110 protein-coding genes, 1 tRNA gene and 1 pseudogene (2 of these 112 cut by a window edge) are annotated in these 109,338 nt (G+C 67.9%); 60 read left to right on the top strand and 52 right to left on the bottom strand.

Annotated elements, in window-relative coordinates; all coding sequences use genetic code 11:
- On the top strand, positions 1 to 169 hold the end of the coding sequence (locus AC0L6G_RS02240) for a glycosyltransferase family 2 protein (RefSeq protein WP_293826055.1). It extends 761 nt beyond the left edge of the window; only the last 169 of its 930 coding nucleotides appear in the window; its start codon lies off the left edge, out of view; its stop codon occupies positions 167 to 169.
- 6 nt (positions 170 to 175) lie between these two features.
- On the opposite strand, the gene AC0L6G_RS02235 is transcribed toward AC0L6G_RS02240, so the two are convergent.
- Positions 176 to 877, bottom strand: coding sequence for a P-loop NTPase family protein (locus tag AC0L6G_RS02235; protein WP_293826057.1), 702 nt, complete (start codon positions 875 to 877; stop codon positions 176 to 178).
- 47 nt (positions 878 to 924) lie between these two features.
- The gene (locus tag AC0L6G_RS02230) at positions 925 to 2,343 is read right to left on the bottom strand and encodes a GumC family protein (RefSeq protein ID WP_291536745.1); all 1,419 of its coding nucleotides are present in this window, start codon (positions 2,341 to 2,343) and stop codon (positions 925 to 927) included.
- A 144-nt stretch (positions 2,344 to 2,487) separates the two neighbouring features.
- Here AC0L6G_RS02230 and AC0L6G_RS02225 point away from each other — a divergent pair, with 144 nt between their 5' ends.
- On the top strand, positions 2,488 to 3,246 hold the full coding sequence (locus AC0L6G_RS02225; protein ID WP_473252782.1) for a polysaccharide biosynthesis/export family protein: 759 nt from the start codon (positions 2,488 to 2,490) through the stop codon (positions 3,244 to 3,246).
- 3 nt (positions 3,247 to 3,249) lie between these two features.
- Here the strand turns inward: AC0L6G_RS02225 and AC0L6G_RS02220 are convergent, their stop codons facing one another.
- Positions 3,250 to 3,555: a sel1 repeat family protein gene (locus AC0L6G_RS02220; RefSeq protein WP_291536748.1), complete on the bottom strand. Its 306-nt coding sequence runs from the start codon at positions 3,553 to 3,555 to the stop codon at positions 3,250 to 3,252.
- 283 nt (positions 3,556 to 3,838) lie between these two features.
- Here AC0L6G_RS02220 and AC0L6G_RS02215 point away from each other — a divergent pair, with 283 nt between their 5' ends.
- Positions 3,839 to 4,414 carry an RcnB family protein gene (locus AC0L6G_RS02215; protein WP_293826061.1) on the top strand — a complete coding sequence of 192 codons (576 nt, stop codon included), beginning with the start codon at positions 3,839 to 3,841 and terminating at the stop codon, positions 4,412 to 4,414.
- Positions 4,415 to 4,573: 159 nt separating this feature from the next.
- Positions 4,574 to 5,587: an RcnB family protein gene (locus tag AC0L6G_RS02210; RefSeq protein WP_293826063.1), complete on the top strand. Its 1,014-nt coding sequence runs from the start codon at positions 4,574 to 4,576 to the stop codon at positions 5,585 to 5,587.
- Between the two features lie 142 nt (positions 5,588 to 5,729).
- On the opposite strand, the gene gatB is transcribed toward AC0L6G_RS02210, so the two are convergent.
- The gene (gene gatB / locus AC0L6G_RS02205) at positions 5,730 to 7,232 is read right to left on the bottom strand and encodes an Asp-tRNA(Asn)/Glu-tRNA(Gln) amidotransferase subunit GatB (protein ID WP_293826065.1); all 1,503 of its coding nucleotides are present in this window, start codon (positions 7,230 to 7,232) and stop codon (positions 5,730 to 5,732) included.
- A gap of 96 nt (positions 7,233 to 7,328) precedes the next feature.
- Here gatB and AC0L6G_RS02200 point away from each other — a divergent pair, with 96 nt between their 5' ends.
- Positions 7,329 to 7,676, top strand: a complete 348-nt coding sequence (locus tag AC0L6G_RS02200; protein WP_293826067.1) for a hypothetical protein — start codon at positions 7,329 to 7,331, stop codon at positions 7,674 to 7,676.
- Between the two features lie 68 nt (positions 7,677 to 7,744).
- Here AC0L6G_RS02200 and adhP read toward each other — a convergent pair whose 3' ends face one another.
- From adhP to gatC, 5 genes are all read right to left on the bottom strand, one after another.
- Positions 7,745 to 8,776, bottom strand: coding sequence for an alcohol dehydrogenase AdhP (adhP, locus tag AC0L6G_RS02195; RefSeq protein ID WP_291536756.1), 1,032 nt, complete (start codon positions 8,774 to 8,776; stop codon positions 7,745 to 7,747).
- A gap of 150 nt (positions 8,777 to 8,926) precedes the next feature.
- Positions 8,927 to 10,444: an acetaldehyde dehydrogenase ExaC gene (gene exaC / locus AC0L6G_RS02190; protein ID WP_293826069.1), complete on the bottom strand. Its 1,518-nt coding sequence runs from the start codon at positions 10,442 to 10,444 to the stop codon at positions 8,927 to 8,929.
- A 138-nt stretch (positions 10,445 to 10,582) separates the two neighbouring features.
- Entirely contained in the window at positions 10,583 to 11,557 is a 975-nt protein-coding gene (locus AC0L6G_RS02185; protein WP_293826071.1) for a GAF domain-containing protein, read from the bottom strand.
- A gap of 86 nt (positions 11,558 to 11,643) precedes the next feature.
- On the bottom strand, positions 11,644 to 13,122 hold the full coding sequence (gatA, locus tag AC0L6G_RS02180) for an Asp-tRNA(Asn)/Glu-tRNA(Gln) amidotransferase subunit GatA (RefSeq protein ID WP_291536762.1): 1,479 nt from the start codon (positions 13,120 to 13,122) through the stop codon (positions 11,644 to 11,646).
- 2 nt (positions 13,123 to 13,124) lie between these two features.
- Positions 13,125 to 13,412: an Asp-tRNA(Asn)/Glu-tRNA(Gln) amidotransferase subunit GatC gene (gene gatC, locus AC0L6G_RS02175; RefSeq protein WP_291536763.1), complete on the bottom strand. Its 288-nt coding sequence runs from the start codon at positions 13,410 to 13,412 to the stop codon at positions 13,125 to 13,127.
- 113 nt (positions 13,413 to 13,525) lie between these two features.
- On the opposite strand from gatC, the gene ruvX reads away from it, so the two are divergent.
- The 4 genes from ruvX (at position 13,526) to pyrC (ending at position 17,425) form a co-directional block, all read left to right on the top strand.
- A complete protein-coding gene (gene ruvX, locus AC0L6G_RS02170; protein ID WP_291536765.1) occupies positions 13,526 to 14,005 on the top strand; it encodes a Holliday junction resolvase RuvX in 480 nt (159 codons plus the stop codon).
- Positions 14,002 to 14,925 (top strand): AEC family transporter, encoded by a 924-nt coding sequence (locus AC0L6G_RS02165; protein WP_293826074.1) that lies wholly within the window; start codon positions 14,002 to 14,004, stop codon positions 14,923 to 14,925. Before ruvX ends, AC0L6G_RS02165 begins: the two co-directional genes overlap by 4 nt.
- 39 nt (positions 14,926 to 14,964) lie before the next feature.
- Positions 14,965 to 15,945 (top strand): aspartate carbamoyltransferase catalytic subunit, encoded by a 981-nt coding sequence (locus tag AC0L6G_RS02160; protein WP_293826077.1) that lies wholly within the window; start codon positions 14,965 to 14,967, stop codon positions 15,943 to 15,945.
- A 202-nt stretch (positions 15,946 to 16,147) separates the two neighbouring features.
- Positions 16,148 to 17,425, top strand: a complete 1,278-nt coding sequence (gene pyrC / locus AC0L6G_RS02155; protein ID WP_473252780.1) for a dihydroorotase — start codon at positions 16,148 to 16,150, stop codon at positions 17,423 to 17,425.
- 10 nt (positions 17,426 to 17,435) lie between these two features.
- Here the strand turns inward: pyrC and ubiM are convergent, their stop codons facing one another.
- Entirely contained in the window at positions 17,436 to 18,617 is a 1,182-nt protein-coding gene (gene ubiM / locus AC0L6G_RS02150; RefSeq protein WP_293826081.1) for a 5-demethoxyubiquinol-8 5-hydroxylase UbiM, read from the bottom strand.
- Between the two features lie 61 nt (positions 18,618 to 18,678).
- Entirely contained in the window at positions 18,679 to 19,611 is a 933-nt protein-coding gene (locus AC0L6G_RS02145) for a glycerophosphodiester phosphodiesterase family protein (protein ID WP_293826083.1), read from the bottom strand.
- A gap of 126 nt (positions 19,612 to 19,737) precedes the next feature.
- Here AC0L6G_RS02145 and plsY point away from each other — a divergent pair, with 126 nt between their 5' ends.
- Positions 19,738 to 20,376, top strand: a complete 639-nt coding sequence (plsY, locus tag AC0L6G_RS02140) for a glycerol-3-phosphate 1-O-acyltransferase PlsY (protein ID WP_293826085.1) — start codon at positions 19,738 to 19,740, stop codon at positions 20,374 to 20,376.
- Positions 20,373 to 21,443 (top strand): DNA-processing protein DprA, encoded by a 1,071-nt coding sequence (gene dprA, locus AC0L6G_RS02135; RefSeq protein WP_473252779.1) that lies wholly within the window; start codon positions 20,373 to 20,375, stop codon positions 21,441 to 21,443. Before plsY ends, dprA begins: the two co-directional genes overlap by 4 nt.
- On the opposite strand, the gene AC0L6G_RS02130 is transcribed toward dprA, so the two are convergent.
- Positions 21,440 to 21,637 (bottom strand): hypothetical protein, encoded by a 198-nt coding sequence (locus tag AC0L6G_RS02130; RefSeq protein ID WP_473252778.1) that lies wholly within the window; start codon positions 21,635 to 21,637, stop codon positions 21,440 to 21,442. The two genes, dprA and AC0L6G_RS02130, sit on opposite strands and share 4 nt — an antisense overlap.
- 138 nt (positions 21,638 to 21,775) lie before the next feature.
- On the opposite strand from AC0L6G_RS02130, the gene topA reads away from it, so the two are divergent.
- The 4 genes and pseudogenes from topA to AC0L6G_RS02110 all read left to right on the top strand — a co-directional run.
- Entirely contained in the window at positions 21,776 to 24,394 is a 2,619-nt protein-coding gene (topA, locus tag AC0L6G_RS02125) for a type I DNA topoisomerase (RefSeq protein WP_473252777.1), read from the top strand.
- A gap of 196 nt (positions 24,395 to 24,590) precedes the next feature.
- Positions 24,591 to 26,489: a DNA mismatch repair endonuclease MutL gene (gene mutL / locus AC0L6G_RS02120; RefSeq protein ID WP_473253201.1), complete on the top strand. Its 1,899-nt coding sequence runs from the start codon at positions 24,591 to 24,593 to the stop codon at positions 26,487 to 26,489.
- 51 nt (positions 26,490 to 26,540) lie between these two features.
- On the top strand, positions 26,541 to 26,975 hold the full coding sequence (locus tag AC0L6G_RS02115) for a transposase family protein (protein ID WP_473252776.1): 435 nt from the start codon (positions 26,541 to 26,543) through the stop codon (positions 26,973 to 26,975).
- Positions 26,948 to 27,284, top strand: a pseudogene (locus AC0L6G_RS02110) (integrase core domain-containing protein); the annotation flags it as partial. The gene AC0L6G_RS02115 and the pseudogene AC0L6G_RS02110, both read left to right, overlap by 28 nt.
- A gap of 18 nt (positions 27,285 to 27,302) precedes the next feature.
- On the opposite strand, the gene AC0L6G_RS02105 reads toward AC0L6G_RS02110, so the two are convergent.
- Together AC0L6G_RS02105 and AC0L6G_RS02100 are read right to left on the bottom strand one after the other, a co-directional pair.
- Positions 27,303 to 27,854: a hypothetical protein gene (locus AC0L6G_RS02105; RefSeq protein WP_293828000.1), complete on the bottom strand. Its 552-nt coding sequence runs from the start codon at positions 27,852 to 27,854 to the stop codon at positions 27,303 to 27,305.
- Positions 27,855 to 27,992: 138 nt separating this feature from the next.
- Positions 27,993 to 31,016, bottom strand: coding sequence for a TonB-dependent receptor plug domain-containing protein (locus AC0L6G_RS02100; protein WP_293828002.1), 3,024 nt, complete (start codon positions 31,014 to 31,016; stop codon positions 27,993 to 27,995).
- A gap of 289 nt (positions 31,017 to 31,305) precedes the next feature.
- On the opposite strand from AC0L6G_RS02100, the gene AC0L6G_RS02095 reads away from it, so the two are divergent.
- Positions 31,306 to 31,863, top strand: coding sequence for a hypothetical protein (locus tag AC0L6G_RS02095; protein ID WP_293828004.1), 558 nt, complete (start codon positions 31,306 to 31,308; stop codon positions 31,861 to 31,863).
- Between the two features lie 243 nt (positions 31,864 to 32,106).
- Positions 32,107 to 33,009 carry an MBL fold metallo-hydrolase gene (locus tag AC0L6G_RS02090; RefSeq protein ID WP_293828005.1) on the top strand — a complete coding sequence of 301 codons (903 nt, stop codon included), beginning with the start codon at positions 32,107 to 32,109 and terminating at the stop codon, positions 33,007 to 33,009.
- 9 nt (positions 33,010 to 33,018) lie between these two features.
- Here the strand turns inward: AC0L6G_RS02090 and AC0L6G_RS02085 are convergent, their stop codons facing one another.
- Positions 33,019 to 33,690, bottom strand: a complete 672-nt coding sequence (locus tag AC0L6G_RS02085; RefSeq protein WP_473252775.1) for a DUF1499 domain-containing protein — start codon at positions 33,688 to 33,690, stop codon at positions 33,019 to 33,021.
- A 34-nt stretch (positions 33,691 to 33,724) separates the two neighbouring features.
- Positions 33,725 to 35,353: a long-chain-fatty-acid--CoA ligase gene (locus tag AC0L6G_RS02080; protein WP_293828008.1), complete on the bottom strand. Its 1,629-nt coding sequence runs from the start codon at positions 35,351 to 35,353 to the stop codon at positions 33,725 to 33,727.
- 157 nt (positions 35,354 to 35,510) lie between these two features.
- Here AC0L6G_RS02080 and udk point away from each other — a divergent pair, with 157 nt between their 5' ends.
- Positions 35,511 to 36,158, top strand: a complete 648-nt coding sequence (udk, locus tag AC0L6G_RS02075; RefSeq protein ID WP_291536788.1) for a uridine kinase — start codon at positions 35,511 to 35,513, stop codon at positions 36,156 to 36,158.
- Positions 36,159 to 36,270: 112 nt separating this feature from the next.
- Here the strand turns inward: udk and AC0L6G_RS02070 are convergent, their stop codons facing one another.
- Together AC0L6G_RS02070 and AC0L6G_RS02065 are read right to left on the bottom strand one after the other, a co-directional pair.
- Positions 36,271 to 36,531 carry a hypothetical protein gene (locus AC0L6G_RS02070; RefSeq protein WP_293828010.1) on the bottom strand — a complete coding sequence of 87 codons (261 nt, stop codon included), beginning with the start codon at positions 36,529 to 36,531 and terminating at the stop codon, positions 36,271 to 36,273.
- Positions 36,532 to 37,255: 724 nt separating this feature from the next.
- Complete coding sequence (locus AC0L6G_RS02065; protein ID WP_291540488.1) at positions 37,256 to 38,038, bottom strand: HisA/HisF-related TIM barrel protein; 783 nt, start codon at positions 38,036 to 38,038, stop codon at positions 37,256 to 37,258.
- A gap of 116 nt (positions 38,039 to 38,154) precedes the next feature.
- Here AC0L6G_RS02065 and AC0L6G_RS02060 point away from each other — a divergent pair, with 116 nt between their 5' ends.
- Complete coding sequence (locus AC0L6G_RS02060; RefSeq protein WP_473252774.1) at positions 38,155 to 38,439, top strand: type II toxin-antitoxin system Phd/YefM family antitoxin; 285 nt, start codon at positions 38,155 to 38,157, stop codon at positions 38,437 to 38,439.
- On the top strand, positions 38,436 to 38,822 hold the full coding sequence (locus AC0L6G_RS02055) for a type II toxin-antitoxin system VapC family toxin (RefSeq protein WP_293828014.1): 387 nt from the start codon (positions 38,436 to 38,438) through the stop codon (positions 38,820 to 38,822). Before AC0L6G_RS02060 ends, AC0L6G_RS02055 begins: the two co-directional genes overlap by 4 nt.
- Here AC0L6G_RS02055 and thiS read toward each other — a convergent pair whose 3' ends face one another.
- Complete coding sequence (gene thiS / locus AC0L6G_RS02050) at positions 38,823 to 39,023, bottom strand: sulfur carrier protein ThiS (RefSeq protein ID WP_293828015.1); 201 nt, start codon at positions 39,021 to 39,023, stop codon at positions 38,823 to 38,825.
- A 350-nt stretch (positions 39,024 to 39,373) separates the two neighbouring features.
- Here thiS and aroQ point away from each other — a divergent pair, with 350 nt between their 5' ends.
- From aroQ to aat, 4 genes are all read left to right on the top strand, one after another.
- A complete protein-coding gene (aroQ, locus tag AC0L6G_RS02045) occupies positions 39,374 to 39,820 on the top strand; it encodes a type II 3-dehydroquinate dehydratase (RefSeq protein ID WP_293828017.1) in 447 nt (148 codons plus the stop codon).
- Between the two features lie 45 nt (positions 39,821 to 39,865).
- The gene (accB, locus tag AC0L6G_RS02040; RefSeq protein WP_473252773.1) at positions 39,866 to 40,351 is read left to right on the top strand and encodes an acetyl-CoA carboxylase biotin carboxyl carrier protein; all 486 of its coding nucleotides are present in this window, start codon (positions 39,866 to 39,868) and stop codon (positions 40,349 to 40,351) included.
- A gap of 3 nt (positions 40,352 to 40,354) precedes the next feature.
- Positions 40,355 to 41,707, top strand: coding sequence for an acetyl-CoA carboxylase biotin carboxylase subunit (gene accC, locus AC0L6G_RS02035; RefSeq protein ID WP_293828019.1), 1,353 nt, complete (start codon positions 40,355 to 40,357; stop codon positions 41,705 to 41,707).
- A 132-nt stretch (positions 41,708 to 41,839) separates the two neighbouring features.
- Positions 41,840 to 42,520 carry a leucyl/phenylalanyl-tRNA--protein transferase gene (gene aat / locus AC0L6G_RS02030; protein ID WP_293828021.1) on the top strand — a complete coding sequence of 227 codons (681 nt, stop codon included), beginning with the start codon at positions 41,840 to 41,842 and terminating at the stop codon, positions 42,518 to 42,520.
- 173 nt (positions 42,521 to 42,693) lie between these two features.
- On the opposite strand, the gene AC0L6G_RS02025 is transcribed toward aat, so the two are convergent.
- Positions 42,694 to 43,353 (bottom strand): DUF2155 domain-containing protein, encoded by a 660-nt coding sequence (locus AC0L6G_RS02025; protein ID WP_293828023.1) that lies wholly within the window; start codon positions 43,351 to 43,353, stop codon positions 42,694 to 42,696.
- Positions 43,350 to 43,742 carry an NADH:ubiquinone oxidoreductase subunit NDUFA12 gene (locus AC0L6G_RS02020; protein WP_293828024.1) on the bottom strand — a complete coding sequence of 131 codons (393 nt, stop codon included), beginning with the start codon at positions 43,740 to 43,742 and terminating at the stop codon, positions 43,350 to 43,352. Before AC0L6G_RS02020 ends, AC0L6G_RS02025 begins: the two co-directional genes overlap by 4 nt.
- 203 nt (positions 43,743 to 43,945) lie before the next feature.
- Here AC0L6G_RS02020 and AC0L6G_RS02015 point away from each other — a divergent pair, with 203 nt between their 5' ends.
- From AC0L6G_RS02015 to AC0L6G_RS02005, 3 genes are all read left to right on the top strand, one after another.
- Positions 43,946 to 46,597 carry a TSCPD domain-containing protein gene (locus AC0L6G_RS02015; protein ID WP_473252772.1) on the top strand — a complete coding sequence of 884 codons (2,652 nt, stop codon included), beginning with the start codon at positions 43,946 to 43,948 and terminating at the stop codon, positions 46,595 to 46,597.
- Between the two features lie 57 nt (positions 46,598 to 46,654).
- Complete coding sequence (locus AC0L6G_RS02010; protein ID WP_473252771.1) at positions 46,655 to 47,149, top strand: pentapeptide repeat-containing protein; 495 nt, start codon at positions 46,655 to 46,657, stop codon at positions 47,147 to 47,149.
- A gap of 81 nt (positions 47,150 to 47,230) precedes the next feature.
- Complete coding sequence (locus AC0L6G_RS02005) at positions 47,231 to 48,133, top strand: pentapeptide repeat-containing protein (protein ID WP_473252770.1); 903 nt, start codon at positions 47,231 to 47,233, stop codon at positions 48,131 to 48,133.
- A 57-nt stretch (positions 48,134 to 48,190) separates the two neighbouring features.
- Here the strand turns inward: AC0L6G_RS02005 and aspS are convergent, their stop codons facing one another.
- Complete coding sequence (gene aspS / locus AC0L6G_RS02000; protein ID WP_473252769.1) at positions 48,191 to 50,023, bottom strand: aspartate--tRNA ligase; 1,833 nt, start codon at positions 50,021 to 50,023, stop codon at positions 48,191 to 48,193.
- 146 nt (positions 50,024 to 50,169) lie between these two features.
- Between aspS and AC0L6G_RS01995 the strand changes: the two genes are divergently transcribed.
- From AC0L6G_RS01995 to AC0L6G_RS01980, 4 genes are all read left to right on the top strand, one after another.
- Positions 50,170 to 50,457 carry a YciI family protein gene (locus AC0L6G_RS01995; RefSeq protein WP_473252768.1) on the top strand — a complete coding sequence of 96 codons (288 nt, stop codon included), beginning with the start codon at positions 50,170 to 50,172 and terminating at the stop codon, positions 50,455 to 50,457.
- Positions 50,458 to 50,544: 87 nt separating this feature from the next.
- Entirely contained in the window at positions 50,545 to 51,237 is a 693-nt protein-coding gene (locus tag AC0L6G_RS01990; protein ID WP_291539874.1) for a P-loop NTPase family protein, read from the top strand.
- Positions 51,238 to 51,301: 64 nt separating this feature from the next.
- Positions 51,302 to 53,518, top strand: a complete 2,217-nt coding sequence (locus tag AC0L6G_RS01985; protein WP_473252767.1) for an RNA degradosome polyphosphate kinase — start codon at positions 51,302 to 51,304, stop codon at positions 53,516 to 53,518.
- Positions 53,518 to 55,005 carry a Ppx/GppA phosphatase family protein gene (locus tag AC0L6G_RS01980; RefSeq protein WP_293826613.1) on the top strand — a complete coding sequence of 496 codons (1,488 nt, stop codon included), beginning with the start codon at positions 53,518 to 53,520 and terminating at the stop codon, positions 55,003 to 55,005. Before AC0L6G_RS01985 ends, AC0L6G_RS01980 begins: the two co-directional genes overlap by 1 nt.
- A gap of 78 nt (positions 55,006 to 55,083) precedes the next feature.
- Here AC0L6G_RS01980 and rnd read toward each other — a convergent pair whose 3' ends face one another.
- The gene (gene rnd, locus AC0L6G_RS01975) at positions 55,084 to 56,232 is read right to left on the bottom strand and encodes a ribonuclease D (protein ID WP_473252766.1); all 1,149 of its coding nucleotides are present in this window, start codon (positions 56,230 to 56,232) and stop codon (positions 55,084 to 55,086) included.
- A gap of 79 nt (positions 56,233 to 56,311) precedes the next feature.
- On the opposite strand from rnd, the gene purM reads away from it, so the two are divergent.
- From purM to AC0L6G_RS01960, 3 genes are all read left to right on the top strand, one after another.
- On the top strand, positions 56,312 to 57,349 hold the full coding sequence (purM, locus tag AC0L6G_RS01970; RefSeq protein ID WP_293826617.1) for a phosphoribosylformylglycinamidine cyclo-ligase: 1,038 nt from the start codon (positions 56,312 to 56,314) through the stop codon (positions 57,347 to 57,349).
- Positions 57,350 to 57,353: 4 nt separating this feature from the next.
- On the top strand, positions 57,354 to 57,938 hold the full coding sequence (gene purN, locus AC0L6G_RS01965; protein ID WP_293826619.1) for a phosphoribosylglycinamide formyltransferase: 585 nt from the start codon (positions 57,354 to 57,356) through the stop codon (positions 57,936 to 57,938).
- Positions 57,939 to 58,189: 251 nt separating this feature from the next.
- Positions 58,190 to 60,241 carry a M13 family metallopeptidase gene (locus AC0L6G_RS01960; RefSeq protein ID WP_293826621.1) on the top strand — a complete coding sequence of 684 codons (2,052 nt, stop codon included), beginning with the start codon at positions 58,190 to 58,192 and terminating at the stop codon, positions 60,239 to 60,241.
- A gap of 77 nt (positions 60,242 to 60,318) precedes the next feature.
- Here the strand turns inward: AC0L6G_RS01960 and AC0L6G_RS01955 are convergent, their stop codons facing one another.
- The 5 genes from AC0L6G_RS01955 to AC0L6G_RS01935 form a co-directional block, all read right to left on the bottom strand.
- A complete protein-coding gene (locus AC0L6G_RS01955; protein ID WP_291536296.1) occupies positions 60,319 to 60,519 on the bottom strand; it encodes a hypothetical protein in 201 nt (66 codons plus the stop codon).
- A gap of 24 nt (positions 60,520 to 60,543) precedes the next feature.
- A protein-coding gene (locus tag AC0L6G_RS01950) for an IS3 family transposase (RefSeq protein WP_473252765.1) occupies positions 60,544 to 61,733 on the bottom strand; the annotation gives its coding sequence in 2 pieces (ribosomal slippage) (positions 60,544 to 61,475 and positions 61,475 to 61,733; 1,191 coding nt in all).
- A gap of 231 nt (positions 61,734 to 61,964) precedes the next feature.
- Positions 61,965 to 62,384: a nucleoside-diphosphate kinase gene (ndk, locus tag AC0L6G_RS01945; protein ID WP_293826623.1), complete on the bottom strand. Its 420-nt coding sequence runs from the start codon at positions 62,382 to 62,384 to the stop codon at positions 61,965 to 61,967.
- Positions 62,385 to 62,462: 78 nt separating this feature from the next.
- Entirely contained in the window at positions 62,463 to 62,870 is a 408-nt protein-coding gene (locus AC0L6G_RS01940; protein WP_293826625.1) for a type II toxin-antitoxin system VapC family toxin, read from the bottom strand.
- A gap of 8 nt (positions 62,871 to 62,878) precedes the next feature.
- Positions 62,879 to 63,220 carry a type II toxin-antitoxin system Phd/YefM family antitoxin gene (locus AC0L6G_RS01935; protein WP_293826627.1) on the bottom strand — a complete coding sequence of 114 codons (342 nt, stop codon included), beginning with the start codon at positions 63,218 to 63,220 and terminating at the stop codon, positions 62,879 to 62,881.
- A 46-nt stretch (positions 63,221 to 63,266) separates the two neighbouring features.
- Between AC0L6G_RS01935 and AC0L6G_RS01930 the strand changes: the two genes are divergently transcribed.
- Together AC0L6G_RS01930 and AC0L6G_RS01925 are read left to right on the top strand one after the other, a co-directional pair.
- Positions 63,267 to 65,153, top strand: coding sequence for an ABC-F family ATP-binding cassette domain-containing protein (locus AC0L6G_RS01930; RefSeq protein ID WP_293826703.1), 1,887 nt, complete (start codon positions 63,267 to 63,269; stop codon positions 65,151 to 65,153).
- Positions 65,150 to 65,401: a DUF2164 domain-containing protein gene (locus AC0L6G_RS01925; RefSeq protein WP_293826629.1), complete on the top strand. Its 252-nt coding sequence runs from the start codon at positions 65,150 to 65,152 to the stop codon at positions 65,399 to 65,401. The genes AC0L6G_RS01930 and AC0L6G_RS01925 overlap by 4 nt, the downstream gene beginning before the upstream one ends.
- Before the next feature lie 79 nt (positions 65,402 to 65,480).
- On the opposite strand, the gene AC0L6G_RS01920 is transcribed toward AC0L6G_RS01925, so the two are convergent.
- The 3 genes from AC0L6G_RS01920 to AC0L6G_RS01910 all read right to left on the bottom strand — a co-directional run bounded on the left by AC0L6G_RS01920 (position 65,481) and on the right by AC0L6G_RS01910 (position 67,318).
- Complete coding sequence (locus AC0L6G_RS01920) at positions 65,481 to 65,690, bottom strand: DUF3126 family protein (protein WP_087120002.1); 210 nt, start codon at positions 65,688 to 65,690, stop codon at positions 65,481 to 65,483.
- Positions 65,691 to 65,849: 159 nt separating this feature from the next.
- Complete coding sequence (gene cysE, locus AC0L6G_RS01915) at positions 65,850 to 66,671, bottom strand: serine O-acetyltransferase (protein ID WP_291536293.1); 822 nt, start codon at positions 66,669 to 66,671, stop codon at positions 65,850 to 65,852.
- Positions 66,672 to 66,688: 17 nt separating this feature from the next.
- Positions 66,689 to 67,318, bottom strand: coding sequence for an NUDIX domain-containing protein (locus AC0L6G_RS01910; protein ID WP_293826632.1), 630 nt, complete (start codon positions 67,316 to 67,318; stop codon positions 66,689 to 66,691).
- A 45-nt stretch (positions 67,319 to 67,363) separates the two neighbouring features.
- Between AC0L6G_RS01910 and AC0L6G_RS01905 the strand changes: the two genes are divergently transcribed.
- Both AC0L6G_RS01905 and AC0L6G_RS01900 read left to right on the top strand, forming a co-directional pair.
- Complete coding sequence (locus AC0L6G_RS01905; protein WP_293826634.1) at positions 67,364 to 67,957, top strand: nitroreductase family protein; 594 nt, start codon at positions 67,364 to 67,366, stop codon at positions 67,955 to 67,957.
- Positions 67,958 to 68,031: 74 nt separating this feature from the next.
- Positions 68,032 to 68,694: a DedA family protein gene (locus AC0L6G_RS01900; protein ID WP_473252764.1), complete on the top strand. Its 663-nt coding sequence runs from the start codon at positions 68,032 to 68,034 to the stop codon at positions 68,692 to 68,694.
- Here the strand turns inward: AC0L6G_RS01900 and AC0L6G_RS01895 are convergent.
- Complete coding sequence (locus AC0L6G_RS01895) at positions 68,666 to 69,544, bottom strand: DUF817 domain-containing protein (RefSeq protein WP_473252763.1); 879 nt, start codon at positions 69,542 to 69,544, stop codon at positions 68,666 to 68,668. The genes AC0L6G_RS01900 and AC0L6G_RS01895 overlap by 29 nt on opposite strands.
- A gap of 98 nt (positions 69,545 to 69,642) precedes the next feature.
- Here AC0L6G_RS01895 and AC0L6G_RS01890 point away from each other — a divergent pair, with 98 nt between their 5' ends.
- Positions 69,643 to 69,978 carry a hypothetical protein gene (locus tag AC0L6G_RS01890; protein WP_293826638.1) on the top strand — a complete coding sequence of 112 codons (336 nt, stop codon included), beginning with the start codon at positions 69,643 to 69,645 and terminating at the stop codon, positions 69,976 to 69,978.
- Positions 69,979 to 70,085: 107 nt separating this feature from the next.
- Complete coding sequence (locus tag AC0L6G_RS01885) at positions 70,086 to 72,083, top strand: TonB-dependent receptor plug domain-containing protein (protein ID WP_473252762.1); 1,998 nt, start codon at positions 70,086 to 70,088, stop codon at positions 72,081 to 72,083.
- Positions 72,084 to 72,090: 7 nt separating this feature from the next.
- On the opposite strand, the gene queF is transcribed toward AC0L6G_RS01885, so the two are convergent.
- The gene (gene queF, locus AC0L6G_RS01880) at positions 72,091 to 72,552 is read right to left on the bottom strand and encodes a preQ(1) synthase (protein WP_293826643.1); all 462 of its coding nucleotides are present in this window, start codon (positions 72,550 to 72,552) and stop codon (positions 72,091 to 72,093) included.
- A 370-nt stretch (positions 72,553 to 72,922) separates the two neighbouring features.
- Between queF and AC0L6G_RS01875 the strand changes: the two genes are divergently transcribed.
- The 5 genes from AC0L6G_RS01875 (at position 72,923) to AC0L6G_RS01855 (ending at position 75,521) form a co-directional block, all read left to right on the top strand.
- Entirely contained in the window at positions 72,923 to 73,855 is a 933-nt protein-coding gene (locus tag AC0L6G_RS01875; RefSeq protein WP_473252761.1) for an NAD(P)H-dependent flavin oxidoreductase, read from the top strand.
- A 35-nt stretch (positions 73,856 to 73,890) separates the two neighbouring features.
- Positions 73,891 to 74,643 (top strand): TorF family putative porin, encoded by a 753-nt coding sequence (locus AC0L6G_RS01870; protein WP_473252760.1) that lies wholly within the window; start codon positions 73,891 to 73,893, stop codon positions 74,641 to 74,643.
- 174 nt (positions 74,644 to 74,817) lie between these two features.
- Positions 74,818 to 75,030, top strand: coding sequence for a cold-shock protein (locus AC0L6G_RS01865; RefSeq protein WP_291536283.1), 213 nt, complete (start codon positions 74,818 to 74,820; stop codon positions 75,028 to 75,030).
- Positions 75,031 to 75,033: 3 nt separating this feature from the next.
- Positions 75,034 to 75,240 (top strand): hypothetical protein, encoded by a 207-nt coding sequence (locus AC0L6G_RS01860; protein WP_293826647.1) that lies wholly within the window; start codon positions 75,034 to 75,036, stop codon positions 75,238 to 75,240.
- Positions 75,241 to 75,263: 23 nt separating this feature from the next.
- Positions 75,264 to 75,521, top strand: a complete 258-nt coding sequence (locus AC0L6G_RS01855; RefSeq protein ID WP_293826649.1) for a hypothetical protein — start codon at positions 75,264 to 75,266, stop codon at positions 75,519 to 75,521.
- A 4-nt stretch (positions 75,522 to 75,525) separates the two neighbouring features.
- On the opposite strand, the gene AC0L6G_RS01850 is transcribed toward AC0L6G_RS01855, so the two are convergent.
- Both AC0L6G_RS01850 and AC0L6G_RS01845 read right to left on the bottom strand, forming a co-directional pair.
- Positions 75,526 to 76,689, bottom strand: coding sequence for a cystathionine gamma-synthase (locus AC0L6G_RS01850; protein ID WP_473252759.1), 1,164 nt, complete (start codon positions 76,687 to 76,689; stop codon positions 75,526 to 75,528).
- Between the two features lie 4 nt (positions 76,690 to 76,693).
- A complete protein-coding gene (locus AC0L6G_RS01845) occupies positions 76,694 to 78,094 on the bottom strand; it encodes a pyridoxal-phosphate dependent enzyme (protein ID WP_473252758.1) in 1,401 nt (466 codons plus the stop codon).
- Positions 78,095 to 78,197: 103 nt separating this feature from the next.
- Here AC0L6G_RS01845 and rnr point away from each other — a divergent pair, with 103 nt between their 5' ends.
- The 3 genes from rnr to AC0L6G_RS01830 are packed head-to-tail and all read left to right on the top strand — an operon-like array spanning position 78,198 to position 82,101.
- Positions 78,198 to 80,531, top strand: coding sequence for a ribonuclease R (gene rnr / locus AC0L6G_RS01840; RefSeq protein WP_473252757.1), 2,334 nt, complete (start codon positions 78,198 to 78,200; stop codon positions 80,529 to 80,531).
- Positions 80,532 to 80,537: 6 nt separating this feature from the next.
- Positions 80,538 to 81,335: a hypothetical protein gene (locus tag AC0L6G_RS01835; RefSeq protein WP_473252756.1), complete on the top strand. Its 798-nt coding sequence runs from the start codon at positions 80,538 to 80,540 to the stop codon at positions 81,333 to 81,335.
- A gap of 58 nt (positions 81,336 to 81,393) precedes the next feature.
- Entirely contained in the window at positions 81,394 to 82,101 is a 708-nt protein-coding gene (locus tag AC0L6G_RS01830) for an NUDIX hydrolase (RefSeq protein WP_293826658.1), read from the top strand.
- Here AC0L6G_RS01830 and AC0L6G_RS01825 read toward each other — a convergent pair.
- A complete protein-coding gene (locus AC0L6G_RS01825) occupies positions 82,089 to 82,670 on the bottom strand; it encodes a hypothetical protein (protein WP_293826660.1) in 582 nt (193 codons plus the stop codon). The genes AC0L6G_RS01830 and AC0L6G_RS01825 overlap by 13 nt on opposite strands.
- 126 nt (positions 82,671 to 82,796) lie before the next feature.
- On the opposite strand from AC0L6G_RS01825, the gene rpmG reads away from it, so the two are divergent.
- Positions 82,797 to 82,964, top strand: a complete 168-nt coding sequence (rpmG, locus tag AC0L6G_RS01820) for a 50S ribosomal protein L33 (RefSeq protein WP_003164451.1) — start codon at positions 82,797 to 82,799, stop codon at positions 82,962 to 82,964.
- 75 nt (positions 82,965 to 83,039) lie between these two features.
- On the opposite strand, the gene AC0L6G_RS01815 is transcribed toward rpmG, so the two are convergent.
- Both AC0L6G_RS01815 and AC0L6G_RS01810 read right to left on the bottom strand, forming a co-directional pair.
- Complete coding sequence (locus AC0L6G_RS01815; protein ID WP_473252755.1) at positions 83,040 to 84,401, bottom strand: PleD family two-component system response regulator; 1,362 nt, start codon at positions 84,399 to 84,401, stop codon at positions 83,040 to 83,042.
- Positions 84,398 to 84,763 carry a response regulator gene (locus AC0L6G_RS01810; RefSeq protein WP_166622562.1) on the bottom strand — a complete coding sequence of 122 codons (366 nt, stop codon included), beginning with the start codon at positions 84,761 to 84,763 and terminating at the stop codon, positions 84,398 to 84,400. Before AC0L6G_RS01810 ends, AC0L6G_RS01815 begins: the two co-directional genes overlap by 4 nt.
- Positions 84,764 to 84,870: 107 nt before the next feature.
- On the opposite strand from AC0L6G_RS01810, the gene AC0L6G_RS01805 reads away from it, so the two are divergent.
- From AC0L6G_RS01805 to AC0L6G_RS01795, 3 genes are read left to right on the top strand one after another with little or no spacing between them, the layout of a single operon-like run.
- Positions 84,871 to 86,139, top strand: coding sequence for a DNA polymerase IV (locus AC0L6G_RS01805; protein ID WP_293826677.1), 1,269 nt, complete (start codon positions 84,871 to 84,873; stop codon positions 86,137 to 86,139).
- A 57-nt stretch (positions 86,140 to 86,196) separates the two neighbouring features.
- A complete protein-coding gene (locus AC0L6G_RS01800) occupies positions 86,197 to 87,492 on the top strand; it encodes a nicotinate phosphoribosyltransferase (protein WP_473252754.1) in 1,296 nt (431 codons plus the stop codon).
- Positions 87,493 to 87,528: 36 nt separating this feature from the next.
- Positions 87,529 to 88,269, top strand: a complete 741-nt coding sequence (locus AC0L6G_RS01795) for a polysaccharide deacetylase family protein (RefSeq protein WP_293826680.1) — start codon at positions 87,529 to 87,531, stop codon at positions 88,267 to 88,269.
- Here AC0L6G_RS01795 and AC0L6G_RS01790 read toward each other — a convergent pair.
- Both AC0L6G_RS01790 and AC0L6G_RS01785 read right to left on the bottom strand, forming a co-directional pair.
- The gene (locus AC0L6G_RS01790; protein ID WP_293826682.1) at positions 88,266 to 88,559 is read right to left on the bottom strand and encodes a hypothetical protein; all 294 of its coding nucleotides are present in this window, start codon (positions 88,557 to 88,559) and stop codon (positions 88,266 to 88,268) included. The two genes, AC0L6G_RS01795 and AC0L6G_RS01790, sit on opposite strands and share 4 nt — an antisense overlap.
- Positions 88,560 to 88,650: 91 nt before the next feature.
- A complete protein-coding gene (locus AC0L6G_RS01785; protein ID WP_293826684.1) occupies positions 88,651 to 89,541 on the bottom strand; it encodes a hypothetical protein in 891 nt (296 codons plus the stop codon).
- A 123-nt stretch (positions 89,542 to 89,664) separates the two neighbouring features.
- Between AC0L6G_RS01785 and AC0L6G_RS01780 the strand changes: the two genes are divergently transcribed.
- Together AC0L6G_RS01780 and AC0L6G_RS01775 are read left to right on the top strand one after the other, a co-directional pair.
- A complete protein-coding gene (locus AC0L6G_RS01780; protein ID WP_293826686.1) occupies positions 89,665 to 90,123 on the top strand; it encodes a RidA family protein in 459 nt (152 codons plus the stop codon).
- Between the two features lie 146 nt (positions 90,124 to 90,269).
- Positions 90,270 to 91,415, top strand: a complete 1,146-nt coding sequence (locus AC0L6G_RS01775; RefSeq protein ID WP_293826688.1) for a GNAT family N-acetyltransferase — start codon at positions 90,270 to 90,272, stop codon at positions 91,413 to 91,415.
- 53 nt (positions 91,416 to 91,468) lie between these two features.
- Here AC0L6G_RS01775 and clpA read toward each other — a convergent pair whose 3' ends face one another.
- Together clpA and clpS are read right to left on the bottom strand one after the other, a co-directional pair.
- Complete coding sequence (clpA, locus tag AC0L6G_RS01770) at positions 91,469 to 93,772, bottom strand: ATP-dependent Clp protease ATP-binding subunit ClpA (RefSeq protein ID WP_293826690.1); 2,304 nt, start codon at positions 93,770 to 93,772, stop codon at positions 91,469 to 91,471.
- Positions 93,773 to 93,785: 13 nt separating this feature from the next.
- Positions 93,786 to 94,115, bottom strand: a complete 330-nt coding sequence (gene clpS / locus AC0L6G_RS01765) for an ATP-dependent Clp protease adapter ClpS (RefSeq protein ID WP_017504641.1) — start codon at positions 94,113 to 94,115, stop codon at positions 93,786 to 93,788.
- 164 nt (positions 94,116 to 94,279) lie between these two features.
- On the opposite strand from clpS, the gene AC0L6G_RS01760 reads away from it, so the two are divergent.
- Positions 94,280 to 94,771, top strand: a complete 492-nt coding sequence (locus tag AC0L6G_RS01760) for a nuclear transport factor 2 family protein (RefSeq protein WP_293826693.1) — start codon at positions 94,280 to 94,282, stop codon at positions 94,769 to 94,771.
- A gap of 63 nt (positions 94,772 to 94,834) precedes the next feature.
- Here AC0L6G_RS01760 and AC0L6G_RS01755 read toward each other — a convergent pair whose 3' ends face one another.
- Complete coding sequence (locus AC0L6G_RS01755; RefSeq protein WP_293826696.1) at positions 94,835 to 95,326, bottom strand: phasin family protein; 492 nt, start codon at positions 95,324 to 95,326, stop codon at positions 94,835 to 94,837.
- A 311-nt stretch (positions 95,327 to 95,637) separates the two neighbouring features.
- Here AC0L6G_RS01755 and AC0L6G_RS01750 point away from each other — a divergent pair, with 311 nt between their 5' ends.
- The 3 genes from AC0L6G_RS01750 (at position 95,638) to AC0L6G_RS01740 (ending at position 99,159) form a co-directional block, all read left to right on the top strand.
- A complete protein-coding gene (locus AC0L6G_RS01750) occupies positions 95,638 to 97,116 on the top strand; it encodes a D-alanyl-D-alanine carboxypeptidase (RefSeq protein ID WP_473252753.1) in 1,479 nt (492 codons plus the stop codon).
- Between the two features lie 65 nt (positions 97,117 to 97,181).
- Positions 97,182 to 98,279, top strand: a complete 1,098-nt coding sequence (locus AC0L6G_RS01745) for a PA0069 family radical SAM protein (protein ID WP_293824512.1) — start codon at positions 97,182 to 97,184, stop codon at positions 98,277 to 98,279.
- Positions 98,280 to 98,325: 46 nt separating this feature from the next.
- Positions 98,326 to 99,159 (top strand): alpha/beta hydrolase, encoded by an 834-nt coding sequence (locus AC0L6G_RS01740; RefSeq protein ID WP_473252752.1) that lies wholly within the window; start codon positions 98,326 to 98,328, stop codon positions 99,157 to 99,159.
- Here AC0L6G_RS01740 and AC0L6G_RS01735 read toward each other — a convergent pair.
- Both AC0L6G_RS01735 and AC0L6G_RS01730 read right to left on the bottom strand, forming a co-directional pair.
- On the bottom strand, positions 99,156 to 99,569 hold the full coding sequence (locus AC0L6G_RS01735; RefSeq protein ID WP_293824508.1) for a hypothetical protein: 414 nt from the start codon (positions 99,567 to 99,569) through the stop codon (positions 99,156 to 99,158). The genes AC0L6G_RS01740 and AC0L6G_RS01735 overlap by 4 nt on opposite strands.
- Positions 99,570 to 99,577: 8 nt before the next feature.
- A complete protein-coding gene (locus AC0L6G_RS01730) occupies positions 99,578 to 100,822 on the bottom strand; it encodes a class I SAM-dependent RNA methyltransferase (protein WP_293824506.1) in 1,245 nt (414 codons plus the stop codon).
- 200 nt (positions 100,823 to 101,022) lie between these two features.
- Here AC0L6G_RS01730 and AC0L6G_RS01725 point away from each other — a divergent pair, with 200 nt between their 5' ends.
- Positions 101,023 to 101,688 (top strand): glycine zipper 2TM domain-containing protein, encoded by a 666-nt coding sequence (locus AC0L6G_RS01725; RefSeq protein WP_293824504.1) that lies wholly within the window; start codon positions 101,023 to 101,025, stop codon positions 101,686 to 101,688.
- 366 nt (positions 101,689 to 102,054) lie between these two features.
- Here the strand turns inward: AC0L6G_RS01725 and AC0L6G_RS01720 are convergent, their stop codons facing one another.
- The 6 genes from AC0L6G_RS01720 to AC0L6G_RS01695 all read right to left on the bottom strand — a co-directional run bounded on the left by AC0L6G_RS01720 (position 102,055) and on the right by AC0L6G_RS01695 (position 109,066).
- Positions 102,055 to 102,825, bottom strand: a complete 771-nt coding sequence (locus AC0L6G_RS01720; RefSeq protein ID WP_473252751.1) for a TlyA family RNA methyltransferase — start codon at positions 102,823 to 102,825, stop codon at positions 102,055 to 102,057.
- A gap of 6 nt (positions 102,826 to 102,831) precedes the next feature.
- A complete protein-coding gene (locus AC0L6G_RS01715) occupies positions 102,832 to 105,576 on the bottom strand; it encodes a valine--tRNA ligase (protein WP_473252750.1) in 2,745 nt (914 codons plus the stop codon).
- Positions 105,577 to 105,578: 2 nt separating this feature from the next.
- Entirely contained in the window at positions 105,579 to 105,902 is a 324-nt protein-coding gene (locus tag AC0L6G_RS01710) for a hypothetical protein (protein WP_293824498.1), read from the bottom strand.
- A gap of 74 nt (positions 105,903 to 105,976) precedes the next feature.
- Positions 105,977 to 106,576, bottom strand: a complete 600-nt coding sequence (locus AC0L6G_RS01705; RefSeq protein ID WP_473252749.1) for a DUF2497 domain-containing protein — start codon at positions 106,574 to 106,576, stop codon at positions 105,977 to 105,979.
- A 163-nt stretch (positions 106,577 to 106,739) separates the two neighbouring features.
- Positions 106,740 to 108,275, bottom strand: a complete 1,536-nt coding sequence (locus tag AC0L6G_RS01700) for a TolC family outer membrane protein (protein WP_293824494.1) — start codon at positions 108,273 to 108,275, stop codon at positions 106,740 to 106,742.
- A 161-nt stretch (positions 108,276 to 108,436) separates the two neighbouring features.
- Positions 108,437 to 109,066, bottom strand: a complete 630-nt coding sequence (locus AC0L6G_RS01695; RefSeq protein WP_473252748.1) for a protein-L-isoaspartate O-methyltransferase family protein — start codon at positions 109,064 to 109,066, stop codon at positions 108,437 to 108,439.
- A gap of 134 nt (positions 109,067 to 109,200) precedes the next feature.
- Between AC0L6G_RS01695 and AC0L6G_RS01690 the strand changes: the two genes are divergently transcribed.
- Positions 109,201 to 109,274 (top strand) — tRNA-Cys (locus AC0L6G_RS01690).
- Between the two features lie 43 nt (positions 109,275 to 109,317).
- On the opposite strand, the gene AC0L6G_RS01685 is transcribed toward AC0L6G_RS01690, so the two are convergent.
- Positions 109,318 to 109,338, bottom strand: the final stretch of a protein-coding gene (locus AC0L6G_RS01685; RefSeq protein WP_473252747.1) for a TrmH family RNA methyltransferase. 804 nt of this gene lie beyond the right edge of the window; the window shows 21 of its 825 coding nt (coding positions 805-825); its start codon lies beyond the right edge, outside the window; the stop codon is at positions 109,318 to 109,320.

The raw sequence follows: 109,338 nt of genomic DNA, 5'->3' as shown, positions 1-109,338 counted from the left end.
CGCCCAGACCGCGATCTGGGGTGCGGCGTCTCTGGTATTCGCCATGCTGCGCCATCCCGGCCGCGCCCAAGTCTATGACCGTTGCGCGCGCGGTCTGGGCAAGCTGCTCTGGACCCGCCGCTTCGAGCCGAAACTTTATGGGGCGGCGATGCTGTCGCGCGGCGGCTGAAGCGCCTCAGCCCGTCAACCGCTGCAGGAAGCCAGGCGCGCGATAGGTCGAGCGGTTCATCACCACGCCGGCGATCCTGCCGCCCACCGCCTCGATCTCGTCGCGCAGGATGACCGGCGCGCTGGCGGCCGTGCTTTCTGCGGCCACCACCAGGACCGTGGTGTCGACGAAGGGGGCCAGGGTTATGGCCATGTCGTTGCGATCTGCAGCGGGCGCGTCGATGACGATGGTGTCGGCATGGGGCCGCAACGCCTCCCAGTAGCGGGCATCGCCCAGCGCCTCGACCCGGTGGCCGGACCGCAGCGCCTCCATGTGGAAATGCGTCACCCACAGACGCCCGCCCAGGCAGGGCCGCGCGGTCAGGAGGCGCGAATCGGGCACGGGCTTGCCGTCGCGGCCGGTCACGCGCGGCGTCACGGCGTAGAAGCTGGACCCGTCGGGCGACGCCTGGGCCGCCTTGCCGATCTGTCCGAAGCGATCCGGCTCGGCCGCGACGGCCTCGAGCTGCCCCTGCTGGGCCAGGTCGCCGTCGATCAGCCAGACGGGCTTGCGCGCCCGCACGGCGGCCAGCCGTGCGAACTCGCGCGCGACGGTGGAGGCCCCCTCTCCGGTCGCGGCGGCGGCGAACTGGACGACGCGTGCGCGGTGCGCCGGCGCCGGCCCCAGCGCGGCCCACAGACCCGCCATTTCAGAAGTCAGATCGACCATCGAATCGCCAAGGCGCTCCCTAAGGTCTCAATCTAGCACGACTGTCCCTATCCAGGCTTGGCCGGCGCGACCGCGAGAACCGGCATGTCCAGCGTCCGGCCGACCGAGGCCGGGGTGGAAAAGCCCCGCCGCGTGAACACCCGCAAAAGGCCCACGCACAGGGCGGTGAAGGCCGCGAACAGGAAGACGGCCGCCAGCAGCGGGATCTTCAGGCTCTTGCCCGTCGACGGCGGCTGGGCGCGCTCGATGACGGTGACATTGTCGGCCCCGGCGGCGACCAGGGCGTTGTCGGCCCGGCTCTGGGTCTCGCGCTGCTGGAATTCGCGGATCGAGGCGCTCAGCACCTCGCGATTGCCGGCCAGGGTGGTGTTTTCGGATTCCAGCGCCGTCAGCCGAGCCTGGCGCGCGCGGATGTCCCCCAGTTGGCGATCCAGCACCGCCAGCCGCGCCGCCAGCGAATCGCGTTCGGCCCGGGTGTTGATGCGGTTGGTCTCCAGCTCGGTCCAGACGGGGTTCGGGCCGGTGCGCACCTCCTTGGCCCCCACCGCCGTCCCGGTCGCGACATAGGCTTGAAGCTGGTTGATCCGCGCCTCTATGTCCTTCACCGGCTGGGCGTCGGGCTGATAGCGCGACAGCAGTTGCTCGCGCTCGGTGCGCAGTTGCAGCACCTGGTCCTGGGCCGAAATATTCAGATCCTGCTGCAGCGCCACTTCGGCCGGCGTGCCCGCCTGCTGCGCCGTCAGGGTGTTCAGCCGCTGGCTGGTCTGGTTCAACTGACTCTGGGTCGACATCCGGTCGGCGAAGACGCTCTGATAGGTCGCCGCCAGGGTGGCCTTGGCGGCGGCGAAGTCGCCGATCTGGTTGGACGCCAGAAAGGTCTCGTAGGCCCGGTCCGCATCGCCCAGTTCGTCCTCGAAGGCGACGCGCTGGCTGGCGATGGCGGGCGTCTTGTCGCGGAAAACCTCGCGGCGATAGGCCAGATACTGTTCGATCACGGCGTTCAGCACGCGCGCCGCCCGTTCCGGGTCGTCGGCCTTGTAGCTGAGATGGATGACGGCGCTGCCGGGCGCGGTGGCCACGGTCAGACTGGTCCCGATCACGCGCCGCGCCGACGCCTCGGCTTTTTCGGGACCGCCCTTGGGCGCCTCGCCCAGGATGGCGGCGGGCCCCAAGGCCTCGACCACCTTCTGGCGCACGGCGCCCGATCCCAGGATCGCGGCTTCGGAGTTTGCGACCTCGTCGCCCTGGGGGGCCTGTCCCCGCTCGGCCGTGCCGACGCGCGGCTGATAGACATATTCCTGGCCCACGCCGGCGAAGACCGAACCCGTGGCGGTGTAGCTCTTCTTCAGGGTCATGGCCGCCGCCACGCCGATCGCCAGGATGACCGCGAACACCAGGACCATCAGCAGCAGCTCGCGCAGCAACAGGCCGATGACGTCCAGCACGCCGTAGCGCGGTCGGGTCATGACATAGGCCGAAGGACGCATGGAAGCGGGGCGAATCCCTTGGAAAGGCGTGTTGTCGTCACCCTTCGCCCACCGGCGTTAACCGATGATTACCCATAATCGGCCAGTTTCGATCGACCGATATCCGAGGGCCGACCGATTCCCATGCTGTCCGATCGCCGCCTGTTTCTTCTCGGCCTGGGCTCGGCCTCCCTCGCGACTTCTATGTCGGCCTGCGGCGGCGCCGGCGCCATGCGCGCTCCCGGCGGGATCGCCGGCGGCCCGCATACGGTCCAGGGGGGGGGGCCCGGCATCGGCTTCGCCGACTGGACGGACCGGCAGCCGGAATATCTGCTCTATCCGGGCGACGAGATCGAGGTCGCCACGCCGACAGCGGCGGAATTGACGCGGACGGTCAGGATCGGCCCAGACGGCCGCATCGCCCTGCCCCTGATCGGCTCGGTCATGGCGGCGGACCGGACCCTGCCCCAGTTGCAGCAGGATCTCGCCGCAGTCTACGCCTCCCAGCTGATCCGGCCAGTCGTCGAGGTGACGCTGCGCCAAGCCGGACCGATCCGCGTCTGGGTGGACGGCGAGGTCCGCACCCCCGGCGTGTTCGAAATGGTCGGCGATCTGGACGCCTATCAGGCGATCATCCAGGCGGGCGGTTTCGCCCCGACGTCCAGGCCGGACAGCGTGGCCCTGATCCGACGCGGGCCGGGCGGATCGCGCATGATGCGCGTCGTCGACCTCCGGCCGCGCCGAGGCGAGGTGGCGGCTCTGCGGCGGGGCGACATCCTGTTCGTCCCACGCTCGACGCTGGGCGAACTGGCGGCCTTCTTCACCCAGGTCCGCGCCGCCATGCCCATCGGCTTCAGCTATTCGATCAACGGATCGAACGGAAACGGCTACGCCCAGTTCTGAGGGTCAGGCGACCAGTTGGACCACGCCTTGGTCGATGTAGCGGCGCGCAGCCTTCTGGGCCTCGGCGATCTCCTCGCGCTCCATCTCCATGCTCATCTCGCGGCGATAGACGCGCGCTTCGATGGAACCCTTCATGGCCGCCAGGTTGAAGATCATATGGGCCGACACCCGGTCCATCGGACAACCGCCCGATCCGGCCGAATACATCATGCCCAGTTTGAACAGGTCGTCGCCGGACATGTCCGGCGTCGGCAGCGGCAGCCCCTTGTCCTGGGCCTGCAGATCTTGCGCCATTTCTTGCGCGTTCATCACCGTATCTCCTGAACGGGCGCCCTTCTGGGCCCGCCTTGCGAGACGACATCAAATACCGGCGGTTTGAAGTTAGAGTTAACGTTGAACGGCGATCGGCGGTGTTTTCAGTAAAGCGAAAATGAATACTGCGGCGCGATTCACCTTCTGGAAACCCGCCCGCCGGGCTTTACGAAATCCTGACGGCGCCATTCAGCGGGGGTTCAGCCGCTGGGACTGAACGTGATCGTCATTAACGGGTCGATCCGGCGCCTCGTCGGCCGCCCATGAATGGAGCACGAAGATGAACCGCCTCGCCAAGGCCGCCGTCGTCGCCCTCGCCCTGTCGACCACGGCTGCGCCGATGTTCGCCCAGGCCCAGGATCGCGACCGTCGCGAATACCGCCAGGATCGTCGCGACGATCACCGCGACTTCCGTCAGGAGCGTCGGGATGATCGCAACGACTGGCGCAACGGCCGCTATGACGATCGTCAGAGCTATCGTCAGGATCGCCGCGACGACCGCCGCGATTTCCGCGCCGAGCGCCGGGATGACCGCCGCGACTATCGCTGGGACCGCAGCAATCGCGACTGGTGGCGTGGGCGGGCGGACTTCCGCGGCTACAACGGACCGCGCGCCGGCTACTGGTACGCGCCCAGCTATGGCTACTATCGGGTGGAGCCGCGCTACGCCGGCTATCGCTGGCGGACCGGCGGCTATCTGCCGAGCCAGTATCGCAGCTATTATGTGCGCGACCCCTATGTGTACGGCCTGCGCCCCGCCCCGCGCGGCTATCGCTACGTCCACGCCGGCGGCGATATCCTGCTGATCGCGGTCGCCACCGGCCTGATCGCCAGCGTGCTTTCCGGCGTCTATTGAGTCGCAGGAATCGCGCTCGCCGACCCCGCAGCTTCGCCTGCGGGGTCGTGTCGTTTTGCGCAGACTCTTGATTGAAAACGATGTTCAGCCTGGGTTCATCGCCGCGAACGCATCGTCGTCCCAAGCCGCCGGAGAACCGGCGTGCAGGAACCGTAAGACATGAAACGCCTTTTGACGGCTTTCACCGCCGTCGCCGCCCTATCCGCCCCCCTGGCCGCCCCGCTGCAAGCCCTGGCTCAGGACACGGCGGAACAGCCCGCCCCGCGTCGCGAGCGGCCGTCCCGCAGCGCAGACCGTCCTGAACGTCCGGCCATGACGCGCGACACCCAGCCCCGCTTCGAACGCCCCGCCCGACCGGACGGCGGCGCGCAACGCCCCGAACGTCCATCCGGCGGCTGGAGCCGGCCCGACCGGCCCGGGGCGGACGGCCCGCGTCCCCAGCGGCCCGAAGGCGGATCGAACCGGCCCGACCGTCCGAACGCCGGCCAGCGACCGGACCGGCCGGAAGGCGGCTGGAACCGCCCGGACCGCCCCAACAGCAGCCAACGGCCCGACCGGCCCGGCAATAGCTGGAACCGCCCCGGCCGACCGGATGCCGGCGGCCAGAGACCCGACCGCCCCGGCGCCGGCTGGAACCGCCCGGACCGCCCCAACGGCGGCCAACGGCCCGACCGTCCCGGCAATAGCTGGAACCGTCCAGACCGGCCTGGCGCCGGCGGCCAGAGACCCGACCGCCCCGGCAGTGGTTGGAATCGCCCGGATCGTCCCGGTTCGGGGTGGAACAACGGCCGCGACCGCGATCGGCAGCGGCAGGAGTTCCGCCGGCGCTTCAACGCCGACCAATGGCGGCGCGACTTCTATCGCAACCACCGCGCCGACTGGTGGAGGAATGACAACCGCTTCCGGGGCTATTCCGGCGTCCGCATCGGCTTCTACTTCGCGCCGGGCTGGGGCTACTACAGCGTGCCGCGCTCCTACTGGGGCCGCACCTGGTCGGTCGGCCAGTATCTGCCCGACGTGTTCTGGCGTTATCAGCTGAACGACTGGCGCACCTATGGCCTGGGCTATCCGCCTGAGGGCACGCGCTGGGTGTCGGTCGACAACAACCTCTATCTGATCGACGAATACGACGGCTATATCATCGATGTCGTCCGAGACGCCTGGCGCTGGTAGCCAAGAACGCGAAGGTCCTGGAGAACGCTCTCCGGGGCCTTTGTTCATTGAGACGTGTCGCTCAAGCAGCGAGCGACCGCGTCGCGAGCGTTAGCGACCCGCCGGGGGTTTGGGGGCCGCAGCCCCCAAGCAAAACTTGAGATCAAAGCCCCAGCTTTGATCTCAGAATGTCGTTGACGGCGGCGGGATTGGCCTTGCCGCCCGTGGCCTTCATGACCTGGCCGACGAACCAGCCGATGGCCTGGGGCTTTTCGGCGACTGCGGCGGCCTTGTCCGGGTTGGCGGCGATGATCTCGTCCACCGCCTTCTCGATGGCGCCGGTGTCCGTGACCTGTTTCAGGCCGTGCTTCTCCACCACTTCGGCCGGCGATCCTTCGCCGTTCCAGACATGATCGAACACTTGCTTGGCGATCTTGGACGAGATGACGTTCGTCTCGATCAGTTCGACCAGCTGCGCCAGATGGGCGGCGGGCAGCGGGTTGTCGCTGAAGTCCTTGTGATCCGCAGCCAGACGGGCGGAAACCTCGTTCGTGACCCAGTTCGACACCAGCTTGGCGTCCCGACCCTTCGCGGCCGCTTCGAAATAGTCCGCCTTGGCCTGTTCGGAGATCAGCACGACGGCGTCGTATTGCGACAGGCCATAGTCGGCCATCAACCGTTTGCGCTTGTCGTCCGGCAGTTCAGGCAGAGACGCCCTGATCTCGGCGATCCAAGCCTCTTCCAGGTCCACCGGCAGCAGGTCGGGGTCGGGGAAGTAGCGATAGTCCTGCGCCTCTTCCTTGGAGCGCATCGAGCGCGTCTCGCCCTTGGTCGGATCGAACAGGCGGGTCTCCTGCACGATCGAACCGCCGTCCTCCAGAATCTCGATCTGGCGGCGCGCCTCATACTGGATCGCTTGAGAAATGAAGCGGAAGCTGTTGACGTTCTTGATCTCGCAGCGCGTGCCCAGATAGCCGAAGTCGCCCGACTGCTTGAACTTGTCGTAGTTCCCGGCGCGGCAGACCGACACGTTCACATCGGCGCGCAGATTGCCCTTCTCCATGTCGCCGTCGCAGGTGCCCAGATAGATCAGGATGGTCCTGATCTTCTTCACATAGGCCACCGCCTCTTCCGGGGTGCGAAGGTCGGGGCGCGAGACGATCTCCATCAGCGCCGTGCCAGCCCGGTTCAGGTCGACATAGCTCTCGGTCGGCGACAGGTCGTGGATCAGCTTGCCCGCATCCTGTTCCAGGTGCAGCCGCTCGATGCCCACGTTGAAGAACCCGCCGTCGTCGGCCTCCACCTCGACCACGCCCTCGCCCACGATGGGGTAGTAGAGCTGGCTGATCTGATAGCCGGTCGGCAGGTCCGGATAGAAGTAATTCTTGCGGTCGAACTGGCTGCGGCGGTTGATCTGCGCGCGCAGTCCCAGGCCCGTCTTCACCGCCTGTTCGACGCAATGCTTGTTCAGCGTCGGCAACATGCCGGGGAAGCCCGCATCCACCAGCGACACCTGCTCGTTCGGCCCCGCGCCGAAGCCGACGGCGGCCCCCGAAAACAGCTTGGCCTTGGAGGCCACCTGGGCGTGGATTTCCAGCCCCATGACGATTTCCCAATCGCCGGTGCGGCCCTTGATCGTTTTGGCGTTCGAAACGGTGTCGGTCATGCGCCCGTCCTAGCGCCCTCGTCGGCGGCGAGAAAGGGGGCTGTCTTGATGATGTCGCGAAAGGCGCTCAACTTGCGCTTCCCAATGGAGATTTCGATGACAAAGACCCTGTTCGCCGCCGCTGCGGCCTCCCTGCTGCTGGCCGGCGCCGCCTCGGCCCAGACCGCGCCGGCCCCCGCCCCGACTCGGGCTCCCGCGGCTGCGCCTGACCATGCCCATCACGACGCCCGCCCGACGATCGACAGCACCATCGAGGCGCTGGTCGCCGATCCCGCGACCAAGGCGGTGCTGGACAAGCACCTGCCCGGCCTCGACCGTCACCCCGCCTACGCCCAGTTCAAGGGCATGACCCTGCGTCAGGTCGCCCCCTTTTCTCAGGGCCACATCACCGACGCCAAGATCGCCGCCATCGACACCGACCTGAAGGCCATACCGGCCGCCTGATCCCGCATCGCGGACAGGGAAAGGGGCGGCCGGATCACCGGCCGCCCCCTCTCATCGCCGGGCGTCGATCAGTTGATGTTCATCACGATCCGGCCCTCGATCTGACCCTTGTGCATCCGCTGAAAGATGTCGTTGATGTTCTCCAGCGGCTCGACCGAGACGGTCGCCCGTACCTTCTCGTCGGCGGCGAACTGCAGCGCCTCCTGCAGATCCAGCCGCGTGCCGACGATGGAGCCGCGCACCGTCGTTCCGTTAAGGACCATGTCGAAGATCGACAGCGGGAAGTCGCCGGGCGGCAGGCCGTTCAGCGCGACGGTCGCCCCGCGCGCCGTCATGTTGACCGCCTGTTCGAACGCCTTGGGCGAAACAGCCGTGACCAGAACCCCTTGCGCGCCGCCGTCCGTCTGGGCCTTGATTTCGGCGGCGGGGTCATTGGAGGTCTTGGCGTTGACCGTCACGGTCGCGCCCAGCCGCCGGGCCAGGTCCAGCTTGGCGTCGTCCACGTCCACGGCGGCGACATTCATCCCCATGGCCTTGGCGTATTGCACCGCCACATGGCCCAGGCCGCCGATGCCCGAGATCACCACCCAGTCGCCGGGCTTGGTCTCGGTCATCTTCAGCCCCTTATAGACCGTCACCCCCGCGCACAGGATCGGGGCGATGTCGTTGAAGCTGACGTTGGCCGGCAGATGGCCGACATAGTTCGGATCGGCGATGGCGTATTCAGCGAAGCCGCCATTGACCGAATAGCCAGTGTTCTCCTGCTCGTGGCACAGGGTCTCCCAACCGCCCAGACAGTGTTTGCAGTGGCCACAGGACGAATACAGCCAGGGGATGCCGACGCGATCCCCTTCCTTGACCAGCTTGACCCCGGCGCCCACGGCCGAGACATAGCCGACGCCTTCGTGGCCCGGAATGAAGGGCGGGTTGGGCTTGACGGGCCAGTCGCCCTCGGCGGCGTGCAGGTCGGTGTGACAGACGCCGGAGGCCTCGATCTTGACCTGAACCTGGCCGGGTCCGGGCTCGGGCACGGCGACTTCCTCGATGGTCAGCGGCTTGCCGAATTCGCGCACGACGGCGGCCTTCATGGTCTTGGGCATCGGACGTCCTCCTCGGTTCTGGGGGAAGGCGGCGGACAGATCGAAAGCAGGAAATCGGCCTGTCCGCCGCTCAGTCTCGCGCGCTGTGGGAGTGGTTTCGGCGCGCGGTCGCAGGATGGCCGGCCGACGACCGGCCGTCCTTGATCTAGGTCAGAAGAAGCCCAGTTTGTCGGGGCTGTAGCTGACAAGCAGGTTCTTGGTCTGCTGATAGTGGTCCAGCATCATCCGATGGTTCTCGCGCCCGATGCCCGACTTCTTGTAGCCGCCGAACGCCGCATGGGCCGGATACTGGTGATAGCAGTTGGTCCACACCCGCCCCGCCTGGATGGCCCGGCCGGCGCGATAGGCGGTGTTCATGTCGCGCGACCACACCCCGGCGCCCAGGCCGTATTCGGTGTCGTTGGCGATGGCGATGGCCTCCTCCAGCGTCTTGAAGGTGGTCACGGCCAGGACCGGCCCGAAGATCTCCTCCTGGAATATCCGCATGTTGTTGGTGCCCTTGAACACGGTCGGCTCGACATAGAAGCCGCCGGACAGATCGTCCTTCAGCACCGCCTGATGACCACCGGTCAGGACCTCGGCGCCTTCGTCCGCGCCGATCTTCAGATAGCCCAGGATCTTCTTCAGTTGCTGGTCCGACGCCTGAGCGCCGACCTGGGTTTCGGGGTCCAGCGGATCGCCCTGTTTGATCGCCTTCACCCGGGCGATCGCCTTCTCGATGAAGGCGTCGTAGATGTCTTCATGGACCAGCGCCCGGCTGGGGCAGGTGCAGACCTCGCCCTGGTTCAGGGCGAACATGGCGAACCCTTCCAGCGCCTTGTCCAGGAAGGCGTCGTCGTGATCCATCACATCCTTGAAGAAGATGTTGGGCGACTTGCCGCCCAGCTCCAGCGTCACCGGAATGATGTTCTTGGTCGCATATTCCATGATCTTCTGGCCCACGGCGGTCGAGCCGGTGAAGGCGATCTTGGCGATGCGCGGATTGGTGGCCAGGGGCTCGCCGACCTCGACGCCGGTGCCCGACACGATGTTCAGCACGCCCGCCGGCAGCAGGTCCTGGATCAGTTCGATCACCACCAGGATGGACGCCGGCGTCTGTTCCGCCGGCTTCAGCACGATGCAGTTGCCCGCCGCCAGGGCCGGGGCGATCTTCCAGGCGGCCATCAGGATCGGGAAGTTCCAGGGGATGATCTGACCGACCACGCCCAGCGGCTCGTGGAAATGATAGGCGACCGTGTTGTGGTCCAGTTCCGAAATCCCGCCTTCCTGTGCGCGGATGCAGCCGGCGAAATAGCGGAAGTGGTCGATGGCCAGCGGGATGTCGGCCGCCAGGGTCTCACGCACCGGCTTGCCGTTGTCCCAGGTCTCGGCCTCGGCGACGGCTTGCAGGTTCTGCTCGATGCGATCGGCGATCCGGTTCAGCAGCAGGGCGCGTTCCGCCACGCTGGTCTGGCCCCAGGCGTCCTTGGCGGCATGGGCGGCGTCCAGCGCCTTTTCGACGTCGGCCGCGTCCGAGCGAGCCACCTCGCACAGGACGCGGCCGTTCACCGGGGAGGTGTTCTCGAAATAGCGGCCGTTGACCGGCGGGACCCACTGTCCGCCGATGAAGTTGTCATAGCGCGCCTTGAACTTGGGGGTCGCGGCGCGGACGAATTCGGGTTTGGTCATGCATGGCCTCCTGACGTGTTCCTCGGGCGTCGCTTATCGACGTCGTTGGGACCGGAAGCTCGTCTTCAGCCGGCGCGCGCGCCAGACCGGCGGCTCATGGTGCGCTGCAAACCTGTCGCAGGTTTGCGACAGGTCGGATCAGTGGGGCGCCCCGGCCAGGCCCAGCCGATGCAGCTTCCTATGCAGGGTGGCGCGGCTGACGCCCAGCGCCCGCGCCGCCGCCGACACATTGCCGTTGTTCAGCGCCAGCGCGCGCCGGACCGCCCCGCGCTCGGCCTCCAGCAGGTCCGCCTCGATGGAGCCGCCGCCCAGCACCTCGGCCGCCGCCAATTGTCCCGCGATCCGCTCGTCGGTGATCGACAGGGCCAGCCGCGCCGCCCGCGTCGCCCCGACCACCAGGTCGTCGCGATCCACCGCCAGCAGCGCCGCCGCGTTGCGCTCGACCGCATCGCCCGCCAGCACGATCCGCGCGGTCGAGAACGCCTGACGAAAGGCCTGGGCCTCGATGGCCCGCGCGGCATCGGCCACGGCCGCGTTGATCAGCCCCAGCATGGCTTCGGTCTGGTCCGCCCGGCACGACGACACGTCCAGCGCCCCCGCCAGCCGCCCCAGGTGATCGTAGATCGGATGGCTGGAGCAACTCAGGCCGATGTTGCGCGCATGGAAATGCTGGTCGCGGTGGATCGTCACGGGCCGCTTTTCGGCCAGGGCCGTGCCGATGCCATTGGTGCCCTCCACCGCCTCGGACCACACGGCGCCGGGCCACAGGCCCCAGCGGTGGAAGATCTCGTCGTCGCTGGCCATGCCGCGTCGCTCGACCGGCACGCCCGAGGCGTCGGACAACAGGACGCAACAGCCTGCGTCCCCGACGGCCAGGAACAGCCGGTCCAGCACGCCTTGCGCCGCCTGCGTCACCGGCTCCATCGCCTCGCGCGCGGCCCGAAGCTGGCTCTCGGTCAGGGTGGCGACCTGGTCCCGGCTTTCGGGGTCCAGGCCGTACAGCATCATCGACCGGCGCCACGACGCGGCCAGCGCCGATCGCGCCGGCCCCGTTCCGTCGTCCAGCGCCTGTTTGATCAGGCTGCCGTGGTCGTTTCCCGTTCGCGCGCCCATGGTTGGCTCCCAGGTCTTGCAACTGGGGCCATCAGACGCCCGCCAGGGGCAGGCGTCAATGCGACCTTCCTACGCGACGGGGCGGCCTACCACCATTTGCCCGGCTTGGCCGTAAATCCTGCGGCGCGCTCCAGGGCCGCGCCGACCTGGAACACCGTCGCCTCGTCCAGCGCCTTGCCGATGACCTGAAGACCCAGCGGCAGGCCGCCGGAATCCACGCCCGCCGGCACCGAAATGCCCGGAAGGCCGGCCAGATTGGTCGTCACCGTGAAAACGTCGTTCAGATACATGGTCAGCGGGTCGATCTGCTTGTCGCCCAGCGCGAAGGCGGCCGAAGGCGTCGACGGCGTCAGAATGGCGTCCACCTGACCCCAGACATTGTCGAAGTCCTCGGCGATGCGACGACGCACCTTCAGCGCCTTGACGTAATAGGCGTCGTAGAAACCGGCCGACAGCACATAGGCGCCGATGGTCAGGCGACGCTGGACCTCCTTGCCGAACCCTTCCGCGCGAGAGGCGGCGTACAGGTCGTCCAGCGACGTGAACGTCTCCGCACGGTGCCCGAACCGCATCCCGTCATAGCGGGCCAGGTTGGACGAGGCCTCGGCCGGCGCCACGATATAATAGGTCGGCAGAGCGTATTTGGTGTGCGGCAGGCTGATCTCGACGATCTCGCAACCCGCGTCCTTCAGCCAAGCCACGCCCCGATCCCATAGGGCCTGGATCTCGGCAGGCATGCCGTCCACGACATATTCGCGCGGCACGCCGATCCGCAGTCCCTTGACCGACTGACCCACCGATTTCGTCCAGTCGGGCGTCTCGATGTCCAGGCTGGTCGAATCCTTGGCGTCAAACGAGCACATGGAGCGCAGCAAAAGGGCCGCGTCCTCGACCGTCTTGGTGATCGGTCCGGCCTGGTCCAGCGAACTGGCGAAGGCCACCATGCCGAAACGGCTGGCGCGGCCATAGGTCGGCTTGATCCCGACCGTGCCGGTGAAGGCGGCGGGCTGACGTATCGAGCCGCCGGTGTCCGATGCGGTGGCGGCCAGGCACAGGTCCGCCGCCACGGCCGAAGCCGAACCGCCCGACGAACCGCCCGGCGTCAGCTCGGCGTTCGAGTCGGTCGACTTCCACGGGTTCTTGACCGGACCGAAGGCCGAGGTCTCATTGGAAGAGCCCATGGCGAACTCGTCCATGTTCAGCTTGCCCAGCATGACCGCCCCGTCGCGCCACAGATTGGCGGTCACGGTCGATTCATAGGGCGGGACGAAGCCGCGCAGCATGTTCGATCCGGCCGTCGTCTGCACCCCCTCGGTGCAGAACAGGTCCTTGATGCCCAGGGGCGCGCCTTCCAACACGCCGCCCGCGCCTGCCGCCAGACGGGCGTCGGACGCCTTGGCCATCTCCAGCGCCTTGTCCGTCGTCACTTCCACATAGGCGTTCAGCGTCGGGTTCGAGGCTCCGATATTGGTCAAGAAGGCCTGGGTGATTTCGGCGGACGAGAATTCCTTGGCCTTCAGCCCGTTGACGGCCGCCTTCAGGGTCAGTTTGGTCAGGTCGCTCATGATCAGTCGACCACCTTGGGCACGACGAAGAAACCGTCGGCCGATTTCGGGGCGTTGGACAGGACGTCGGCGATCCGGTCGCCGTCCGTCACCACATCCTCGCGCAGGCGCAGGGGCTGGGCCACGTTCGATGTCATGGGCTCGACGCCGTCGACATCCACCTGATCCAGCTGCTCGATCCAGGCCAGGATGCCGTTCAGCTCCTGGGCCAGCGGCTCCAGCCGATCCTCGGGGGTCTTGATGCGGGCGAGATGCGCGACCTTGCGCACCGTCGCAGCGTCGATGGCCATGCGGCCCTCCAATGCACGTCGATAGGGACTGTATCGGCGGGATTAGCCTTCCGACCCCGGATTCACAAGGCGACGCCTTTGACTTCCTGCGGTTTGCGGCCTACCGCCCGGCCGTGCCCGTCCTCGACCTCCTCGACCTGCCTGCCGCCTGCCCGCCCGACACGCCGTGGATGGGGCTGGACCTGGGCGAGAAGACCATCGGCGTCGCGGTGTCGGACGCCACCCGCCTGATCGCCTCGCCGCTTGAGCTGATCCGCAAGTCCAAGTTCACGCATGAAGCCGAACAGCTGTTCAAGCTGATGGCCCATCGCCAGGTCTCGGCCCTGATCGTCGGCCTGCCGGTCAACATGGACGGCTCGGAGGGGCCGCGCGCCCAGTCATGCCGCGCCTTCGCCCGTAATCTGGAGCGGCTGCGCCCCGTCAACGTCGCCTTCTGGGACGAGCGGCTGTCCACCAGCGCCGTCGAACGTTTCCTGATCGAGGACCTGGACCTGAACCGCAAGCGCCGCGCCCAGGTCGTCGACCGCACCGCCGCCGCCTGGATCCTGCAAGGGGCGCTGGATCGGGTGCGCGACCAGGCCAACTGGATTTGACGGCCCTGATCGCCGGCGTCCTGCCGGTCTTCCTGATGATCGCCCTGGGCTATGGCCTGAGGAAATCCGGCTTCCTGCCGGACGCGGCCTGGCGGCCGATCGAGAAGCTGTCGATCAACATCTTCTATCCCAGCTTTCTGATTCCCGCGATCTGGCATGCAGACCTTGCGGGCGGCGGGGCGACGGTGGTGGGGGCCGCGGCGGTCGCGGCGACCCTGATCGTGGCGGCGGGAACCTTTGCGGCCAGGCCCCTGATCACCCTGGACGGCCCGGCCTACACAAGCGTCTTCCAGGGCGTGATCCGCTGGAACAGCTTCGTCTTCGTGCCGGTGATCCAGTCGGTCTACGGTTCGGAAGGCACCGCTCTGGCCGCCGTGGCCATCGCCTTCATCATCCCCGTCACCAACATCGCCTGCGTCGCCGTGCTGGCCAGATGGGGGTCGCTGCATCGCGAGCCGTCGGTCGTCGGCCTGGTCAAGTCCATGCTGGCCAACCCCATTCTGCTGGCCTGCCTGATCGGCCTGGCGCTGAACCTTCTGCGCGCGCCCCTGATCCCCGGCCTGTCGGATGCGATGGACCTGCTGGGCGCCGCCGCCCTGCCGCTGGGCCTGATTGTCGCCGGGGCGGGTCTGTCCTTCGCCGAGGTCAAGCGCCGCCGCACGACCATCGCCGCCGTCGCCCTGGTCAAGCTGGGCGTCATGCCGCCGCTGATGTGGTTCGTCGCCTGGGCGCTGGGCGGCGACGCCCTGGCCCAGGGAGTCGCCCTGATCTGCGGCGCGGCCCCCGGCTCGGCCGCCTCCTATATGCTGGCGCGCCAGATGGGCGGCGACGCGCCCCTGATCGCCGGCGTCATCGCCCTGACCACCGCGGGCAGCGCCCTGGTCATTCCCGTCCTGCTGACCCTGTTCCACTTCACCTGACTGGCGTTAGGCCCGAGTCGCGCCTATAGCGGCGTCTCGATGACCCAGCCCGTTCAAGTCACCGATCAGACCATCCAGCAGCGGCTGGTTCCCTTTCCAAGGCCGCATTTCCTGGCCGCGTCGGACCTGAATCCGTTCGTCGTCCCGCAACTGCTGGACCTGGGCGACGCCTTCGTGGACTTCAATCGCCAGTCGTCCAAGGCGCTGGACGTGCTGCACGGCCGGACGGTCGTGAATCTGTTCTTCGAGAACTCGACCCGCACCGCCTCCTCGTTCGAGATCGCCGCCAAACGGCTGGGCGCCGACGTCGTGACCATGCCGGTCGCCGCCTCCTCGGTGAAGAAGGGCGAGACCCTGATCGACACGGCCGTCACCCTGAACGCCATGAAGCCCGACATCCTGGTCGTGCGCCATTCGGCCTCGGGCGCCGCCGAGCTGCTCAGCCAGAAGGTCGGATGCGCCGTCGTCAACGCCGGGGACGGCCGCCACGAACACCCGACCCAGGCCCTGCTGGATCTTCTGTCGCTGCACCGCGCCTTTGGAGACGTGACCAGCCTGACCGTCGCCATCTGCGGCGACATCACCCACAGCCGCGTCGCTCGCTCCAACGTCGCCCTGTTGCAGATGATGGCCGCGCGCGTGCGCCTGATCGGGCCGCCGACCCTGGTGCCGGGCGACGCGGATCGCTGGGGCTGCGAGGTCTTCCACGACATGCGCGAAGGCTTGCAGGGCTGCGACGTGGTGATGATGCTGCGCCTCCAGCTGGAGCGGATGGCCGGCGCCCTGGTGCCTTCCACCCGCGAATACTTCCGCTTCTGGGGCCTGGACCGCGAGAAGCTGGCCTGGGCCAAGCCGGGCGCCAAGGTCATGCACCCCGGCCCGATGAACCGCGGCGTCGAAATCGATTCCGACGTCGCCGACGATCTGGACGTCTCCCTGATCCAGGATCAGGTCGAGATGGGCGTCGCCGCCCGCATGGCCGTGCTGGCCTCCCTCTCCGCTCGTTGGGGAGATAAATGATGACAACGCTTCAGATCCTCCCCCGCATCGCGGGGGAGGGGGACCGCGCGCAGCGTGGTGGAGGGGGCGAAAGCGGACTCCGCATCTGCCGCCTGCGTTTGACTCAGTTGCAGCCATCCGACACCACACGCGTCTTCGCCCCCTCCACCGCTTCGCGGTCCCCCTCCCCCGTTCCGCTTCGCTTCACGGTGGAGGATTTTCGATGACTCGTTTCGCCATCCTCAATGCCAGGCTGCTCGACCCCGCCAGCGACTATGATGGTCCTGGCGGCGTGCTCGTTCATGACGGAAAAATTGTCGAAGTCATCAGAGGCTCAACAGCGGACTTCCTAGCTGACATAGAGACCATCGACGCCGACGGCCTGTGCCTGTCGCCCGGCCTGATCGACATCCGCGTCAAGACCGGCGAACCGGGCGCCGAGCCCAAGGAGACGCTGAAGTCCGCCAGCCTGGCCGCCGCGGCCGGGGGCGTGACCACCATCGTCGTCCAGCCCGACACCGACCCCGCCGTCGACGACCCGGCGATGATCGACTTCATCCAGCGTCGCGGCGCGGCCCTGAACCTGGTCAATGTCCGCGCGGCCGGCGCCGCGACCAAGGCCCTGGGCGGCGAACGCATGGCCGAGATCGGCCTGATGGACGAAGCCGGCGCGCTATACTTCACCGACGGCGACAAGGTCATCGTCAACAGCCGCACCCTGCAACGGGTGATGAGCTACGCCGCCGCCTTCAACGCCCTGATCGCCTGCCGCCCCTCCGACCCCTGGCTGACCGAAGGATCGGTCGCCGCCTCCGGCGAACTGGCCACGCGCCTGGGCCTGTCGGGCAGTCCCGCCATCGCCGAACGGATCGGTCTGGAGCGCGATCTGGCCTTGGTCGAACAGACCGGCGCCCGTTTCCTGGTCGACCAGATTTCGACCGAAGGCGCGCTGGAGACCCTGGCCCGCGCTCGCGCCAGGGGGCTGGAGGTCGCCGTCAGCGTCTCGATCAACCACCTGTGCTTCAACGAGGTGGACATCGGCGACTACCGCACCTTCTACCGGCTGGATCCGCCGCTGCGATCAGAGGCTGATCGCCAGGCCTTGATCGAGGCCGTGCGCGACGGCCTGATCGACGTGATCACCAGCGCCCACGCCCCCGCCCCGGCCGAGGACAAGCGCCGCCCGTTCAGCGAAGCCGCCCCTGGCGCCGTCGGCCTGGAGACCCTGCTGCCCGCCGCCCTGACGCTGCACCACGAGGACGGCCTGGACCTGCTGGACGTCCTGCGCCCCCTGACCCACGGCCCCGCCGCCCTGCTGGGCCTCGACGCCGGCGTCCTGGCCGAGGGCGCGCCCGCCGATCTGATCCTGTTCGACCCCGGCGCCCCGATCATCGTGGACGCCGACGCCCTGCATTCCAAATCCAAGAACTCCCCCTTCGACGGCCGCCGGCTCCAGGGCAAGGTGGTTGCAACCTGGGTGGGCGGACGGAAGGTTCACTGAGAACGGCGGCCTATGCCGTCAGCATCCGTTTCACCGCCGCCTTGAACGGCGCCGTCGCCTGCCCGGCCCTGAGCGCCAGGCCGCGCGCCAGCCGAGCGGGCGGCGTCTCTTCGGTGAACAGACGCACCAGGGCGTTGGTCCCCTGATACAGGGGCCAGCTGGCCAGCCGGTGTTCGTGCTGATAGCGGGCCAGAAGCCGCTCCGCGCCGATGTCGCCGCCGCGCGCCGACCGCACGACCTTGGCCAGGGTCTCCTGCCCCCGCAGACCCAGGTTGAAGCCGTGGGCCGTCACGGGGTGCATTCCCACCGCCGCGTCGCCGATCAGGGCGAACCCCTGGCCCGCGAACCGATGGCTCCAGGTCGTGGCCAGCGGGTAGGCGTGACGCGTCCCGACCAGTTCGAGCCCGCTCAGCCGCCCCTTCAGCCGCCGTTCCATCGCGACCGCGAAGGCCTCGGGCGACATCCCCGTCAGGTCCGCTATGGCCGGCGTCGCCAGCGTCAACACCACCGACGACACCCGCTGGTCCGGGTCGGCGACCGGCAGCAGGGCGACGGTCTGACCGTGGTCGAACCATTCGGTCGCCACATGGCCGTGCGGCTGCTCGTGGCGCATCCTGCACACCATCATCGAGCGGCCCAGCCGGTTGATCTCGGCCCCCACGCCCAACTGGTCGCGCATGAAGGAAAAGCGCGAATCCGCCGCGACCACCAGGCTGGCGCGGATGGTCGTCCCGTCGTCCAGCGTCAGCCGACCGCGCGGAGCGGCGGGCTGGATGCGACAGGCCGCCACCCGCCGACCCGCCATCAGGGTCACGCCCGCCTGGCTCTCGACGATTTCGAACAGGGCGCGCCGGATCAGGTGGTTGGGGATCAGCACGCCCAGTCGGTCCGCGTCCGCCGCGCCGAATGTCAGGGCGAAGGGCGAGCCGCCGTCCAGCACCCGCGCCTGGCGAAGGTCGGAGATGTCGTCCGCCGGGATCCGGTCCCAAACGCCCATCGTCTTCAACAGGCGCATCGAATGATGGGTCAGGGCGATCTCCCGCCCGTCGAAGGCCGGCGCGCGCAGCGCCGCCTCGTCCTGTCCCTCGATCACGGCGACCGACAATCCCGCGCCCGCCAGCGACCGGACGAAGGCCAGGCCCGCCGGCCCGGCGCCGACTACGGCGATATCGAAGTCCGAATTCTGGCTCATGGCCGGTTTCTGCCCCAGTCGAGCGCCGCCGCCCTTGATCGAGCGCAAATCGGCGCGGCGATCAACGCGGGCGGGGACAGGCCGCCGCCTTGGCCACCTCGGCGCCCAGCACCGACTTGACGGCCAGCGGCGTATCGGTGGCGATCACCGTCACCCCCTGGCGGACCAGGTCGCGGTATTCCGACACGTCTCCGTCGGCCGCATAGCGGTCGTCACGGCGCACCCCTTGCGCGCCCAGAGTGCCGAATTGCACCTCCACCCCCGCCTGGCGCAGCGCCCGCCACAGCGCCGGTCGCTCCTCGCGCGTTCCGGTCCAGGCCAGGATTTGCGGCGCGTTCAGTCCCCGCAGATCGTCCGTGCCGCTCAATCCGGCCGAAATCATCATCTCGGGCGCCATCGCCGCCACCGCCCGCGCATTGGCGTCGTCATAGGTGATCAGGATCACCCGGTCCCCGGCGCCAGCCCGTCGCACCTGATCGATCACCGCTCGCGCCAGGTCGACGGTCATCTCTCCCTCGGCGGGCTTCAGGTCGATGCTGGCGATGGCCCCGACCCGCCCGGCGGCGTCCAGGGCCTCGCCCAGGGTCGGCGGCGCCGCGCGCGTCAGGCCGCCGTTCGACGCCTTCAGCCGCGCCCGCTTCACCTGGGCCAGGGTCAGGTCCGCGACCTGCCCACGGCCCGTCGTGGTTCGGTCCATCGTCTCGTCATGCATCAGCACCAGATGGCCGTCGCGGGTCAGCGCCGCATCCAGCTCCACGATGGCGTCGGGGATGGCCCGACCCGTCGCCTCGATGGCGGCGATCGAGTTTTCCGGCTGGTCCGGCGCCGACACCGCCCGGTGCGCCGAAACGGCCACGCCGCCGTCGCGCACGCAGTCGAAATAGGCGGCCATCGCCGGTCCGCCGGCGGGCGGCGCGGCGGGCGCCGGCGCGCCCACGCAGGCGGCCGTGGACAACATCAGGGCGACAGCGGCGACAGTCGGACTTGGGCGCATCGTTCTCTCCGGCGGGCGGCCGGACCAGACGCCGCGCGGATCGCTGGGTCAAGAGGTCGGATCGCCCTTGCTCCCGGTCCTCCGCCGACGCATTTTGCCGCAACGACACGCGGGGAGCGAATCAAGGTGCAGGATCTGACAGGCCCCGCGATCGGGACCTTGGCGCTGGTCGCGCTCGGCGGCTATCTGCTCGGTTCGATTCCGTTCGGCGTGGTCATCACCCGCGCGGCGGGCGCCGGCGACGTGCGCAACATCGGTTCGGGCAATATCGGCGCGACCAATGTGCTGCGCACCGGACGCAAGGACTTGGCACTGGCCACCCTGTTGCTGGACGCGGGCAAGGGCGCGGCCGCCCTGTTGATCGCGCGCCATCTGTTCGGCGGCGAGACCGCCGGCGCCGTCGCTGGCGGCGCGGCCTTCCTGGGCCATCTGTTCCCCGTCTGGCTGGGCTTCAAGGGCGGCAAGGGGGTGGCCACCTTCTACGGCCTGCTCCTCGCGGCCGCCTGGCCGCTGGGCCTGATGGCGGCGGGCGTCTGGCTGCTGTCAGCCTTCCTGTTCCGCTATTCGTCGCTGGCGGCCCTGATCTCGTCGGCGACGGCGCCGCTCCTGGCGCTGGCGCCCCTGGCGGCCTTGGGCCTGCCGGTCGGCGCGCCGATCCTGATCCTGACCGTCTTCGCCGCCGTGCTGATCTGGGTGCGCCACCATCAGAACATCGCCCGCCTGCTAAAGGGCGAGGAGCCGCGTATCGGGGCCAAGAAGGCGTGAGCCTGGCCCCGGCCGAACGGTTCGCCCGGCTGCGGCTGGCCCGCACCGACCGCATCGGCCCCGTCGCCTTCGCCCAGCTTGTGACCCGCTACGGCTCGGCCGTCGCCGCTCTGGAGGCCCTGCACGGCTTGGTCCGCAAGTCCGCCGCCGCCCCGCCCCCGTCCGTCGAAGCGGTCGAGCGCGAACAGGCCGCCGGCGACGCCCTCGGCGCGCGCCTCTTGGTGCTGGGCGATCCCGACTATCCGCAAATGCTGGCCGCGCTGGATCCCCCGCCGCCGATCCTGTGGACGCGCGGCGACATCGGCCTGTTGAACCGCCCGTCCGTCGCCATCGTCGGCGCCCGCATCGCGTCTGCGGGCGGTCAGCGGATCGCGCGCGGCCTAGCCGGACAACTGGGCCAGGCGGGCCATGTCGTCGTCTCCGGCATGGCGCGCGGCATCGACGCCGCCGCCCACGAAGGCGCCCTGGAGACCGGAACCGTCGCCGTCCTGGGCGGCGGGGTCGACGACATCTATCCGCCCGAACACGCCGGCCTCTACGCCCGGCTGGTGGACCAGGGCTGCGTGGTCTCCGAAAGCCCGGTCGGCGCCCGCGCCCAGGCGCGCGACTTTCCCCGCCGCAACCGCATCATCTCGGGGCTGTCGCGGGGCGTCGTGGTGGTCGAGGCCGAAATTCGCTCCGGCTCCCTGATCACCGCCCGCCTGGCCGCCGAACAGGGCCGCGAGGTCTTCGCCGTGCCGGGATCGCCGCTGGACCCCCGGGCGCGCGGTCCCAACGAACTGCTGCGCCAGGGCGCCGTCCTGTGCGAGGGAATCGAGGACATCGAACGCGCCTTCGACGGCCTGCGCACCCTGCGCGAGCCGCCTTCGGCGCCGCTGCGCTTCGACGACGATCTGGACGACGCCTTCCTGGACCGGGTCGCCGCCCTGCTGTCGCAGACGCCCGCGCCGCGCGACGAGATCGCCCGCGCGCTGAACGTTCCGGTCGCCCAGGTCGCCGCCGCCCTGCTGGAGCTCAGCCTGACCGGCCGCGCCGAACTCCTGCCCGGCGGAATGGCGTCGCTTTAGTCGTCCGGCCGGTCCAGGGCCGCCGCCCTGGCCGCGTCCTCCAGCAGCCCGGCCAACCGGCCATCGCCCCCCTCGCGCGCCATCCGCGCCATTTCCAGCGCCATCGCACCGATATACTCCCGCGTCGGAAAGTTCTCCGCCTCGATGTCGTCCTGATGGTCCGACGCGGGCACCGGTGTCCTTGCGCTGGCCATGATCGTCTCCGTTGTCGCCGTCGCAATCTATCCGCGTTGCGGTAAAATACAACTACCTATGGCTGTAAGACGACGGGCCCGATTGACTCCCGGCTCTGCTCCAACCACGTTCGCGCCCCTTCCCGAGACCGGACCGATATGAACCTCGTCATCGTCGAGAGCCCCGCAAAGGCCAAGACCATCAACAAATATCTCGGCTCGGACTACGAGGTCCTGGCCTCCTACGGCCACGTCCGCGACCTGCCGTCCAAGGATGGCTCGGTCCTGCCCGACGACGACTTCTCCATGCACTGGGAGGCCGACGCCAAGGGCGCCAAACGCCTGTCGGAAATCGCCGAGGCCGCCAAGCGCGCCGACCGCGTCATCCTGGCCACCGACCCCGACCGCGAAGGGGAAGCGATTAGCTGGCACGTGCTGGAAGTGCTGAACAAGAAGAAGGCGCTGAAGGACAAGGATGTCCAGCGCGTCACCTTCAACGCCATCACCAGGTCCGCCGTGCTGGAGGCCATGGCCAATCCGCGCCAACTGGATATGGAGTTGGTCGAGGCCTATCTGGCCCGCCGCGCCCTTGACTATCTGGTCGGCTTCACCCTGTCCCCGGTCCTGTGGCGCAAGCTGCCGGGCGCGCGTTCGGCCGGGCGCGTCCAGTCGGTCGCCCTGCGCATCGTCGTCGATCGCGAGATGGAGATCGAGAAGTTCAGACCCCAGGAATATTGGTCCATCGAGGCCGACCTGACGGCAGACAGCCCCCCCTTCACCGCCCGCTTGGTCAAGCACGCGGGCAAGCGGGTCCAGCGCCTGGACATCAAGGACGAGGCCACCGCCTCGGCGGCCCGCGCCGCCATCCAGGCCGGCGACTTCACCATCCGCTCGGTCGAGAAGAAGCCGGTCCGCCGCAATCCCGCCCCGCCCTTCACCACCTCGACCCTTCAGCAGGAGGCGGCGCGCAAACTGGGCTTCACCGCCCAGCGCACGATGCAGGCGGCGCAGAAACTGTACGAGGGCGTCGACGAGACCGGCGGCCTGATCACCTATATGCGGACCGACGGCGTCTCGGTCAGCCCCGAGGGCCTGGCCCAGGCCCGCGAGGTCATCGGCAAGGAATACGGCCCGGCCTACGTCCCTTCGGAACCTCGCTTTTACAAGGTGAAGGCCAAGAACGCTCAGGAAGCGCACGAAGCGATCCGGCCGACCAACATCGCCCGCCATCCCGACAGCGTGCGCCTGGATAGCGACCTCCAGCGGCTCTACGAACTGATCTGGAAACGGATGGTCGCCTCCCAGATGGAGGCTGCGCGTCTGGACCGCACCACGGTCGAGATCGAGACGCCCGACGGCCAGACCGGCCTGCGCGCCACCGGCCAGGTCGTCACCTTCGACGGCTTCCTGGCCGTCTATGAAGAGGGCCGCGACGAAAGGCAGAAGGGCGCCGAAGGCGAAGAGGGCGACGACGATACGAGCCGCCTGCCCGTCCTGAAGGAAGGCGCCAAGGCCAAGGTCGACGCCGTGCGCGCCGACCAGCATTTCACCGAACCGCCCCCGCGCTATTCGGAAGCCACACTGGTCAAGAAGCTGGAGGAACTGGGCATCGGCCGCCCCTCGACCTACGCCTCGACCCTGTCGACCCTGCGCGACCGCGAGTATGTCCGCGTCGACAAGAACCGCTTCTACCCCGAGGACAAGGGTCGGCTGGTCACGGCCTTCCTGGAGCAGTTCTTCAGGAAGTGGGTCGAATACGACTTTACCGCCGCCCTGGAGACCCAGTTGGACGAGGTTTCGGCCGGCCAGTTGGACTGGAAGGTGCTGCTGCGCCAGTTCTGGCAGGACTTCCACGCCGCGACCCAGGCCGCCGGCGAACTGCGCACCACGGCCATCCTGGACGCCCTGAACGAAAGCCTGGGCGCCCATATCTTCCCGGACAAGGGCGACGGGTCCGATCCGCGCGAATGCCCCCTGTGCCGCCAGGGCCAGCTCAGTTTGAAGACCAGCCGTTTCGGCGCCTTCATCGGTTGTTCGCGCTATCCCGACTGCAAATACACCCGCCCCGTCGCCAGCCCCTCGGCCGAGGACGGGTCGGCCGAGAGCGGCGACCGCGAACTGGGAATCGATCCGGCCACCGGCCAGCCTGTCCAGTTGAAGATCGGCCGCTTCGGCCCCTATGTCGAGATCGCGCCGCCGGACGGGGAGAAGCCGAAACGCTCGTCCCTGCCCAGGGGCTGGTCGCCGGCGTCGCTGACGCTGGACCAGGCGCTGCGCCTTTTGGCCCTGCCGCGCGAGGTGGGGCTCCACCCCGAGGACGGCAAGCCGATCACGGCGGGCCTGGGCCGCTATGGACCCTTCGTCCTTCACGCCGGCACCTATGCGAACGTCTCCGACATCGACGAGGTGTTCGAGGTCGGCCTGAACCGCGCCGTGGCCCTGCTGGCCGAGAAGCGCGCCGGTCGTCCCGGCCGCGGCTCCGCGACCGCCCCGCTGAAGGACCTGGGCGCCCACCCGGAAACGGGCGAGCCGATCCACGTCATGGCCGGCCGCTTCGGCCCCTACGTCAAGTCCGGCAAGATCAACGCCACCCTGCCCAAGGGCGTGGCGCCGGAAGACCTGACGCTCGAAGACGCCCTCCCCCTGCTCGCCGCCAAGGCCGGCGCCGCGCCGAAAAAGAAGGCGCCCGCCGCCAAGAAGGCCGCTGCTCCCCAAAAGGCCGCCGCCAAGAAACCGGCCGCGAAAAAGGCCCCGGCCAAGAAGAAGATCGCCGAGTAACGCCCACGTCTCCTCCCCACTTGTGGGGAGGAGACCGCGTAGCGGTGGAGGGGCTCTCAAAGTCCCGCCGGCGCTTGCAGCGTTTCAGAACCCCTCCGTCACGGCGCGAAGACGCGCCGCGCCACCTCCCCGCTGCGCAGGGAGGAGACAAAGCCTCATGGCGCGAATCCTCCCCGCGCCCTATCTTCGCCTGCTCATGCCCATCCGTCGTCTCTCCCCCGAAACCGTCAACCGCATCGCCGCCGGCGAGGTGGTCGAGCGGCCGGCCAGCGCCATCAAGGAACTGGTCGAGAACGCCATCGACGCGGGCGGCTCCAACATCGAGATCCAGGCCGACGGCGGCGGCCTGTCGCGCATCCTGATCGCCGACGACGGCAAGGGCATCCCCAGGGCCGAACTGCCCCTCGCCGTCGAACGCCACGCCACCTCGAAGCTTGAGCCCGACGACGCCGGCGACGTGGACCTGCTGCGCATCCACACCCTGGGCTTCCGGGGCGAGGCCCTGCCCTCCATCGGCTCGGTCGCCCGCCTGTCGATCACCACCCGATCCCGCGACGAAACCGAGGCCTGGGCCATCACGGTCGAGGGCGGCGAGACCCGCCCCCTGGCCCCCGCCCCCTTCCCCGGTCCGCATGGCGCGCGGGTCGAGGTGCGCGACCTCTTCTACGCCACCCCCGCCCGGTTGAAGTTCATGAAGTCCGAACGGGCCGAGGCCATGGCCATTTCGGAAGAGATCAAACGCCAGGCCATGGCGCACGAGGCCATCGCCTTCACCCTGTCGCTGGACGGCAAGATCACCCTGCGCCTGCCCGCCGAACATCCGGGCGACGCGGGCCGCCTGCGCCGCCTGTCCGCCCTTTTGGGCCGCGACTTCGAGGCCAACGCCCTGCTGATCGACCAGGAACGGGACGGCGTGCGCCTGTCCGGCTATGCGGGCCTGCCCACCTATTCGCGCGGCAATGCGGCGCATCAGTATCTGTTCGTCAACGGTCGCCCGGTGAAGGATCGGCTGCTGCAAGGGGCGCTGAGGGGCACCTACGCCGACTTTCTGGCGCGGGACCGGCACCCGGCCGCCGCCCTGTTCCTCGACATCGATCCGCTTTACGTGGACGTCAACGTCCACCCCGCCAAGGCCGAGGTTCGGTTCCGCGATCCGGCCCTGGTGCGCGGCCTGATCGTCGGCGCCCTGCGCCACGCCCTGCACGCGGCGGGCCACCGCGCCTCCACCACCGTCACCGCCGACGCCCTGTCCAGCTTCCAGCCGCACACCGACCTGAACCTTGGTCCCGCCTACAGCCCCAGCCCCCCATCGACGCAGGGGTTCAGCGGCTGGACCGGCTGGTCCCAGCCCGCCGCCGCCGCCCAGGTCCTGCCCGGCCTCAACGAACGCAGCGCCCGCGTCGAACCCAGCTGGCCCGAGTTTGGGAACGCCCCAGCCTACCCCGACCTCGCCAACCGCCACTCGCCACTCGGCACTGATCCTTCGCCACTCGTCACTCCACAGGACCCCCTCGACTACCCCCTCGGCGCCGCACGCGGTCAGCTCCACGCCAACTATATCGTCGCCCAGACCCGCGACGGCCTGGTCATCGTCGACCAGCACGCGGCGCACGAGCGGCTGGTCTATGAGCGGATGAAGGCCCAGATGGCCGAGGGGTCCGTGACCCGCCAAGCCCTGCTGACGCCCGAGGTCGTCGACCTGGACCCCGCCGAGGCCGAGCGCGTCGCCGCCAAGGCCGAGGAGTTGGCCGAGATGGGCCTGATCGTCGAGGCCTTCGGCGCCGGCGCCGTCCTGGTGCGCGAGACCCCGGCCATGCTCGGCGACACGGACGTGCAAGGGTTGATCCGCGACATCGCCGACGACCTGGCCGAACACGGCATGGCCCTGTCGCTGAAGGAACGCCTCGCCGCCATCTGCGGCACGATGGCCTGCCACGGCAGCGTCCGCTCAGGCCGCGTCCTCTCCGCCCCCGAGATGAACGCCCTGCTCCGCCAGATGGAAGCCACCCCCCACAGCGGCCAATGCAACCACGGCCGCCCGACCTATGTCGAGCTCAAGCTGCACGACCTGGAGAAGCTGTTCGGGCGGCGGTGAGTGAGTGGCGCCTCTGCTGCCGCTGGATGACTGTCTCTACGCCTTGCAGCCATGATGCCGCATCTGACACGGTCAGCAGTGCACCGCTGCCTGCAGCGCCACGGCGTCTCACGCCTACCCGAAGTCGAAGGCCACAAGCCCAAGCGGCGGCGTTTCAAGCGGCATCTGATCGGCTTCTTCCCTGTGGAGCCGAAGATCGGCGCGGAGCAGCCAATCGCCGAGGCGCAGACGGCGGAAGACAAGCTCCATCTGTTCGTCGCCATCGACCGCACCAGCACGTGCGCCGTCACCCAACGGATCGGCAAGGCGGACAGGCGAACCGCCTGGGAATTCCTGGAGCACCTGCTGCAGGCCGCGCCTTACAAGATCCATACGATCCTGACCGAACCGGAGGTCGGCGCGCGGCAGCCACAACGGCACCAGTTCGCCGAGCCGCAGCCCCGTAACCGCACACCGCCTTTTCTCATCAGATGCGCTTCGACATGATCTGCTATGACCACCGCATCCAGCACCGGTTGGCTAAGCCGAACCATCCCTGAACCAACGGCCAGGTCGAACGGATGCAGCGCACATCAAGGACGCCATCGTCAAACGCTTCCATTACGACAGCCACGATCAACTGCGCACGCACCTCGCCTACTTTGGCTGCTCCGCGCCGCCCTTCGGAGGCGTGGCCGCCTACGACTTCGCGCGCAGACTCAAGACCCTCGACGGCCTGACGCCTACGAATACCTCGCCAGACTCTGGACTTCAGAATCAGACCGATTCATCCTCGATCCGATCCACCAGATGCCGGACCGAACACCTAGACGCCTAGTTGATGCCGACGCTTTCCAGCGTGGCGGGCGGCGTGGTGATGTTCTCGCGGATGCGGCGCGCCGCATGTTCGCACCGCCCCGGAAGGCCGAAGAACAGGCCGAACGACTGGCTGCGCGCCTCGGCGTCGGGATTGTTGATCAGCGTGGCCCACTGCGCCTTGACGGCCGCAACGGCGCGTTCGGCCTCGGCCTTGGCCGCCGCAGATTGACGGGGCGCAGCGGCGGCCAAGGCCGTGCGGAAGTCCTGCGCCTCGAGCCGCCCCAGACGCACCAATTCGACATCCTCCGGCGCACGGGCTGGCAGAGTGTCGCCCAGATCGGCATGGCCACTCACCAACGCATCGCACCAGGCCACCAGCGGATAGTCCGCGCTGGGCGCCCCGCGCGGCAAGGGCCGCGCATAGGCGATGGCCTCGCGCGTCTTCAGCGCATCGGCGGTCTCGCCCGAACGATTGCCCGTGACGATCGGACCGTCCTGGGTTTGGGCGACAGAGCCCGAGGCCAGCAGCGACAGGGCCGAGATGCCGGGAACGAGGATTTTGAGCATGGTCTTCCTTTAGTGCGCCGCGAATGGGCGACGATCACCAACGCTTGCTCACGCCGATGGTTTTTCTACGGCGGCGCTCAAACGAAAAAGGCGGCGGAGCGTTGCCCCGCCGCCTCAGTCTTAGTTCAATGCAACTTCTTAGAAGCGCGCGCGAGCGCCGATATAGAAGTAGCGGCCGATCACATCGTAGGTCGATGGATCGGTTTGGTATTGGAAGCCGCTGGCGTAACGCGGCGGATCCTTGTCGAATAGGTTGTCGACGCCGCCGAAAATCTCCAGCGTGTCGTTCACCGCCCACGAACCGTTCAGATAGAAATAATTGTAGGCTTCGATCTCGCCGATATCACCATCCTCGACCACAGCACTCGGGTCAGTGACGGAGTCGATGTAGGCCCATCGCAGCGAAGCCGAGAGGTTTTCATACTGCCACGAAAAGCGCGTCGAGAACTTCCATTCCGGCAGGGTGGTGGCCCCCGGCGTGCCGTCGCCGATCGTGCCGACGAAGTTGTCGCTGAATGGATTGCCCGGCAGGCTCTGGAACTGTTGATTTTCATACCAGGTGCCCTGGGTGCTGAAGCCCAGACGACCGGTCCAGGCCGGCATACCATAATCCGCCAGCGTCAGGTCGTAGCTCAGCGCTAGGTCGACCCCCGACGCCTTGAACGTTGCCAGGTTCGCATTGGTTTGCGAGATGGAACCGCCGATACCCACGTTGGTCAGATAACCCGTTTCCGCATCCCGGTTCAGGTTGGCGCAGTAGATGTTTGCGTTGCTGAAGTTCGGGTTGTAGGTCGCGTCGAAGCAGCGTGACAGCGAGGTCGAGAAGCCTACCGAACTGATGACGTTTTCGATTTCAATGTCGAAATAGTCCACGGTCGCAGTGAGAGACGAAACCCACGAAGGTGCCGAGGCTGGAGCACGAATGACGAAACCATAGGTCGTCGAGTCGGCCGTTTCCGGAGCCAGGCTCGGGTTACCGCCCGAGAAGGTGCGATATTGCGTGCCGACCGAATCCCAGGTCGCGGTGATCTGTGAGGACTGGGCCTGGCAGAGCGCGAGAACCTGAGCTGCATTGGCCCCAGCACGAGCCGCGCTGTCCTTGTCGCAGGGATCCAAGTTGCCGGCTGTCACACCCGGATAGCCTTCGGCACGGGTCGAATACAACTCACCTACTGACGGAGCCCGGACGGCGCGCTGTTGCAGACCGCGGAAACGAAGCCATTCAAACGGCGCGTACTCACCGCCATATTTCCAAGTGTCGGTCGTCTGGTTGATCGAATATTCAGAAGCGCGGTAACCCGCTTCAAGTCCTAAATACTTGATGAACGGTCTATCGGCTAGCAACGGAGCACGAACTTCGCCGAAAACCTCCCAAACATCGTAACCGCCGGCGACGGGACCAGCCGAGTTGCCGCCGAGTAGCGAGCCCGTCTGGACCCCTTCAGGAGGCGTGTCCTCATAGTCGATATCGCGGTATTCGATACCGACAGCGAAGCTAAGCGGACCGGCCGGCAGTTGAAACAGGTCACCTGTGACCGAGCCGACCACGTTCTTCTGCTCGATTTCGGTAATCTGGAACTGGCCCTTAGCCTCGATGTAGTCGACTTGGGCCTGAGTGATATTGTTCGCGCCAAACGGGTTCAGCGGAACGCAGGTGGAAGGTGCGCCGGAGCTGCCAACGGGACCCAGGGGCGAACCAGTTGGGCAACCTGCCAGAGCGGCACGGATGCGATTGCCTTCTGGGAAGCCGACGTACTCTTGGCGGCTTTCGTAGCGACCGAATGATGCATAAACGTCATAGGACCATTCGTTGCCGAATATGGCCGGCATAGCGCCCCGGAAGCCACCGGTCGCCTGATAGGCGGTCGTGTCATAGTTGTATGTACGCGGACCAAGTTCATTCGAACGACGAGCCAAGGTGAAGCTAGTGATGCCTGCGCCAGTCATCAGGGCGCGGACATCGGTCGGCAAGGTTGTCGTCGTCGCGACCGGAATCACGAACGAGGCCGGCGACTCGGCCAATTGGTTCGAGCTAGTGTAGGTGCTGTACAGCGCATCACCGTAAAACTCGATTCGGTCGGTGATGTCGTACTTCATCGTGGTGTAAAGGTTCGTACGCTCATACGGCGATTGCAGCAGGTTCACCGGATTGAAATCGTACAGGAACATCTCCTCCGGATTCCAACCTTGGGTATTCGGACCCGTGTAACCGAAGGTGCCATCACCCACACCGGCGACGAACAATGAACCATCAGGATTGAAGCCCAGACGTTGACCGCCCCGAATCAATGGCGAACCGGCGGGCAAGCCCCGAGCGGTGAAGTAGGATTGATAAGCCGCCAGCTGTGTCGGGGTTGCTGTCGTTGGAATGCTGAACGTGCCGTCGCCGGTTGTGGCCGAGCCATTCGGCACACAGGTGCCGTCATCGTAGCAATATTCAGCCGAACGCGAAATATCGCGTTCCGTCTGGGCGATGCCATCACGCGTATTGTGCGACGCGGCGAAAGTCACGTGACCGCGGCCGTCGGCAAAGGAACCGCCAGTAATCAGGTTGTACTGACGCTCTTCACCGTCGTTCTCGGCCGAGATGCCGTATTGAGCTGAAACCTGCAGGCCTTCGAAGTCGTCTTTCAAGATAAAGTTGACCACGCCGGACACGGCGTCGGCGCCATAAACGGCAGAGGCGCCGCCAGTGATGATTTCAACGCGGTCCATCAGAGCGCCGGGCAAGATCGAGATGTCTACCGCGCCGCTGGACGAGCCGGGGACCAGACGACGGCCGTTGACCAGGGTCAGACCACGGGACGAACCCAGTTGGCGCAGGTCAAGAAAGGCGGCGCCGCCCGAAGACGGATTGTTGTTAGTCTTTGTGAGGCTAGGCGACAGTTGCGGCAGCGAATTCAGATAGGTTTCGATCGACGCGGTACCGATCTCCTCTAGCGCTTCAGCGCCGACAGTCACGATCGGGCTGGTGCCCGTCGTGTCGCGCACGCGAATACGCGAGCCGGTGACGACGATATCCTCGACCGAAGCGGTCGCATCTTCATCAGGTGTGGATTGAGGTGTGGATTGCGCGAACGAAGGCGTGGCAGCCATGGCCAGAACGGCGCTGCCGATCATAGTCGTAGCAAGCAGCCCGCGACGATAGTTAAAATTGCTCAAGGCTTGTTCTCCCGTGATTGGCTGAGCCCCCGTCGGAAATTCGACGATCCCCCCCGCCAAAGCCGATCACCCAACACAAAACGTTCGGGTTGCAGGCAGACCATACGAGCGGGCGACACAAGTCTAGTCGCTCGGCGCGTTTCGGCCGCAATCAAGACGCTTCTGTCGCAATCACGCCACACTACGGTTGCGGTGCTTACAAAATCGACAGATTGGGGTAGCAGAGACGGATGCTTGAATTTCAGGCGGTTTAAGGCTTTGCTCGACTGGATTTATCAGGAGACCGCTCGTGAACCTGCTCTTCTACAAAGCTGCCTTTGTGGGAATTTTTGCTGTCGGAGCAGGCCTGCTTGCCTCACCCGGACAACCTTCCGCCTTGATTCAGACGTCTGGGTCGGCCGGCCCCTTCGCGACCTTGACGCAATGCCGAACCATTGAACAAGCTGACTCGCGGTTGAACTGCTATGATACTGCGGTCGGAGCCTTGGAAACCGCACGTGCTGAAGGAACGGTCGTGGTTCTGGATCGCGCCGCCATTCAGGAAGCCCAGCGGCAGTCCTTCGGATTCAGACTCAAGTTTTGGTCGCCTTCGAACGGGAAACCCGCCGTCAATGAAATCCAATCCCTCACATCCACCTTGACAACAGCACGCCAGGTAGGTGGGAGTCGGCGGTGGCTCATCACGCTCGAAGACGGCTCGATTTGGATGCAGGCCGACACCTCCACCCCCTATGTGCCACGCGCCAACGGCCAACCGGTCGTAATTCAACGCGGCGCGTTCGGAAGCTACAGGATGACAGTGGGAAACAGTTCCGCTTTTGCGGTTAGACGTCAGGCGCCGGATTGACGCCAGCTTGCCCAAGCATGCTTTGCATGCATCAACGGCTAATCGCTGCTCGTTTGGCATGAACCGCGGGTTCGGGAGTACGGGAAGCCGAGATCAATCGCGCCGCCATGAGACACAGGACAGCCAGTGCGATAGGTTGGAGCTGAGTTGAGAGAGCAAAGGCGATCGAAAAGGCAATGACTGGCGCCCGGCGGCGATGATCGAAAGGTTAAGACAAAGCCTGCGGCGGGTCGGGGCCGGCGTATGATCCCCTTCGTGCGCCAGTTCGACTTCGCCTATGGGCGGCGCGATCAGGTTTCGCCGCTGGTGCAGCGGGTGGTGGCGGAGAATCTGGGGCCGTTCACCTTCACCGGGACGGGCACCTATATTGTCGGCCGGCCGGACCAGGGGGCCGAGGTCGCGGTGATCGATCCGGGGCCGATGGACGAGGCGCATCTGGCGGCGCTTCTGGCGGCGGTGGACGGCCGGCGGGTCAGCCATGTGCTGGTCACGCATACGCACCGGGACCATGCGCCCCTGGCCCGGCCGTTCGCGGAGGCGACGGGCGCGCCGATCCTGGCGGCGCGGCCTCCGGTGCGCGAAACCCATGCGTCCGGCGGACTGGACGAGGACGAGGACGCCGAATTCGCTCCCGACTTCGTTCTGACGGGCGGAGAGGTCGTCGCCGGCGACGGCTGGACGCTGGAGGCGCTGTTCACGCCCGGTCATGCGTCGAACCATATGGCCTTCGTCCTGCACGAGGAGAACGCCCTGTTCTGCGGCGATCATGTCATGGGCTGGTCGACGACCGTGGTCGCGCCGCCGGACGGGAACATGCGCCGGTACATGGCCAGCCTGGACGCGGTGATCGCCCGGGGCTTCGACACGCTGTGGCCGACGCACGGGGCGCCGATCACCGATGCGGGCCCGTTTCTGGAGGCCTATCGCGCCCATCGGATCGAGCGGGAGGCGCAGATCGTCGGGCGTCTGGCGGCCGGAGACCGGACGATCGCCGAGATGGTTCCCGCCCTTTACGCCGCCGTCGATCGGCGGCTGTGGCCGGCGGCCTCCTTGTCGGTTCTGGCGCATCTGATCAAGCTGATCGAGGACGGTCTGGCGGCCTGCGACGGCGAGCCGGGCCTGGCCGCCCGGTTTCGCCCGGCCTAACCGTCGCGGTCAGCGGGTCTGGGACAGTCCGCCGGCGATGCGGGCGGCCAGGCGGCAGGCGGCGCCGCCGTCGGGCCGGGGATCGCGGGCGGCGACGCGGATGTCGGTGCGGCCGGGACGGATGCGGACCACCGCATCGTTGACGAAGCCGAACCAGGCGCCCTGATGCACGGCCTCGACCTCGAACGTCGAGGCGCGGTTCACGACGAAGCCGGCGTCGACCAAGGCGGAGGCCGCCTGCTGGGCCAGGACCTGGCTGGGGACGGCGACGACGGCGTCGCAGCTGGCCGGGGTCGATCCGCGATGCAGGGCGGCGGCGCGCGAGAAGACGGGCGGCTCCTGCACATTGGTCGTGACGTCCTGCGGCGCGGGGGCGGCGTCTCGGCCCTGGCGCCAGACGAAGCCCGCCACCGTCGCCCCCGCCAGCACTACGGCCGCCAGGGCGTAGAGCCCCCTGCCCTTCAGGTCGCGCAGCGCCAGGATCGCCGCGACCAGCGCGCCCGCCAGCGCGATCCAGGCCAGGATGCGCGCCACCGTCCAGGTCAGCAGGTCATAGGTGACGGCCAGGTCCGCGCCGCCGAACCGCGTCGCCGCCACCGCCGCCACGATCAGCACCAGGGGCGCCGCGGCCAGAGCCGTCAGCCAGGGCAAGACGGCCGGAACGGGCTTTCGGGTCGGCATTCGGGCTCCGGTTCGGGCTTCGACCTCGACAGGGTCAGGCGGCGGTCGGCAGACGGTAGTCCCTGAACCGTTCGCGCAACAGCTTCTTGTCGATCTTGCCGGTGGCGCCCAGCGGTATCTCGTCCACCGCGACCACGTCGTCGGGCATCCACCATTTGGCGATCTTGCCTTGAAGGAAGTCCAGGTGCTCCTGCTTGTCCAGGGCGTGATCGGGCTTCAGCTTCAGGATCAGCACGGGCCGTTCGTCCCATTTGGGATGGGCCGCGCCGATGACGGCGGCGATCTCGACCTTGGGGTGGCCGACGGCGATGTTCTCGATCTCGATGGAGCTGATCCACTCGCCGCCCGACTTGATGACGTCCTTGGCGCGGTCGGTGATGTGCATGAAGCCGATCTCGTCCACCGTGGCCACGTCGCCGGTGTCGAAGAAGCCCTCGTCGTCCAGGATCGGGCTGTCGTCCTTGAAATAGCCCTTGCTGATCGTCGGCCCCTTGACCATCAGCCGACCGAAGGTGGTTCCGTCGTGAGGCAGTTCCACGCCCGCCTCGTCCTTCAGCTTCAGTTCGATCCCCAGCGGGGGCACGCCCTGTTTAAGGCGATACTTCATCTGCTCGTCATAGGGCAGGTCCACGATCTCGGGCGGCAGGTTGGCGATGGTGCCGATGGGCGAGGTCTCGGTCATCCCCCAGGCGTGGGTGACTTCCACGCCGAAATCGTCGTGGAAGCCGCGGATCAGGCTTTCGGGACAGGCCGAACCGCCGATCAGCACCCGCTTCAGCGTCGAGAAGCCCAGGCCGTTCTGCTTCATGTGGGCGAACAGCCCCTGCCAGACGGTGGGCACGGCGGCCGAGAAGGTGACGCCTTCCTGTTCGATCAATTCGTAGATGGCGGCGCCGTCCATCCGGGCGCCCGGCATGACCAGCTTGGTTCCGGCGGCCGGGCCGGCGAAGGCGATGCCCCAGGCGTTGGCGTGGAACATCGGCACGACCGGCAGGATCACCTCCTTGGGCGTGGCGCCCATGACGGTGGCCTGCAGCCCCATGAAGGTGTGCAGGAAGTTGGAGCGGTGCGAATACAGCACCCCCTTGGGATTGCCGGTCGTGCCCGAGGTGTAGCACAGGCCGCAGGCGGTGTTTTCCTCGAAATCGCCCCAGACGACATCGGCCGGCTGGCCCGCGATGGCGTCCTCATAGGCCACGGCCTTGGGCAGCTTGGTCTGGGGCATATGGGCCGCGTCGGTCATGACGACCACGCGCTCGACCTTGGGAATGTGCGGCAGGATGGCCTCCAGCAGCGGCACGAAGGTCAGGTCGACGAAGACGATCCGGTCTTCGGCGTGGTTGATGATATAGACCAGCTGCTCGGGGAACAGGCGCGGGTTCAGGGTGTGGCACACGGCGCCGATGCCCATGACGCCGTACCAGGTCTCGATATGGTTGGCGGTGTTCCAGGCCAGGGTGGCCACGCGGTCGCCGGGCTCGATCCCCCAATCCTTCAGGACGCTGGAGACCCGTTTGGCGCGGTCGTGGATCTGGGCGTAGGTCGTGCGGACGATGGGCCCTTCGACCGATCGCGTCACCACCTCGCGCGCACCGTGCCAGTTTTTGGCGTGGTCGATGATCTTGTCGACCGTCAGCGGCCAGTCCTGCATCAAGCCCAGCATGTCGTTTCCTGTTCCTTGGGTGCGTCTGCTTGGATGCGACGCTTGGACGGACGCTATCATTGGTTATCGGCGATAAGCAACGTGACCTTGCGTCACCTGCGGCGCGACGGATCGTCCCTTGTGGCGTCGGCCGGCCCGGCGCCCTAGAAGGCCCCGCATGGCTATTCTGATCGCGATCACCGGCGGCTCGGGCTCCGGCAAGAGCACCCTGGCGGAGACGCTGGTTTCGGCCCTGCCGGACGGGGCGGCCGTGCTGGTGCGCGAGGACAGCTATTACAAGGACGCGGCCGCCCTGCCCGGCTTCGACGCCGCGACCTTCGATTTCGACGACGTGGCCGCGCGCGATCACGACCTGATGATCGCGGACCTGAAGGCGCTGAAGGCTGGGCGTTCGGTGACGGCGCCGGTCTATTCCTTCATCCATCACGGACGCGAGCCGGGCGGCGAGCCCATCCCGGCGGCCCAGGTGGTGATCGTGGAGGGCACCCACGTCCTGTGCACCCCCGATCTGACCGCCCTGTTCGACATCCGGGTGTTCGTGGACACCCCCGCCGACATCCGCTTCATCCGCCGCCTGTTGCGAGACCAGGCCGAGCGGGGCCGTTCGGCGGATTCGGTCGTGGCCCAGTATCTGGCCACGGTGCGCCCCGGCCACGAGCGGCTGACCGAACCGTCGCGCACCCACGCCGACTTCATCGTCGCCGACGCCACCGCCGCCGTAAGGCTGGAAGACCCCCAGGCCGTGGTGCGCCTGGCCGCGCCGGTCCTGGCCCATCCGCTGCTGCAGGCCCTGCTGGACGATTAGGGTCGTCGACTGTCGGCGAGCGACCGCCATTCCGGGCCGTCCGAAAGACGAACCCGGAACCCGGGGAGGCGTGCCTGCGACCTGAAACGCATCCAGCCTTGGCGATGCGGTTCTAACGAAAGAGATCCCCGATGCGGAACTCTCCGGGTTTCAGCGGGGCGCGTTCGACCGGCGGCACGCCGTTGAGCGCCTTGATCCGCGCGCGTTCGGCGGCCTCGGCCCGTTTCTCGACCAGGATGGCGTCCAGCCGGATGTGTTCGTCTTCGATTTCCGCGATGAGTCGCTCAATCTCGGCCTCCTCTTCGGGGGTCGGCTTATGGGGCGGCGGAAGGCCGCGACCGGGCTTGGGGCAACGGGGTTTCGGGCGAGCCATGCAGGTCTCCAGACAAGCGGGTTTGGCCTCGCGGCTTTCGCCTGCGAAGTTGGATGGAGGGCTGGGCGGAGCGCCGGGCCTTCGCCCGGAGTGTGAGTTTGTAAGTACCGTTTCGACGAAGGGTATGACGCTCCGCGCGGTTGGTTGGCCTGCAAGCTCGGGGCGTCGAGCGGTGGCGGTCTTATCGCCTAACCCCATAAGCTTGCGACGGGTCGGCGGGGTCTGCGAAACCCCGTCCCGAGTGCGGCCGAGTATCCCCCTCGACCCTCCGACGGCGCACCGTGTGACGCCGCCGGCGCGGGCCGTTTCGGACCCGCTCCCGTTCCATCCGCTCCCGCCGCCGCAAGGTCGCAGGCCTTACGAGCCCTCCGGTGCGACGAGACGGCTTTAGAATACGCGCGTTTCGGAGGGGGGATGGATGATGGGGGAGATAATTCGCCAAGCGGTTGGATTCGCGGGGAATGCACCAGCCGCATTGTGATGGCTGGCATTGAAATCCGTCATCCTCGGCCTTGTGCCGAGGATCCATACGCTCGGTCTTAAGATCGGGGGCCGGCGGCGGACACCGGGATTATGGATCCTCGGCACAAGGCCGAGGATGACGAGTGGGGTGGATGGCTTGGCCGTGACGGAGAGCACCTGGCCGCATCAACTGCGTCCGCAGGACGTCAGTGCCTCTCCACGGCTTCGCACAAGTGGGTAGGAGACGAGGGTGCGCCAGCCTTTAGATCAGTCCCGCCAGCGGCGACGACGGATCGGCGTACATCCGCTTCGGCATCCGGCCGGCCAGATAGGCGTCGCGGCCGGCGGCGACGGCGTGTTTCATGGCGCGGGCCATGCGGATGGGGTCTTTCGCCCCGGCGATGGCGGTGTTCATCAAGACGGCGTCGCAGCCCAGCTCCATCGCGCGCGTGGCGTCCGAGGCCGTGCCGACCCCGGCGTCCACCAGCACCGGCACCTTGGCCTGTTCGACGATCAGGCGGACGTTGACCTCGTTCTGGATGCCCAGGCCCGAGCCGATCGGGGCGGCGGCGGGCATGATGGCGGCGGCGCCGGCGTCCTCCAGCCGCTTGGCCATGACCACGTCGTCGGTGCAATAGACCATGACGTCGAACCCATCCTTGATCAGCAGGTCCAGCGCGCGCAGCGTCTCGACCATGTCGGGATAGAGGTGGGCGGTGTTGGACAGCACCTCCAGCTTGACCAGGCTCCATCCGCCCGCCTCGCGCGCCAGGCGCAGGGTGCGGACCGCGTCCTCGCCGGTGAAACAGCCGGCGGTGTTGGGCAGGAAGGTGAAGCGGTCGGGCTTCACATAGTCGACCAGCATCGGCTGGTTCGGATCGGTCAGGTTCACCCGGCGCACCGCCACGGTGACGATCTCGGCGCCCGCCGCCTCGGCCGCGGCGGCGTTCTGGGCGTAGTCGGCGTATTTGCCGGTGCCCACGATCAGGCGCGAGGTGAAGGTGCGGCCCGCGACGGACCAAGTTTCGGAGGCTGTATCGGTCATGACGGCTGACCTAAGCCTATGCCCGCCGATGCGAAAGGGCCGAAACGATCACGCCGCGTTGCCGACGGGTCGCAAATGGACTAAACCAAGTGGACTAAGTTTACTGGAGCGGCGTCATGGAGACGGTAAATATCCACCAGGCCAAGACGCATCTGTCGCGCCTGATCGACAGGGCGGCCAAGGGCGAGTCCATCACCATCGCCAAGGCCGGTAAACCGATGGCCAGGATCGTCCCGCTGGAAGAGACGCCGCCGGTCGTCGACACCTCGCGTCGGTTCGGCTTCATGAAGGGCCAGATCAAGGTGCCCGACGACTTCGACACCATGGGCCAGGCCGAGATCGAAGCCATGTTCTATGGCGACGGGGCCGATGACAAACCGGAAGACGACTTCCGCCGATGAGGTTGCTGATCGACACCCATCTGCTGTTGTGGGCGTCCGAAGATCTGGCGCGGCTTCCCCCAGAGGCGGCGCAGGCGATGGCGGACCCTGACAACACCCTGATCTTCAGCGCGGTCAACATCTGGGAAATCGTCGTCAAACGGAACTTGCAACGTCCCGATTTCAATGTCGATCCGAAGACGTTTCGGCATCGTCTTCTGGCGGCGGGATATGACGAAATCGATGTCACCAGCCGACATACGCTGGGGCTCGCCGGCCTGCCTTTGATCCACCGCGACCCGTTCGACCGCCTCCTTCTGGCCCAGGCCGTGGTCGAGGAAGCCAGGCTGGTGACGGCGGATGCGACGCTGGCCCGCTATCCCGGCCCGATCCTGAAGGTCTGATCAGCCGCCGCCGACGAACTGGACCAGTTCGATGCGGTCGCCCGGCGCGACGGGGGTGGAGGCGTGCAGGGATTTGGGCACGATCTCGAGATTGCGCTCGACCGCCACCTTGCGCGGGTCCAGCGACAGTTCCTCGACCAGGGCCAGGATGGTGAAGGCCTGGACCAGGCGCGGCTCGCCGTTCAGTTGGATCTGGTTCATCGCGGGTCTCCGTCGGGTCGACGCCCCGCAGATAGACGCCGCCGCGGGTCTTCGCCAGCCCGGCGACCGCACCGGATCAGCCGGCCTCGACCAGGAAGGCGACCAGGGCCACGGCCAGGGCGGCGAAGGCCGCCGCCGCCGTCCGCACGATCGTCTTGCCGTCCTGGCGCATCCGCTTGCGTTCCCGAAAGCCCGTCCCGCAGGGGGACCGTCGTCCGGAGCCGTGCGAAATCCGGGCCAGCGTCGATTGCCCCGGCGTAAACTTCCCTGCGCCGACCGTTTGACCCGCGAGCCGCGTCGGCTAAAAGGCCCCTCTTGCGCCGTCGTGCGCCGGATCGATTCCTGGAACCATGTCCGAAACGCCCGTCCTTCATGTGCTGAACGGCCCCAATCTGAACCTGCTCGGGGTGCGGGAGCCGGACATCTATGGCCGAGACACCCTGGCCGACATCGAACGACGCTGCATCGGGGCGGCGGGCGGGGCCGAGGTGGTGTTTCGCCAGACGAACCACGAAGGCGTGCTGGTGGACTGGATTCAGGAAGCGCGCGAGGGCGCGGACGCCCTGATCCTCAACCCCGCCGCCTATGGGCATACGTCGGTCGCCCTGCACGACGCGCTGAAGGCGCTGTCGATCCCGATGATCGAACTGCATCTGTCCAATCCGGCGGCGCGCGAGGCGTTCCGCCATCGCTCCTATGTGTCGTCCGCGGCGACCGGCGTGATCGCCGGTTTCGGCGCGGCCGGCTACGAACTGGCCGTCCAGGCGGCCCTGACCCTGATCCGGGAACGCGCCTGAGGGCCGCCCGTTCGCTAACACACACGAAAGACAAGGCGCATTCCAATGGCCGATGACAAGAAACACGCCGAAATCGACGCCGCCCTGGTCCGCCAGCTGGCCGAAATCCTGAACGAGACCGACCTGACCGAGGTCGAGGTCGAGCGCGGCGATCTGAAGATCAAGGTCAAGCGGTCGGTGACGGTCGCCGCCGCCCCCGTGCAATACGCCGCCGCGCCCGCCCCTGTCGCCGCGCCCGCCGCAGCCGCCCCTGCCGCCATGCCGTCGGATCCGGCGACCATCGTCGCTCGCGCCGGCGAAGAGGTGAAGTCGCCGATGGTCGGCACCGCCTATCTGCAGCCGTCGCCGGAAGCCGCGCCCTTCGTCAAGAAGGGCGACACGGTCAAGAAAGGCCAGACCCTGCTGATCGTCGAAGCCATGAAGACGATGAACCCGATCCAGGCGCCGCGCGACGGCGTGGTGGCCGACATCCTGGTCGGCGACGCCCAGCCCGTCGAATTCGGCGAACCCCTCGTCCTGCTCGAGGCGTAAGCCATGTTCACGAAAGTCCTGATCGCCAACCGGGGCGAGATCGCCCTGCGGGTGCACCGCGCCTGCAAGGAGATGGGCATCTCCACCGTCGCCGTCCATTCGGAAGCCGACCGGGGCGCCATGTGGGTGCGGCTGGCGGACGAGAGCGTCTGCATCGGCCCGGCCTCGGCCGCCAAGTCGTATCTGAACATCCCGTCGATCATCGCGGCGGCCGAGATCACCGGCGCCCAGGCGATCCACCCCGGCTACGGCTTCCTGTCGGAAAACGCGCGTTTCGCCGAGATCGTCGAAGCCCACGGCATGACCTTCATCGGTCCCAAGCCCGAGCATATCCGGGTCATGGGCGACAAGATCAGCGCCAAACAGACGGTCAAGGACGCGGGCATCCCCGTCGTCCCCGGCTCGGACGGCGAGGTCGAGACGGTCGAGGCGGCCATCGAGGCGTCCAGGTCCATCGGCTTTCCCCTGATCGTCAAGGCGGCGGCGGGCGGCGGCGGACGCGGCATGAAGGTGGCCCTGACGCCCGACGACCTGGTCGAGGCGGTCCAGACCGCCCAGGCCGAGGCCAAGGCCGCGTTCGGCAACGGCGCCGTCTATATGGAGCGCTATCTCCAGAAGCCGCGCCACATCGAGATCCAGGTCATCGCCGACAGCCACGGCAACGTCGTTCACCTGGGCGAACGCGACTGCTCGCTGCAACGGCGTCACCAGAAGGTGCTGGAAGAGGCCCCCTCGCCCGCCCTGTCGGCCGAGGGCCGCAAGAAAATCGGCGAGACGGTCAACAAGGCCATCGCCGCCATCGGCTATCTGGGCGTGGGCACCATCGAATTCCTGTGGGAGGACGGCGAGTTCTTCTTCATCGAGATGAACACCCGCCTGCAGGTCGAACATCCGGTCACGGAAATGATCACCGGCGTCGACCTGGTGCGCGAACAGGTGCGGATCGCCGCCGGTCTGCCTTTGTCGTTCACCCAGGACGACATCGAATTCAAGGGCCACGCCATCGAGGTGCGGATCAACGCCGAGAACCCGGAGACCTTCACCCCGTCGCCGGGCAAGATCACCGACTTCCACGCGCCGGGCGGCCTGGGCGTGCGTCTGGATAGCGCCATCTACGCCGGCTATTCGATCCCGCCCTATTACGACAGCCTGATCGGCAAGCTGATCGTGCACGGCCGCGACCGCGAGGAGGCCATCGCGCGGCTGAAACGCAGCCTGGGCGAGGTCGTCATCGGCGGCGTCGACACCACCATTCCGCTGTTCCAGAAGCTGTTGGCCGAGCCGGACATCCTGTCGGGCGACTACGACATCCACTGGCTGGAGAAGTGGGCCGCCCGTCAGAAGGGCGACGCCTGACTTTCTTTTCGTCATTCTCGGCCTTGTGCCGAGAATCCAGACGCTCCGTCGTTGACGGAGTACGCTGCTCTCGCCACCGGGAGTCTGGATCCTCGCCACAAGGGCGAGGATGACGACGGTAGAGAACTGGCGATGAACGAACCGGACTTCAGCGCCAGCGGGCCTTTCGGCGGTTTCGGCCCCGAGGACCTGCTGGCCTGTTACGCCCGAGGCGTGTTTCCGATGGCCGAGTCGCGCGACGATCCGCGCGTCTTCATCGTCGAGCCGGACCAGCGCGGCGTCATCCCGCTGGACGCCTTCCATATCCCCAGCCGCCTGCGTCGCACGGTGCGGGGCGAACCGTTCGAGATCCGGGTCGACACGGCCTTCGAGGCGGTGCTGGACGGCTGCGCGGCGGCGCAAGGCAAGGACCGAGAGGACACCTGGATCAACGGCCCGATCCGGCGGCTTTACGCCGCCCTGTTCGCCATGGGCCATGTCCATTCCATCGAATGCTGGCAGGACGAGCGGTTGGTCGGCGGGCTGTATGGGGTGTCGCTGGGCGGCGCCTTCTTCGGCGAAAGCATGTTCAGCCGCGCGCGGGATGCGTCGAAGGTCGCGCTGGTGCATCTGGTCGCGCGGCTGAGAAAGGGCGGCTGGACCCTGTTGGACGCCCAGTTCCTGACCGATCACCTGAGCCAGTTCGGCGCGATCGAGACGCCCCAGGCGGCCTATCTGGAGCGGCTTCAGCCGGCGCTGTCGGTCAGGCCCGACCAAGAGGCGTTGCGCGCGCCCCTGACCGGCGCAGAAGCGGTCGCTTTAGCCGGCGCCTGAGTCCGAGAAGATAGGTCTCTCAGTTCGTCATTCCGGGGCTGAGCGGAGCGAAGAACCCGGAACCCAGGGCCACATGCGCGTTGCTGGCCCCATTCAACGGCCCATGCGCCTCTCCTGGGTTCCGGGTTCGTCCTTCGGACGCCCCGGAATGACGTAAGCAGGCCTGGCCCAGGTCAGTTCTTACAGCCGACCACCCAGGCGTCGTAATAGGGGTTCTGAACGCCGCTGATCGCCGGGGACGAGGCGAACATCCAGCCCCGGAAAATCTGGCGCGACGTGTTCTGGCCGCGCGGCTGCAGAGAGACGTCCATATAGGCGATGGCGTCCTCGGTCAGTTCGTCGGGCGTGGTGACTTCGCAGGCGCGCGCGGCGAAGACCAGGTTGCGGTTGAAGCGCACGGGACGGCCGCCGACCTCGACCTCGAACTTCATGGTCTCGGCCGTGACCTTGTCGATGGCCTGGACGACCGCGAACTTGCGGCGCTGACGACGGCCCGGGGTAGCGGGCTGGTCGATGGCCTTTTCGACCACCGGGCGCTCCGCCTTGACCTCTTCGTCGACCTTTTCCTCGACGGCGGCGTCCTCGGCGATGACGATGGCGGGCGGCGGCGGCACGGCGACGGGCGCGCGGGGCGCAGGCGCGCCGGCGGGCGGGGTCTCGGTCGGAACGGCCGGCGCCGGCTGGGCCTGGGTCTTTCGCAGGATGTCGCCGATGGGATCCTGAACCGGGCGCGCCTCGCGCGGCGCGTCCTGAAGCCCGCTGGCCGTCACGGCCCCCGCGCCCAGCACGCCGACCAGTGCGGCGGCCGCCATCAGGATCCGGCGGGCTTTCACTCGGGCGTCCAGGCCTGGTAATCCCCGGTCGCGGCAGGGCGTTTGGCCTCGGCGGCCAGCGAGCCGGGCGGACGCCAGGCCAGGGGCGTGCCGGTCAGGTTCGGCAGATGCTCCTTCTCCCAGGCGCGACGCGGCAGCGGCTGCTCGGTCGGCGGCAGGTCGAAGGTGTAGTGCAGCCAGCCGTGCCAGTCGGGCGTCACCTTGGAGGCCTCGGCATAGCCGTCGTAGATGACCCAGCGACGCTTGCGGCCGTCGTAGCTGACGTTGTCGCGGCTCTCGTAATAGCGGTTGCCGTTCTCGTCCTGGCCGACAAAGCGACCGCGCTTGGCGATGGTGAAACGGGTGCCGATCGTGGCGCCCTCCCACCAGCCGAAAATCTTGCTCAACACGTCGTGAAATCCAACCGTAAGGGTTCGCCGCAAAGGGAGCCGGCGCCAGGCGCGGATCATAGAAAGACGCGCTCTTTTCGTCCAGCGTTCAGGACGCGGGCGTTGAATCGATATCTTGTGGGCAATCCGCCCTCATGACACCAGATGTATTGGCGAAGGCGCGCGGGCGACATAGGCTGGCGCAATCCCATCGGAGAGACGCCATGCGCCTTCAATCCGGCTTCGCCCCCCGCGCCGAACGAGTCGTGATGGAGACCCGCGTCGTGGAGCGGCCGGGCGGCGTGCGGCCCATCCTGGCGCCCGCCGGCTGGTCGGACGCGCGGATCGAGGCCTGGCTGGACTGGATCGAGGCCGAGGGCCTGGGGGACGAGGCGGCGGGCGACTGGCTGGACGGGGGCGTGGACTCCTGGGCGGCGCGTCTGGCGAAGACGGGCCTGTCCGAAGGCGTGTTCGACACGGCGCAGGCCGCGCTGTTCGCCGCCGAACTGTCCGGCGCGCTGAAGCTGGGGCTGGCGGCGCCGGCGGCGTCGGGACCGGCGGCGGCCGGGGTCGTCGATCTGAACGATCCGGGCGCGGCGGCCATGCTGGCCGCGCATGGCGGACGCCGATCCGCCGCTCGGCTGGGCGCCCAGGCGGCGCGCGCCCTGGCCGAAGCCCTGGCCGGCGTGGCCGATGCGGTGGATCGTTGCGAGGGGCCGCGCGGCGACTGCGGCGATCCCTCGCGCAATCCGGCCCTGGGACGGGCGGCGGCCCTGGCGCGACGCTGCGGCGCCTCGGACGCCGACATCCTGCGGGCGGTGGACGGGGAGCGTCCCCTGCCCGACCTCGACCCCGCGATCGAGGCCGCGCCGCTGGTCGCCCTGGCGGACCGCACGCAGATCGCGGCGGGCGCGCCCGAGGCCCTGCTGGCGGCGCAGGGCGCGCTGGACGGCGGATTGATCCTGGCCTTCGACCCGCGCGATGCGGAGGCGGCGACGGCGAAGGCGACGGCGCGGATGGCGATCGATCTAGCCGCCGTCATGGCGCTGGACGCCGAGCCCGGCGATGATCCGGCGGCCGTGATCATCGCCCTGGCGCGACTGCTGACCACGGCCCTGGACCTGACGACGCGGACGCCCGGGGTGATTGTCCTGGGGCTGGAGGGCCTGCTGGAGGCGTTCGCGCCGCTGGGCGAGGCGCGGCGAGCGCGGGCGCAAGGCGTGGCCGCCCTGATCGCGGCGACGGCGGGCGAGACATCGGCCGACCTGGCCGCCGTGCGGGGCGCTGCGCCCGATTGGACCGACCTGCAAGCCGCCGCCGAAGAGGCCCTGGCGGTCCGGCGCCGGGCGCTGCGAGCCCTCGCCGATCCGTTCGCGGACGCCGCCCTGGACATATCGACCGCCCCGCCCCGCGCCCGCCGCCATTCGGCCATCGGCCTGTTCGTGGACGATGCGGAGGCGCGGCTGCGGCTGGGCCGGGGCCGCCTCGCGGCCGTCGACGTATTCCAGACGGCGGACGGCGAGATCGGGCGGCGGCTGCATCCGGCGCTGGCGGCGGCGCTGGCGGCGGCGGGCGGGGACGTCCAGGCGGCCGAACGCCATGTCTTCGGCCGTCGCACCCTGGTCGAGGCGCCGGGGCTGGACCACGCGGCGCTGCGGTCGCTGGGCTTCACCGACATCGAACTGGCGGCCATCGAACAGGCGCTGGCGGAGGCCGAGGATTTCGACGCCGTCTTCTCCGCCCCCGTCCTGGACCCCGGCTTCATCCGCGACGTGCTGGGGATCGAGGACGGCGACGGCCTGCTGCTGACCCTGCTGGGCGTGTCCGAGGAGGCCGAGGCCGCGGCCGCGCGCTGGGCGTTCGGCCATGGCGACCTGAGCGGCTGGGACGGGGCGCCGCCCGCCGAGGCCGCCCTGCTGGCCGACCCCGAGGGGGCCGAGGCCGAACTGCGCCGCGCCGTCGAGCCGTTCAGCGACCTGGCCGACATCGCGACCGAGACGACGCACTGGCGCGCCACCGCTGGCCAGGCGGCGCGCCTGATCGGCCAGGCGGCGCTGGACGGCCGCCGCGCCATCCGCTTGAAACGCGCCGAGCCGCCGGCCGCCCCGCTGCTGACCCTGCCCGCCGTCGAGACGGCCGCGCGCGCCGAACCCGCGCCCGTGCGCGAGCCGCCGCGTCCGACCGAACGGGTGGTGGAGCGGGTGGTCGAGCGCGAGCGGGCGCGCCGCAAACTGCCCGACCGCCGCAAGGGCTATATCCAGAAGGCGGCGGTGGGCGGCCACAAGGTCTATATCCACACCGGCGAGTACGAAGACGGGGAACTGGGCGAGATCTTCATCGACATGCACAAGGAAGGCGCCGCCTTCCGCAGCCTGATGAACAACTTCGCCATCGCCATCTCCATCGGCCTGCAATACGGCGTGCCGCTGGACGAGTTCGTGGACGCCTTCGTCTTCACCCGGTTCGAACCGGCCGGGCGCGTGACCGGCAACGATTCCATCCGTTCGGCCACCTCGATCCTGGACTACATCTTCCGCGAACTGGGCGTCTCCTATCTGGACCGCCACGAACTGGCCAATGGCGAGGCGGAGCCGCTGGACGGCGACGGGCTGGAGGGCGCCGCCCCGCAGGGCCAGGCCGTGCCCGCCGCCCGCTTCATCTCCAAGGGATTCGCGCGGGGGTCCGCCCCCGACAATCTGGTGGTCCTGCCCTTCGGCAAGAAGGCCGAACCGGAGGCCCGCGGGGCGCCCGGCAGCGAGGCCGTCGCCTGCCCCGCCTGCGGCGACTTCACCCTGCAGCAACGCGGCGGCGGCTGGACCTGCGATACCTGCGGGGCGGCGCCGACCTTCGCATCGACGGGCGGCGATCAGGGCTAGATTAAGGGTTCTGGCCTAGGGTTTGCTTCAGGACGATCGAACGTCGGAGCCCGGTCCATGAAACGCACATTCTCTTTCGGCCTGATCGCCGCCGCCCTGCTGGCCGCCGCCACGCCCGCCCTGGCCCAGAACGCGGGCCAGATCGCCAGCGTGCGGCGCGGCGCCTCCTGCGCCGGCTGCAACCTGTTCCAGGGCGACTTCTCGGGCCTGGAGGCGCGCGGGTTGAACCTGGCGGGCGCACGGCTGCGCCAGTCGGACCTGAGCCTGAGCGTGATGAACCGCACCCGTTTCACCGGCGCCGATCTGCGCGACGTGGAGGGATATGGCGGGGTCTTCTCCGGCTCCAACTTCTCGCGCGCCAACCTGACCAACGCCAGCTTCGTCGGCGCCTATCTGGAGGGGGCGAACTTCTCGGGCGCGACCCTGTCGGGCGTGAACCTGTCGGGCGCGCAGCTGGCGCGGGCCACGGGCCTGACCCAGGGCCAGTTGAACCGGGCGTGCGGCGACGCCTCCACCGTCCTGCCGCGGGGCCTTCGCATTCCCGCCTGCTGAGGGCCGCCGACCTTGCCGCGATTTAACGAAATTACCTCGATTTAAGTAGGTGACGCGGGGGTTTCGGGGCATTCAGGCCTGGTGAAACAGATCGCTGAACATATCCGGTTCCGACACGTCTTGGCCCTTCTGGCTCTTGGCCTGGGGGCGGGCGCGTGCCTGGGCGCGGCGCCGGCCAGCGCGGGCGTCGAGATGCTGCTTCAGGACCGCGACGTGGCCCGCACCGTGTCCCTGGGCGGATCGTGCAACCGCTGCGAACTGTCGGGCCGGAACTTGTCGGGCGCCACCTTCACCGGGGCCAGCTTCATCAACGCCACCCTGGTCGGCGCCAATCTGCGCGGCGCCGAAATGCTGGGCTCGAACTTCACCGGCAGCGACTTCTCGCGCGCCAACCTGACCGGCGTTCAGGTGGTCGGGGCCAATTTCGCCTCGGCGAACTTCGCCGGGGCCTCCATGAGCGGCGTCGAAGCGCAGGGCGCCTCGTTCGTGCGGGCCAATCTGACCGGCGCAGATGTCTCCGGCGGCGAGATGCACGGGGTCAACTTCAACAGCGCCACCCTGGCGCGGGCCAATCTGTCGGGCGGCGAGCTGTTCGGGGCCACCCTGGCCAATGTCCGCGCCGCCGGCGCCAACTTCGCCGGATCGGAGCTGAACGCCTCCAACCTGTCGAACGGGGATTTCACCGGCGCGATCTTCAGCGGCGCCAGCCTGGACGGCGCGCGCCTCAGCGGCGGGACCTTCGCCCGGGCCGCCTTCAACGACGCCTCGATGCGCCGCGCCGACATCCGGGGAACGGACCTGTCGAGCGCGCGCGGCCTGACCCAGGGGCAGATCGGCGAGGCGTGCGGCGACGGCTCCACCCGGCTGCCCAGGGGGCTGACGGCCCGGGCGTGCCGCAGCGGCTCGATCCGCGTGATCCGCACGCCCCCCGACCCGCCCGTGCCGCCGCGCGTCAGGAACCTCATCTCGATCGCCGAGAACTGAACGACAAAAAAGGGGACGCCGCGCGGCGTCCCCTTTCTCGTTCCGGCCTCTGCGCGGTCAGACCTTGATCGGCGGCGCCGTGCGGATGTGCAGTTCCTTCAGCTGACGTTCCTGAACACCGGCTGGGGCGCTCATCAGCAGGTCCTCGCCTTGCTGGTTCAGCGGGAAGGCGATCACCTCGCGGATGGCCTGCTGGCCCGCCAGCAGCATGACGATGCGGTCGATGCCGGGGGCCAGGCCGCCGTGCGGCGGCGCGCCGTAGCGGAAGGCGTTCAGCATGCCCCCGAACTGCTCCTCGACCACCGAGGCGTCGTAGCCGGCGATGTCGAAGGCCTTCAGCATGATCTCGGCCTTGTGGTTACGGATCGCGCCCGAGCACAGTTCGTAGCCGTTGCAGACGATGTCGTACTGATAGGCGCGGATGGTCAGCGGGTCCTGGCTCTCCAGCGCGTCCAGCCCGCCCTGCGGCATCGAGAAGGGGTTATGTGAGAAGTCGATCTTCTTTTCTTCCTCGGACCATTCGAACATGGGGAAGTCGACGATCCAGCAGAATTTGAACTGGTCCTCGTCGACCAGCTTCAATTCGGTCCCGACGCGGGTGCGGGCCAGGCCGGCGAACTTGGCGAAGACCGAGGGATCGCCCGCGACGAAGAAGGCGGCGTCGCCCTGTCCCAGGCCCAGCGACGTCATCAGCGCCTGCGTCGGCTCCTGACCCAGGTTCTTGGCGATGGGGCCGCCCCAGGCGCCCTGGTCGTCCGACCAGAAGATATAGCCCAGGCCCGGTTGGCCTTCCCCTTGAGCCCACGAATTCATGCGGTCGCAGAAGGCGCGCGAGCCGCCGGTCGGCGCGGGGATCGCCCAGACCGCGTTCTTCTGGTCCGCGGCCAGGATCTTGGCGAACAGGCCGAAACCGCCGTCGCGGAAGTGGTCGGAGACGACCTGCATCTTGATCGGATTGCGCAGGTCCGGCTTGTCCGAGCCGTACCAGGCCATCGACTGGGCGTAGGTCAGGCGCTCGAAGCCCTTGTGCTCGAACGTCTCGCCGAAGTCGTTGGTGAAGGCGTGGGTCTGGTCGATGGGCGAAACCGGCTTGCCCTCGCCGAATTCCTCGAACACGCCGTGCATGACCGGCTCGATGGCGGCGAAGACGTCTTCCTGGGTCACGAAGCTCATCTCGACGTCGAGCTGGTAGAACTCCAGCGAACGGTCGGCGCGCAGGTCCTCGTCGCGGAAGCAGGGGGCGATCTGGAAATAGCGATCGAAGCCCGAGACCATCAGCAGTTGCTTGAACTGCTGCGGCGCCTGGGGCAGCGCATAGAACTTGCCAGGATGCAGACGCGACGGCACCAGGAAGTCGCGCGCGCCTTCCGGCGACGAGGCCGTCAGGATGGGCGTCTGATACTCCAGAAAACCCTGTCCGAACATGCGGTTGCGGATCGACTGGATCACGCGCGAGCGCAGCACGATGTTTCGATGCAGGGTGTCGCGGCGCAGGTCGAGATAGCGGTGCTTGAGACGGATGTCCTCGGGATAATCCGGTTCGCCGAAGACGGGCAGCGGCAGTTCGGCGGCCTCGGACAAAACCTCGACGCCCCGGACGCGGACCTCGATCTCGCCGGTCGGCAGATTGGGGTTCACCACCGAGACGTCGCGGGCGACCACTTCGCCATCGACGCGGATCACGCTCTCGGCGCGCAGGCGTTCGACGGCGGCGAAGCCGGGCGTCTCGGGGTGCAGGACCAACTGCGTCAGGCCGTAGTGGTCGCGCAGGTCGATGAACAAGAGGCCGCCGTGGTCGCGCTTCCTGTGCACCCAGCCGGACAGGCGGACGGCGGAACCGGCGTCGGAGGCGCGGAGCGCGCCGCAGGTGTGAGAGCGATAGGCGTGCATGAGAATCGTCTGGACTGGACCGCGCGCGCGGCGAAAATCGGAAGCGGCGTAGGGCGCATCATCCCCCCCGAAAGTCAAGGTTTCGGCCGTTGCAAAGCCCGTCGCAGGGCAGGATAAGGCGTTCGCCATCGTCAAAGAGGTCGCCCATGTTCGTCGTCACCATCACCTACACCCAGCCCATCGAGGCCATCGAGGCGAAGACGGCCGAGCACCGCGAATGGCTGGACCAGCACGTGGCCAGCGGCCTGATCGTGGCGGCCGGGCCCATGGTCCCGCGCACCGGCGGCATACTGATCGTCGCCAGCCGGGGCACGAAGGAAGAGCTCGAGACCCTGCTGAAGGCCGATCCGTTCCAGGTCCACGGGCTGGCCGAATATGAAGTCGCCGAATTCAAGGCGGGCAAGCTGAACCCGGCCCTGGCCCCGTTCGCCTGATTTCATCCACAGCGAGGCGGTTTCCCTCCCCGAAACCAACAGAGGGGCGCCGACGCGGCTGACGACGGCCTCTGCTATGACGGCCCCATGCCCGCGCAAAGCGCCCCCTCCCGCCCCGGCCAGGGCCGCCCGCCCCAGGACCAGCTGCGCCTGCCGCTGGAACGTCCGGTCTCGGACCAGACCCTGGTGGTGTCCGACAGCAACGCCGAAGCGGTCCAGGTCCTGTCGCGCTGGCCCGACGGGGCGGGCGCGGTCCTGGCGCTGCACGGGCCGGCGGGATCGGGCAAGAGCCGCTTGGCCGCCGCCTGGGCCGAGCGGATCGGGGCCGTGCCGCTGAACGGGGCCGAAGCCGCCCTGATGGACCCGCTGGAGCTGGAGGGGCGGCCTGTCCTGCTGGACCGGGCGGCGGACGCCGACGACGAGAGCCTGTTCCATCTGATCAACCTGGCCCATGCGGGGGGCGGCCCCCTGCTGCTGGCGGCGCGTTCGGCTCCGCGCCAGTGGGCGGTCGCCCTGCCCGACCTGCGCTCGCGGCTGGACGCGGTGCGGACCGTGGCGATCGCGCCGCCCGACGACGCGGTGCTGTCGGCCATTCTGCGGGCCCGCTTCGCCGAACGCAGCATCGCCCCCGCCGACGAGGTGATCGACTATCTGGTGCGGCGTCTGGACCGCTCGGCCGAGGCCGCCGCCCTGGCCGTCGAACGGCTGGACGCCCTGCACCGCCCCGTCACCCGCGTCCTGGCCCGCCAGGTGCTGGACGCCCTGGACGCGGAAGCCTAGATCGGGAGGACGAAATTGTCGCCCCCCGCTTGCGGCCGTCACAGACGCGCGCGAGAACCGGGGCATGACCGACGCCGCGATCCATGACGACACCCGAGGCGAGGAGGTTCCGGCCTCGCGCGCGCCCCAGCTGATGCTCAGCGAAGAGCTGATGGCCTCGCCCAGCCGGTTCTTCAATCGCGAAATCTCCTGGCTGGCGTTCAACGAGCGGGTGCTGGAAGAGGCGGCCAACCCCAACCACCCGCTGCTGGAGCGGCTGCGTTTCCTGTCGATCTCGGCCAACAATCTGGACGAGTTCTTCATGACCCGCGTGGCCGGGCTGAAGGGCCAGCTGCGCGAGCGGGTGCGGGTGCTGTCGGCCGACGGCCTGACCCCGGCCGAACAGCTGGAGCAGATCAATATCGCCGCCGGCGAGCTGATGGCCGAGCAGCAGTTGCGCTGGCGTCAGCTGAAGAAGGAGCTGACCGCCGCCGGCATCGAGGTCGTCGACCGCCAGCGCATCACCAAGACCGAGCGCGAGCGGCTGGAGCCCGAGTTTCTGAACCAGCTGTTCGCCGTGCTGACGCCGCTGGCCATCGACCCGGCGCACCCCTTTCCCTTTCTGCCCAACCTGGGCTTCTCGCTGGCGCTGAAGCTGAAGAGAAAGGGCGAGACCAAGACCTTCTACGCCCTGGTGCCGGTGCCGACCCAGGTGCGCCGGTTCTGGGAACTGCCGACCGACGGCCGCTCCACGCCGGGGCACAAGCGGTTCATCACGCTGGAAAACGTGCTTCTGCTGTTCATCGACCACCTGTTCCCCGGCTGCGAGGTTCAGGAAAAGGGCGTGCTGCGCCTGATCCGGGACTCGGACATCGAGATCGAGGAAGAAGCCGAGGACCTGGTGCTGGAGTTCGAGGAGGCGCTGAAGCAGCGTCGCCTGGGCTCGGTCGTGCGCGTCAAGATCGAGGCGTCCATGCCCGCCGACCTGCGCGACTTCATCGTCGGCGAACTGGAGGCGGCGCCTCAGGACGTGGTGCTGGTGGACGGGATGCTGGGCCTGGCCCAGCTGTCGGACCTGATCGGCGGCGGCCATCCCGACCTGAAGTTCAAGGGCTATGAGCCGCGCTATCCCGAGCGGGTGCGCGACAACGGCGGCGACGTCTTCGCCGCCATCCGCGAAAAGGACATGCTGATCCACCACCCGTTCGAGAGCTTCGACGTGGTGGTGCAGTTCCTGCGCCAGGCCGCGCGCGATCCGAACGTCATCGCGATCAAACAGACGCTCTATCGCACGTCCAAGGACAGCCCCATCGTCGCGGCCCTGATCGAGGCGGCCGAGAACGGCAAGAACGTCACCGCCCTGGTCGAGCTGAAGGCCCGCTTCGACGAGGAGGCCAATCTGCGCTGGGCGCGGGCGATGGAGCGAGCCGGGGTCCACGTCGTCTTCGGCTTCGTCGAATACAAGACCCACGCCAAGCTGAGCGTCGTGGTGCGCCGCGAGGGCGAGGGCCTGCGCACCTATTGCCACTTCGGCACCGGCAACTATCACCCGGTCACGGCCAAGATCTACACCGACCTGTCTCTGTTCAGCTGCGATCCCGTCCTGGGGCGCGATGCGACCAAGGTGTTCAACTACATCACCGGATACGCCACGCCCGACCATCTGGAAGCCCTGGTGGTGTCGCCGCTCAACATGAAGTCGACCCTGATCGAACTGATCGGCAAGGAAATGTCGGCGGCCGCCATGGGCAAGCCCGCCGCGATCTGGGTCAAGCTCAATGCATTGGTGGACGTGGAGATCATCGACGCCCTGTACCGGGCCAGTCAGTGGGGCGTGCGGATCGACCTGGTGGTGCGCGGCATCTGCTGTCTGCGGCCGGGCGTGCCGGGCCTGTCGGAGAACATCCGGGTCAAGTCCATCGTCGGCCGCTTCCTGGAACACAGCCGCATCGTCTGTTTCGCCAACGGCAAGGACCTGCCGCACGACAAGGCCAAGGTCTTCATCTCATCGGCCGATTGGATGACGCGCAACCTGGACCGCCGGGTCGAACTGATGACGCCGATCAGGAACGCCACCGTCCACGACCAGATTCTGGACCAGATCATGGTCGCCAATCTGAAGGACGACGCGCAAAGCTGGGTGCTGGACGCCGAGGGGCGCTATACCCGCGTCACGCCCGCCGATCCCGAACGGCCCTTCTCGGCGCACAAATACTTCATGACCAATCCCAGCCTGTCGGGCCGCGGGCGCAAGGCCAAGAGCCTGCCCGCCGTCCTGCGCTACGAGCGTCCCGGCCGCTGATGCCCGAGGTTCAGCTGACCGACCGCGACATCGCGGCCATCGACATCGGCTCCAACTCGGTGAGGCTGGTGCTGTACAAGCTGGAAGGCCGGGCGATCTGGACCGTCTACAACGAGAAGGTGCTGGCCGGCCTGGGCCGCGACCTGCCGACGACGGGCAGGCTGTCGCCCGACGGGGTGGCGATGGCGATGACGGCCCTGCGCCGGTTCGCCGCCGTGCTGGAAGGCGTGCGGCCCGACGCCACCCTGATCGCCGCCACGGCCGCCGTGCGCGAAGCCATCGACGGCCCCGATTTCTGTCAGCGCGTGGCCGCCGAGATCGGGCTGAACATCCGCGTGCTTTCGGGCGAAGAAGAGGCCCGGTACGCCGCCATGGGGGTGCTGGCCGGCGCGCCCCAGGCCCACGGCGTCTCGGCCGACATGGGCGGCGCCAGCCTGGAGCTGACGAGGCTGAACGGAGACGGCGTGGAGCGCGGCCTGACCCTGCCCTTGGGGCCCTTCGCCCTGGCCGACGGCAAGGGATTCGACGCCGACCGCGTCAAGGCCCGCATCGACCAGGTGCTGAAACCCGTCGCGGCCCGGTTCCAGAGCGAACGCCTCTACGCCGTCGGCGGCGCCTGGCGCACCCTGGCCCAGGTGCAGATGGCGCTGAAGTCCTATCCCCTGCGGGTGGTGCATCAGTATCAGATGTCGGCCGAAGACGCGCTGGAGGCCGCGCGTCTGGTCGCCCAGCAGTCGGCGGCGGGCCTGGCCAAACTGCCCGGCGTGTCCAGGAAGCGGGCCGAGACCCTGCCCTATGCCGGCCTGGTGCTCGAGGGGTTGATCAGACATCTGGACCTGAAACAGATCGAGATGTCGGCGTGGGGCGTGCGCGAGGGCCTGCTGTTCGAAACGCTGGACGCGGCGACGCGCACGGCCGATCCGCTGCTGGCCGGGTGCAAGGCTCTGGGCGGGCGTCAGGGCGTGTCCCCCGCCCTGCCCGGCGCGCTGAACGGCTGGATCGCCGAGATCGTGGACGCCCTGCCCCCTGTCTTCGGGGAAAGGCGCGACGCCGTCCTGACGGCCGCCGCCTGCCGCCTGGCCGACCTCGGCGCTCGACTGCATCCCGACCACAGGCTGGAGCTTGTGTTCGACCAGGTGCTGCGCGCGCCCGTCGCCGGCATCAGCCATGCTGAGCGGGCCTTTCTGGCCAGCGCCCTGAACGCCCGCTATGGCGGCGCGCCCGCCACGCCCCAGCCGGAGGTCATCGACCGGCTGCTGGGCGGCGACGCGGCCAAACGCGCCCGCGCCATCGGCCTGGCCATCCGCCTGGCCTGCGACCTGTCGGGCCGCTCGCCCCAACTGCTGGCCAATGCGACGGCGAAGGTGAAGGGCGGCGATCTGCGCCTGACCGCGACCGAAGGCTATGCCGACGTCCTGCTGGGCGAACAGGCGAGAAAGCGCGCCAAGGCCCTGGCCGAGGCGATGGGCCTGGGGCTGAAGATTTAGGCGCCTTGACGGAGGGGTTGTCCGCCGCAGCACGGGCACCTGTGGGACTTCAAGAGCCCCTCCACCACGCCATGCGCCCTACTCGATCTCGACGACCTCGACCCGCGCGCCGTTCAGCACCAGGGCGATCTCGCCGCGTTTCAGCTTCAGCGCGTCCTCGCCGAAGATCTGGCGGCGCCAACCCTTCAGGGCGTCGATGTCGGCGTCGTCGCTGATGGCGATCTTCTCCAGGTCTGCGACGGTGGCGATCAGCTTGGAGGCCACGCCGGCGTTGTCGCTCTTGGCCTTCAGCAGCACCTTCAGCAGTTCGACGACCGAAGGCGGGGCCGGCTGGCGGTGGGCGGGGCGCTCCATCTCGGGGGCGAAGGCTTCGGGGTCGGCCAGGACGCGCTTCAGCTCGTCCGCCAGCTCCAGCCCCAGGCGGGAGCCCCCGAAGCCCTTGGGCACCGAGCGCAGACGGTTGAAGGCGTCCGGGTCGGTCGGGGTCTGCTGGGCGATCTCGTCCACGCCCTCGTCCTTCAGGATGCGGCCGCGCGGCTGATCCCGCTCCTGCGCCGCGCGCTCGCGCCAGACGGCGACGGCCTTGAAGGCGGCCAGATATTTGGCCGAGAACTTCTTGGGTTTCAGCCGCTTCCAGGCGTTCTCGGGATTGGTGTCGTAAAGAGCCGGATCGGTCAGCCCCGCCATTTCCGACATCACCCAGTCCAGCCGCCCGTCCTTCTGCAGCCGGTCGCGCAGCTTGGGATAGAGGGCCGCCAAATGGGTCACGTCGCCCAGGGCATAGACCAGTTGGCTGTCCGACAGCGGCCGGCGCGCCCAGTCGGTGAAGCGGCTGCCCTTGTCCACGTCGATGCGCAGCATCTGCCGCACCAGCGAATCATACGCCACCTGCTCGCCGAAGCCCGCCGCCATCGCCGCGACCTGGGTGTCGAACAGCGGTTTGGGCATGGCGCCCAGCCGCACGAAGATCTCCACGTCCTGACGGCAGGCGTGGAAGACCTTGACGATCCTCTCGTCGCGCAACAGGTCCAGGAACGGCGCCAGGTCCAGCCCGTCCGCCATCGGGTCGATGATGGCGGCGTGATCGGCCGAGGCGGCCTGGATAAGGCACAGCCGGGGCCAATAGGTCGTTTCCCGCATGAACTCGGTGTCGACCGTAATGAAGGGGGCGGAGGATACGCGGGCGCAGAACTCGGCCAGCGCCTCATTGGTGGTGATCGGCGTCATTCCGGTGCTATAGCCCCCCGGAACCCATCCGTGGCAAGAGCCGCGCTGCATTTCCGCCCCGATTCCAGGCCCAAGACCCATGAGCGACACCCAAAAGCCTCTCGAAAACGGCCTGACCTATGCCGACGCGGGCGTGGACATCGACGCGGGCGAGATGCTGGTCGAACACATCAAGCCCCTGGCCAAATCCACGGCGCGCCCCGGATCGGAACCGTCGCTGGGCGGATTCGGCGCCCTGTTCGACCTGAAGGCCGCCGGGTTCGAGGACCCTCTGATCGTCACCACCACCGACGGCGTCGGCACCAAGCTGAAGATCGCGATCGAGACGGGCCGTCATGACGGCGTCGGCGTCGATCTGGTCGCCATGTGCGTCAACGACCTGTTGGCCCAGGGCGCCGAGCCGCTGCTGTTCCTGGACTATTACGCCACCGGCCGGCTGGAGATCGACGCCGCCCGCCGCGTCGTCGCCGGGATCGCCGAGGGCTGTCGCCAGGCCGGTTGCGCCCTGGTCGGGGGCGAGACCGCCGAAATGCCGGGGATGTACACCGAAGGCGACTACGACCTGGCGGGTTTCAGCCTGGGCGCGGTCGAGCGCGGCCATGCCCTGCCCTATCTGGACCGTCAGGCGGCGGGGGACATCGTCATCGGCCTGGCCTCGACCGGCCCGCACTCGAACGGCTATTCGCTGGTCCGCAAGGTGGTGGAGAAGTCCGGCCTCGGCTGGGGCGACGACGCTCCCTTCGCCAAGGATCGTTCGCTGGCCCAGGCCCTGATGGAGCCGACCCGCATCTATGTGAAGCCGGTCCTGCCGATCATGAAGGCGGGACTGGTCAAGGGCGCGGCCCACATCACCGGCGGCGGCCTGATCGAAAACCCGCCCCGCTGCATCGCCGAGGGGCTGAAGGCGTCGTTCGACTGGGACGCCTGGCCCATGCCCGCCGTCTTCCAGTGGCTGGCCGAGACGGGCGGGATCAGCGACCACGAGATGCGCCGCACCTTCAACTGCGGCGTGGGCTTCATCCTGATCGTCGCGCCCGAGAACGCCGAACCTGTCCTGGCCGCCCTGCTGAACGCAGGCGAAGTCGCCTTCGTCTGCGGACAACTGGAAAACGTCTGATCTCGTGAAGACGCGCGTCGCCATCCTGATTTCGGGGGCCGGTTCGAACATGGCCGCCCTGATCGACGCCGCGCGCCGGCCGGACAGCGGTTACGAAGCGGCCCTGGTCGTCTCGAACATCGAGGGCGCGGGCGGTCTGGCGATCGCGGCGGCCAAGGGTGTCGCGACCGCGACCGTGGCGCACAAGGCCTTCGGCAAGGACCGCGAGGCGCACGAGCGGGCCGTGGACGCCGTGCTGCGCCAGGCGGCGGTCGAAGTCGTCGCCCTGGCCGGCTATATGCGGGTGCTGACGCCGTGGCTGGTCGGCGGCTGGCGCGGCCGGATGCTGAACATCCACCCCAGCCTGCTGCCCCTCTATCCCGGTCTGGACACCCACGCCCGCGCCATTCGAGCAGGCGACGCCGAGGCCGGCTGCACCGTGCATCTGGTCACTGAGGGGGTGGACGAAGGCCCCATACTGGGCCAGGCCCGCGTGCCCATCGTCGAGGGCGACACGCCCGGCGCCCTGGCCGAACGGGTCAAGACGGCGGAGCATCAGCTTTACCCCCAGGCGCTACGCGCCTTTTGTCGGGATTTGAAGCGGGGCTGACTTCTTCCCTCTGCTCCCTTGCCTTCTTTCCGCTCATCCCCGCGAAAGCGGGGACCCAGTTCTGTCGCAGGACTGGTGTTGAGGAACGCCAGACCGCCCGCGTATCCAAACGCTTGAGCGCCCAAAGCGCTGGGTCCCCGCTTTCGCGAGGATGAGCGGAGGGTGAGAAGAACCAAGATTACAAAAACGTCATGCGACAGACCGCCGCACCGGCGCGATGGTGCCGCCGACCCAAACGGGACTATTTCTTCATGAATCGCATTCGTCTGATGGCCGCCTGCTCGGCCTGTATCGTCGTCGCCCTGACCGGCGGCGCGGCCTCGGCCCAGGACCATTCGCACGGCGCGGCCGCCGCCCATCCGTTCGGAACCTGGGGCTTCGATCTGGCCGGCCGCGACACGACGGTGAAGCCGGGCGACGACTTCAACGAATACGCCAACGGAACCTATCTGCGCACGACCGACATTCCCGCCGACAAGGCGCGTTTCGGCCCGTTCGACGTTCTGTACGAAAACGCCCAGGCCCAGCTGAAATCCATCATCGAGACCAGCGCGGCCAATCCGGCCAACGACAACGCCCGCAAGGTCGGCGCCCTGTACGCCAGCTTCATGGACGAGGCCCGGATCGAACAGCTGGGGGCCGCGCCCCTGGCGGCCGATCTGGCCGCGGTCAAGGCCGTGACCGACCACGCCGGCATGGCGCGCCTGATGGGCGAAAGCCATGCGGGCTTCGGCGCCTCGCTGTTCGGCGTCGACGTGTTCGAGGACCTGCAGAAGCCCGACCTGAACTCGGCCTATCTGGGTCAGGGATCGCTGGGCCTGCCCGACCGCGACTACTATCTGAAGCCCGACTTCGCCGCCCAGCGCGAGGCCTATCTGGCCTATCTGACGACCACCCTGACGGCCATCGGCTGGACCGACCCGGCCAAGGCCGCCGCCGACATCCTGGCCTTCGAGACCAGGGTCGCGGACAAGCAGTGGACCACCGTCCAGCGTCGTCAGATCGACAAGCTCTACAACCCGACCCGGGTCGCGGACCTGCCGACCCTGGCCCCCGGTTTCGACTGGGCCGCCTTCATGGCCGGCGCCCAGGTGTCGGAGGTCGACACCCTGGTGCTGATGGAAAACACCGCCATCCCCGGCATCGCCCAGGTGTTCGCCGACACCCCCATCGAGACGCTGAAGGCCTGGCAGGCGTTCAATGTGGTCGACCAGGCCAGCCCCTATCTGTCCAAGGCCTTCGTCGACGCCCGCTTCGATTTCCGCGGCAAGACCCTGCGCGGCCAGCCCGAGAACCGTCCGCGCTGGAACCGGGGCGTGGCCCTGGTCGACGGCCAGCTGGGCGAGGTGCTGGCCCAGGAATATGTCCGCCTGCATTTCCCCGCCTCGTCCAAGGCCCAGATGGAGGCCCTGGTCGGCAATATCCGCGACGCCATGACCGAGCGGCTGAAACACGTCGACTGGATGAGCGAGCCGACCCGCGAACAGGCGCTGTACAAGATGTCCAAGTTCGGGGTGAAGATCGGCTATCCCGACAAATGGCGCAGCTACGACGGGCTGGAGCTGAAGCCCGACGATCTCTACGGCAACGTCGAACGGTCCTCGGCCTTCGAATGGGCCTACAAGCGCGGCAAGATCGGCAAGCCGGTCGATCCGCTGGAATGGGGTATGACGCCCCAGACGGTGAACGCCTATTACAACCCGCCGCGCAACGAGATCGTCTTCCCGGCCGCCATCCTGCAGGCGCCCTTCTTCGATCCGAACGCGGACCCGGCCGTCAACTACGGCGGCATCGGCGCGGTGATCGGCCACGAGATCACCCACGGCTTCGACGACCAGGGCAGGAAGTCCGACGGCGACGGGGTGCTGCGCGACTGGTGGACGCCTGAAGACGCCGCTCGCTTCGAAGAGCGGGCCAAGGTGCTGGGCGCCATCTACGACAAGCTGGAGCCGATCCCCGGCGTCCACGTCAACGGCGACCTGACGATGGGCGAGAACATCGCCGATCTGGGCGGCCTGCTCCTGGCGCTGGACGCCTATCACAAGTCGCTGAACGGCCAGCCGGCGCCGGTCATCGACGGCCTGACGGGCGATCAGCGGGTCTTCCTGGGCTGGGCCCAGGTCTGGCGCGAGAAGTCGCGCGAGGCGGCGCTGAAGGAGCAGCTGACCACCGACCCCCACTCGCCGGGGCCGGTGCGCGCCGCCACCTCGCCGCGCAATATCGACGCCTGGTACGCCGCCTTCGGCGTGTCGCCCGACCAGAAGGAATATATCGCGCCGGACGCCCGCGCCCGCATCTGGTAGGCTCGATCCCGCCCCGCAGCAAAAAAGGCCCGGAGCGCACGCTCCGGGCCTTTGTCTTTCAGTGGTTCTCGGGCGGCCTACTTCGGCGTGGTCGCCGCGCCGGCGACGGCGCCGATGGCGGCGCCCGCCACCGTCGAGCCGGTGTTGCCGCCGACCACCTGGCCCGCGACAGCGCCCCCCAGAGCGCCCGTGGCGGCGCGTTGTTCCATGGTCTGGCCGCAGGCGGCCAGCAGGGCGACGACGCCGACGGCGGGGGCCAATTTGATCAGGGTCTTCATGAGTCTTGACGTGACCCCCGTTTCTCATCCAGCCATAACGAGAGTCCTGGGTTGATCTGAGCTGGGGTTGTCGGGGGTGGCAAGAGGCCGGTCAGCGCAGCCCCCAACCAGCGCAGCGGACCGGCCGATCTGTCCGCTGAGCGCTTCTGCATAAGCCTGCGGCGTCAGCCACCCGAGCTTCGAGTGCGGACGCCGCTCGTTGTAGTCGCGTCGCCACGCTTCCAGCACCGCGCGGGCGTGCGGCAGAGAGCGGAACAGCGTCTCGTTCAGCAGCTCGTCACGCAGGCGTCCGTTGAAGCTCTCGTTGAAGCCGTTCTGCTGGGGCTTGCCGGGCGCGATGTAGTGCCAGCCGACGCCGGTGTCGTCGGCCCAGGCCAGGACCGCGTTCGAGGTGTATTCTGTCCCGTTGTCGCTGACGATGGTGTCGGGCCGCCCCCGCTGCCGGATGACGGCGTCCAGCTCCCGCACGACCCGCGCGCCCGACAGCGAGGTGTCGGCCACCAGCGCCAGGCATTCACGCGTGCAGTTGTCGATCACCGTCAGGATGCGGAAGCGCCGCCCGTCCGTCATCTGGTCGGCCACGAAGTCCAGCGACCAGCGCTGGTTCGCAACCAGTGGTAACTCCAGCGGTCTTCGGGTGCCGATGGCGCGCTTCCGACCGCCGCGTCGACGGACCGTCAGTCGCTCCTCGCGATAGATCCGCTGGACCCGCTTCCTGTTGACCGCATGGCCCTCGCGCCGCAGCAGCACGTGCAGGCGGCGATAGCCGAACCGGCGACGCTCCTGGGCCAGAGCCTTCAGCCGGTCGCGCAGGGCGCCGTCGTCCGGGCGCGTCGCCTGATAGCGCACGCTCGTCCGATCGACGCCCAGCACACGGCACGCCCGCCGTTCGCTCATCTCGTAGGCGGCCTGCAGATGACCAGCCGCCTCGCGCCAGCCGGCGGGCGTCACCACTTTTTTCCCAGCAGGTCCTTCAGCGCCACGTTGTCCAGCATCGCGTCCGCCAACATCCGCTTGAGCCGAGCATTCTCGTCCTCGAGCGCCTTCAGCCGCCGAGCCTCCGACACATCGAGCCCGCCGAACTTGGCCTTCCATTTGTAAAAGGTCGCAGAGCTGACCCCGTGACGCCGGCACACCTCCGCCGTCGCCACACCGGTCTCCTGCTCCCGCAGGATCCCGATGATCTGTTCTTCCGTGAACCTTGATCGCTTCATTCTGTCCGTCCTTCGTTGGGCGGACTCTAGCTATTCCTGGAGGAGTTTCAGGGGGTCACGTCAGTCTTCTCCGAGGGAGCGAGGGGACGATGTTGACCGAACGGAAAAGCCCCGCGTCCGGTTCCGAACGCGGGGCTTTATGGTGTCGCTATGCTCGGGACGCGGTCCCTCGCGACCTGAGCGACAGGGTGCGCGCTATGCTCGGGACGCGGTCCCTCGCGACTTGAGCGCTTAGCCGACGATCTGGTCGTCGGTGAAGAACTGGGCGATCTCGATCTTGGCGTTGTCCAGGCTGTCGGAGCCGTGGACCGAATTTTCGCCGATCGACAGGGCGAATTGTTTGCGGATGGTGCCGTCGGCGGCCTGTTCCGGATTGGTGGCGCCCATGACTTCGCGGTATTTGGCCACGGCGTTGTCGCCTTCCAGCACCTGGACCACGACCGGCTCGGCCGTCATCTGCTCGACCAGTTCGCCGTAGAACGGACGCTCGGCGTGGACTTCGTAGAATTTCTTGGCCTGTTCCGTCGTCAGCTTGACGCGGCGCTGCGCCACGATGCGCAGGCCGGCGCCTTCGATCACGGCGTTGATCGCCCCGGTCAGGTTGCGGCGCGTGGCGTCGGGCTTGATGATCGAGAAGGTGCGTTCGGTCATGGGAGTGACTTCTTTTGTTCAGTCGATTGAGGGTCGCGGGCTTATAGCGACGCGCCGTCCCCGCGCCAAGCCGCCGTTTCAGCAGGCGATGGCGCGCACATGACCGGCGGCGGCGTAGTCCAGAATGGCGCGGTCGCGGGTGATGAGAATCAGGTCATGCGAACGCGCCGTCGCGATCAGCATTCGATCGGCCGGGTCCCTGTGAGCCAGATCAGGCAACTCTCCGACATCGACCATCAGATCGAAATCGAGAGACAGCAGCCGCGCGCGGGTCGCCTTCACGGCCTTTGACAGCCATCCCCTGACGTCTCCAGCGATCAAGACATTCAGCGACCGCTTCTGCTGGATAATTCCGAGCTCCCATGCCGTCGCCGCAGAAATATGGACACCGCCATTCGCGCTGGCCGCCACTATCGCAGCAGCGGCGTCCTCGTGAATGGATGTCCCCAAAACGATCCAGATCAGGGCGTGGGTGTCGAGCAGCACACCCTCGCTCATTCCTCACGCAGCCCGAGTCTGAAGTCGTAATCGGGATCGTTCAGGCCCATATCGGCCTCGACGCTCGTTCCGAACACCTGTTCATAAATGGGCTTTTCCAGGTCGATGCTTGGGTCGATGGAGAGCGAGCCCTTCATGCTCCCGAACATGCTGCGTGGATCCCAAGGCTCTTTGGTCGCGGCTTCCCGAGCGACCAGAACGGCGACTTCCTTGCCCCGCTTGGTGATGTGAACCTTGCGGATCTCGCCCGAGTTCACGCGGTCCAGCAGGTCCAGGCACTTGGCCTTGAACTCCGTCGCCGTTATGACGACCTCGCCGCCTACAAGATCATACGTCATGACTGGTCATATAGAAATGACCAGTCAGAAAGTCCATGCGCCGCCCATGCTTCAGATCACCGACCTGACCTTCAACGCCTGGGGCCGCAAATTCCTCGTCGATGCCTCCGTCAGCCTGCCGCCCGGCGCCAAGGTCGGGCTGGTCGGCCGCAACGGCATCGGCAAGTCGACGCTGTTCAAGCTGATCCTGGGCGAGTTGAACGCCAACGGCGACGAGATCAGCCTGCCCAAGACCGCGCGCATCGCTTCGGTGGACCAGGAACACCCGGCGACCCCGGTCAGCGTCATCGACACCATCTTGGAAGCCGACATCGAGCGCCACGCCCTGCTGGGCCGCCTGGAAACCGCCGAACCGGAAGAGATGGGCGAGATCTGGTCGCGGCTGATCGAGATCGACGCCGACGCCGCGCCGGCGCGCGCGGCCGAAATCCTGGTCGGCCTGGGCTTCGACCAGGAGAACCAGGCCCGGCCGATGTCGGAGTTCTCGGGCGGCTGGCGGATGCGCGTCGCCTTGGCCGCCGCCCTGTTCGCCGAGCCGGACATGCTGTTGCTCGACGAACCGACCAACTACCTCGATCTGGAAGGCGCCCTATGGCTCGAGGCGCGGCTTAAGAAATACCCGCACACCGCCCTGATCATCTCCCACGACCGCGAGATGCTGAACGAGGTCTGCACTCACATCCTGCACCTCGCGAACCACACCCTGACGCTCTACACCGGCAATTACGACGCCTTCGAAAAGGCCCGCGCCGAGAAGGCCAGGCTGCAGATGTCGGCCAAGGCCAAGCAGGACGCCGAACGCGCCCACCTTCAGGCCTTCGTGGACCGGTTCAAGGCCAAGGCGTCCAAGGCCGCCCAGGCCCAGTCGCGGATGAAGCGTCTGGAGAAGATGCAGCCCGTGGCCACCACCATCGAGGAGCGCGTCGCCCCCTTCACCCTGCCCTCGCCGCCGCGCCCGCTGGCGCCGCCGCTGATCCGGCTGGAGCGGGCCAATGTCGGCTACGAGCCGGGCAAGCCGATCCTGCGGAACCTGAACCTGCGGATGGACCTGGACGACCGGATCGGCCTCTTGGGCGTCAACGGCGCGGGCAAGTCGACCTTCGCCAAGATGATCGCCGGCGCCCTGGACGTGTCCGAGGGCGAACTGCATCGCGACAAGAAGATGCGCGTGGGCTGGTTCCACCAGCATCAGATCGAGGCGATGGACCCGACCGACACGCCGCTGGAGATTATCCGCCGCGCCATGCCGGATGCGCCCGAAAGCGCGCGCCGCTCCAAACTGGCCCAGTTCGGCCTGGGCTACGAGAAACAGGAGACCACGGTCGACAGCCTGTCGGGCGGCGAACGCGCGCGCCTGCTGCTGAATATGGTGGCGATGGATGCGCCCCACGTCCTGATCCTGGACGAACCGACCAACCACCTGGACATCGACAGCCGCCGGGCCCTGCTGGACGCCCTGAACGACTACAACGGCGCCGTCATCCTGATCACCCACGACCGGTCGCTGATGGAGATGGTGGCGGACCGGCTGTGGCTGGCGGCCGACGGCACGGTGAAGCCCTTCGACGGCGACATGGACGACTACGCCAAATTCGTCCTGGACCGCGCCAAACAGGCCATCGCCAAGCCCAGCCAGATCAAGAAGGAAGAAACCGCCGCCGCCCCTGTGCAGAGCAAGGGCAAGAAGAACGACAGGAAGTCAGGCCCCTCGCCTTCCACCCTTCGTCATGCGGTGAAGAAGGCCGAGGAGGAAATGGCGCGCCTGACCGCCGATGTCGCCCGGTTGGACGACGATCTCGCCAACGCCGCCGTCAGCGATCCCAAGCAGCTGGAGGGCCTGACCCGCGCCCGCGCCAAGGCCCAGGCCGACCTGGAGGCGGCCGAGGCAGCCTGGGTGGCGGCCGAAGAGGCGCTGGCCGAGGTCGCCGGATGAAGCCGATCGAATTCTCCAAGGAGGAGCGCGCCGCCGCCGTCGGCAAGCTGCGCGACTATTTCGCCCGCGAACTGGATCAGGAACTGGGCCAGCTCCCGGCCGAAATGCTGCTGGACTTCATCGGCCGGGAGATCGGCGGCGCCTTCTATGATCGCGGCGTCCACGACGCCCAGCAGCTGGTGCGGCAGAAGGCAGAGGACATCGTCGAGGCCCTATACGGCCTGGAACGCGCGGTCCCGACGCGCTGACCCGCCTCGTCTCACGACGGACCGACACGACCGCAGACCGCCCGACGCATCCAAGCCAGGCGGTCGGATCGTTCAGGTCTCAATCGGGCAGGTCTTCGGACAGGATCGCCATTTCGAACATGAACGAACCTTCTTCGTCCTCGTCCTCGAAGACGATGCCGATGAACTCGTCGCCGACATAGACTTCAGCCGAGTCATTCTGCTTGGGGCGGGCCTTCACGATGATGCCGCCGGTGTTGAAGGTGCGCTTGAGGTGGCCCTCGATACGTTTCAGGTCGGTGTCTTTCACGGGGGCCTCATGGTCTGAATGTTGGCGGCGGACCCTAGAGAAGTCCGGCGGACAGGGGAACCGCCGGCCGTCATTTTCCACCTACGCGGCGCGTTGAACGGCGAATGCGCGCCTTTGTTCATTTTCCCATACGGCCGCAGCCGCACGGCCGAGGCGCTGTCAGATCACGAAGTCATAGACCACGTCGGCCAGGGTGTGGTCCATCGTCCGCGCCGGCTCGGCCTCGGTCGGACAGTTGACTAGACGCGCAGGAACCCCCGCCACGGTGCAGCCGGACGGCACGGCCTTCAACACCACCGAGCCGGAGGCCACCTTGGCATAGTCGCCGATGGGAATATTGCCCAGAACCTTGGCCCCGGCGCCCAGCAACACGCCCTTGCCGATCTTGGGATGGCGGTCGCCGCGCTCGGCCCCCGTCCCGCCCAGGGTCACGCCGTGCAGCATCGACACGTCGTCGCCGACCACCGCCGTCTCGCCGATGACGATGCCGGTGCCGTGATCCAGGAACAGCCCCTTGCCCAGCCGCGCCGCCGGATGGATGTCCAGCTGGAACAGCTCGGAAATCCGGCTCTGGAAATGGAAGGCCAGGGTCTCGCGCCCCTGCCCCCACAGCCAGTGGGCCACGCGCCAGCCCTGCAGGGCTTGGAAGCCCTTGAAATAGAGGAAGGGCTGCAACAGGTTGCGGATCGCCGGATCGCGCTCGGCCACGGCCTGCAGGTCGGACTCCGCCGCCTCGACGATGGCGGGATCGGTGTTGAACGCCGACAGGCAGACCTCTCGCACCGACATGGCGCTCATTTCCCCGTCGGCCAGCTTGCGCGCGATCTGGAAGCTCAGGGCGCCGGCCAGGTCGTCGTGCGACAGGATCACGGCGTTCATCTGCGAGCCCAGCTGCGGCTCCTCGCGCGAGGCGGCCTCGGCCGAGGCGCGCAGCTGTCGCCACACGCTTTCGGTTTCCGCGACGATTTCCAGCTTGGCCATGACCGGCTCCTTCGTCCTCATCCTAACCGCCCCAGCATGGCCTGCGCCAGCGCCTGCGGCAGCGCCCCGTTCATCGCCATATGATAGGCCTTGTAGGCCGTCGCCACCGTCAGGCCGTCGCGCACCGTTCCGCGTCCGATCTCGTCCAGCAGATCGAGGAACGGCGCGCGCACGACCGTTATGATCTCGGTCGGATCGGGCGCGGTCATGACGGGCGACAGGCCCCAGGCGATCCAGGTCATGCCCATCTCGTCGGTGATGGAGTTGGACATCTCGATCGTCAGCGCCGGCGCCCAGTGTTCGGCGTGCAGCCCCGCCTCCTCGGCCAGTTCGCGCCGCACCCCGTCGAACGGGTCCTCGTCCAGCGGCGCCCCGCCCTCGGGCATTTCCCAGGAGTAGTTTCCGTGGGCGAACCGCTGCTGGCCCACCAGGGTCACGGTCCCGTCGTCGTGGACGGGCAGGACGCCGGTTCCGACGTTCTTGAACCGGACCACGGCGTAGTCGGCCTTCATTCCCGTCGGGGCCGTCGCCGGATGGCGCGTCACGGCCATCCACGGACTGTCGAACACCGTCTGGGGTCCTTCGCTGCGCCAGGCGGGCGGCTTGGCCAGCCCCCTGGCCCATCTCGGTTCGTCGGTCTTGCGCATGGACGACCTATGGCGGATGCGGGGGCGAAAGCCTAGCTAGGCGGCATGACCGCGCTTAACGAGCCCCTGCCCCCGCCCGTTCCCTCCCGGGACTTTCTGGACCGTCTGGCCCGGCGCCGCTCGGCCCCGGCCCAGGCGCTGACGACGCCCGGTCCGTCCGAGGAGGAGCTGGACCGGATTCTGACCCTGGGCGCCCGCACCCCGGACCACGGCAAGCTGTTCCCCTGGCGGTTCGTGGTCCTGGGTCCGCAGTCGCGCGCCGAGATCGCGGCCAGGCTGGCGGTGCTGGTCGAACTGCGCGGCGGGCCGGCCAAGGATCAGGCCGTGCTGGCCAAGCTGACGGCCGCGCCCATCACCGTCCTGGTCGTCTCGACCCCCGTCCCCCACGCCAAGCCGGTCTGGGAGCAGCAGCTGTCGGCCGGGGCGGTCTGCATGAACCTGGAGCATGCGGCGGCCGGCTTCGGCTATTCCGCCAGTTGGATCACCGACTGGTACAGCTACGACCCGCAGGCCCTGCCCCTGTTCGGCGTGGGCGAAGGCGAGACCGTCGCCGGCTTCATCCACATCGGCACGCTGAACGAACCGGCGCTGGAGCGCCCCCGCCCCGACATGGCCGCCAAGGTCACACGCCTGCCGTAAGCCGGCCTTACGACATCGCCCTGCGTCGGTTGGACCTCTCGACCGCCCCGCCTTTCTCCCGCAAGGCCTTGGTTATGGATTCCCTGTTGCAAGCCGTGGGCGACTTCATCGCCCGCAACCATATGTGGGCCGGCGTCCTGCTGGGCCTGGTCGTGTTCGTCGAGTCGCTGGCGATCGTCGGCGCCTTCGTGCCCGCCACCGGCCTGCTGGTGGCGGCGGGCGGCCTGATCGCGGCGGGGGTGCTGGACCCCGTCAGCGTCATCGTCGGCTGCGTCATTGGCGCGGTGATCGGGGACGCCGTCTCCTATTGGGCCGGGCGACGGCTGGGGGTGAAGTTCCTCCAGCGTCCGATGTTCCGTCCGCACCGCCGCCGCATCGCCTGGACGCGGCTGTATTGCCGCCGCTACGGGATCATGTCGATCTTCGTCGGCCGCTTCTTCGGTCCCTTGCGCGCCTTCGTGCCCCTGACGCTGGGAATGCTCAGGATGCGCCAGCGCGCCTTCCAGTTCGGCAATGCGACCTCGGCCGTCGTCTGGGTGCTGGCCATGCTGGCGCCCGGCTATCTGGCCGCACAGGGCCTGGCCCGAATGGAGCTTCTCAGCGAGGCCCACGGCCCGACCCTGCTGCTGGGCGCCATCGCCGCGGCGATCCTGGTCGTCGCCGTCGCCTATCGCCTGATCAAGGCGCGCGTGAGCCGCCGGTCCGCCGTCATGCGCGGCGCGCTGGAGAGCCGCTGATTTCGTCTTCCGGCCGGTGCACGATCGAGACCAGCACCACAGAGATGATCATCAGCAGGAACCAGCTGCCCAGCTTGGCCAGGGACACCATCTCCCATCCCGCCTGCTGTCCGGGATAAACCCAGGCCCGCCCCAGGGTGCCCAGGTTCTCGGCGAACCAGATGAACAGCGCCACCAGGAAATAGCCGAGCAGCAGCGGCATCGACCGCCGGCGCCGATCCGCCGTGAAATAGAACCAGCCCGGCCCGAACAGCAGGGCGGTCGCCGCGAACAGAGCGATCCGCACGTCCGGCAGCCAGTGATGGGCGAAGAAGTTGACGTAGATGGCCGCCGCCAGCACCCAGGTCGTCCACAGCGGCGGATAGCGCCGGACCCGGATATGAAAGATCCGCTGCACCCGCGCGATATAACTGCCCACCGCCGCATACATGAAGCCCGAGAACAGCGGCACCGCCCCGATCCTGAGCACGCTGTCCTCGGGATAGATCCACGACCCGTGCGCGGTCTTGAACAGCTCCATGATCGTGCCGGCGATGTGGAACAGCAGGATGACCCGCGCCTCCTCCCAGCTCTCCAGCCGAAACGCCAGCATCCCCGCCTGGATCAGCACCGCCCCCACGACCAGAAAGTCGTAGCGCGACACCGGCGCCTGATCGGGCCAGAACAGGAAGGTGCCCAGGATCAGGGCCAGCATCATCCCGCCGAACAGACACGCCCATCCCTGCTTCAGCCCGAACCACAGGAATTCGTAGGCGTAGCGACGCGGCCGGGACCCATCGACCCAGGCCTCGGCCCGCGTCATCAGGCGCCGGCCCCAGGCTTCGAGAGGGAGGGTGTGCGAACGAGACATCGGGCCGCAGCCTAGAGGCTGATCGCGCCGGACGGAACGCCCGCCGTTGCCAGCCCGCCCGCTTCATCCTAAGAGCCGGTTCCGCGATGAGACATCCCGTGACCACAGCGTTCGGCGGCCTGAGGCTGGTCTTCCAGCTTCTGCTTCTGCTCGCGGTCTTTTCGCCGGCGGTTTCGGCCCATGCCTGCATCGACGAAACCTGCGCCTATGTCGCCGCGGGCGTGCAGGCCATGCCGGACGACGCGCAAGGCGGCTGCCCCGACTGCGGCCCGGCCTGCGCCAACGGCTGCTGCCACGCGCCGCATCCCGCCGCCCTGCCCGGCCCGGCGTTCATGGATCAGCCGACGCCCCCTGCGCTTCGACTGTCCTGGAGCCACTCCCCAGAACGGCCGCCGCTCGATCCGGCCGGTCTTCGCCGCCCCCCGCGCGCCTGATCCCCGCCGGGGCCTTCCCCGGTCTTTCCGCACCGCCGCATCCCGTCCGACCGGGACATGGCCAACGCTGTCAGGACCGGCCCATGCGCCGGTCGAGGATCACCATGATGAACACCCTTTCAAGCCCCCTGCTGGCAAGCCCCCTGCTGGCAAGCCCCCTGCTGGCCGGCGCCGCCCTGGCCCTTCTTTTCCCCGCGACGGGCGTCGCTCAAAGCCCGCTGTCCGTCCAGACGCCGTCGCAGACCGAAGACGTCGAAGAGATCGAGGAGATCGTCGTCGTCTCCACCCGCTCGCGCCGCCGCATCCAGGACGAACCCCTCCGCGTCGAAGTCCTCAGTCAGGAAGAGATCGCCGAAAAGCTGATGATGCGGCCCGGCAATATCTCAATGATCCTGGCCGAAACGGGCGGGGTCCGCGTCCAGGTCACATCGCCGGGACTGGGCGCCGCCAACGTCCGCGTCCAGGGCATGGGCGGACGTTACACCCAGTTGCTGGCCGACGGCCTGCCGCTCTACGGCGGTCAGGCGCTGGGGCTGCTGCAGATTCCGCCCAGCGATCTGGGCCAGGTCGAGGTCATAAAGGGCGCGGCCTCGGCCCTGTATGGCGGCCAGGCCCTGGGCGGGGTCATCAATCTGATCTCGCGACGGCCGGGCGACGCGCCATCGGGCGAACTGATCCTGAACGCCACGAGCCGCGACGGCCAGGATGTCTCGGCCTATGGCTCCACGCCCCTGTCCGATCACTGGCGAGGCTCGCTGCTGGCGACCTACAATCATCAGGCGACACAGGATCTGGACGGGGACGGCTGGATCGACATGGCGGGATATGACCGCTGGTCCGCGCGTCCGCGCCTGTTCTGGACGGGCGACGACGGGGCGACCCTGTTCCTGACCGCCGGCCTGATGGGCGAGCAGCGGCGCGGCGGCACGCTGGACGGCGCGACGGCGCCGGATGGACGCCCCTTCCGCCTGGACCAGCAGACCGAGCGCCGGGACGCGGGCGTCGTTTACGAACGCCCGTTCGGCCCTGACATCCTGTTCCAGACCCGCGCCTCCGCCGCCGAACAAAAGCACGACCACCGCTTTGGCGATTTGATGGAATCGGATCGCCACCGCACCTTCCTGTTGGAGGCCTCGGTTTCAGGTGAGGCGGAGGGCGCCGCCTGGCTGGGCGGCGTCGTCTGGCAGGCCGAAGACTATGCGTCGCAGGCCTTTCCCGTCTTCGATTATCGCTACACCGCGCCCGCCGTCTTCGCCCAGGTCGAATGGGACTGGACCGAGGCGCTGACCCTGGCCGCCAGCGCCCGCTATGACGACCACAGCCGATACGGCGGACAGTTCAGCCCGCGCCTGTCGATGCTATGGCGGCCCGGCCCCTGGACGGTGCGCGGCTCCTGGGGCCAGGGCTTCTACGCCCCCACGCCCTTCGTTGAAGAGACCGAGGCCGCGGGCCTGTCGCGGCTGGAGCCCCTGGCCGACCTGAGGGCGGAAACCGCCTCGACCGCTTCGCTGGACCTGGGCTATGCGCGGGGGCCGTGGGAGACCAACCTGACCCTGTTCGGCTCGAACATCGACGATGCGCTGCAACTCGTTCCCGTCGCCGCCGACCGCGTTCGCCTGGTCAATGTAGAGGGGGCGACGCGCACGCGCGGGGTCGAGATGCTGGGGCGCTGGCGTCGCGCGCCCTTCGTGGTCACGGCCAGCTACATGTATCTCGACGCGGACCAGCCCGCCCCCGTCGGCGCCGGCCGTCGCGCCGCGCCGCTGACGCCGCGCCACACCGCCGGCCTGGTCGCCATGTGGGAAGATCACGATCGCGGGCGGCTGGGCTTCGAAGCCTATTACACCGGCGCCCAGTCCCTGGAAGACGACCCCTATCGCGCGCGCGGCGACGCCTATTGGGAGCTGGGGCTGCTGGGCGAGGTGGTGCTGGGTCGCTACCGCATCTTCCTGAACCTGGAAAACCTGCTGGACGAACGCCAGACCCGCACCGATCCGCTGCTGCGTCCCTCGCGCACCGCCGACGGTCGCTGGACCACCGACGCCTGGGCGCCGCTGGAAGGCTTCGTCGCCAACGCCGGTGTCCGCATCCGCTTCGGCGGCTAAGCGCCCGTCAGCCCCGCCCGCGATAGGTCGGCACGCCCTGATCGGGCAGCCATAGCCCCTCGGGCGGGGCGCCCGTCTGCCAGAAGACGTCGATGGGAATGCCGCCGCGCGGATACCAGTAGCCGCCGATGCGCAGCCATTTCGGGGCCAGCAGGTCCGCGAGCTTGCGGCCGATGGCCACGGTGCAGTCCTCGTGGAAGGCGCCGTGGTTGCGGAAACTGGTCAGATAGAGCTTCAGGCTCTTGGACTCGACAAGCCAGTCGCCCGGCGCATAGTCGATGACGATGTGGGCGAAGTCGGGCTGACCCGTCACCGGGCACAGGCTGGTGAACTCGGGCGCCGTGAACCGCGCCAGATACAGGGTGTCCGCGTGCGGGTTCGGCACCCGCTCCAGCACGGCGGTCTCGGGACTGGTCGGCGCGGCGGTCTGGGCGCCCAGCTGGCTGAGGTTGTCGGTGTAGTGGGTCATGCGGGGGATTTAGGCGCTTGCGGTTTACTTTGAAATCCTCCCCCGGCGGGGAAGGATCGGAACACGCCCACCCTCTCATCCCCCGAAAACTTCTCCCGACCTTTCAACGCCCTGGTCGGCGCCAGCGTCCATCGACCGTCCATGACTGCAAGCCGCTGTAGGATGGGCGGTTTCAGAGCGATCGGAGGCCCCTCGAATTTCACCCGTCTTGCACATCGCAGGGTTTTCGCCGGCGCAGTGCAATTTTTCGCCGCTCCCGATTTCAGACGATTGAGACTCTGTTTTTCGCACCGCCGTCTGAAATCCAGCCGATTGCCTTCCCCCGCGACAGCCCGCTAAGCGTAGCGAAAGGAAACTGAAGGAGACGCCCGTGGCCATTCCCGCTTCGCTGCAAAAAGGTCTGACCCTGCCGATCATTTCGGCGCCCATGTTCCTGGTTTCCGGACCGGACCTGGTGGTCGAGGCGTGCAACGCCGGGGTTATCGGGACCTTCCCCTCGCTGAACCAGCGCACGACCGAGGGCTATCGGGACTGGATCCGAGAAATCAAGGGCCGGCTGAAACCCGAGGCCGCGGCCTTCGGCGTCAACCACATCGTCCACCCGACCAATCCCCGGCTGATGGCCGATCTGACGGTGTCGGTCGAGGAGAAGGTGCCGCTGATCATAACCTCCCTGGGCGCGGTGCGGGACGTGGTCGATGCAGTCCATGGCTATGGCGGCCAGGTGTTCCACGACATCGCCAACATCCGTCACGCCCGCAAGGCGGCCGAGGCGGGCGTGGACGGGCTGATCCTGGTGGCCAACGGCGCGGGCGGCCATGCGGGGATCATCAACCCGTTCGCCCTGGTCAACGAGGTGCGCAGTTTCTTCGACGGAACCCTGATCCTGTCCGGCGCGATCTCGACGGGCCAGGACGTGGCCGCCGCCCTGATGCTGGGGGCCGACTTCGCCTATATGGGCACCCGCTTCATCAACACGACCGAGGCGATGGCGCCCGAGGCGTACAAGCAGATGGTGATCGACAGCGGCTCGGCCGACATCGTCCACACCCCGGCCGTCTCGGGCATTCCCGCCAACTTCATGGTCAAGTCGCTGGTCGAGAACGGCGTCGATCCCAAACACCTGCCCGACCACAAGCTGGACATGGGCGACGAGGCCAAGGCCTGGAAGACGGTCTGGTCCGCCGGCCAGGGCGCGGGCGCCATCCACGACATCCTGCCGACCGCCGAACTTGTCGCGCGCCTGCGACAAGAGTTCGCTCAGGCCACGGATCAATTCGCCATCAAGACCGGAGCACGCTAAAGGCGCCAAAGCGCATCTCGCGCGTTGGAGCCCTCATGATCCGCACCTTCGTTTCCGGCCCCGCCGCGCCGGCCGCCGCCCCCATCGCCGCCCTGGTCGCCGCCCTGATCGCCGCCTCGGCCGCCTCGGCCGCCGCGCCGGCCGTCGCCCAGGACGAGCCGGGATCGGCCGCCCGCGACGCCTGGACTTTCGAACTGGGCGCCGGAACCGACAACCGCTCCAAGAACGCCTCCAAGTCGGGCAATGACGGCTACGCCTTCGGTTCGGCCACCTGGGAGAGCGCCGACGGCCTGTTCTACGCCGGCCCCGGTTTCGAAACGGTCCAGTCGGGCGGCTCCAACGTCGAGGCGGAGCTTTCCGCAGGTTATCAGCCCGAGGCCTTCGGCTATCAGTTCGACTTCAACGCCGTGTACAAATACCGGCTGGACGCCGAGGCGGGCTATGACGCCGACGGCTGGGAGTTCACCGGCAATGTCAGCCGCGCCGTCGGCCCCGCCAGCGCCCGCCTGCAGGTCCAGTATTCGCCGGACGCCGCAGGCTCCACCAGGTCCTTCACCTGGGTCGAGGGCCAGGTCGGCTGGGACTTCGACGACCGCCTGAACGGCACGGCGGCGGTGGGGCGGCGCGAACAGGTCGGCGCGCCCGACTACACCGGCTGGAACGCGGGCGTCACCTATGCGCTGACCGACGCCCTTTCGGTGGACCTGCGCTATTACGACACCGACGCCGAGACCTTCGGCGAGCAGTACAAGCAGGCCTTGGTGGCGATGATCGCCTACGACTTCTGATCGCGCCCTTGCGCCGGGCGGTCCGGCTTCCCATCTGGGTTCTGTCGATCTCTCTCTGCGTAACGCCGCTGCTCCCTTTGCATCACGCACCGAGGTCCAAAAGCCGATCCCATTCAGACCCGACAGGCCGACCAGGAATCCTCCCTGCGGTCAACGCTAGACGGAGGTCTCCAAATGGCTACCGGCGCTGTTAAATGGTACAATCCCACCAAGGGCTACGGCTTCATCGCCCCCGATGACGGCGGCAAGGACGTGTTCGTCCACGCCTCGGCCGTTGAGGTCTCGGACGTGGGTTCGCTCAACGAGGGCCAGAAGCTCTCCTACGAAATCGAGCGGGACGCCCGCTCCGGCAAGGAATCCGCCGGTCGCCTCATGGCGGCCGAGTAGGACATGGTTCTCGCCGCCATCGCCTTCGACGGCGAGGTGATGAAACTCCTGCCTCTGGGCGGCCGCAAGGTCCGCCTGGACAACGGCCATGTCGTCACGGCTCTCCCATCGAAGGGTTCGCCTGACGGCGCGCCGGTCATGGGCGACCGCGTCGTGGTCGAGATCGCCTTCAACTCGCTGAAGGGCTGGCGCTTGTCGCGCCGGCCCTGAAGCCTCGACACCTGGACGCCGACATGACCCCGCTCGCCGACATGATTCCCGCGATGACCAGCGCCGACCTGACCACCCTGCGCGCCAACGCCGCGCGCCTGGTCGAACACGGCGCGTCGACCCAGGTGATGGCCGCCAGCGACATCATTCCGATCATCGACGCCGAGGTCGCCCGCCGCGCCGCCCTGCCCCAGCCCGCCAAGGCGCCGGCGAAGCGCGCCGCGCCCAAGAAGAAGCTGCCCCCCGTCACCGGCCACCAGACGGCGCTGCCGTCCAGCTGAGGGTTCAGTCCAGCGCCTGATCCAGATCGGCGATCAGGTCCGCGACATCCTCGACCCCGACCGACAGCCGGATCAGATTGTCTGTCACGCCGCCCGCCTCGCGCACCTCTTTCGGCACGCTGGCGTGGGTCATGATGGCCGGGTGATTGACCAGGCTTTCGACGCCCCCAAGCGATTCCGCCAGGGTGAAGACCTGAACCCGCTCCAGCACACGCTTGGTGCGGTCCAAGTCGCCGTCCAGGAGCACCGTCACCATGCCGCCGAACCCGCCGTGCATCTGGCGCGCCGCCAATTCGTGCTGCGGATGGGCGATCAGGCCGGGATAGATTACCTGGGCCACGCCCGCCCGCGTCTCCAGCCAGCGGGCGACGGTCAGGGCGTTCTCACAATGCGCCTTCATGCGCAGCGCCAGGGTCTTCAGCCCCCGGTTGGCCAGGAAGGCGTCGAACGGCCCCATCACCCCGCCGACCGAGTTCTGCAGGAACTTGATCCGGCTCGCCAGGTCGGGGTCGGCCGTGACCAGCACCCCGCCGATGATGTCCGAATGGCCGTTCAGATACTTCGTCGCCGAGTGCATGACCACGTCCGCCCCCAGGCCGAGCGGCTGCTGGCAGAAGGGGGTGGCGAAGGTGTTGTCGACGATCAGCAGCAGGCCGTGCGCCCTGGCCACCGCCGACAGGGCCGCGATGTCGGCCAGTTTCATCAGCGGATTGGTCGGGGTCTCGACCCACAGCATCCGGGTCCTGGGCGTGATCGCCGCCTCGACCGCCGCGACGTCGCTCAGGTCCACATAGGCGAAGTCCAGCCCCATAGAGCGCCGCCGCACCCGCTCGAACAGCCGCCAAGAGCCGCCATACAGGTCGTCGCCCGTGACGACATGGTCGCCCGCGTCCAGCAGTTCCAGCGCCGTCGAGGTCGCCGCCATGCCCGAGGCGAAGCCGAAGCCGTGCGTGCCGCCCTCCAGATCGGCGATACAGGCCTCGAAAGCCTCGCGCGTCGGATTCTTGCCCCGCGCGTACTCATAACCCTTGTTCACGCCCGGGCTTTCCTGAGCGTAGGTCGAGGTGGCGTAGATCGGCGTCATCACCGCCCCCGTCGTCGGGTCAGGATGCTGTCTGGCATGGATGGCGCGGGTCGAAAAGCCCTGGCTGTTCTTCTTGTCGCTCATGGGTTTAGCGATTCAGGCTCAGGTGGTTGATCAGGTCGGTGCGGGTGATCAGGCCGACGAATTTCTCGCCGTCCAGAACGATGGCCACGCGGTCGCGGTCGAAGACGGGGATCAGGGCGTCCAGCGGCTCGTTGACCTGGACCGTGTCCAGATCGCGCGTCATGGCCGAGGACACCGGCTTGGCGAACCGTTCCTTGCGCGTGATCTCGTCGGTGTTCATCACCTGGATCAGGTCGCTTTCGTCCAGGATGCCGACCAGGCGGCCGTCGTCGATGATCGGCAGCTGGGACACGTCGGCGCCCTTCATCCGCTTGAAGGCGGTGTCCAGGGTGTCGCCCGGCCCGGCGACGACCACGTCGCCCTTTTCGTATTTGCGATTGATCAGGTCCGACAGGTCGCCGTGCAGCTCGCGCTCGCCCAGGCCCTGGTCGGCCAGCCAGGCGTCGTTATAGACCTTGGACAGATATTTGGCCCCCGTGTCGCAGACGAAGGTGACGCAGGTCTTGGCCTCCGTCTGCTCGCGGCACCAGCGCAGGGCGGCGGCGATCAATGTCCCCGACGACGAGCCGGCCAGAATCCCTTCCTTCAGCAGCAGTTCGCGCGCCGTGGCGATGGCCTCGGCGTCCGGGATCGAATAGGCCTTGTCGATCAGGCTCATGTCCGCCGTTTCGGGCACGAAGTTCTGGCCGATGCCCTCGACCGTGTAACTCCCCTCCGGCCCTGGCTCGCCGTCGTTGACGATGCCGGCCAGGGTCGAACCCACCGGATCGGCCAGGATGATCTCGGCCTTGGAGCCGACGCTCTTGAGGAAGCGCGCCGTGCCGGTGATCGTCCCGCCCGAGCCGATTCCGGCGACCAGGGCGTCGATGCCGCCGCCCGTCTGTTCCCAAATCTCCGGCCCGGTGGTCTTCACATGGGCCTGGGCGTTGGCCGCGTTGGCGAACTGGTTGACGTAGAAGGCGCCGGGAATGGCCTGGGCCAGCCGCTCGGCCATATCGGTGTAATATTCCGGGTGGCCATGCGGCACGTCCGAGCGCGTAAGGCGAACATCGGCGCCCATAGCCCTGAGATGCTGGATCTTTTCCTTCGACATCTTGTCCGGGATCACCAGAAGCACCTTATATCCCCTGGCCCGGCCGACCAGCGTCAGGGCAAGGCCGGTGTTGCCCGCCGTCGCCTCGACGATGGTTCCGCCCGCCTTCAGGAAGCCCTCCTTCTCGGCCGCGTCCAGCATCTCCACCGCGATCCGATCCTTGATGGAGCCGCCGGGGTTCTGGGATTCCAGCTTCAGCAGCAGGCGGCACTTGCCGGTGTCGATCTTCGTCACCTCCACCATCGGCGTCTTGCCGATCAGATCCAGCGGCGACCGGACAGGCGCGCTCAGGGCGGGGGCGTGTAACGACATCGAAGACTCCATTCGGTTCGGCGGAAGCTGAAGCCCCGCATTCACTCGGTCAACTCACGCAAGATTTGACCCAAAGGCGCGGTTCCGCGCTACGAAAGACATAATGACCAATTCATCCAAGCGACCGCCCGCCGGTCTCCCTGATAAAGACACCCTCCTCGCCTTCCTGCGCGAGACCGGGTCGGCCGAGAAGACCGACATCGCCCGCCATTTCGGCCTGAAGGGCGGCGACCGCCGGGCCCTGCGCGAAATGATCCGCGAGTTGGAGGCGCAAGGGCGCCTGGGCAGGCGCGGACGCAAGGGCCTGGCCGAAGCGGGCGCCCTGCCCCCGGTCGGCGTCGCCGACGTGATCGAGCGCGACGCCGACGGCGAATTCTATGTCCGCCTGGTCGAAGCCGGCGCCGACGCCCCGCGCGCGCTGCTGATGCCCGGCGACGGGGCCAAGCCCGGTCCCGCGCCGGGCCTCGGCGACCGCCTGCTGGTCAAGTTCCAGCGCGGCCAGGAAGGCTGGGAAGCCCGGCTGATCAAGAAGCTGGACGTGGGGACCAACCGCGTCCTGGGCGTCATCCGCAAATCGGGGCGCGAAACGCGGGTCGAGCCGGTCGATCGTCGCTCCAAGGACGTGCTGCTGGTGCCCCAGGCCCAGTCCGACGACCTCAGGGACGGCGATCTGGTCCTCGCCGCCGTCGAAAAGGGCGACCAACGCTACGGTCCCAAGCGCGGCAAGATCCTGGAACATATCGGCAAGGAGGACGATCCCCGCGCCGCCTCGCTGATCGCCATCCACGCCCACGGGGTGCCGACCGGCTTCTCCGAAGCGGTCGAGCGCGAGGCCGAGGATCAGGAACTGCCGACGCTGAAGGGCCGCGAGGATCTGCGCGACGTCCCCTTCATCACCATCGACCCCGCCGACGCCCGCGACCATGACGACGCCGTCTACGCCGCCCGCGACGAAGACCCCAAGAACCCCGGCGGCTGGATCGTCTGGGTCGCCATCGCCGACGTCGCCGCCTATGTCCGGCCGGGAACGGCGCTGGACCGCGAGGCGCGCGAGAAGGGCAACTCGACCTACTTCCCCGACCGCGTCGAACCGATGCTGCCCGAGGTGCTGTCGAACGGCCTGTGCAGCCTGAAACAGGGCGAGAACCGCGCCTGCATGGCCGTGCGGATGGTCTTCGACAAGGACGGCCGAAAAACCGGGCACAGGTTCGTGCGCGGCCTGATGCGGTCGCACGCCAAGCTCAGCTACGAACAGGCCCAGGCCGCCATCGACGGCCAACCGGACGATACGACCGGCCCGATCATGGAGGCCATCCTCTATCCGCTGTGGAACGCCTATCACGCCATGCTGAAGGGCCGGCTGAAGCGTAGCCCGCTGCAGATCGAATCGGCCGAACGCCGCATCTGCATGGCCCCCGACGGCGGCATCGCCTCCATAGAAAAGCGCGCCTCGCTGGAGGCGCACCGGCTGATCGAGGAGATGATGATCCAGGCCAACGTCTGCGCCGCCGAGACGCTGGAGCAGAAGAAGACGCCGCTGATCTACCGCGTCCACGACGCGCCCAGCCAGGAGAAGATCTTCAACCTGGCCGACTTCCTGTCGACCATCGGCAAGCCGTGGAACAAGGGCGAGCCGGGCACGACCAAGCGGTTCAACAAGCTGCTGGACGATACGCGCGACACCGAACACGCCGACGTGGTCAACGAGGTCGTCCTGCGCACCCAGATGCAGGCCATCTATTCGCCTGAGAACGTCGGCCACTTCGGCCTGAACCTGGACCGATACGCCCACTTCACCTCGCCCATCCGGCGCTATTCCGACCTGATTGTCCACCGCGGCCTGATCCGGGCGCTGAACCTGGGCAAGGACGGGCTGACGGACCGGGAGATCGCCGAACTGTCCGCCATCGCCGAACAGGTGACGACGACCGAGCGCCGCTCCATGGCCGCCGAACGCGACGCCATGGACCGCTACATCGCCGCCTTCCTGGAGGACCGGGTGGGGGCGACCTTCAAGGGGCGTATCACCGGCGTCACCCGCTTCGGCCTGTTCATCCGGCTGGAGGAGACCGGCGCCGACGGCCTGGTCCCTGTCTCGACCCTGGGCGACGAATATTTCACCCACGACGACCGCGCTCACGCCCTGGTCGGCGAACGCACCGGCAAGCGGTTCACCCTGGGCCGGATGGTCGAGGTCAAGCTGCGCGAGGCCACCCCCGTCACCGGCGGCCTGGTGTTCGAGATGCTCAGCGAGCCGGAACCGCGCGATCCCAGCGCGCCCGCCCCGCGCTACGGCATTCGCGGTCGCGGCGAGCGAGGCGGGGGCGGCGACGGCCCGCCGATGCGCGGCAAGAACCGCCCCGGCGGCCCCAAGCCCCGCAACGGCTCCAAGCCGTCCGGCGGCTTGAAGGGCGTGCGCAAGGGCAAGCGAAAGTAAGTCGCCATGGCTCGGGAGGACACAGCTCAAATCCTGGACCGCCTGAACCCTACGGAGCGCGAGTTGCTGATCCTGCTGGGCCGGGGGCACACGGCCAAGTCCATCGCCACGCTAAAGGGCGTGTCGGTCGCCGCCGTCAACGAACGGTTCCGGTCGGCCCGACGCAAGACCGGCCTGGCCAGCAGTCGCGAGATCGCCCGACTGCTGACCGTACAAGAAAATCGTGACGATTTAATCGATCTGGCCGCCGCCTCGGCCGGCGCCCCAAGCCTTCCTCGTCCCGACGCGCAGTCCTCCGGCCGCGCGTCTCTCACCAGACGATGGAGACTGATCGTGATCACCGCCGCCCTGCTCGCCGCCGGCCTTCTGGCCTATGAGACCGCAACCCCGCCTGCCGCCATCCCCGTTTCTGCGCCGACCACCTCGTCCATCCAGAACTCGCGGCAACGCAGGGCGCGTCCTGACCCGGAAGCACTTAAGGCTGAGATGGCGAACGGCTCTCGTGACGCCGTCTGGTCGCCGCTAGCCGAACAGGCGCTGTCGCGCAGTTATCGCCAAGTCGCCGCTTTCGACGAAAGCGTGCCGACCGTCAGGATCACCTGCACCTCTTCCGTATGTGAAATCGCCGGCGAAACCCGTCCGGACCTGTCTGGCGCGGACCGCGACCAGTTGATGGCCGCCTTCCTCGCGCTGAAGCCGTCGGACGGGCAGGTGCGCCTGACCTCGGTCTCCCATCGTTTCGGCTATCGGCCTGACGGCCATGAGGCCGGAGTCTATGTCGCCTACTGGCGTCGCTCGGAATGACCGCCGCGGGAGGTCGGGCGACTTGCCCGACCTCCCGTCCCGGTTCATTGATCGGGACATGTCCCCAGCACCTTTCGACGCCGCCCAGGACCTGACCGACGCCCCGCGCGTCGGCGGCGCCCAGAGGCCCAAGGACGCCGCCACCCTGATCCTGACGCGCGGCGGATCGCGGCCCGAGGTGCTGATGGGGCGTCGGGCGCCGGGGCATGTCTTCATGGCGTCGAAATGGGTGTTTCCGGGCGGGCGGATCGACCGGAGCGACTTCACCGCCGCAGCGGCGGGCGACCTCGCCTCCGACGTCGCGCGGCGGCTGGAGGGAGAACTGCCCGCGCGACGCGCCCGCGCCCTGGCCCTGACGGCGGTGCGCGAGACCTTCGAGGAGACGGGCCTGATCCTGGGCCGTCCGGCGCCGGCCGCCTCGGTCGCCGGACCGTGGCGCGAGTATCGCCGGGCGGGCGCCCTGCCCGATCTGTCGGTCCTGTCCTACATCGCCCGCGCCATCACCCCGCCTGGTCGAACACGCCGGTTCGACGCTCGCTTCTTCATGGCCCCGGCCGAGGCCCTGCTGTCGCCGGAACCGACCGCCGGATCGGGCGAACTGGACGAGATCGCCTGGTTGCCGCTCGATCAGGCGCGCGGCCTGGACCTGCCGGCCATCACCCGTTTCGTGCTGGGCGAACTGGCCGAACGGCTGGAGCAGCCGGATCGCCCCCTGCCCTTCGTGCGCATGGTGCGCGGCCGCCATCTGGTCGATCACCGCGATTGAGCATCCTGCGCCAGGGGCCGGGTCAGGTCGAACTCGACGCGAAAATGGCGACCGGGACGGCGCAGTTCATAGGCGAACATCCGGTCTGGATGGACCTCGACCGCCCAGACATTGGTGGTGGAGACGGCGGCCCCATTGGCGTTGAACAGGGCGACGGATTCGGCGTCGACGGGGAATTCCTGGCGCTCCGCCGCGCCGGCGTCGACCGTGTCGCCGCCATACCAATGCAGCACGTCGGTCGTCCCGTCCGCGTGCCGATGGTCGTGCTTCAGCCGCAGGCCCGTGTCCGTCCTGGCCACGACCCAGGTGCGCGAACGATCCTGGCCCACGGCGAAGGGAATGCGCACTTCGTCCGCCGAACATTTGCGAACGTGCATGATCAGCCGCTCGCTGGCGAACTTGGCGTCGGCGGCGTCGGTCGTGACGACCCGGCCTTCGAATCGCTGGCCGCACAGGGCGTTCAAGCGCGCCATGAAATCGTCCTGCGCCGACGCCGGCGACGCGGCCGCCTGGCCGGCGAACGACAGGGAAATCAGGGCCGCGGCGGTCAGCAGGGATGCGATTTTCATGGCGTCACCCTATCTGTGCGCCCGGCCGCATCAACGCGGCATCGCGCCCGTTGACTTTGAGGCGATCCTGAGTATGTTCCGCGCCTCTTATTTTAAGCGGCTTTCGCCGTCGTAGAGGTAATTCCGATGGCCAAACCGGCTTCCATCAAGATCCGCCTGAACTCCACGGCCGACACCGGCTTCTTCTATGTCACCAAGAAGAACGCCCGCACCATGACCGAGAAGATGGTCGTCAAGAAGTACGACCCGGTCGTTCGCAAGCACGTCGAGTTCAAGGAAGGCAAGATCAAGTAAGCACTTGATCGGCTGAGAAATCGAACACGCCCGGCTGATCTCCAGCCGGGCGTTTTTCTTTGGCTGACGGGCGGTTCAGGCCGCCTTGGCGATGACCTTGTTGCGGCCTGCGGACTTGGCCTCATAGACCCCCTCGTCGGCGCGTTTCAGCAGACCTTCGGGCGTGTCGCCGTCGCCGACGGTGGCCGCCACCCCGACCGAAATGGTGATGGTGATCTGCTCCTTGCCGCCCATGACGCGAAAGGGGGCCGAGGCCACGTCGCGGCGGATTCTTTCGGCGACCCGGCCGGCGTCCTCCAGGCTGGCGCCCGGCATGACCACCACGAACTCCTCGCCGCCCATGCGGCAGGGCAGGTCGACGGCGCGGACGTTGGTGGCCAGGCGCACGGCGAATTCGACCAGAACCTCGTCGCCCGCATCGTGGCCGAAGCCGTCGTTGACCGACTTGAAGTGATCGACGTCCAGCACCAAGACCGCCACCTGGGCGCCGCCCTGGGCCGCGCGCCCGACCAGGGCCTGGAGCTGGCCGGTCATGTAGCGGCGGTTATGCAAGCCGGTCAGGGCGTCGGTGACGGCCATCTCCATGCTGCTGTCCAGCTTCTGGCGCAGGAAGTCGGTATAGCGTTTGCGCCGGATCTGGGTGCGGACCCGCGCCGACAGCTCCTCGGTATCGACCGGGCGCGGCAGGATGTCGGCGGCGCCCAGTTCCAGCGCCTTGACCATGCGCGGCCGCTCCGACGGATCGACGATGGCCAGGATCGGCGCTCGGCGCGCATCGCCCGACTTGGCCTGAGCCACGATGCGCAGACCGTCGAAATTCACGGCCGCGACATTGACGATGATCAGGTCCAGCGCGCCCTTGGCCGCCGCCAGCGCCGCCTCGGGATCGGTCTCGATGGCGATGCGGTGTTCGGCGCCCAGTTCCAGGGCGATCCTCTCGGCCTGTCGCAGGTCGTCGTCGACGATCAGCACCCGCCCGCCCTCGCTTCGCAACCGGGCCGCCCCGTTCGAATCCACGCCCAGTCGCCGGCTGCTTTCCTCGCGCTCGCGCAGTTCGTCCATCACCTGTTTCAGCCGCGTCAGCGACTTGACGCGCGCGAACAGGATCACGTCGTCGATGGGCTTGGTCAGGAAGTCGTCGGCGCCCGCTTCCAGCCCCCGGATGCGGTCCTGGCGCCCGTCCAGGGCGGTGACGAGCACGACCGGGATGTGGCGCGTTTCAGCCTGGGCCTTCAGATGGCGACAGGTCTCGAACCCGTCCATGCCGGGCATCATCACGTCCAGCAGGATCAGGTCCGGCTGCTGTTCGGCCGCCAGGGTCAGGGCGGCCGCCCCGCTGTTGCAGGTCAGGACGTCGTAGTATTCGATGGTCAGCTTGGCTTCGAGCAGGCGGACGTTCACATCCACGTCGTCGACCACGAGGATGCGCGCGCTCATCCCAGGTGCTGCCTTATGGTGTCGAGGAAATGCATCACCGAGATCGGCTTGGAGATATAGGCCTCGCACCCGCCCTGGCGAATCCGCTCCTCGTCGCCCTTCATGGCGAAGGCGGTCACGGCGATGACGGGGATGTGGTTCAGCTCCTCGTCGTCCTTCAGCCATTTGGTGACTTCCAGGCCCGAGATTTCCGGCAGCTGAATGTCCATCAGGATCAGGTCGGGATGATGGGCCCTGGCCAGGGCGAGCGCCTGCAAACCCTCGCGGGTCTGCAGGGTCTCATAGCCCTGGGAGTCGAGCAGATCATGAAAAAGCTTCATGTTCAGCTCGTTATCCTCGACGATGAGGACTTTCTTGGACATCATCACCTGACCTGCGCGCCCCCGCGAACGCGGGACGCCTCGTTGGTCGCATTCGTAGGCGGCCAGTCTTAAGTTGGGGTGAAGCCAAACTTACGGAGACCTTAAGCGTGGCCATCAAGGCCATCTGTCGCGACTGTCTGTGGACCGGGCCGGACCCCGCCGGCCCGCCGGACGGCCGCTGTCCGGCGTGCGGCTCGCGGCGGATCGTCGCCGATCCCGAACTGGACCAGCTGTCCATCGCGCACATGGATTGCGACGCCTTCTACGCCTCGGTGGAGAAGCGCGACCGGCCCGAATTGCGCGACAGGCCGGTCATCGTGGGCGGGGGCAAGCGCGGCGTCGTCTCCACCGCCTGCTATGTGGCGCGCCAGTATGGCGTCGGCTCGGCCATGCCGATGTTCAAGGCGCTGAAGGCCTGCCCCGAGGCCGTGGTGATCAAGCCGGACTTCACCAAATACGTCTTCGAATCCGAACGCATTCTCGGCGCCCTGGGCCAGCTGACGCCGTTGATCCAGCCGCTGTCGCTGGACGAGGCGTGGGTCGATCTGCAGGGAACCGAAAGGCTGAACGGCGGGCCGCCCGCATTCCAGCTGATCCGTTTCCAGAAACAGATCGAGGACCAGACCGGCCTGACCGTCTCCATCGGCCTGGCGCCCAACCGCTTCCTGGCGAAGATGGCGTCCGAAATGGACAAGCCGCGCGGCTTCTCCGTCGTGGGGGCGACGAACGCGCAAGCCCTGCTGGCGCCGCGCCCCGTCACCGCCCTGCCCGGCGTCGGTCCGGTGTTCGGCAAGGCGCTGCGCAGCGACGGCTACGCCCTGATCGGCGATCTGGCGCGGGCGGACGTGCGCGACCTGGTCAAACGCTATGGCGAATCGGGACTGCGGCTCTACGACCTGGCCCACGCCCGCGACGCCCGCGCGGTGAACCCCGAGCGGGACCGCAAGGGGATGAGCGCCGAGACCACCTTCAACGAGGACCTGACGTCGGCCGAGGCGCTGGAGGCCGAACTGTGGCCCCTGTGCGAGAAGCTGGCCTCCAAGGCGCGTCGCGACGGCGTGGCCAGCCGCGTGCTGGTGCTGAAGCTGCGCCGCACCGACTTCAAGATCGTGACCCGCCGCATCACCCTGCCCGAGCCGGTGCAGACGGCGCGCGCCTTGTTCGCCGCCGGGCGCGATCTGCTGAAGCCCGAACTGGGCCGACCGTATCGTCTGATCGGGATCGGCATGGCCGAGGTTCAGGACGCCGAAGACGCCCCCGCCGGGCTGTTCCAGACGTCGGAGACCCGCGCCCTGAGGACCGAACGCGCCATCGACACGCTGCGCGAAAAGTTCGGCAAGGACGCCGTAGTGGCGGGCCGGGCGTTGAAGGGGTGACGGAGCCAGGCGAGGAAAGAACGTGCACTCCCCCGCCCCATCGGCTCAAATACGGCCATGGAACTCGCCAAACGCGCCTATGACCACGGCTTCCGCCTGGATCCGATCGTCCGCAGCCTGCTGGACACGGACTTCTATAAACTGCTGATGCTGCAGATGATCTGGCGCGAGCATCGCGACGTGCCGGTGACGTTCCAGGTCATCAACCGCACCAGGTCCGTGCGTCTCGCCGACGAGGTCGACATCGCGGCCCTGCGCGAGCAGTTGGATCACGCCCGAACGCTGCGGTTCACCAACAAGGAGCTGGTCTGGCTGGCGGGCAACAGCTTCTATGGCGTGAAGCAGATCTTCTCGCCCGACTTCATCGCCTGGCTGAGCGCCTATCGGCTGCCGAACTACGACCTGTCGGTCCAGGACGGGCAATATGTCCTGACCTTCTCGGGCGCCTGGGCCGAGGTGACGCTGTGGGAAATCCCGGCGCTGGCGATCCTGAACGAACTGCGATGCCGGGTCGGATTGCGGCGGCTGGGCCGGTTCGAACTGGATATCCTGTATTCGCGCGCCAAGACGCAGCTGTGGTCCAAGGTGGAGCGGCTGCGCCGCCTGCCCGATCTGGCCCTGTCGGACTTCGGCACCCGGCGGCGACACGGCTTCCTGTGGCAGCGCTGGTGCATCCAGGCGCTGAAGGAGGGGCTGGGATCGGCCTTCATCGGCACCTCCAATGTGCTGCACGCGATGGAGAACGACCTGGAGGCCATCGGGACCAACGGCCACGAGTTGCCGATGGTGCTGGCCGCCCTGGCGCCCGACGACGCGACCCTCGCTCAGGTTCCCTACGCCGTGCTGGACGAGTGGCGGCGGCACTATGCGGGCAATCTGCTGATCGTCCTGCCCGATGCCTTCGGCACGGAGGCGTTTCTGGATCGGGCGCCCGATTGGGTCGCGGACTGGACCGGCTTCCGCCCCGATTCGGCCCCGCCCATTCCGGCAGGCGAGCGGCTGATCGACTGGTGGACATCCCACGGGCGCGACCCGAAGGAGAAGCTGCTGATCTTCTCGGACGGGATGGACATCGACGGGATCGAGGCGACCCATGCCCATTTCCACGGCCGGGCGCGGCTCAGCTTCGGCTGGGGCACCAATCTGACCAACGACTTTCGCGACTGTTCGCCCGCCTTCGCCCCGGAACTGGAGCCGATCTCCCTGGTCTGCAAGGTGGCGGCGGCGAGCGGCCGGCCCGCCGTCAAACTGTCGGACAACCCGGAAAAGGCGGTGGGCGATCCGGCCGAGATCGAACGCTATCGCCGCGTCTTCGGGGTGCGCGGCTTGACGGCCCAGCCGGTGACGGTCTGAAACCCGACCTTAAGCCCATCGTGGCATAAGGCCGCCATGAACGCCTTCGTCAACAAGATGCGCCGCCGCGCCGGCCGCTATCTGGATGTCCGCCCCGTCGCGATCCAGCCGCCGAAGGGTGTGTTCAGCCTGTCCTTCGACGACATCCCCGCCTCGGCCTGGACCGAGGCCGGGCCGATCCTGGCCGAACATGGGGTCAAGGCGACCTATTATGTCTGCGGCGGCCTGGCGGGCGGTCGCAACCTGGACCTGCCCCAGTTCGAGGTCGAACATCTGCAGGCCCTGCACGAGGCCGGGCACGAGGTCGGCTGCCACACCTACGAACACGTTTCGACCCTGACCCTGTCGCCGGACGAACTCGACGCCAGCCTGGCCAGGAACGCCGCCTGGGTGGCCGAGCGGCTGGAGGGCTATCGGATGGAGACCTTCGCCTATCCGTTCGGCGACTGCGCCCTGGGCGCCAAGCGGGTGATCGAGCGACGCTTCCTGTGCGGGCGGGGCGTGCGCGACGGCGTCAACGGCGGCCGGGCAGACCGCAACCTGCTGCAGGCCGTGGGCCTGGAGAGCCGCCGCCTGCCCGGCTACGACCTCGAAAAACTGATGGCCGATGCGGCGGCGTCGAAAGGCTGGCTGATCGCCTATGGCCACGACGTCGGCGACGCCCCCACCCCCTATGGCTGCAGGCCCGAGGACATCGACCGCGTGATCCGACTGGCCAAGGCGGCGGGACTGGCCATCCAGCCGGTCGCGGCGGCGTGGCGGATGGCGACGGCCTAGAACAGGCCCACCGCGCCGTCCGCCCAGATCAGCAGGACGGCGGCCACGACCAGTCCGCCAACCACCAATCGCCCGCCCAAGCCCCGCACCTTCCACAGGGTCAGTTCCAACAGAAGACCGGCCCCGACCAGCAATGCGCCGGCGAAGGCGAAGTCCGTGGCCGTCCAGGCCACCTCGCTGGTGAAACGCATGGCGATCAGCGGCGCTAACAGGACCGCCGCGACGAGGCCCCACCCCGCCAGTCGCCAAGGGTTCGCCCGGCCCGTTCCGCTCGCCGCGACGCCTGTCATGTCCGCTCTCCTAACGCCGCACCCATAATGCGCCTGATCGACGGAAACGGCACGTGGAAAAACGATGTGTTCTTGATGCAGACCGAAGGCGTCAGCGCGCCTTGCGCCGATCCGCCCAGGCGATCAATTCCTTCCTAGGCCAGATCATCAGCCAGGAGCGCGCGGTGTATTCGCCGGCGTCGATCAGCGCCTTCCTGGACGCCGAGGCCGTCGCCGCGCGCTGGGTGTGGATTTCGCCCGGCCCCTGATGGACCATGAAGGCGCCGCCCTTCAGGGGGTTCAGGCGCAGGTGGGCCAGGCGGGGGCTGATCTCGGTCAGGGGTGGATCGTAGAACCAGCTTGAGCCGATCATGCCCGCCAGTTCGGGCCGCGCGCGGCACAATTCCGCCGCCGTGGCCCAGGCTTCGTTCCAGCCGTCCTCGTTGAAACCGCGCAGCCAGCGGCTTTCGGTGTGCACCTCCAGCCACGGTTCGCGTCTGGCCCCAGCCGCCAGATAGCGAAACAGCGGCATGATCCCCCGCCCGCTCAGGGCGTGTTTGACGATCTGGCCCGGCCCCACCGGCGACGACAGGTCGATCACCTGGCTCTTGGCCCCCGGCACGCTGAGCGCCAGGGCGAAGCGCACGTCCTTTGACCAGTGGTCGAAGACATAGTCGCTCTGGGGCTGGGTCAGGAACTCGGCCAACTGACCTATCCAATAGGGATAGAGGGCCATCACCTCGGCCGGCAGGGCCATCGCCGCGACGCGATCGGGCAGTTGCAGCGCCCAGGCCGCGATCAGGCCGCGCCGCACCTCGTCGGACGCCTCCGCGCCCAGGAAGGCGTCCACCGCCTTGGCCGGCATTTCGAAGTCCCAGTGGGGCGCGCCCTCGGCGGCCTTTTGCGCGGCCGGGCCGGCGGCGGCCTCGACCCGCGCGCGGTCGTCGGGCGTCAGACGCGCCAAAACGGCATGGAAGGCGGCGACGTCGGGTGTCAGGTGCATATCCATGTTCGCACAATGCCACGATGCGGTTGGCGAACCTTTAAAGCGCGCCAAGGCCGCAAGCGCGGGTGACGCCGCACGCGCCTCGCGCTAAACCGCGCCCAGATCGAACAAGGAGCCGCCATGAGCATCGAAGCCCGCATCGCCGAACTCGGCCTGACCCTGCCGGAACCCGCCAAGCCGGTGGCCAGCTATGTCTCCTTCGTCCGCTCGGGCGACCAGGTCACGATTTCGGGCCAACTGTCCAACGACGCAAATGGCGGCATCAAGGGCACGGTCGGGGTGGACGTGACGCCGGAACAGGCTGCGGACGCCGCCCGCCTGTGCGGCCTGAACCTGATCGCCCAGATCAAGGCCGCCTGCGACGGCGACCTGGATCGGGTGGTCCGCATCGTCAAACTGGGCGGTTTCGTGCAGGCCGGACCGGACTTCGAGGCCATTCCCGCCGTGATCAACGGCTGCTCGGACCTGATGGTCCAGGTCTTCGGCGACGCCGGCAAGCACGCCCGTTCGGCCGTCGGCGTCTACAAGCTGCCGCTGGGCTTCGCGGTGGAAATCGACGCCATTGTGGAGATCCGGTGATCGGATGCCCTCATGATTTCCGTTCATCCCCGCGAAAGCGGGAACCCAGTGTTTTGGGCGCGTCTGTGGCCATTGAGCCATGCCGACGCCCCAAACACCGAGGGCGTTAAAGGACTGGATCCCCGCTTTCGCGGGGATGAGCGGATATGAGTTTTCACATCACCGTCCACGACACTGTGTCGGACATCGGCCGCGAGGCCTGGGACGCCTGCGCGCGCCCCACCGGCGATCCTTTCGTCTCCTACGATTTCCTGCACGCTTGCGAGGCCTCGGGCAGCGCCGCGCCGCGCCAGGGCTGGGCCCCGCGCCATCTGGCGCTTCGGGATGCCGACAACGCCGTGCTGGGCGTCATGCCGCTCTATCTGAAAGGGAACAGCCAGGGCGAATACGTCTTCGACCACAGCTGGGCGGACGCCTATGAGCGGGCCGGCGGGCGGTATTATCCCAAGCTGCTGGGCGCCGTGCCCTTCACCCCCGCGACCGGGCCGCGTTTCCTGAAACATGCCGATGCGGACGCCGCCACGGTGCGCCAAGCCCTGTTGCAGGGAGCCCTGACCTTGGTGGAGCGGCTGGGCGTCTCGTCTCTGCACGTCAACTTCCCGACCCAGGCCGAATGGATGGCCATGACCGAAGCGGGCCTGCTGGCGCGCCAAGACATCCAGTTCATCTGGCGAAACGACGGCTATAAAACCTTCGACGACTTTTTGGCCGCCCTGTCGTCCAGTCGCCGAAAGTCGATCCGGCGCGAGCGGCGCGACGCCCAGGCCGATCTGGATATCCGCGTCCTGACCGGCGCCGAGATCACCCCGGCGCACTGGGACGCCTTCTTCGCCTTCTACATGGACACCGGCTCGCGCAAATGGGGCCGCCCCTATCTGACGCGCGACTTCTTCAACCGTGTCGGCGCGACCATGGCCGACCGGATCGCCCTAGTCATGGCCTTCCGGGATCAGACGCCCATCGCCGGCGCCCTGAACTTCATCGGCCGCGACGCCCTTTATGGCCGCCAGTGGGGAACGCTGGAGGACGTCCCCTTCCTGCATTTCGAGCTGTGCTACTACCAGGCCATCGACTTCGCCATCGCGCACGGCCTGTCCCGGGTCGAGGCGGGCGCGCAGGGCGAGCACAAGATCGCGCGCGGCTATCTGCCCTCCCCCGTCTATTCCGCCCACTTCATCGCCGACCCCGCCCTGCGCGATCCCGTGGCCCGGTACCTAGAGGGCGAGCGCCCGGCGGTCGAGGAGCAGAGGGCCGCGATGACGGCGGAACTGTCGCCGTTCAGACAGGCCTAAGGAAAAGGCCCGGCTGTTTCCAGCCGGGCCTTCTGCTTTCGACGCCGAAACGATCAGGCCGTCTCTTCCTCCGCAGCCTTCGCCGGGGCCCCCGAAGGGCCGGCGATGTCGAAGTCGATCTTGCCGTCCTTCAACTGGACCTTGACGTGTCCGCCGCGGGTCAGGCGGCCGAACAGGATGTCGTCGGCCAGGGGCTTCTTGATCGAGTCCTGGATGACCCGCGCCAGGGGACGCGCGCCGTATAGTTCGTCGAAGCCGTTCTTGGCCAGCCAGTCGGCGGCTTCGTCGGTCAGTTCGATGGTGATGTTGCGGTCCGCCAACTGGGCTTCCAGCTGCAGCACGAACTTGGTCACGACCGAACGGATCGTCTCGGCGCCCAGCGGCTTGAAGGCCACGATGGCGTCCAGGCGGTTCCTGAACTCCGGCGCGAACAGACGCTGGATCGCCTTGTCGTCCTCGCCCTCGACCTTGCCCCGGCCGAAACCGATGGAGGCGCGGGCGTTGTCGGCGGCCCCGGCGTTGGTGGTCATGATCAGGATGACGTTCCTGAAATCGACCTTCTTGCCCACCGCATCGGTCAGCATGCCGTTGTCCATCACCTGCAGCAGGATGTTGTAGACGTCCGGGTGCGCCTTCTCGATCTCGTCCAGCAGGATGACGGCGTGCGGATGCTGGTCCACGGCGTCGGTCAGCAGGCCGCCCTGGTCATGGCCGACATAGCCCGGAGGGGCGCCGATCAGACGGCTGACCGTATGACGCTCCATATATTCGGACATGTCGAACCGCTGCATCTCGATGCCCAATGTGGCGGCGAGTTGCTTGGCCACCTCGGTCTTGCCGACGCCGGTCGGGCCGCTGAACAGGAAGCTGCCGATCGGCTTGTTGGGGTCGCGCAGACCTGCCCGCGCCAGCTTCATCGCCGCCGAGACCTGTTCGATCGCCTGTTCCTGGCCGAAGACCACCCGTTTCAGGTCCGTCTCCAACTCGCGCAGGCTTTCGGTGTCGGACTTGGACACCGATTTGGCGGGGATGCGCGCCATCTTGGCGATGACGGCCTCGACCTCCTTCTGGCCGATGACCTTCTTGCGCTTGGATTCGGTCAGCAGCATCTGCGACGCCCCCGCCTCGTCAATCACGTCGATCGCCTTGTCCGGCAGTTTCCGGTCGGTCATGTAGCGCGCCGACAGTTCGACCGCCGTGCGGATGGCGCTGTCGGTGTAGCGGACCTTGTGGTGCTGCTCGTAATAGGTCTTCAGACCCTTCAGGATCTTGACCGTATCCTCGACCGTCGGCTCGTTGACGTCGATCTTCTGGAAGCGACGCACCAGGGCGCGGTCCTTCTCGAAGTGCTGGCGATACTCCTTGTAGGTGGTCGAACCCATGCAGCGCAGCGAACCCGAGGCCAGGGCCGGCTTCAGCAGGTTGGAGGCGTCCATCGCCCCGCCCGAGGTCGCGCCGGCGCCGATCACCGTGTGGATCTCGTCGATGAAGAGCACGGCGTTGTCGTGGTTCTCCAACTCCTTGACCACCTGCTTCAGCCGCTCCTCGAAGTCGCCGCGATAGCGGGTGCCGGCCAGCAGCGCGCCCATGTCCAGCGAATAGATGGTGGCGTCCTTCAGAACGTCGGGCACCTCGCCCTTGACGATCTTGCGCGCCAGACCTTCGGCGATGGCGGTCTTGCCCACGCCGGGATCGCCGACCAGCAGCGGATTGTTCTTGGTCCGGCGGCACAGGATCTGGATCGAGCGTTCGACCTCGGCCTGACGGCCGATCAGGGGATCGACCTTGCCCTGGCGCGACTTCTCGTTGAGATCGACGCAATAGGCTTCCAGCGCCTCTCCGCCCTGTTTGACGGCCGACTGGTCCTCGGCTTCTTCCGGGCTGGCGCCCTTGGCCGGTTTGGCCTCGGAGGCGCCGGCCTTCTTGGCGATGCCATGGGCGATGAAGTTGACCGCGTCGTAGCGCGTCATGTCCTGCTCCTGCAGGAAGTAGGCGGCGTGGCTCTCGCGCTCGGAGAAGATGGCGACCAGCACGTTCGCCCCGGACACTTCCTCGCGGCCCGACGACTGGACGTGGATCACCGCGCGCTGGATCACGCGCTGGAAACCGGCCGTCGGCTTGGCGTCCTCGCCGTCCGCCGTGGCCAGGGCGGCCAGGTCGTTGTCGACATAGAGGGTCAAGGCGCCCTTGAGCGCATTCAGTTCGACGTTGCAGGCGCGCATGACGCCCGACGCATCCGGGTCGTCGATCAGCGCCAGAAGCAGGTGCTCCAGCGTCGCATATTCATGCCTGCGCGCATTGGCGTATCCCACCGCGCGGTGCAGGGTTTCTTCGAGAGGACGGGAAAATGAAGGCATAGGGAGGTTCCTCTCAGTCCTTTTCCATCGTGCATTGCAGAGGGTGCTGGTGGCGGCGCGCGGTTTCGATGACCTGCGCGACCTTGGTTTCGGCGACCTCGTAGGTGAAGACGCCGCAGACCCCCACGCCATGCTGGTGCACATGCAGCATGATGCGAGTCGCTTCCTCGCGGCTCTTCTGGAAGAACCGCTCCAGCACATAGACGACGAATTCCATCGGCGAATAATCGTCGTTCAGGATCAGCACCCGATAGAGCGAGGGCTTCTGAAGCTTCGGCTTGGTTTCGGTGACGACGGCGGTTCCTTGACCGCCGCCCGTCTCGCCGGGCCTTTGAATGGGCATTCGTGTTCCGTAGTCGGGGAGTCGTCTTGGCTAACAGATAGGGAATGATGGCCCGATTTGAAGCGGCGTCCAGTCACGGCTTTCGTGAGCGGCGCCTGACCAAAGATTCACGTGATCTCGCAGCGTTTTCGACACACGCTGGCCCCGTAGCAAAACAGGTCGTCATGTCTCTCGCCATTCTCGCCGCCCTCGCCATCGTTGCATCGCAGCCGCCGGGCGGCGCGCAGGAAAGCGACGCTCTGGAAAAATCGGTTATGGCGGCGGACGCCCGGTTCTTTTCGCTGTTCTTCGAAGGGTGCGACCCGGCCAGGCTGCGCGTCCTGCTGACCGACGACTTCGAGTTCTTCGACGACCGGGGCGGCCTGGTCGCCACCGATGCGGACGGGTTCGTCGCCCAATACGCCGACCGCTGCCGGGATCGGGCGGCACCGGACGCCTGGCGTTCGCGCCGCGAAGCCTTGCCGGACGGGTTGGCCGTCTATCCGATCAACAACTACGGCGCCGTGGAGACCGGCCAACACGTCTTTTACGAACGTCAGGGGGACGGTCCGGAAAGCCGCGTCGGACGCGCCCGGTTCGCCCAGATGTGGAAACGCGAGGGCGACGACTGGAAGTTGGCGCGCGTCTTCAGCTACGACCACGCCGCCCTTCCCTGAAACGACAAAAAGGCCCCGGAGCGGACTCCGGGGCCTTTCCGACTATGGCGGGCGTCGCTGAGCTCAGCGGGCGGCCTGGAAGGTCTCGACAGAGGCGGTGACGCGCTCGTTGATCGGCTTCAGGCTGTCCTTGACCGTGGCCGTGACGATCTCGTTGGTCTTGGTCAATTCGGCGACATAGCGTTCCATGGACTTCTTGGCCCAGGCGGTCTGAAGCTCGAAGAACTCCTGCACCGAGCGGGCGGTCGACAGCTCCTTGGAGGCGGCGACGCCGTCTTCCCAAGCCGTCTTGGCGAAGCCCAGGGCCTGCTGCGACAGGGCCTCGGCGCCCTTCTGGGCGACGCTGGCCGACTCGACGATGGCGTCCAGGTTCTTCTTGCCTTGCGCGTTCAGTTCGCCCAGCGAGGCGACCGACTTGTCAACGCTTTCGCGGAAGGCCTGGGTCCCGGCGGCCTGGAGGGTCTCGGCCTGAGCCTTGACCTTGGCGCCGACCGAGGCGGTGGCGGCGGCGGCTTGATCGGCGGTCTTCTTCATCGTCTCGGCGGCGTCGGTCATGATCGTCTCTCCGGTCCTGCATGCGCGTCCGGGGAATGGAACGCTGCGGAAAATTGAAAGCGAGGCGACCCCTCGCAGACCCGAAATATGCTGCAAGTGCGAAATGAATGCAAGATGCCATTGTGCACTGCACAATCGGATCGTCGCCAAGCCGAAAGGATAACTCCGATAGGCGGTTCAAATTCGCGTTGACGGGCGGTTAACCACCATGAAACCCGAGGTTCCTATGCTAGGCCTTTCGTCGCGTCGGCCGGGGGGGCCTGCCGCACCCTGCTCGCCAAGGGCTTGATTACCAAAGGGTTGTATCGCCCATGATCGCCTTCCTCCGCCGCGGCCTTTTCGCCCTGCTCGCCGTCTCCCTGGTGCTGGGCGCGAATGTTCGACCGATCGAGGCCCAATCCCAGGAGAGCAGCCGCTACGCCGCCATCGTCGTCGACGCCGCGACCGGCGAGGTGCTGTTCGCCCGGCACGCCGACAGCCGCCGCTATCCGGCGTCCCTGACCAAGATGATGACGCTGTATCTGACGTTCGAGGCGTTGGAGCAGGGCAAGGCGAAGCTGGACGACGTGCTGACCATATCGCCGCGCGCCGCCTCGCAGCCGCCTTCGAAATTGGGGCTGGCGGCGGGTCAGACCATCACCCTGGACAACGCCATGCGCGCCACGGCCGTCCGTTCGGCCAACGACATGGCCCTGGCCATCGGCGAGCATATCGGCGGGTCCGAGGCGCGCTTCACCAATATGATGACGATGAAGGCCGAACAGCTGGGCATGACGCAGACGCGCTATGTCACCGCCAACGGCCTGCCCGACGCGCGCCAGCTGACCTCGGCGCGGGACCAGGCCATCCTGGCGCGGGCGATCATGCGCGATTTCCCCCAGTATTACAGCTATTTCGGCCTGCACGACTGGGCCTATAACGGCCGCACCTATCGCAACACCAACGGCCTGCTGCCGACGGGGCGCGGCTATGACGGGATGAAGACCGGCTACACCAACGCCTCGGGCTACAATCTGGCGGCCTCGGCCGTGCGCGACGGGCGGCGCCTGATCACCATCGTCCTGGGCGGACGCTCCACCACCAGCCGCAACGCCCATGTCGCCGAACTGATGGACACCGGCTTCGAGGTCGAACGCCGCCGCGCCCAGGGCGAGCGCATCCAGGTGGCCCAGACCTTCTTCGAACAGCGCGGTTTCGGCGTCGGCGGCGATTCCATCGGCGGCGAAGCGCCTGTCGCCTACGCCTCGCTTCGCGACGACGAGGATGGCGAGGGCATGGGCTCCACCGCCGTCGCCTACACCGCCGCGCCTGCCCCCGCCGTCCTGCCGACCCGCGTCGCGCCCGCGCCGTCCGAGCGCGCCGCCAGCCAGCGCGCCGCCGCGACCGCACAGGCGGCGGGCCGGAGCGTCGCCGCCACGGCCCGCGCACCCCACAACGTCACCGCGTCCCTGAACGGCGCGCCGTCCAATGCGGCGGTCGCCCCCTCGACCACCCCCCGCCGCGCCACGCCGCCCCCGGCGCGCGAGCCCGCCCGGACCGTCGCCCGCTCGCCCGCCGGACGCTGGGCCGTCCAGGTCGGCGCCTTCCGCGACGAGAAGGTGGCCAACGACTGGCTGACCGAACTCAACCGCCGCTTCCGCACCCAGTTCGCCAGCGCCGAGCGCAACGTCCAGACCGCCGGCGACTGGTACCGCTCGCGCTTCGTCGGCATGACCGAAACCGGCGCCAAGACGGCGTGCGAGGCGCTGGCCGAGCGGCGCGTCACCTGCATGGTGATTAGCCCCGGCTGACGAACGCAAAGGGAGCAGAGCAAATGTTCTTGATTTGTTCCCGCCGATGATACATCGTCCTTCCCATGGAAACCGCCAAGGGAAGAGGCGCGCGTTCGAATGCCACCGGCCGCTACGAACCTGAGCAGCACCTGTCGTTCGACGACGGCTGGACGCGCGACGATGCCCAGGCCGCTCCCCTGCGCACCACCCTCACGCCGGAACACGCCCGCACGATCATCGCCCGGAACGACAGCCCGGACATCGGATTCGACCGCTCCATCAACCCGTACAAAGGTTGCGAACATGGCTGCATCTACTGTTACGCCCGTCCGTCCCATGCCTGGATGGGCCTATCCCCGGGCCTGGATTTCGAGAGCCGGATCTTCTTCAAGCCCCAGGCCGCACATCTGCTGGAACAGGCCTTCCTCGCACCCCGATACCGATGCAGGCGCATCCACATAGGCGGCAACACCGATCCCTATCAGCCGGTCGAGCGTGAGCTCAAATCGACCCGCTCGATCCTGGAGGTGATGCAGCGGTTTCGACATCCGTTCAGCATCATCACCAAGTCGGTGCTGATCGGGCGCGACGCCGACATCCTGGGGCCGATGGGACAGGCGGGGCTGGCCTCGGCCTTCGTCTCCATCACCACCCTGGATCGCGGACTGGCGCGGGCGATGGAGCCGCGCGCTTCCACGCCCGCGAAACGGCTGGAGGCCATTTCGCGCCTGGCCGACGCGGGCTGTCCGGTCGGCGTGGGTTTCGCCCCCGTCATCCCCGGACTGAACGACCACGAACTGGAATCCATTCTGGAAGCGGCCGCCAAGGCGGGAGCGACGCGGGCCATGTACGTCACCCTGCGCCTGCCGCTGGAAATCAAGGATCTGTTTCGCGAATGGCTGGCCGACGCCCGGCCCGACCGCGCCGCGCGCGTCATGTCGCTGATCCGCCAGACGCGCGGGGGCAAGGACTATGACGCCGACTGGTCCCAGCGGATGAAGGGGACCGGCCCGGTCGCCGAACTGATCGGCGCCCGGTTCAAGGCCGCCGTCAAGCGCTATGGCCTGGATACGCCCCATCGCCTGCTGGACGAGACCCAGTTCCGCGTGCCGCCCGACGCCCGACCGCAGATGGATCTGTTCGACACCGCGCCGGGCGGGCCGGCGAGCCGGATTGCCTGAAGCCTCCACTTGAGGTTAGCTCAACCGCATCTTGCGGGGGATTTCGATGCTCAAGCGCCTGTCAGCGGTCGTCTGCGTGGCCGGGCTCGTTTCCGGCTGCATGACCGTCAGCGTGCCGGAAGGCCAGTTCTTTTACCCCGACGCGCGGATCAAGGCCGAGAACATCGTTCTGACCCCCGGACCGGCCGTGCCCGGCGGCGAGGTTCTGTCCCTGCCCTATTCCGGCGGCGCCGTCGCCGCGACGCGGGTCAGGACGGGGCGGTCCGATGCGCCGCTGATCCTGTACTGCGGAGGCAATCTGTTTCGACGCGGCGTCAATGGCGCGGCCGTGGCCGGAGAGCTGGCGCCGTTCGGCGATGTGCTGATGTTCGACTATCCCGGATCGGGCGACACGCCGGGGCGGGCCGATTTCGCCAGCTATCGCGCCGCAGGCGACAGCGTCGCCGCCAGCGCCCGCGCCCTGGCCGATGCGGAAGGCCGCCGCCTGATCGCCTGGGGTCATTCGCTGGGCGGCCCGGTCTGCGCCGAGGCCGCTCGCGCCATCCGCGCCGACGCCTTGGTGCTGGAGGCCACGACCCCGACCGCCCGCGCCGCGGTAGACCAAATGCTGGGCCTGTGGCGGCCTCTGGTTCGCGTGCGGATGGCCGACGCCCTGGCGGCCGTCGACGTCCCGGCCGCCCTGGACGGCTATCCGGGGCGGGTCGTGGTCCTGGAGGCCGGTCGCGACCGGACCCTGCCGCCGGCTCTCAGCCGCATCCTGGCCCAGGCGTTGGAGAGACGCGGCGTGGATGTGCGGCGACTGGTCTTCCCGCGCGCCGACCACGGCGACATTCCCGATCAGCCCGATTTCGTCGCCCGGGTCGCGGCCGCCCTGGGCTAGGCTTGATCGTCGGCGGCCGAGGGGTCGATGGCGCGGATCACCAGGTCGCGCCAGGTCGGATCGCTGTCATCGACCAGATCCACATCCTCCAGCAGGGCGACCGCGCCTTCCCCGTCCGGCAGGATCAGACCCAGGATTTCCATCTCCTCGCCGTCGGCGCCCAGATGGCTTTCGGCCTGGACAGCGACCGCCGCCTGTTCGCCATCCTCGTCCCACCAGATCACCGGCTGGGGCAGGTCCATGGCGATGGGGCGCGGATCGTCGGTGTCGCCCAGGGCGAAGATGGCGCGGCGGGCCTGGACGTCGTCCAGCGTCGCCACCGCGCCGACGAATGGCTTCAGCCGCGTCCAGTCGTCGGCGTCGAACCCGCCGCCGTCCTCGGGGTCGAAGGCATCGCTCGTGTCGGTCATCGTCGTTCCTATCGCCTGAACACGCCGACCAGTTCGACGTGGGCGGACCACAGGAACTGGTCGATCGGGGTGACGGTCTCAAGCCGGAACCCGGCGTCGATCAGCACGCGGGCGTCGCGCGCGAAGGTCTGGGGGTTGCACGACACGCCGACCACCGCCGCAGCCTTGGTCGCGGCGATCTGGGCCGTCTGCTCGACGGCGCCGGCGCGGGGCGGGTCGAACACGATGGCGTCGCATCCCTTCAGGTCATAGGGCGTCAGCGGCCGCCGGAACAGGTCGCGCGCCTCGGCCGTGACCGCCTTCAGGCCCTTGGCGGAGCCGACGGCGGACCTCAGGGCGTCGATGCCGGCCTTGGACGCATCGGCGGCGATCACCGGGGCGACGGTCGCCAGCGGAAAGGTGAAGGTTCCCGCGCCGCAGAACAGATCGGCGATCTTGCGGGCGCCCTTCACCGCCGCGACGGCGCGCGCCGTCATGGCCGCCTCCGCCTGGGGCGCGGCCTGCAGGAAGCCGCCGGCCGGCAGGGCGACGGTCGCCGGGCCGAACGCCGCCATGGGCTGGCGCGCCATGACCAGGGTCTCGCCCGCAAGGCTGAGACGCGCCAGGTCGGCGCGACAGGCGGCCTGGACCGCCTGGGTCCGGGCGTCCGCCGACAGCCCGCCGCCCGAGCGCCGCTCCACCCCCGTCACATCCACATCCAGCCCCGCCAGGGTCCAGGTGACATGCAGCGTCGGGGCGGACTTCGGATGTTCGAAGAAGGCGGCGGCCACCTGGGTCAGGGCCGGAATGGCCTGGACGATGCGCGGATCGGCGACGGGACAGGCCGTCACCTCCACCAACCGCCAGGACCGCCGCGCCTTGAACCCCAGGACGACGCGGCCGTCGGCGTTGCGACGCGCATGAAGCGCCACGCGGCGCCGCCCGCCCGGCGGCGTGGCCACGGTCGCCTCCACCTCGGTCTCGATCCGCTCGCGCGCCAGGGCCAGTCGAACCTGTTCGCGTTTCCAGCCCAGATAGGGCCTCTCGGCCCAATGTTGCAGCGAACAGCCCCCGCAGTCGCCATATTGCGGCGAGACCGGCGCGATCCGATCGGGGCTCGGGACGACGATTTCGACGCCTTCCAGCCGCCCGTCGACCACCTGACCCCGCACCGTCTCACCCGGCAAGGTCAGGCTGGCGAACACCGGCCCGGACGGGGTGCGGGCGACGCCGTCGCCCTGGCCGCCCACGCGGTCGATCGTGAAAGTCTCCATCGCCGGGCTTCTAGCCGCCGTGGGAAGCCCGCTCAAGCCGCGGCGGCGGCGGCCGGTCGTCACTCGCCTGGGAGATGAACGAAGATGAACAAGGCGCTCAAACGCCGTTCAGCTTCGCTGTCTTAAATCGGACTGCAACGAGACACGAGGCTTGCCGTTGAGGTTGACGGAAATCGTTCGGTCCTCGGAAGGGTTGAAAAATGCGTCTCTCCAAGTCTTCGCTCGCCGCCGCGGCCGCCCTGGCCGTCGGCGTGACCGTCGCCCCGATGGCGGCGTCGGCTCAGAACTATTACGGCTATGGCTATAGCCAGAACTACGGCACCGGCGCCTATGGCCCGTCCTACGACTACGGTCGCGGCTATCCGTCCTACGATCCCTGCGCGAGAGAGCGTCAGGGACGCACCGGGGCCGGGGCCGTGATCGGCGGCGGCGCGGGGGCCGTCATCGGCTCGCAGCTGGCCGCGCGCGGCCGCCGCACCGAGGGCAGCATCCTGGGCGGCGTGCTGGGCGCCGTGGTCGGATCCCAGGTCGGCCGTTCCAGTTCCGACGCCTGCCGAACCTATCAGAGCCGCTATGGCTCCGGCGGTTACTACAACCAGGGCTACAGCCAGCCGACCTATGGCTATTACGACGATCGTTACACCGGCGATCAGGGCTATCGCTACGACGACTACGATCGTCGCGCCGACTACGCCTATGACGGCGGCGGCTATTACGACGACCGCTCGCGCCCGGTCGAACCCTATCGCAATTCCGACGGATGCCGCCTGGCCGAGAGCCAGATCCGTCTGCCCGATGGTCGCACGGACACCCGCTATGTCCGCACCTGCCCCGACCAGTACGGCCGCTATCGCGTCGTCGATTAATTTTCAGCCCCCCTGTCGATCGACGACGTGACGGGAGCCGCCGGAGGATCAGTCCTTCGGCGGTTTCTCACCCTGCGGGGCAGCCGCGCTTCGCGCGAGCCCCGATCCATCCCGTTTCAGACTTGGAAAAATCGAGTCTGAATGGTGTGAATGGTGCGAAATCGCGCCTGCCCCGACGAAAAACACCGTCTGAATGGTGTGAATAGTGTGAAATCCCGCGCCCCCGCCGCAGCACCCCGGTCCGATGCGACGAGGCTGCGCCATTATCGCATCGACGCGACCTCAGGCGGGCAGATCGCTCGATAAACCGCGCAAACCCTTGATCCGAAGCGTCTTCGCCCACCGCAATAGGATGGCGGGGGCGTCTCAGCCCGCATTTCCGACCCCGTTCCTGGCCCCGTTGCTGGCCCCGTTCTTGGCCCACAGCAGGAATTCGACATTGCCGTCGCCGCCAGTGATAGGGCTTTCGGTCACGGCCCGGACCGACCAGCCCAGGGCCTCCAGCCAGTCGCGGACACGGTCGACGGCGGCGGCGTGGGCGGCGGGGTCCTTGACCACGCCCTTCTTGCCGACCGACCTGGGTCCGTCGCCCTCGAACTGCGGCTTGACCAGGGTGATCAGGTCGGCGTCGGGCGCAGCCAGGTCCAGAGCCGCCAACAGCACCTTGGACAGGCTGATGAAACTGGCGTCGCAGACGATCAGGGAGGGCGGCTGCGGGATCAGGTCCGGCGTCAGGTCGCGGGCGTCGGTGCGTTCTAGGTTCGCCACGCGGGGATCGACGGCGACCCGGTCGTGCATCTGGCCGAAGCCGACGTCGACGGAGAAGACTTTCGCCGCGCCGCGATCCAGACAGACCTCGGTGAAGCCGCCGGTCGAGGCGCCGACATCCAGCACCACCCGGCCCTGAACCGCCACGGGCCATACGGTCAGGGCGTGATCCAGTTTCAGGGCGCCGCGACCGACCCAGCGGTGGGCGGGTTCGGCCTCGATCTGGGCGTCGTCGGCGATCTGTTCGGACGGTTTGGCGACGACGCGGCCGTCCGCCTTGACCCGCCCCGCCTCGATGGCGGCGCGGGCGCGGGCGCGCGTGTCGAACAGGCCGCGCGCGACCAATAGCTGATCAGCGCGCCCCTTCATCCCCGCTCATCCGATCTCGCCGAGACGGGCCAGGGCCGTCTGCAGCTTGACCTTGTCGGCCTCGGCCTCGGCCAGTTTGGCGCGTTGCTCCTCGACAACCTCGGGCGCGGCGCGGGACACGAAGTTGGGATTGCCCAGTTTCTTGTTCACATGGCCGATGTCGCTGTCGAAGACCGCGATCTCCTTTTCCAGGCGCGCGCGTTCTGCGGCCAGGTCGATGATCCCGGCCAGGGGCAGGGCCACGGTCGAACCGCCGGAGACGAAGGTGACGGCGCCCGCAGGCGCGGCCTCGGCCGATCCGACCTCGGAAACGCGGCCCAGGGTCAGGATCAGGTCGCGGTGGCGGGCGATCCGTTCGGCCGTGATCGCATCGGGAGCGACGAAGGCCAGGGCCGGCTTGGCCGCGACCGGCACGTTCATCTCGGCGCGCAGGCCGCGAATCTCGCCGACCAGATCGACCAGCCAGCCGATCTCGGCCTCGGCCGAGGCGTCGATGAAGGCGTCCGGCAGAACCGGCCATTCGGCGCCGATCAGCAGGGTTTCGCGCGGCGGACCTTCCTTGCCCAGTTCGGCCCAAAGCTCCTCGGTGATGAAGGGCATGACCGGGTGCAGCAGCTTCAGCGTCTGGTCCAGGGTCCAGGCCGTCATTGCGCGGGTTTCGGCCTTGGCGGCCTGGTCCGTCCCCTGGAAGACCGGCTTGGCCAGTTCCAGATACCAGTCGCAGAAGACGTTCCAGACGAAGCGATAAAGGGCGCCCGCCGCATCGTCGAAGCGGCCGCCCTCGATGGCGTCGGAGACGGCGCGTTCGGCCTTGGTCAGTTCGCCCCTGATCCAGCGGTTTATCGTCTGTTCGACGGTCGCGGGATCGAAGTCCGCGACACGTTTGGCCTCGTTCATCTGGCTGAAGCGCGCGGCGTTCCACAGCTTGGTGCCGAAGTTGCGATAGCCTTCGATGCGTTGCTTGGACAGTTTGATGTCGCGCGTGCCCGACAGGATGGCCATGGTGAAGCGCAGGGGATCGGCGCCCAGTTCGTCGATGATCCCCAGCGGGTCGATGACGTTGCCCTTGGACTTCGACATCTTCTGGCCCTTCTCGTCGCGGACCAGGGCGTTGATGATGACCCGCTTGAACGGCGCCACGCCGTCCATGAAGTGCAGGCCCATCATCATCATGCGGGCGACCCAGAAGAAGATGATGTCCGCCGCCGTGACCAGGTCGCTGGTCGGATAGAAGCGCTCCAGATCCTCGGTCTTCTCGGGCCAGCCCATGGTCGAGAACGGCCACAGGGCCGAAGAGAACCAGGTGTCCAGAACATCCTCGTCCTGGGTCAGGGCGACCTCGGAATCATAGTCGGCCATCGCCAGTTCGCGGGCGTCCTCTTCGGTCTCTGCGACATAGATCTCGCCGCTCGGGCCGTACCAGGCGGGGATGCGGTGGCCCCACCACAGCTGGCGCGAAATGCACCACGGCTCGATGTTGCGCAGCCATTCGAAATAGATCTTGGCGTAGCTGGCCGGTTCGAAGACCGTATCGCCCTGCTCCACCGCCTTCAGCGCGGGCTGGGCCAGGACCTTGGCGTCGACATACCACTGGTCCGTCAGCCATGGCTCGATGACCACGCCGGAACGGTCGCCGTGCGGGACGACGTGCCTGGTCTTCTCGATCGCCTTCAGCCAGCCCTCTTCCTCGGCGCGGGCGACGATGGCCTTGCGCGCGGCGAAGCGGTCCAGGCCGACGTATTCGGACGGCACGTCCGGCGTATCGACGTCGGTGACGCGGGCGAAGGCGTCCAGGATGTTCAGCGACGGCAGGCCCGCGCGCTTGCCCACGCCGAAGTCGTTGAAGTCGTGGGCCGGGGTGATCTTGACCGCGCCCGAACCCTTGGTCGGATCGGCGTAGTCGTCGGCGACGATGGGGATGCGACGGCCGACGATGGGCAGGGTCACGAACTTGCCGACCAGACCGGCGTAGCGTTCGTCGTCCGGGTGAACCGCCACGCCCGTGTCGCCCAGCATGGTTTCGGGCCGGGTCGTGGCGACGACGATATAGTCGCGGGTCTCGTATTCGGTGGGCTGGCCGGCCTCGTCGAAGGCGACCGGATGTTCGTAGGTCACGCCGTCGGCCAGCGGATAGGCGAAATGCCAATAGGCGCCGTCGACCTCGCGCTGTTCGACCTCCAGGTCCGAGATGGCGGTCTGGAAATGCGGGTCCCAGTTCACCAGCCGCTTGTCGCGATAGATCAGGCCTTCCTTGTGCAACTGGACGAAGACCTTGCGGACGGCGGCGTTCAGCCCCTCGTCCAGGGTGAAACGCTCGCGGCTCCAGTCGCACGAGGCCCCCAGGCGGCGCAGCTGGCGCACGATGGTGCCGCCGGATTCGGCCTTCCACTCCCAGACCTTCTCGACGAAGGCGTCGCGGCCCATGTCGCGACGGCCGACATTGCCTTCGGCGGCGAGTTTGCGCTCGACCACCATCTGGGTGGCGATGCCGGCGTGGTCGGTGCCGGGCAGCCACAGGACGGCCTTGCCCTTCATCCGGTGATAGCGGGCCAGGATGTCCTGCAGGGTGTTGTTCAGCGCATGGCCGATGTGCAGGCTGCCCGTCACGTTCGGCGGCGGAATGACGATCGAATAGGCGTCGGCCGCGCCGTCCGCAGCCGTAGCAACGCGTGGGGCGAACAGGCCGCTCTCTTCCCATTGCTGGTAGAGGCGGGGCTCGGCGGCCTGGGGTTCGAAGGTTTTTTCTAACATGATCAATTCGGCCCGACGGGCTGGGGAAGAATAAAGTTGAATACGATGCCGGCGAACCCGACCATCAGAAACGGCCAGAAGAAACAGACTAGGCGCACCGCGCGTAACCGACGGATCAGCGGGTCTGCCCGCATGGCGTCGGAATAGAGAAAGGCGGCACGAAACGCGACGTTCATGTCGCGGCCGGAACGAATTTGAGCACGCTCCTCGCTACTCATGAGGCGTTGCTTGCGTTGCATCAGCCAAACCCCTGATCCGAACCATACGCCGCACGCCGGATAGATGCTCAGGAGCAGAAGATAGGTCAGGTTCTCCAGGAACTGCATTCTTCGACCTTAAAACAGAAAGGCGGCCCCCTTCAGGAGCCGCCCCTCGGATTAGTCTGGGCTGAAGCGAAGGGCTAGGCGCTGCGCGCGATGCGTTCGACTTCCTTTTGTACCGCCGCCTGGACGATGCCGGGCAGATTGTTGTCCAACCAGTCCTTCAGCAGCGGGCGCAGCATTGCGGCGACCATGGCCTCGACCGTGTTGCCGCTGACGAAAGGCAGGTCGCCCGAGGCGGCCGGGGCGGGCTCGGGCTTCTTGAAGCTGGCGGCCAGGCCGGCGAAGGCGGAGGCGGCGCTGGCGGCGGCGCTGTCGCCGACCAAGGTGTCGTACGACGGTTCAGGCGCAGGAGCCGGGGTCGGCGCGGGCGCTTCGGCGGCCTGATAGGTCTCGGCCGGGGTCACGTCCAGGTCGCCGATGGTTTCGGCCGGGGCGTCATAACGGTCCGTCAGTTCCAGCACGTCGTCCTCGCCGGCCGGGGCCGGCTCAGGCTCGAACGGGGCGGCGAAAACGGTCTCGGCCGCGACGGGCGGGGGCGTTGCAGCGGGCTGGGCCTCGACCTCAGGCTCAGACGCGGCGGCCGGCGTTTCGGCCGGGGCGTCGTCTTCGGAGATGATCCGGCGAATCGACGCCAGAATCTCTTCCATGGTCGGTTCCTGGGCGGACTGATCGGTCATGGCGCAACCTTGGGCGTGGCCTGGGAAGAAGTTGGCTCACGGAACGATCCGCGCGCCGCGAACGGGGCGACGCCAGACGACGGATCGTCTGGAATCTCCGCCTTGTCGTCGCATCTTCGCCCGATGGAATCAACGGGCGCCTTCGCCGGACGGCCGTTCGACGTCAGCTGGGCGGCGCGGTGCGCACGGCCTCGCCCTTCAGCTGGGCGTCGATGGGCGCGTCGGGGGCGTCGATCGTCCCGACGATGGGCGGCGAGGCCACGCGGTCCAGCGTCTCGACCACCCCGTCCCACGGCAGGCCGCCGCGGCCCTGGACCCGGTCGTAGTTGGCCTGGGGATCGTAGGCGTCGACGGTCGGGTTCAGCGCCGGTCCGTCCAGTCGGCCCATGGCGGCCAGCAACGAGGCGCGGGCCACATATTCGGCGGCGCGGGCGTTGGCGACGGCCGTCTGGGACGCGCGCAGGGTCACTTCCTGGTTCAGCACGTCCAGGGTGGTGCGCAGGCCCACCTGCGCTTCCTGGCGGACGCCTTCGGCGGCCACGGAGGCGGCGCGCACCGCCTCGGTCCCCGCCGTCACATTGGCGCGGGTCGACAGCACCTGGGCATAGGCCGAGCTGACGTTCTGAAGCACCGTGCGGCGTTCGCTCTCGACCGCCATCTGGGCGGCGTTGGCGCGCTCCAGCGCCTGGGCCACGCGCGACTGGTTCAGACCGCCGGTGAACAGCGGCACCGACAGGGTCGCGCCGGCGGTGAAGCTGCGGCGATCGGCCAGTTGGCCCAGGTCGCCCAGGTCGTCGGACGACCCGCCATAGGAGGCGGTGGCGCGCACCGACGGCAGATATTCCGAACGGGCGGCGGCGACGGCGGCCTCGGCCCCTTGCAGCTGATAGGCGGCGGCCAGGACGCCCGGATTGCCTTGCAGCGCGGCCTCGATGGCCGAATCGAAGTCGGTCGGCACGGCCGGCAAGGTCGGGGCCGCCTCCAGATCGGTCGGCGACTGACCCACGACCGCGGCGTAGGCGGCGCGAGAGGTGGCCAACTGCGCCTGGGCGTTGGCCAGATCGGCCTCGGACTGGGCCAGGGACGCCTCGGCCTGGGCGACGTCGGTGCGCGTGATCTCGCCCACCTCGAAGCGGGCGCTGGTCTCGTCCAGCTGGCGCTGGAGGACGCTGAGGTTCTCCTGGCGGATTCGCAGGATCTCCATGTCGCGGGTCACGTTCACATAGGCCTGGATGACCGACAGCATGACCGACTGTTCGATCTGACGCAGGTTCTCGCGGCCGGCCAGGACGCTGGCGCGGGCCTGGTCGATGGCGCGCGCCGTGCGCCCGCCGGTCCACAGGTTCTGGCTCAGGCTGACGCCGAGATTGGCCCCCTGGGTCTCGGACGAGGAGGAGGACACCTGGGTGTCCGGCACGCCGTCGTTGTTCGTATCCACGAACTGGGTCACGGCGGGGAAGTCGCTGCGGGTGTAGTCCACCCCGGCCGAGGCGCTGAGCGTCGGGCGAAGGCCCGATCGCGCCTGAACCACCGATTCGTCCAGCGCGCGCTGGGTGGCGCGCTGGGCCAAAAGATCGGGATTGGTGCGATAGGCCAGGGCGATGGCGTCCTGGAGCGTCTCGGCCCAGGCGGGCGCGCCCAGGCCGGTCATCACGGCGACCACTGCGGCCGAAGCCATCACACGCGAGCGTTTCAACATTGTCCGTCCTTAGCCCGACGCCCTGAAAGAACGCCCGAATGTTTTATCAGGCGTAACTGCGGCCTGACCGAACCACACGCCAGTTAAGTTTTCTTCACGGTTGCGGCCGCGCGATCCGTCGCCGCCCGCCTGCGCGCCTGCGCGCCTGCGCGCCTGCGCGCCTACAGCGCGAAGGTAGGCGCCGGCGTCAACTCGGCAAGGACCGCCGGCGACGAATCGAACAGTTCGCGCCGCGACAGCCCCTCGGGCGACTTGACGAACAGCGCCGCCTTGCCGATGGCGCCGCGGCGCTCCACCACGACCATGCGCCCGCCCGGCCGCAGGGCCGCGCCCCACGATTCAGGCAAGGCCTCGATCCCGCCTTCGGACACGATCAGGTCCCAGTCCTGGCCGGCCGGCTGGGACAAGGGCTGGACGGTCGTGGCCACGCCCTCGGCGGCCAAGGCCTGTCCGACCACGTCGAAGACGGCCGCGTCCGATTCCTGGGCGGTCACGGCCAGGCCCATCCGGGCCAGCACGGCGGCGGCGTAGGGAGCGGCGATGGCCAGGGCCTTCTCGCCCTCGCGCGCATCGGCGGCCTGAAGCAGCTTGGCCACATCGCGCGCCGGCATCAGGCGGCGGCCCCCCGCGATGGGCAAGGCCTCTTCAGAGTAGGCGGCGAAGGCGCGGTCGGGCGCGCAGAACTGTTCGCGCGGCACGGCCAGCATGGCCAGGTGAATCGCGCGATCCGTCACGTCGTTCACCCGCACCTGCGAGTCGACCATGGCCTTGCGCTCGGCGGTGAAATCCATCTGTAGGCAGCCTTCAACGATAATCCGGGAGGAAAACTCGCGCGCTTATAGGTCCGTGCGTTGCAGCGGACAATCCGATCTGATAGCGAACGCCCCTCGCGATGACCGCCCCCGAGAAATCGGGGATGAAAAGCGGCCTGATGGCGGAGTGGTGACGCAGAGGACTGCAAATCCTTGCACCCGGGTTCGATTCCCGGTCAGGCCTCCATCGCGACGACGACGACGGCCGCCTCTCGGGGCGGCCTTCGCGTTCAGGGACCCCGCCACGCCGT

The organism is Brevundimonas sp. D3-1P (assembly GCF_055809335.1).
This window is presented reverse-complemented; position numbering and strand designations above follow the sequence as displayed.

Excerpts from the sequence above, each read along its gene's own strand:
- AC0L6G_RS02235 (WP_293826057.1), bottom strand. The coding sequence starts at position 877 with ATGGTCGATCTGACTTCTGAAATGGCGGGTCTGTGGGCCGCGCTGGGG.
- AC0L6G_RS02230 (WP_291536745.1), bottom strand. The coding sequence starts at position 2,343 with ATGACCCGACCGCGCTACGGCGTGCTGGACGTCATCGGCCTGTTGCTG.
- AC0L6G_RS02225 (WP_473252782.1), top strand. The coding sequence starts at position 2,488 with ATGCTGTCCGATCGCCGCCTGTTTCTTCTCGGCCTGGGCTCGGCCTCC.
- AC0L6G_RS02220 (WP_291536748.1), bottom strand. The coding sequence starts at position 3,555 with ATGAACGCGCAAGAAATGGCGCAAGATCTGCAGGCCCAGGACAAGGGG.
- AC0L6G_RS02215 (WP_293826061.1), top strand. The coding sequence starts at position 3,839 with ATGAACCGCCTCGCCAAGGCCGCCGTCGTCGCCCTCGCCCTGTCGACC.
- AC0L6G_RS02210 (WP_293826063.1), top strand. The coding sequence starts at position 4,574 with ATGAAACGCCTTTTGACGGCTTTCACCGCCGTCGCCGCCCTATCCGCC.
- gatB (WP_293826065.1), bottom strand. The coding sequence starts at position 7,232 with ATGACCGACACCGTTTCGAACGCCAAAACGATCAAGGGCCGCACCGGC.
- AC0L6G_RS02200 (WP_293826067.1), top strand. The coding sequence starts at position 7,329 with ATGACAAAGACCCTGTTCGCCGCCGCTGCGGCCTCCCTGCTGCTGGCC.
- adhP (WP_291536756.1), bottom strand. The coding sequence starts at position 8,776 with ATGCCCAAGACCATGAAGGCCGCCGTCGTGCGCGAATTCGGCAAGCCG.
- exaC (WP_293826069.1), bottom strand. The coding sequence starts at position 10,444 with ATGACCAAACCCGAATTCGTCCGCGCCGCGACCCCCAAGTTCAAGGCG.
- AC0L6G_RS02185 (WP_293826071.1), bottom strand. The coding sequence starts at position 11,557 with ATGGGCGCGCGAACGGGAAACGACCACGGCAGCCTGATCAAACAGGCG.
- gatA (WP_291536762.1), bottom strand. The coding sequence starts at position 13,122 with ATGAGCGACCTGACCAAACTGACCCTGAAGGCGGCCGTCAACGGGCTG.
- gatC (WP_291536763.1), bottom strand. The coding sequence starts at position 13,412 with ATGGCCATCGACGCTGCGACGGTGCGCAAGGTCGCGCATCTCGCCCGC.
- AC0L6G_RS02160 (WP_293826077.1), top strand. The coding sequence starts at position 14,965 with ATGACCCAGCCCGTTCAAGTCACCGATCAGACCATCCAGCAGCGGCTG.
- pyrC (WP_473252780.1), top strand. The coding sequence starts at position 16,148 with ATGACTCGTTTCGCCATCCTCAATGCCAGGCTGCTCGACCCCGCCAGC.
- ubiM (WP_293826081.1), bottom strand. The coding sequence starts at position 18,617 with ATGAGCCAGAATTCGGACTTCGATATCGCCGTAGTCGGCGCCGGGCCG.
- AC0L6G_RS02145 (WP_293826083.1), bottom strand. The coding sequence starts at position 19,611 with ATGCGCCCAAGTCCGACTGTCGCCGCTGTCGCCCTGATGTTGTCCACG.
- AC0L6G_RS02130 (WP_473252778.1), bottom strand. The coding sequence starts at position 21,637 with ATGGCCAGCGCAAGGACACCGGTGCCCGCGTCGGACCATCAGGACGAC.
- topA (WP_473252777.1), top strand. The coding sequence starts at position 21,776 with ATGAACCTCGTCATCGTCGAGAGCCCCGCAAAGGCCAAGACCATCAAC.
- mutL (WP_473253201.1), top strand. The coding sequence starts at position 24,591 with ATGCCCATCCGTCGTCTCTCCCCCGAAACCGTCAACCGCATCGCCGCC.
- AC0L6G_RS02115 (WP_473252776.1), top strand. The coding sequence starts at position 26,541 with ATGATGCCGCATCTGACACGGTCAGCAGTGCACCGCTGCCTGCAGCGC.
- AC0L6G_RS02105 (WP_293828000.1), bottom strand. The coding sequence starts at position 27,854 with ATGCTCAAAATCCTCGTTCCCGGCATCTCGGCCCTGTCGCTGCTGGCC.
- AC0L6G_RS02090 (WP_293828005.1), top strand. The coding sequence starts at position 32,107 with ATGATCCCCTTCGTGCGCCAGTTCGACTTCGCCTATGGGCGGCGCGAT.
- AC0L6G_RS02085 (WP_473252775.1), bottom strand. The coding sequence starts at position 33,690 with ATGCCGACCCGAAAGCCCGTTCCGGCCGTCTTGCCCTGGCTGACGGCT.
- AC0L6G_RS02080 (WP_293828008.1), bottom strand. The coding sequence starts at position 35,353 with ATGCTGGGCTTGATGCAGGACTGGCCGCTGACGGTCGACAAGATCATC.
- udk (WP_291536788.1), top strand. The coding sequence starts at position 35,511 with ATGGCTATTCTGATCGCGATCACCGGCGGCTCGGGCTCCGGCAAGAGC.
- AC0L6G_RS02070 (WP_293828010.1), bottom strand. The coding sequence starts at position 36,531 with ATGGCTCGCCCGAAACCCCGTTGCCCCAAGCCCGGTCGCGGCCTTCCG.
- AC0L6G_RS02065 (WP_291540488.1), bottom strand. The coding sequence starts at position 38,038 with ATGACCGATACAGCCTCCGAAACTTGGTCCGTCGCGGGCCGCACCTTC.
- AC0L6G_RS02060 (WP_473252774.1), top strand. The coding sequence starts at position 38,155 with ATGGAGACGGTAAATATCCACCAGGCCAAGACGCATCTGTCGCGCCTG.
- AC0L6G_RS02055 (WP_293828014.1), top strand. The coding sequence starts at position 38,436 with ATGAGGTTGCTGATCGACACCCATCTGCTGTTGTGGGCGTCCGAAGAT.
- thiS (WP_293828015.1), bottom strand. The coding sequence starts at position 39,023 with ATGAACCAGATCCAACTGAACGGCGAGCCGCGCCTGGTCCAGGCCTTC.
- aroQ (WP_293828017.1), top strand. The coding sequence starts at position 39,374 with ATGTCCGAAACGCCCGTCCTTCATGTGCTGAACGGCCCCAATCTGAAC.
- accB (WP_473252773.1), top strand. The coding sequence starts at position 39,866 with ATGGCCGATGACAAGAAACACGCCGAAATCGACGCCGCCCTGGTCCGC.
- accC (WP_293828019.1), top strand. The coding sequence starts at position 40,355 with ATGTTCACGAAAGTCCTGATCGCCAACCGGGGCGAGATCGCCCTGCGG.
- aat (WP_293828021.1), top strand. The coding sequence starts at position 41,840 with ATGAACGAACCGGACTTCAGCGCCAGCGGGCCTTTCGGCGGTTTCGGC.
- AC0L6G_RS02015 (WP_473252772.1), top strand. The coding sequence starts at position 43,946 with ATGCGCCTTCAATCCGGCTTCGCCCCCCGCGCCGAACGAGTCGTGATG.
- AC0L6G_RS02010 (WP_473252771.1), top strand. The coding sequence starts at position 46,655 with ATGAAACGCACATTCTCTTTCGGCCTGATCGCCGCCGCCCTGCTGGCC.
- aspS (WP_473252769.1), bottom strand. The coding sequence starts at position 50,023 with ATGCACGCCTATCGCTCTCACACCTGCGGCGCGCTCCGCGCCTCCGAC.
- AC0L6G_RS01995 (WP_473252768.1), top strand. The coding sequence starts at position 50,170 with ATGTTCGTCGTCACCATCACCTACACCCAGCCCATCGAGGCCATCGAG.
- AC0L6G_RS01990 (WP_291539874.1), top strand. The coding sequence starts at position 50,545 with ATGCCCGCGCAAAGCGCCCCCTCCCGCCCCGGCCAGGGCCGCCCGCCC.
- AC0L6G_RS01985 (WP_473252767.1), top strand. The coding sequence starts at position 51,302 with ATGACCGACGCCGCGATCCATGACGACACCCGAGGCGAGGAGGTTCCG.
- AC0L6G_RS01980 (WP_293826613.1), top strand. The coding sequence starts at position 53,518 with ATGCCCGAGGTTCAGCTGACCGACCGCGACATCGCGGCCATCGACATC.
- rnd (WP_473252766.1), bottom strand. The coding sequence starts at position 56,232 with ATGACGCCGATCACCACCAATGAGGCGCTGGCCGAGTTCTGCGCCCGC.
- purM (WP_293826617.1), top strand. The coding sequence starts at position 56,312 with ATGAGCGACACCCAAAAGCCTCTCGAAAACGGCCTGACCTATGCCGAC.
- AC0L6G_RS01960 (WP_293826621.1), top strand. The coding sequence starts at position 58,190 with ATGAATCGCATTCGTCTGATGGCCGCCTGCTCGGCCTGTATCGTCGTC.
- AC0L6G_RS01955 (WP_291536296.1), bottom strand. The coding sequence starts at position 60,519 with ATGAAGACCCTGATCAAATTGGCCCCCGCCGTCGGCGTCGTCGCCCTG.
- ndk (WP_293826623.1), bottom strand. The coding sequence starts at position 62,384 with ATGACCGAACGCACCTTCTCGATCATCAAGCCCGACGCCACGCGCCGC.
- AC0L6G_RS01935 (WP_293826627.1), bottom strand. The coding sequence starts at position 63,220 with ATGACGTATGATCTTGTAGGCGGCGAGGTCGTCATAACGGCGACGGAG.
- AC0L6G_RS01930 (WP_293826703.1), top strand. The coding sequence starts at position 63,267 with ATGCTTCAGATCACCGACCTGACCTTCAACGCCTGGGGCCGCAAATTC.
- AC0L6G_RS01925 (WP_293826629.1), top strand. The coding sequence starts at position 65,150 with ATGAAGCCGATCGAATTCTCCAAGGAGGAGCGCGCCGCCGCCGTCGGC.
- cysE (WP_291536293.1), bottom strand. The coding sequence starts at position 66,671 with ATGGCCAAGCTGGAAATCGTCGCGGAAACCGAAAGCGTGTGGCGACAG.
- AC0L6G_RS01910 (WP_293826632.1), bottom strand. The coding sequence starts at position 67,318 with ATGCGCAAGACCGACGAACCGAGATGGGCCAGGGGGCTGGCCAAGCCG.
- AC0L6G_RS01905 (WP_293826634.1), top strand. The coding sequence starts at position 67,364 with ATGACCGCGCTTAACGAGCCCCTGCCCCCGCCCGTTCCCTCCCGGGAC.
- AC0L6G_RS01900 (WP_473252764.1), top strand. The coding sequence starts at position 68,032 with ATGGATTCCCTGTTGCAAGCCGTGGGCGACTTCATCGCCCGCAACCAT.
- AC0L6G_RS01895 (WP_473252763.1), bottom strand. The coding sequence starts at position 69,544 with ATGTCTCGTTCGCACACCCTCCCTCTCGAAGCCTGGGGCCGGCGCCTG.
- AC0L6G_RS01885 (WP_473252762.1), top strand. The coding sequence starts at position 70,086 with ATGAACACCCTTTCAAGCCCCCTGCTGGCAAGCCCCCTGCTGGCAAGC.
- queF (WP_293826643.1), bottom strand. The coding sequence starts at position 72,552 with ATGACCCACTACACCGACAACCTCAGCCAGCTGGGCGCCCAGACCGCC.
- AC0L6G_RS01870 (WP_473252760.1), top strand. The coding sequence starts at position 73,891 with ATGATCCGCACCTTCGTTTCCGGCCCCGCCGCGCCGGCCGCCGCCCCC.
- AC0L6G_RS01865 (WP_291536283.1), top strand. The coding sequence starts at position 74,818 with ATGGCTACCGGCGCTGTTAAATGGTACAATCCCACCAAGGGCTACGGC.
- AC0L6G_RS01860 (WP_293826647.1), top strand. The coding sequence starts at position 75,034 with ATGGTTCTCGCCGCCATCGCCTTCGACGGCGAGGTGATGAAACTCCTG.
- AC0L6G_RS01855 (WP_293826649.1), top strand. The coding sequence starts at position 75,264 with ATGACCCCGCTCGCCGACATGATTCCCGCGATGACCAGCGCCGACCTG.
- AC0L6G_RS01850 (WP_473252759.1), bottom strand. The coding sequence starts at position 76,689 with ATGAGCGACAAGAAGAACAGCCAGGGCTTTTCGACCCGCGCCATCCAT.
- AC0L6G_RS01845 (WP_473252758.1), bottom strand. The coding sequence starts at position 78,094 with ATGTCGTTACACGCCCCCGCCCTGAGCGCGCCTGTCCGGTCGCCGCTG.
- rnr (WP_473252757.1), top strand. The coding sequence starts at position 78,198 with ATGACCAATTCATCCAAGCGACCGCCCGCCGGTCTCCCTGATAAAGAC.
- AC0L6G_RS01835 (WP_473252756.1), top strand. The coding sequence starts at position 80,538 with ATGGCTCGGGAGGACACAGCTCAAATCCTGGACCGCCTGAACCCTACG.
- AC0L6G_RS01830 (WP_293826658.1), top strand. The coding sequence starts at position 81,394 with ATGTCCCCAGCACCTTTCGACGCCGCCCAGGACCTGACCGACGCCCCG.
- AC0L6G_RS01825 (WP_293826660.1), bottom strand. The coding sequence starts at position 82,670 with ATGAAAATCGCATCCCTGCTGACCGCCGCGGCCCTGATTTCCCTGTCG.
- rpmG (WP_003164451.1), top strand. The coding sequence starts at position 82,797 with ATGGCCAAACCGGCTTCCATCAAGATCCGCCTGAACTCCACGGCCGAC.
- AC0L6G_RS01815 (WP_473252755.1), bottom strand. The coding sequence starts at position 84,401 with ATGAGCGCGCGCATCCTCGTGGTCGACGACGTGGATGTGAACGTCCGC.
- AC0L6G_RS01810 (WP_166622562.1), bottom strand. The coding sequence starts at position 84,763 with ATGTCCAAGAAAGTCCTCATCGTCGAGGATAACGAGCTGAACATGAAG.
- AC0L6G_RS01800 (WP_473252754.1), top strand. The coding sequence starts at position 86,197 with ATGGAACTCGCCAAACGCGCCTATGACCACGGCTTCCGCCTGGATCCG.
- AC0L6G_RS01795 (WP_293826680.1), top strand. The coding sequence starts at position 87,529 with ATGAACGCCTTCGTCAACAAGATGCGCCGCCGCGCCGGCCGCTATCTG.
- AC0L6G_RS01790 (WP_293826682.1), bottom strand. The coding sequence starts at position 88,559 with ATGACAGGCGTCGCGGCGAGCGGAACGGGCCGGGCGAACCCTTGGCGA.
- AC0L6G_RS01785 (WP_293826684.1), bottom strand. The coding sequence starts at position 89,541 with ATGCACCTGACACCCGACGTCGCCGCCTTCCATGCCGTTTTGGCGCGT.
- AC0L6G_RS01780 (WP_293826686.1), top strand. The coding sequence starts at position 89,665 with ATGAGCATCGAAGCCCGCATCGCCGAACTCGGCCTGACCCTGCCGGAA.
- AC0L6G_RS01775 (WP_293826688.1), top strand. The coding sequence starts at position 90,270 with ATGAGTTTTCACATCACCGTCCACGACACTGTGTCGGACATCGGCCGC.
- clpA (WP_293826690.1), bottom strand. The coding sequence starts at position 93,772 with ATGCCTTCATTTTCCCGTCCTCTCGAAGAAACCCTGCACCGCGCGGTG.
- clpS (WP_017504641.1), bottom strand. The coding sequence starts at position 94,115 with ATGCCCATTCAAAGGCCCGGCGAGACGGGCGGCGGTCAAGGAACCGCC.
- AC0L6G_RS01760 (WP_293826693.1), top strand. The coding sequence starts at position 94,280 with ATGTCTCTCGCCATTCTCGCCGCCCTCGCCATCGTTGCATCGCAGCCG.
- AC0L6G_RS01755 (WP_293826696.1), bottom strand. The coding sequence starts at position 95,326 with ATGACCGACGCCGCCGAGACGATGAAGAAGACCGCCGATCAAGCCGCC.
- AC0L6G_RS01750 (WP_473252753.1), top strand. The coding sequence starts at position 95,638 with ATGATCGCCTTCCTCCGCCGCGGCCTTTTCGCCCTGCTCGCCGTCTCC.
- AC0L6G_RS01745 (WP_293824512.1), top strand. The coding sequence starts at position 97,182 with ATGGAAACCGCCAAGGGAAGAGGCGCGCGTTCGAATGCCACCGGCCGC.
- AC0L6G_RS01740 (WP_473252752.1), top strand. The coding sequence starts at position 98,326 with ATGCTCAAGCGCCTGTCAGCGGTCGTCTGCGTGGCCGGGCTCGTTTCC.
- AC0L6G_RS01735 (WP_293824508.1), bottom strand. The coding sequence starts at position 99,569 with ATGACCGACACGAGCGATGCCTTCGACCCCGAGGACGGCGGCGGGTTC.
- AC0L6G_RS01730 (WP_293824506.1), bottom strand. The coding sequence starts at position 100,822 with ATGGAGACTTTCACGATCGACCGCGTGGGCGGCCAGGGCGACGGCGTC.
- AC0L6G_RS01725 (WP_293824504.1), top strand. The coding sequence starts at position 101,023 with ATGCGTCTCTCCAAGTCTTCGCTCGCCGCCGCGGCCGCCCTGGCCGTC.
- AC0L6G_RS01720 (WP_473252751.1), bottom strand. The coding sequence starts at position 102,825 with ATGAAGGGGCGCGCTGATCAGCTATTGGTCGCGCGCGGCCTGTTCGAC.
- AC0L6G_RS01715 (WP_473252750.1), bottom strand. The coding sequence starts at position 105,576 with ATGTTAGAAAAAACCTTCGAACCCCAGGCCGCCGAGCCCCGCCTCTAC.
- AC0L6G_RS01710 (WP_293824498.1), bottom strand. The coding sequence starts at position 105,902 with ATGCAGTTCCTGGAGAACCTGACCTATCTTCTGCTCCTGAGCATCTAT.
- AC0L6G_RS01705 (WP_473252749.1), bottom strand. The coding sequence starts at position 106,576 with ATGACCGATCAGTCCGCCCAGGAACCGACCATGGAAGAGATTCTGGCG.
- AC0L6G_RS01700 (WP_293824494.1), bottom strand. The coding sequence starts at position 108,275 with ATGTTGAAACGCTCGCGTGTGATGGCTTCGGCCGCAGTGGTCGCCGTG.
- AC0L6G_RS01695 (WP_473252748.1), bottom strand. The coding sequence starts at position 109,066 with ATGGATTTCACCGCCGAGCGCAAGGCCATGGTCGACTCGCAGGTGCGG.